General features: G+C 51.7%; 103 protein-coding genes, 2 pseudogenes and 1 riboswitch (2 of these 106 running past the window's edge). Of the genes and pseudogenes, 61 read left to right on the top strand and 44 right to left on the bottom strand.

Translation table 11 applies throughout. The annotated features are described in order from the left end of the window. From N7E60_RS12795 to rlmB, 12 genes are all read left to right on the top strand, one after another. A protein-coding gene (locus N7E60_RS12795; RefSeq protein WP_069589716.1) for a LysM peptidoglycan-binding domain-containing protein crosses the window boundary here: on the top strand, positions 1-1,116 show its 3' portion. It extends 576 nt beyond the left edge of the window; only the last 1,116 of its 1,692 coding nucleotides appear in the window; its start codon lies off the left edge, out of view; its stop codon occupies positions 1,114-1,116. A 1-nt stretch (position 1,117) separates the two neighbouring features. Next, on the top strand, positions 1,118-3,076 hold the full coding sequence (mutL, locus tag N7E60_RS12790; protein ID WP_269597674.1) for a DNA mismatch repair endonuclease MutL: 1,959 nt from the start codon (positions 1,118-1,120) through the stop codon (positions 3,074-3,076). Further along, on the top strand, positions 3,069-4,010 hold the full coding sequence (miaA, locus tag N7E60_RS12785) for a tRNA (adenosine(37)-N6)-dimethylallyltransferase MiaA (RefSeq protein ID WP_269597673.1): 942 nt from the start codon (positions 3,069-3,071) through the stop codon (positions 4,008-4,010). The genes mutL and miaA overlap by 8 nt, the downstream gene beginning before the upstream one ends. Before the next feature lie 77 nt (positions 4,011-4,087). Continuing rightward, positions 4,088-4,366: an RNA chaperone Hfq gene (gene hfq, locus N7E60_RS12780; RefSeq protein WP_069589712.1), complete on the top strand. Its 279-nt coding sequence runs from the start codon at positions 4,088-4,090 to the stop codon at positions 4,364-4,366. A gap of 27 nt (positions 4,367-4,393) precedes the next feature. Further along, positions 4,394-5,686 carry a ribosome rescue GTPase HflX gene (gene hflX / locus N7E60_RS12775; RefSeq protein ID WP_069589711.1) on the top strand — a complete coding sequence of 431 codons (1,293 nt, stop codon included), beginning with the start codon at positions 4,394-4,396 and terminating at the stop codon, positions 5,684-5,686. Positions 5,687-5,735: 49 nt separating this feature from the next. Further along, complete coding sequence (gene hflK, locus N7E60_RS12770; RefSeq protein ID WP_069589710.1) at positions 5,736-6,902, top strand: FtsH protease activity modulator HflK; 1,167 nt, start codon at positions 5,736-5,738, stop codon at positions 6,900-6,902. Positions 6,903-6,904: 2 nt separating this feature from the next. After that, positions 6,905-7,795: a protease modulator HflC gene (gene hflC / locus N7E60_RS12765; RefSeq protein WP_077457591.1), complete on the top strand. Its 891-nt coding sequence runs from the start codon at positions 6,905-6,907 to the stop codon at positions 7,793-7,795. Between the two features lie 98 nt (positions 7,796-7,893). After that, positions 7,894-8,079, top strand: a complete 186-nt coding sequence (locus N7E60_RS12760; protein ID WP_077457593.1) for a DUF2065 domain-containing protein — start codon at positions 7,894-7,896, stop codon at positions 8,077-8,079. Between the two features lie 125 nt (positions 8,080-8,204). Continuing rightward, positions 8,205-9,503 (top strand): adenylosuccinate synthase, encoded by a 1,299-nt coding sequence (locus tag N7E60_RS12755; protein WP_069589706.1) that lies wholly within the window; start codon positions 8,205-8,207, stop codon positions 9,501-9,503. A 201-nt stretch (positions 9,504-9,704) separates the two neighbouring features. Next, a complete protein-coding gene (motX, locus tag N7E60_RS12750; protein WP_069589705.1) occupies positions 9,705-10,325 on the top strand; it encodes a flagellar protein MotX in 621 nt (206 codons plus the stop codon). Between the two features lie 208 nt (positions 10,326-10,533). Further along, positions 10,534-13,029 (top strand): ribonuclease R, encoded by a 2,496-nt coding sequence (gene rnr, locus N7E60_RS12745; protein WP_069589703.1) that lies wholly within the window; start codon positions 10,534-10,536, stop codon positions 13,027-13,029. A gap of 3 nt (positions 13,030-13,032) precedes the next feature. Next, positions 13,033-13,767, top strand: a complete 735-nt coding sequence (rlmB, locus tag N7E60_RS12740; protein ID WP_069589701.1) for a 23S rRNA (guanosine(2251)-2'-O)-methyltransferase RlmB — start codon at positions 13,033-13,035, stop codon at positions 13,765-13,767. 77 nt (positions 13,768-13,844) lie between these two features. Here rlmB and N7E60_RS17420 read toward each other — a convergent pair whose 3' ends face one another. The 4 genes and pseudogenes from N7E60_RS17420 to N7E60_RS12725 all read right to left on the bottom strand — a co-directional run bounded on the left by N7E60_RS17420 (position 13,845) and on the right by N7E60_RS12725 (position 20,535). Continuing rightward, on the bottom strand, positions 13,845-14,102 hold the full coding sequence (locus N7E60_RS17420; protein ID WP_408642350.1) for a carbohydrate-binding protein: 258 nt from the start codon (positions 14,100-14,102) through the stop codon (positions 13,845-13,847). Positions 14,103-14,486: 384 nt separating this feature from the next. Further along, positions 14,487-16,466 (bottom strand): annotated as a pseudogene (locus tag N7E60_RS12735) (glycosyl hydrolase family 18 protein); the annotation flags it as partial. An 18-nt stretch (positions 16,467-16,484) separates the two neighbouring features. After that, positions 16,485-17,657: a lytic polysaccharide monooxygenase gene (locus tag N7E60_RS12730; protein WP_269597671.1), complete on the bottom strand. Its 1,173-nt coding sequence runs from the start codon at positions 17,655-17,657 to the stop codon at positions 16,485-16,487. Between the two features lie 52 nt (positions 17,658-17,709). Beyond that, on the bottom strand, positions 17,710-20,535 hold the full coding sequence (locus N7E60_RS12725; protein WP_269597670.1) for a glycosyl hydrolase family 18 protein: 2,826 nt from the start codon (positions 20,533-20,535) through the stop codon (positions 17,710-17,712). Positions 20,536-21,132: 597 nt separating this feature from the next. On the opposite strand from N7E60_RS12725, the gene rpsF reads away from it, so the two are divergent. The 4 genes from rpsF to rplI are packed head-to-tail and all read left to right on the top strand — an operon-like array spanning position 21,133 to position 22,586. After that, positions 21,133-21,549, top strand: coding sequence for a 30S ribosomal protein S6 (gene rpsF, locus N7E60_RS12720; protein ID WP_069589698.1), 417 nt, complete (start codon positions 21,133-21,135; stop codon positions 21,547-21,549). An 8-nt stretch (positions 21,550-21,557) separates the two neighbouring features. Then, positions 21,558-21,860, top strand: a complete 303-nt coding sequence (priB, locus tag N7E60_RS12715) for a primosomal replication protein N (RefSeq protein ID WP_069589696.1) — start codon at positions 21,558-21,560, stop codon at positions 21,858-21,860. A 16-nt stretch (positions 21,861-21,876) separates the two neighbouring features. Beyond that, a complete protein-coding gene (gene rpsR, locus N7E60_RS12710) occupies positions 21,877-22,104 on the top strand; it encodes a 30S ribosomal protein S18 (protein ID WP_069589695.1) in 228 nt (75 codons plus the stop codon). Between the two features lie 32 nt (positions 22,105-22,136). Further along, positions 22,137-22,586 (top strand): 50S ribosomal protein L9, encoded by a 450-nt coding sequence (rplI, locus tag N7E60_RS12705; RefSeq protein WP_069589694.1) that lies wholly within the window; start codon positions 22,137-22,139, stop codon positions 22,584-22,586. Positions 22,587-22,658: 72 nt separating this feature from the next. Here rplI and N7E60_RS12700 read toward each other — a convergent pair whose 3' ends face one another. After that, positions 22,659-23,420 (bottom strand): DUF481 domain-containing protein, encoded by a 762-nt coding sequence (locus N7E60_RS12700; RefSeq protein ID WP_069589692.1) that lies wholly within the window; start codon positions 23,418-23,420, stop codon positions 22,659-22,661. 178 nt (positions 23,421-23,598) lie between these two features. Here N7E60_RS12700 and N7E60_RS12695 point away from each other — a divergent pair, with 178 nt between their 5' ends. Both N7E60_RS12695 and alr (N7E60_RS12690) read left to right on the top strand, forming a co-directional pair. Next, positions 23,599-24,990: a replicative DNA helicase gene (locus N7E60_RS12695; protein ID WP_077480277.1), complete on the top strand. Its 1,392-nt coding sequence runs from the start codon at positions 23,599-23,601 to the stop codon at positions 24,988-24,990. Beyond that, positions 24,980-26,110: an alanine racemase gene (gene alr, locus N7E60_RS12690; protein ID WP_269597668.1), complete on the top strand. Its 1,131-nt coding sequence runs from the start codon at positions 24,980-24,982 to the stop codon at positions 26,108-26,110. Before N7E60_RS12695 ends, alr (N7E60_RS12690) begins: the two co-directional genes overlap by 11 nt. A gap of 9 nt (positions 26,111-26,119) precedes the next feature. Here alr (N7E60_RS12690) and N7E60_RS12685 read toward each other — a convergent pair whose 3' ends face one another. Then, complete coding sequence (locus N7E60_RS12685) at positions 26,120-26,551, bottom strand: secondary thiamine-phosphate synthase enzyme YjbQ (RefSeq protein ID WP_269597667.1); 432 nt, start codon at positions 26,549-26,551, stop codon at positions 26,120-26,122. Positions 26,552-26,781: 230 nt separating this feature from the next. Between N7E60_RS12685 and pgi the strand changes: the two genes are divergently transcribed. Next, positions 26,782-28,437 carry a glucose-6-phosphate isomerase gene (pgi, locus tag N7E60_RS12680; protein ID WP_077457944.1) on the top strand — a complete coding sequence of 552 codons (1,656 nt, stop codon included), beginning with the start codon at positions 26,782-26,784 and terminating at the stop codon, positions 28,435-28,437. Between the two features lie 68 nt (positions 28,438-28,505). On the opposite strand, the gene N7E60_RS12675 is transcribed toward pgi, so the two are convergent. Both N7E60_RS12675 and zur read right to left on the bottom strand, forming a co-directional pair. Then, positions 28,506-28,970, bottom strand: a complete 465-nt coding sequence (locus tag N7E60_RS12675; RefSeq protein WP_069589687.1) for a chemotaxis protein CheX — start codon at positions 28,968-28,970, stop codon at positions 28,506-28,508. Between the two features lie 29 nt (positions 28,971-28,999). Then, complete coding sequence (gene zur / locus N7E60_RS12670) at positions 29,000-29,443, bottom strand: zinc uptake transcriptional repressor Zur (RefSeq protein ID WP_069589686.1); 444 nt, start codon at positions 29,441-29,443, stop codon at positions 29,000-29,002. Between the two features lie 284 nt (positions 29,444-29,727). Here zur and azu point away from each other — a divergent pair, with 284 nt between their 5' ends. From azu to N7E60_RS12640, 6 genes are all read left to right on the top strand, one after another. Continuing rightward, positions 29,728-30,174 carry an azurin gene (azu, locus tag N7E60_RS12665; protein WP_069589685.1) on the top strand — a complete coding sequence of 149 codons (447 nt, stop codon included), beginning with the start codon at positions 29,728-29,730 and terminating at the stop codon, positions 30,172-30,174. 116 nt (positions 30,175-30,290) lie between these two features. Further along, on the top strand, positions 30,291-31,247 hold the full coding sequence (locus N7E60_RS12660) for a glycosyl transferase family 90 (RefSeq protein ID WP_269597666.1): 957 nt from the start codon (positions 30,291-30,293) through the stop codon (positions 31,245-31,247). A 120-nt stretch (positions 31,248-31,367) separates the two neighbouring features. After that, a complete protein-coding gene (locus N7E60_RS12655; RefSeq protein WP_269597665.1) occupies positions 31,368-31,883 on the top strand; it encodes a BRCT domain-containing protein in 516 nt (171 codons plus the stop codon). Between the two features lie 81 nt (positions 31,884-31,964). Then, positions 31,965-33,158, top strand: a complete 1,194-nt coding sequence (locus N7E60_RS12650) for an ATP-binding protein (protein ID WP_269597664.1) — start codon at positions 31,965-31,967, stop codon at positions 33,156-33,158. Positions 33,159-33,161: 3 nt separating this feature from the next. Then, positions 33,162-33,548 (top strand): STAS-like domain-containing protein, encoded by a 387-nt coding sequence (locus N7E60_RS12645; RefSeq protein WP_269597663.1) that lies wholly within the window; start codon positions 33,162-33,164, stop codon positions 33,546-33,548. Then, positions 33,545-34,090: a hypothetical protein gene (locus N7E60_RS12640; protein ID WP_269597661.1), complete on the top strand. Its 546-nt coding sequence runs from the start codon at positions 33,545-33,547 to the stop codon at positions 34,088-34,090. Before N7E60_RS12645 ends, N7E60_RS12640 begins: the two co-directional genes overlap by 4 nt. 117 nt (positions 34,091-34,207) lie before the next feature. On the opposite strand, the gene N7E60_RS12635 is transcribed toward N7E60_RS12640, so the two are convergent. Continuing rightward, complete coding sequence (locus N7E60_RS12635; protein WP_269597660.1) at positions 34,208-34,543, bottom strand: hypothetical protein; 336 nt, start codon at positions 34,541-34,543, stop codon at positions 34,208-34,210. A 32-nt stretch (positions 34,544-34,575) separates the two neighbouring features. Beyond that, positions 34,576-35,347: pseudogene (locus N7E60_RS12630) on the bottom strand (site-specific integrase); the annotation flags it as partial. A 298-nt stretch (positions 35,348-35,645) separates the two neighbouring features. Here N7E60_RS12630 and dusA point away from each other — a divergent pair. The 10 genes from dusA to N7E60_RS12580 all read left to right on the top strand — a co-directional run bounded on the left by dusA (position 35,646) and on the right by N7E60_RS12580 (position 46,922). Then, positions 35,646-36,674, top strand: coding sequence for a tRNA dihydrouridine(20/20a) synthase DusA (dusA, locus tag N7E60_RS12625; RefSeq protein ID WP_408642328.1), 1,029 nt, complete (start codon positions 35,646-35,648; stop codon positions 36,672-36,674). A gap of 161 nt (positions 36,675-36,835) precedes the next feature. Beyond that, positions 36,836-37,099 (top strand): envelope stress response protein PspG, encoded by a 264-nt coding sequence (gene pspG, locus N7E60_RS12620; RefSeq protein ID WP_269597659.1) that lies wholly within the window; start codon positions 36,836-36,838, stop codon positions 37,097-37,099. A 169-nt stretch (positions 37,100-37,268) separates the two neighbouring features. Further along, the gene (locus tag N7E60_RS12615; protein WP_077456526.1) at positions 37,269-37,913 is read left to right on the top strand and encodes a TIGR04219 family outer membrane beta-barrel protein; all 645 of its coding nucleotides are present in this window, start codon (positions 37,269-37,271) and stop codon (positions 37,911-37,913) included. Positions 37,914-38,125: 212 nt separating this feature from the next. Then, complete coding sequence (exaC, locus tag N7E60_RS12610) at positions 38,126-39,634, top strand: acetaldehyde dehydrogenase ExaC (protein WP_077480296.1); 1,509 nt, start codon at positions 38,126-38,128, stop codon at positions 39,632-39,634. 122 nt (positions 39,635-39,756) lie between these two features. Beyond that, the gene (locus tag N7E60_RS12605; RefSeq protein WP_408642327.1) at positions 39,757-39,987 is read left to right on the top strand and encodes a thymidylate kinase; all 231 of its coding nucleotides are present in this window, start codon (positions 39,757-39,759) and stop codon (positions 39,985-39,987) included. Between the two features lie 155 nt (positions 39,988-40,142). Further along, complete coding sequence (locus N7E60_RS12600; RefSeq protein ID WP_269597657.1) at positions 40,143-41,948, top strand: assimilatory sulfite reductase (NADPH) flavoprotein subunit; 1,806 nt, start codon at positions 40,143-40,145, stop codon at positions 41,946-41,948. Continuing rightward, positions 41,948-43,663, top strand: coding sequence for an assimilatory sulfite reductase (NADPH) hemoprotein subunit (cysI, locus tag N7E60_RS12595; protein ID WP_269597655.1), 1,716 nt, complete (start codon positions 41,948-41,950; stop codon positions 43,661-43,663). The genes N7E60_RS12600 and cysI overlap by 1 nt, the downstream gene beginning before the upstream one ends. Continuing rightward, positions 43,656-44,429 carry a phosphoadenylyl-sulfate reductase gene (locus tag N7E60_RS12590; protein WP_077456534.1) on the top strand — a complete coding sequence of 258 codons (774 nt, stop codon included), beginning with the start codon at positions 43,656-43,658 and terminating at the stop codon, positions 44,427-44,429. The genes cysI and N7E60_RS12590 overlap by 8 nt, the downstream gene beginning before the upstream one ends. 228 nt (positions 44,430-44,657) lie before the next feature. Further along, the gene (gene alr, locus N7E60_RS12585; RefSeq protein WP_269597654.1) at positions 44,658-45,896 is read left to right on the top strand and encodes an alanine racemase; all 1,239 of its coding nucleotides are present in this window, start codon (positions 44,658-44,660) and stop codon (positions 45,894-45,896) included. Between the two features lie 198 nt (positions 45,897-46,094). After that, on the top strand, positions 46,095-46,922 hold the full coding sequence (locus N7E60_RS12580; RefSeq protein ID WP_269597652.1) for a transporter substrate-binding domain-containing protein: 828 nt from the start codon (positions 46,095-46,097) through the stop codon (positions 46,920-46,922). 47 nt (positions 46,923-46,969) lie between these two features. Here N7E60_RS12580 and N7E60_RS12575 read toward each other — a convergent pair whose 3' ends face one another. Next, positions 46,970-47,590 (bottom strand): FKBP-type peptidyl-prolyl cis-trans isomerase, encoded by a 621-nt coding sequence (locus tag N7E60_RS12575; RefSeq protein ID WP_269597651.1) that lies wholly within the window; start codon positions 47,588-47,590, stop codon positions 46,970-46,972. Positions 47,591-47,715: 125 nt separating this feature from the next. On the opposite strand from N7E60_RS12575, the gene N7E60_RS12570 reads away from it, so the two are divergent. Further along, on the top strand, positions 47,716-48,324 hold the full coding sequence (locus N7E60_RS12570) for a LysM-like peptidoglycan-binding domain-containing protein (RefSeq protein ID WP_269597650.1): 609 nt from the start codon (positions 47,716-47,718) through the stop codon (positions 48,322-48,324). Between the two features lie 371 nt (positions 48,325-48,695). Next, entirely contained in the window at positions 48,696-50,327 is a 1,632-nt protein-coding gene (locus N7E60_RS12565; RefSeq protein WP_269597649.1) for a methyl-accepting chemotaxis protein, read from the top strand. Between the two features lie 89 nt (positions 50,328-50,416). Here N7E60_RS12565 and N7E60_RS12560 read toward each other — a convergent pair whose 3' ends face one another. Together N7E60_RS12560 and N7E60_RS12555 are read right to left on the bottom strand one after the other, a co-directional pair. Then, positions 50,417-50,869, bottom strand: coding sequence for a GNAT family N-acetyltransferase (locus tag N7E60_RS12560; protein ID WP_269597648.1), 453 nt, complete (start codon positions 50,867-50,869; stop codon positions 50,417-50,419). Between the two features lie 78 nt (positions 50,870-50,947). Next, positions 50,948-52,912, bottom strand: a complete 1,965-nt coding sequence (locus N7E60_RS12555; protein ID WP_269597647.1) for a bifunctional 2',3'-cyclic-nucleotide 2'-phosphodiesterase/3'-nucleotidase — start codon at positions 52,910-52,912, stop codon at positions 50,948-50,950. A gap of 296 nt (positions 52,913-53,208) precedes the next feature. On the opposite strand from N7E60_RS12555, the gene cysG reads away from it, so the two are divergent. The 5 genes from cysG to cysC are packed head-to-tail and all read left to right on the top strand — an operon-like array spanning position 53,209 to position 59,392. Then, positions 53,209-54,636, top strand: coding sequence for a siroheme synthase CysG (cysG, locus tag N7E60_RS12550; protein WP_269597646.1), 1,428 nt, complete (start codon positions 53,209-53,211; stop codon positions 54,634-54,636). A gap of 12 nt (positions 54,637-54,648) precedes the next feature. Continuing rightward, complete coding sequence (gene cysD, locus N7E60_RS12545) at positions 54,649-55,557, top strand: sulfate adenylyltransferase subunit CysD (RefSeq protein WP_269597645.1); 909 nt, start codon at positions 54,649-54,651, stop codon at positions 55,555-55,557. A 9-nt stretch (positions 55,558-55,566) separates the two neighbouring features. Beyond that, the gene (gene cysN / locus N7E60_RS12540) at positions 55,567-56,991 is read left to right on the top strand and encodes a sulfate adenylyltransferase subunit CysN (protein WP_269597644.1); all 1,425 of its coding nucleotides are present in this window, start codon (positions 55,567-55,569) and stop codon (positions 56,989-56,991) included. A 3-nt stretch (positions 56,992-56,994) separates the two neighbouring features. Next, positions 56,995-58,737 (top strand): SLC13 family permease, encoded by a 1,743-nt coding sequence (locus N7E60_RS12535; protein ID WP_269597643.1) that lies wholly within the window; start codon positions 56,995-56,997, stop codon positions 58,735-58,737. A gap of 34 nt (positions 58,738-58,771) precedes the next feature. After that, on the top strand, positions 58,772-59,392 hold the full coding sequence (gene cysC, locus N7E60_RS12530) for an adenylyl-sulfate kinase (RefSeq protein ID WP_077660533.1): 621 nt from the start codon (positions 58,772-58,774) through the stop codon (positions 59,390-59,392). Positions 59,393-59,397: 5 nt separating this feature from the next. On the opposite strand, the gene N7E60_RS12525 is transcribed toward cysC, so the two are convergent. From N7E60_RS12525 to N7E60_RS12505, 5 genes are all read right to left on the bottom strand, one after another. Next, on the bottom strand, positions 59,398-60,300 hold the full coding sequence (locus N7E60_RS12525) for a TIGR03899 family protein (protein WP_269597642.1): 903 nt from the start codon (positions 60,298-60,300) through the stop codon (positions 59,398-59,400). A gap of 239 nt (positions 60,301-60,539) precedes the next feature. Then, the gene (locus tag N7E60_RS12520) at positions 60,540-61,037 is read right to left on the bottom strand and encodes a DUF3299 domain-containing protein (RefSeq protein WP_269597641.1); all 498 of its coding nucleotides are present in this window, start codon (positions 61,035-61,037) and stop codon (positions 60,540-60,542) included. Positions 61,038-61,040: 3 nt separating this feature from the next. Beyond that, complete coding sequence (locus N7E60_RS12515; RefSeq protein ID WP_269597640.1) at positions 61,041-62,300, bottom strand: ABC transporter permease; 1,260 nt, start codon at positions 62,298-62,300, stop codon at positions 61,041-61,043. Continuing rightward, positions 62,297-62,992, bottom strand: coding sequence for an ABC transporter ATP-binding protein (locus N7E60_RS12510; RefSeq protein WP_269598589.1), 696 nt, complete (start codon positions 62,990-62,992; stop codon positions 62,297-62,299). The genes N7E60_RS12515 and N7E60_RS12510 overlap by 4 nt, the downstream gene beginning before the upstream one ends. Before the next feature lie 40 nt (positions 62,993-63,032). Further along, positions 63,033-63,752, bottom strand: coding sequence for a ZrgA family zinc uptake protein (locus N7E60_RS12505; RefSeq protein WP_269597639.1), 720 nt, complete (start codon positions 63,750-63,752; stop codon positions 63,033-63,035). 187 nt (positions 63,753-63,939) lie between these two features. On the opposite strand from N7E60_RS12505, the gene N7E60_RS12500 reads away from it, so the two are divergent. Further along, positions 63,940-64,104, top strand: coding sequence for a hypothetical protein (locus tag N7E60_RS12500; RefSeq protein WP_269597638.1), 165 nt, complete (start codon positions 63,940-63,942; stop codon positions 64,102-64,104). A gap of 58 nt (positions 64,105-64,162) precedes the next feature. Here N7E60_RS12500 and N7E60_RS12495 read toward each other — a convergent pair whose 3' ends face one another. Continuing rightward, positions 64,163-64,720: a YtfJ family protein gene (locus N7E60_RS12495; protein ID WP_269597637.1), complete on the bottom strand. Its 558-nt coding sequence runs from the start codon at positions 64,718-64,720 to the stop codon at positions 64,163-64,165. Positions 64,721-65,092: 372 nt separating this feature from the next. Between N7E60_RS12495 and N7E60_RS12490 the strand changes: the two genes are divergently transcribed. Continuing rightward, positions 65,093-65,299, top strand: coding sequence for a DUF1107 domain-containing protein (locus tag N7E60_RS12490; RefSeq protein ID WP_069589637.1), 207 nt, complete (start codon positions 65,093-65,095; stop codon positions 65,297-65,299). Positions 65,300-65,380: 81 nt separating this feature from the next. On the opposite strand, the gene msrA is transcribed toward N7E60_RS12490, so the two are convergent. Beyond that, positions 65,381-66,019, bottom strand: a complete 639-nt coding sequence (gene msrA / locus N7E60_RS12485) for a peptide-methionine (S)-S-oxide reductase MsrA (protein ID WP_077662803.1) — start codon at positions 66,017-66,019, stop codon at positions 65,381-65,383. A 183-nt stretch (positions 66,020-66,202) separates the two neighbouring features. Here msrA and tamA point away from each other — a divergent pair, with 183 nt between their 5' ends. Together tamA and tamB are read left to right on the top strand one after the other, a co-directional pair. Beyond that, positions 66,203-67,912 (top strand): autotransporter assembly complex protein TamA, encoded by a 1,710-nt coding sequence (gene tamA, locus N7E60_RS12480; RefSeq protein WP_269597636.1) that lies wholly within the window; start codon positions 66,203-66,205, stop codon positions 67,910-67,912. Then, positions 67,909-71,679 carry an autotransporter assembly complex protein TamB gene (gene tamB / locus N7E60_RS12475; protein ID WP_269597634.1) on the top strand — a complete coding sequence of 1,257 codons (3,771 nt, stop codon included), beginning with the start codon at positions 67,909-67,911 and terminating at the stop codon, positions 71,677-71,679. Before tamA ends, tamB begins: the two co-directional genes overlap by 4 nt. 51 nt (positions 71,680-71,730) lie before the next feature. On the opposite strand, the gene ppa is transcribed toward tamB, so the two are convergent. Together ppa and fbp are read right to left on the bottom strand one after the other, a co-directional pair. Next, entirely contained in the window at positions 71,731-72,258 is a 528-nt protein-coding gene (ppa, locus tag N7E60_RS12470) for an inorganic diphosphatase (RefSeq protein ID WP_069589628.1), read from the bottom strand. Positions 72,259-72,386: 128 nt separating this feature from the next. Beyond that, positions 72,387-73,409 (bottom strand): class 1 fructose-bisphosphatase, encoded by a 1,023-nt coding sequence (gene fbp, locus N7E60_RS12465; RefSeq protein ID WP_069589626.1) that lies wholly within the window; start codon positions 73,407-73,409, stop codon positions 72,387-72,389. A gap of 259 nt (positions 73,410-73,668) precedes the next feature. Between fbp and mpl the strand changes: the two genes are divergently transcribed. Next, positions 73,669-75,042, top strand: a complete 1,374-nt coding sequence (gene mpl / locus N7E60_RS12460; protein WP_269597633.1) for a UDP-N-acetylmuramate:L-alanyl-gamma-D-glutamyl-meso-diaminopimelate ligase — start codon at positions 73,669-73,671, stop codon at positions 75,040-75,042. Beyond that, positions 75,032-75,652 (top strand): flavin prenyltransferase UbiX, encoded by a 621-nt coding sequence (locus tag N7E60_RS12455; RefSeq protein WP_069589616.1) that lies wholly within the window; start codon positions 75,032-75,034, stop codon positions 75,650-75,652. The genes mpl and N7E60_RS12455 overlap by 11 nt, the downstream gene beginning before the upstream one ends. A gap of 41 nt (positions 75,653-75,693) precedes the next feature. On the opposite strand, the gene N7E60_RS12450 is transcribed toward N7E60_RS12455, so the two are convergent. From N7E60_RS12450 to argR, 3 genes are all read right to left on the bottom strand, one after another. Further along, positions 75,694-76,125, bottom strand: a complete 432-nt coding sequence (locus N7E60_RS12450; protein WP_069589614.1) for a universal stress protein — start codon at positions 76,123-76,125, stop codon at positions 75,694-75,696. 61 nt (positions 76,126-76,186) lie between these two features. After that, entirely contained in the window at positions 76,187-78,757 is a 2,571-nt protein-coding gene (locus N7E60_RS12445; protein WP_269597632.1) for a TRAP transporter permease, read from the bottom strand. Between the two features lie 304 nt (positions 78,758-79,061). After that, the gene (gene argR, locus N7E60_RS12440) at positions 79,062-79,532 is read right to left on the bottom strand and encodes a transcriptional regulator ArgR (RefSeq protein WP_069589610.1); all 471 of its coding nucleotides are present in this window, start codon (positions 79,530-79,532) and stop codon (positions 79,062-79,064) included. Between the two features lie 293 nt (positions 79,533-79,825). On the opposite strand from argR, the gene mdh reads away from it, so the two are divergent. Continuing rightward, entirely contained in the window at positions 79,826-80,764 is a 939-nt protein-coding gene (gene mdh, locus N7E60_RS12435; protein ID WP_069589609.1) for a malate dehydrogenase, read from the top strand. A gap of 81 nt (positions 80,765-80,845) precedes the next feature. Here mdh and ispB read toward each other — a convergent pair whose 3' ends face one another. Beyond that, the gene (gene ispB, locus N7E60_RS12430; protein ID WP_069589608.1) at positions 80,846-81,817 is read right to left on the bottom strand and encodes an octaprenyl diphosphate synthase; all 972 of its coding nucleotides are present in this window, start codon (positions 81,815-81,817) and stop codon (positions 80,846-80,848) included. 364 nt (positions 81,818-82,181) lie between these two features. Between ispB and rplU the strand changes: the two genes are divergently transcribed. From rplU to folA, 6 genes are all read left to right on the top strand, one after another. Continuing rightward, positions 82,182-82,493: a 50S ribosomal protein L21 gene (gene rplU / locus N7E60_RS12425; RefSeq protein WP_069589607.1), complete on the top strand. Its 312-nt coding sequence runs from the start codon at positions 82,182-82,184 to the stop codon at positions 82,491-82,493. Positions 82,494-82,512: 19 nt separating this feature from the next. Next, on the top strand, positions 82,513-82,770 hold the full coding sequence (gene rpmA, locus N7E60_RS12420; protein ID WP_069589603.1) for a 50S ribosomal protein L27: 258 nt from the start codon (positions 82,513-82,515) through the stop codon (positions 82,768-82,770). Between the two features lie 219 nt (positions 82,771-82,989). Next, a complete protein-coding gene (gene cgtA / locus N7E60_RS12415) occupies positions 82,990-84,153 on the top strand; it encodes an Obg family GTPase CgtA (RefSeq protein WP_069589601.1) in 1,164 nt (387 codons plus the stop codon). A 200-nt stretch (positions 84,154-84,353) separates the two neighbouring features. Beyond that, positions 84,354-85,133 carry a threonine/serine exporter family protein gene (locus N7E60_RS12410; protein WP_069589598.1) on the top strand — a complete coding sequence of 260 codons (780 nt, stop codon included), beginning with the start codon at positions 84,354-84,356 and terminating at the stop codon, positions 85,131-85,133. Continuing rightward, positions 85,130-85,594 (top strand): threonine/serine exporter family protein, encoded by a 465-nt coding sequence (locus N7E60_RS12405; RefSeq protein ID WP_077455813.1) that lies wholly within the window; start codon positions 85,130-85,132, stop codon positions 85,592-85,594. The genes N7E60_RS12410 and N7E60_RS12405 overlap by 4 nt, the downstream gene beginning before the upstream one ends. Positions 85,595-85,612: 18 nt before the next feature. Beyond that, complete coding sequence (gene folA, locus N7E60_RS12400; RefSeq protein ID WP_077640573.1) at positions 85,613-86,095, top strand: type 3 dihydrofolate reductase; 483 nt, start codon at positions 85,613-85,615, stop codon at positions 86,093-86,095. Here the strand turns inward: folA and apaH are convergent. From apaH to lptD, 6 genes are read right to left on the bottom strand one after another with little or no spacing between them, the layout of a single operon-like run. After that, the gene (gene apaH, locus N7E60_RS12395; RefSeq protein WP_269597629.1) at positions 86,092-86,922 is read right to left on the bottom strand and encodes a bis(5'-nucleosyl)-tetraphosphatase (symmetrical) ApaH; all 831 of its coding nucleotides are present in this window, start codon (positions 86,920-86,922) and stop codon (positions 86,092-86,094) included. The two genes, folA and apaH, sit on opposite strands and share 4 nt — an antisense overlap. Before the next feature lie 21 nt (positions 86,923-86,943). Then, positions 86,944-87,327, bottom strand: coding sequence for a Co2+/Mg2+ efflux protein ApaG (apaG, locus tag N7E60_RS12390; protein WP_069589589.1), 384 nt, complete (start codon positions 87,325-87,327; stop codon positions 86,944-86,946). Positions 87,328-87,341: 14 nt separating this feature from the next. Further along, on the bottom strand, positions 87,342-88,148 hold the full coding sequence (gene rsmA, locus N7E60_RS12385; RefSeq protein WP_269597625.1) for a 16S rRNA (adenine(1518)-N(6)/adenine(1519)-N(6))-dimethyltransferase RsmA: 807 nt from the start codon (positions 88,146-88,148) through the stop codon (positions 87,342-87,344). After that, complete coding sequence (gene pdxA / locus N7E60_RS12380; RefSeq protein WP_269597623.1) at positions 88,145-89,131, bottom strand: 4-hydroxythreonine-4-phosphate dehydrogenase PdxA; 987 nt, start codon at positions 89,129-89,131, stop codon at positions 88,145-88,147. The genes rsmA and pdxA overlap by 4 nt, the downstream gene beginning before the upstream one ends. Beyond that, positions 89,121-90,416 (bottom strand): peptidylprolyl isomerase SurA, encoded by a 1,296-nt coding sequence (surA, locus tag N7E60_RS12375; RefSeq protein WP_269597622.1) that lies wholly within the window; start codon positions 90,414-90,416, stop codon positions 89,121-89,123. Before surA ends, pdxA begins: the two co-directional genes overlap by 11 nt. A 54-nt stretch (positions 90,417-90,470) precedes the next feature. Beyond that, entirely contained in the window at positions 90,471-92,795 is a 2,325-nt protein-coding gene (lptD, locus tag N7E60_RS12370; protein WP_269597621.1) for an LPS assembly protein LptD, read from the bottom strand. Positions 92,796-92,949: 154 nt separating this feature from the next. Here lptD and djlA point away from each other — a divergent pair, with 154 nt between their 5' ends. Further along, complete coding sequence (gene djlA, locus N7E60_RS12365) at positions 92,950-93,783, top strand: co-chaperone DjlA (protein WP_077455819.1); 834 nt, start codon at positions 92,950-92,952, stop codon at positions 93,781-93,783. Here djlA and N7E60_RS12360 read toward each other — a convergent pair. From N7E60_RS12360 to rapA, 3 genes are all read right to left on the bottom strand, one after another. After that, complete coding sequence (locus N7E60_RS12360) at positions 93,780-94,763, bottom strand: D-2-hydroxyacid dehydrogenase (RefSeq protein WP_269597620.1); 984 nt, start codon at positions 94,761-94,763, stop codon at positions 93,780-93,782. The genes djlA and N7E60_RS12360 overlap by 4 nt on opposite strands. Positions 94,764-94,855: 92 nt before the next feature. Then, positions 94,856-95,575, bottom strand: coding sequence for a bifunctional tRNA pseudouridine(32) synthase/23S rRNA pseudouridine(746) synthase RluA (rluA, locus tag N7E60_RS12355; RefSeq protein ID WP_269597619.1), 720 nt, complete (start codon positions 95,573-95,575; stop codon positions 94,856-94,858). A gap of 39 nt (positions 95,576-95,614) precedes the next feature. Continuing rightward, positions 95,615-98,524: an RNA polymerase-associated protein RapA gene (rapA, locus tag N7E60_RS12350; RefSeq protein ID WP_269597618.1), complete on the bottom strand. Its 2,910-nt coding sequence runs from the start codon at positions 98,522-98,524 to the stop codon at positions 95,615-95,617. A gap of 311 nt (positions 98,525-98,835) precedes the next feature. Between rapA and N7E60_RS12345 the strand changes: the two genes are divergently transcribed. Continuing rightward, complete coding sequence (locus N7E60_RS12345; RefSeq protein WP_167314850.1) at positions 98,836-100,209, top strand: PhoH family protein; 1,374 nt, start codon at positions 98,836-98,838, stop codon at positions 100,207-100,209. A gap of 36 nt (positions 100,210-100,245) precedes the next feature. On the opposite strand, the gene N7E60_RS12340 is transcribed toward N7E60_RS12345, so the two are convergent. The 9 genes from N7E60_RS12340 to leuA form a co-directional block, all read right to left on the bottom strand. Beyond that, positions 100,246-101,250, bottom strand: a complete 1,005-nt coding sequence (locus N7E60_RS12340) for a GGDEF domain-containing protein (RefSeq protein WP_269597617.1) — start codon at positions 101,248-101,250, stop codon at positions 100,246-100,248. Positions 101,251-101,317: 67 nt separating this feature from the next. After that, positions 101,318-102,022, bottom strand: coding sequence for a thiamine ABC transporter ATP-binding protein (gene thiQ / locus N7E60_RS12335; RefSeq protein ID WP_269597616.1), 705 nt, complete (start codon positions 102,020-102,022; stop codon positions 101,318-101,320). Then, positions 102,016-103,605: a thiamine/thiamine pyrophosphate ABC transporter permease gene (gene thiP, locus N7E60_RS12330; protein WP_269597615.1), complete on the bottom strand. Its 1,590-nt coding sequence runs from the start codon at positions 103,603-103,605 to the stop codon at positions 102,016-102,018. Before thiP ends, thiQ begins: the two co-directional genes overlap by 7 nt. Positions 103,606-103,610: 5 nt before the next feature. Next, complete coding sequence (thiB, locus tag N7E60_RS12325; protein WP_269598588.1) at positions 103,611-104,597, bottom strand: thiamine ABC transporter substrate binding subunit; 987 nt, start codon at positions 104,595-104,597, stop codon at positions 103,611-103,613. Positions 104,598-104,649: 52 nt separating this feature from the next. Continuing rightward, positions 104,650-104,751, bottom strand: a riboswitch (TPP riboswitch). 38 nt (positions 104,752-104,789) lie between these two features. Beyond that, on the bottom strand, positions 104,790-105,581 hold the full coding sequence (locus tag N7E60_RS12320) for a DUF547 domain-containing protein (protein ID WP_269597614.1): 792 nt from the start codon (positions 105,579-105,581) through the stop codon (positions 104,790-104,792). A gap of 119 nt (positions 105,582-105,700) precedes the next feature. Next, the gene (leuD, locus tag N7E60_RS12315) at positions 105,701-106,303 is read right to left on the bottom strand and encodes a 3-isopropylmalate dehydratase small subunit (RefSeq protein ID WP_269597613.1); all 603 of its coding nucleotides are present in this window, start codon (positions 106,301-106,303) and stop codon (positions 105,701-105,703) included. A gap of 9 nt (positions 106,304-106,312) precedes the next feature. Then, positions 106,313-107,734, bottom strand: coding sequence for a 3-isopropylmalate dehydratase large subunit (leuC, locus tag N7E60_RS12310; RefSeq protein ID WP_269597612.1), 1,422 nt, complete (start codon positions 107,732-107,734; stop codon positions 106,313-106,315). 21 nt (positions 107,735-107,755) lie between these two features. Beyond that, entirely contained in the window at positions 107,756-108,850 is a 1,095-nt protein-coding gene (gene leuB / locus N7E60_RS12305) for a 3-isopropylmalate dehydrogenase (RefSeq protein ID WP_269597611.1), read from the bottom strand. Positions 108,851-108,852: 2 nt separating this feature from the next. After that, a complete protein-coding gene (gene leuA / locus N7E60_RS12300; protein WP_069590988.1) occupies positions 108,853-110,415 on the bottom strand; it encodes a 2-isopropylmalate synthase in 1,563 nt (520 codons plus the stop codon). A gap of 521 nt (positions 110,416-110,936) precedes the next feature. Here leuA and N7E60_RS12295 point away from each other — a divergent pair. The 4 genes from N7E60_RS12295 to N7E60_RS12280 form a co-directional block, all read left to right on the top strand. Continuing rightward, positions 110,937-111,476, top strand: a complete 540-nt coding sequence (locus N7E60_RS12295) for a phosphatase PAP2 family protein (RefSeq protein ID WP_269598587.1) — start codon at positions 110,937-110,939, stop codon at positions 111,474-111,476. Then, positions 111,473-112,600, top strand: coding sequence for an MJ1255/VC2487 family glycosyltransferase (locus tag N7E60_RS12290; RefSeq protein ID WP_269597610.1), 1,128 nt, complete (start codon positions 111,473-111,475; stop codon positions 112,598-112,600). The genes N7E60_RS12295 and N7E60_RS12290 overlap by 4 nt, the downstream gene beginning before the upstream one ends. A gap of 157 nt (positions 112,601-112,757) precedes the next feature. After that, a complete protein-coding gene (locus N7E60_RS12285; protein ID WP_269597609.1) occupies positions 112,758-114,548 on the top strand; it encodes an AMP-dependent synthetase/ligase in 1,791 nt (596 codons plus the stop codon). A gap of 397 nt (positions 114,549-114,945) precedes the next feature. Beyond that, positions 114,946-115,343, top strand: the beginning of a protein-coding gene (locus tag N7E60_RS12280; RefSeq protein ID WP_269597608.1) for an acetolactate synthase 3 large subunit. It continues 1,321 nt past the right edge of the window; only the first 398 of its 1,719 coding nucleotides appear in the window; the start codon lies at positions 114,946-114,948; the stop codon falls past the right edge of the window.

Genomic DNA, 115,343 nt, shown 5'->3' with positions numbered 1-115,343 from the left:
AAGCAAACCGCCGCCCGCATTAATGCGGTACCCGGGATGCGAGCGGTACTCACGCGCACCGGTGATTACTTTGTCGATTTGAATCGACGCTCAGAGATTGCTCGCCAGCACAAAGCCCACTTATTGGTTTCGATTCATGCCGATGGTTTCCACAAGCCTCAACCACGAGGGGCGTCGGTATGGGTGTTATCTCGTCGCCGCGCGAACAGTGAAATTGGTCGCTGGATTGAAAGGCACGAAGAGCAGTCCAATCTATTGGGTGGTGGGTCCTTATTGGCACAAAACAACGAAGATGAATACCTCAGTCGCGCGGTGCTGGATTTACAGTTCAGCAACTCGCAAAAAGAAGGCTATAACGTGGCGACCCGGGTGCTTAAAGAGTTGGGGAAAGTCACCAAGCTGCATAAATCGAGCCCTGAGCACGCCAGTTTGGCTGTCCTCAAATCGCCTGATATTCCCTCTTTGCTGATTGAAACTGGGTTTATCTCTAACCCACAAGAAGAGCGACTCCTATTCCAACGGGATCACCAGCGCCGGCTTGCCGATGCGGTCTATCACGGGATCCGTAATTATTTTGAACATTTCCCGCCCGATGGCACCTTATTCGCTGCCCGTAAAAATGGGGTAAAACATACTGTCACGGCGGGGCAGTCGTTGTCTTTGATCGCCAATAAATACCAAAGCTCGGTCGCGGCGATTAAATCAGCCAATGGGCTAAGCTCCAACACGTTGCGGGTCGGGCAAGTGCTGTCTATCCCTAATGTCGATGTCGCTAAACTCGCCGGTAAGGGGGATAACGCTGTCTCTTCGACGCGTACGGTTACCCATACCGTGAGCCGCGGCGAGTTTCTGGGCAAGATTGCCGAGCACTATCAGGTGTCGGTCAGTACCATTCGCCGAGCCAATAGTCTGAAATCGGATACGCTTTGGGTTGGGCAAAAACTGTCGATTCCCGGTGCCACGACGCCGGATCGCAAGCACAAAGTCAAACGTGGCGAGTACTTAGGAAAAATCGCCGCCAATTATGGCGTGACCATTGAAAGCTTGCGGCAAGCTAATTCGCTGCGCTCTGACACCTTGGCGGTGGGGCAGACGTTAATCATTCCGGGAAGTTGATATGGCCATTCAGATTTTACCGGCTCGCTTGGCCAACCAAATCGCCGCGGGCGAAGTGGTCGAAAGGCCAGCGTCTGTGGTCAAAGAGTTGGTCGAGAACAGTATTGATGCGGGCGCGACCCGTATCGATATCGATATTGAAAAAGGCGGCAGTAAGCTGATCCGTGTGCGTGATAACGGCAGCGGAATTAGTAAAGCAGACTTACAGTTGGCGTTGAGCCGGCATGCCACCTCAAAAATCCACACCTTGGATGATCTCGAAGCGATCATGAGTTTAGGCTTTCGCGGCGAGGCGCTGGCGAGTATCAGCTCCGTTTCTCGCCTGACCATTACCTCGCGTCCTGCCGAACAGCAAGAAGCGTGGTCAGCGTATGCCGAAGGCCGTGATATGGCCGTGAGTGTTAAGCCTGCGGCGCATCCTGTGGGGTGTACCGTGGAAGTGGTGGACTTGTTTTTCAATACACCCGCACGACGTAAGTTTCTACGTACCGAGAAAACGGAATTTGGCCATATTGATGAGCTGTTGCGCCGTATCGCACTGAGCCGTTTCGATATCACCATTAACTTGCGTCACAACGGTACGCCTGTGCGTCAGTATCGGCGAGTGCCTGAACAGGGCGATCCGGTGCGTCGTCTCAAAGCGGTATGTGGGCAAAAGTTTGTTGACCATGCATTGCGTGTGGAGCTGACCCATCATGATATGACGCTTCGGGGATGGATTTGTACGCCAGAAGGTGCGCGTCAGCAAAATGATATGCAGCACTGCTTTGTCAATCAGCGGATGATGAAAGACAAGCTGATTAACCATGCGATTCGTCAAGGCTATGAGCAAAGCCTTGCCCCTGACCAATATGCGGCGTTTGTTCTTTACATTGATGTGGATCCGCACCAAGTGGATGTGAATGTACACCCCGCGAAGCATGAAGTGCGATTCCATCAAGCCCGCTTGGTGCATGACTTTATTTTCCAAGCTATTTTTGATGCGTTACAGCAGGCCAGTTCTCCCGTCTTAGAGGGGGTGGACAATGAAACCGGTGAGGTCCGCGAACAGGCTAGCTATCAGACACGGCCATCTGCGGTGGCTAGTGACTACCAAACCGCGGTGAACCGTTTTCCGGATTATCCCGGCCAGCGCAAGGAGCCGGTCCGCGAGCGTGGGCAATCAGGCGAATGGTCGGGGGATCGCGCGTTTTCCTCGCAACCCGCGCCACCATCTAAAAAGGCGACACAAGCGTATCAGGCACTGATGACGCCTTACGCGTCAGAACAAAAGCCGCACGCGCAGACCGCCACACTCTCGGAAACATCAGCCCCAGCCGTGTCTGAGGCTGTGTCAACGGTGGAGGCGGCGGTCGCCGATGTCAGCGATCGACCCGCCCGTACAGAAAGTGGGTTAGGCAAAGTGCTTGCCGTGACTCACGGTCACTATGTGCTGATCGCGCGCGACGATGCATTGTGGTTGGCGGATTATCAAGCCTTGCAAACATGGCGTCAGCAGGGAGCGTTGCGACCCGCCCTTGATGAAGGGTTAGTGGCACAGCCGCTATTGATCCCGCAACGGATGTCGGCGTCGCCTCAAGAATGTGAGGCGGTTGAGCACTATCAAACCTTATTAGGGCGCTTTGGAATCCATATAAAGGTAAAAGGACAACAGTTGATGGTCATGACAGTATGTCAGCCACTGCGCCAGTCCAACCTCCAAGCTTTTATTCCCGACTTGTTGGCATTTTTATTGTCATTAACCCCAGATCAACCCCATGAAGATCACAGCTCAAGCATGTGGAGTTGGCTGGCAAAGCAGTTGACAGTAGCATCGGATCACGTCAGCCTTGCGCAAGCGGTACAGACCGTTTCGGAAATTGAACAATATTGGCAGGGCGAGGCGTTACAGCATGGCTATCAGCGCGTGTTTAAACGTCTTGACTTGACCACAGCGATAGAAGCATTACAGCATGACTAATCCGTTGCCCAAGGCCATTTTTCTGATGGGGCCGACTGCCTCCGGAAAAACGGATCTGGCTATAGCGTTACGTAAGACATTGCCGGTGGAAATTATTAGTGTGGATTCGGCATTGATTTACCGCGGCATGGACATTGGTACTGCCAAACCAACGGCTGATGAATTGGCTCAGGCCCCGCATCGCCTAATTGATATTCGCGATCCGTCGCAAGCCTATTCGGCGGCCGACTTTCGTGACGATGCGCTCACCGCGATGGCAGAGATTGTTGCCCAAGGCAAAATCCCGCTGCTGGTGGGGGGCACAATGTTGTACTTTAAAGCGTTGCTTGAGGGATTATCACCGCTACCCAGTGCGGATCCTGAGGTGCGCGACGCGATAGAAAAAGAGGCGCAGCAGCAAGGTTGGGAGGCATTGCATCAGCAGTTATGCCATATTGATCCTGTTGCGGGCGCGCGGATCCATCCCAATGATCCGCAGCGCATCATGCGTGCGTTAGAAGTATTCCGGGTTTCCGGACACACATTAACGGCGCTAACGGAGAAAAAAGGTGATCCTTTGCCGTATCAGGTTCACCAGTTCGCAATCACTCCTCAGGATCGAGGAGAGTTGCATCGCCGCATCGAACTTCGCTTTGCCAAGATGGTAGAGGCAGGGTTTGAACAGGAGGTACGCACGCTTTACGAAAGAGGTGATCTGCATCCGGATTTGCCGTCGATTCGTTGCGTGGGGTATCGCCAGATGTGGGATTATTTGGCCGGACGTTGCACCCATGAAGAAGCCGTTTATCGTGGGATTTGCGCGACGCGCCAGTTGGCCAAACGTCAGATTACTTGGCTTCGCGGCTGGGAAAATGTGACTTGGCTTGATAGTGACTCGCCGTCACTATCTTTACAAACGGTGACAAAAGCGTTGGCGGCAGAGACAGAGACTTAATGTATACTGTCCCTGACAAGGACGCTGCTTAACCGCTTAGATTGACTACAATTACAAACAAATAAGGAAAAGAAATAATGGCTAAGGGGCAATCATTACAAGACCCATTCTTAAATGCGCTACGTCGTGAGCGTATTCCCGTTTCCATTTACTTGGTGAATGGTATTAAGTTGCAAGGCCAGATTGAATCGTTTGATCAATTCGTGATTCTGCTGAAAAACACGGTTAACCAGATGGTGTATAAGCACGCGATCTCAACCGTCGTGCCTGCACGTCCAGTCAGCCACCATAACAATAACCAGGGTTCTGCCGAGCGTTCACACGGTGATCGTCAGCAGGATAAACCTGAGGAGTGAGCATTCATTTGCTAAGGAGCTGTTTGCTTGTTTGACCGTTACGAGGCCGGTGAACAGGCTGTACTCGTTCATATCAATTTTACCCATGATGGCGAGTGGGACGATCTCAGCGAGTTTCAAATGCTGGTGTCGTCCTCGGGTGTCGATGCCTTGCAAGTTGTTGTCGGCAGCCGTCAGTCACCACATCCCAAGTATTTTGTCGGTGAGGGTAAGGCGCAAGAAGTCGCTGACACCGTACGCCAAGTCGGTGCCGATGTCGTGATCTTCAATCACGCATTATCACCGGCGCAAGAGCGTAACTTGGAACAATTGTTTAAGTGTCGGGTATTAGACCGAACCGGCTTGATCCTCGACATCTTTGCCCAACGTGCACGCACCCATGAGGGTAAGTTGCAGGTAGAGCTGGCCCAGCTACGCCACCTGTCAACGCGTTTGGTGCGAGGCTGGACTCACCTTGAGCGGCAAAAAGGTGGGATTGGCTTGCGCGGGCCGGGTGAAACCCAGTTGGAAACTGACCGTCGATTATTGCGAGATCGGGTAAAAGCGATTCTTCGTCGGTTGGAAAAAGTTGCCAAGCAGCGAGAGCAGGGGCGTCGTGCGCGAGCGCGCGCGGAAGTGCCCACTATCTCACTCGTAGGCTATACCAACGCTGGGAAATCAACGTTATTTAACCGCATCACTGAAGCGGGTGTGTATGCCGCGGATCAGTTGTTTGCCACCCTCGATCCGACTTTACGCCGGATTGAAGTGGAGGATGTTGGTCCCTCAATTCTTGCCGACACGGTGGGCTTTATTCGCCACCTGCCGCACGACTTGGTGGCTGCATTTAAAGCAACCTTGCAAGAAACCCAAGAAGCGGACTTGCTGCTGCACGTGGTCGATGCCAGTGATGACAGGTACCGTGACAATATGGAAGCGGTCAACAGCGTGCTAGAAGAAATTGACGCCGCTGATGTGCCTCGTCTGATTGTCATGAATAAAATCGATAGTCTAGAACGCGCTGAACCTCGTATTGAACGAGACGACGAGGGGATCCCACAAGCGGTATGGGTCTCGGCGCTATCCGGACAAGGAATTTCGCTGATATTTGAAGCCCTCACCGAGCGTTTGGCTGGCACCATGGTGAAACATCGCCTGCGGTTGCCACCAAGCATGGCGGGCCGAATGCACAGTAAGTTTTGTCAGATGCGCTGCATTGTGCACGAGGAGTACCAAGACGATGGTCACTTACTCGTTGATGTGCGTTTGCCACAAACAGATTGGTATCGGCTGGAAAAAAGAGAAGGCAGTCACCTTGGCGACTTTATCGTCAGCGACTAGGCTGCTAAAGTAAAAAACTATCGTCAGATCAATTTGATGGAGAGCGCGAATGGCGTGGAATGAGCCAGGAAACAATGGCGGTCCCGATAAAGACCCCTGGGGCAATCGTGGTGGCCGGAATCAAGGGCCACCGGATCTTGATGAACTATTTAACAAACTAAGCCGCAAACTCGGTGGCTTAGGCGGCGGAGGCCGTAAAGGCAAAGGCCCATCCTTTGGGGGAGGCGTCGCCGGTCTAGGTGTACTTGCACTGATTGGCGCGATTGTTTGGGGGATCTCTGGGTTCTACACCATCGGCGAAGCCGAGCGGGGTGTAGTACTGCGTTTTGGACAATATGACCGGATCGTGCAGCCTGGTTTGAACTGGAAACCTACCTTCGTGGACACGGTCAGCACTGTCAACGTTGAATCTATCCGTTCTCTGAACAGCTCGGGTCTTATGCTGACCAAAGACGAGAACGTGGTGAACGTTGAAATGGACGTACAATACCGCGTGATGGATCCACAGCAGTATCTTTACAGCGTCACCAATGCTGACGATAGCTTGCGTCAAGCGACAGATTCAGCGTTGCGTGCGGTGGTCGGTGACTCCTTGATGGACGATATCATCACCCGTGGTCGTCAAGAAGTGCGTGAGCGTACCCAAGTGGAACTCAACAAAATCATCGACAAGTACGACATGGGACTGTTGGTGGTGGATGTGAACTTCCAATATGCGCGTCCACCGGAGCAAGTGAAAGACGCGTTTGATGATGCGATTGCAGCACGAGAGGATGAAGCGCGCTTTATCCGTGAAGCTGAAGCCTATCGTAATGACGTATTGCCAAAAGCAACCGGTCGTGCGGAAACCTTGAAAAAAGCCGCATTGGGTTACAAAGAGCGTACGGTTAACGAAGCACAAGGTGAAGTGTCTCAATTTGAGAAACTCTTGCCTGAGTACCGTGAAGCCCCACGCGTAACGCGTAACCGTCTGTATATTCAGACCATGGAAGAAGTCTACAGCAACACCAGTAAGGTGATGGTGGATTCGCAAAGCGGCAACAGTAATCTGTTATATCTCCCACTCGATAAGCTAATGGGAGGTGCAGCCGTTGGACCGAACCAGCGTAAAGAGACGTCGAGCAGCCAATATGGTATTGAGCTTGAGCAAAGCGCACAGCCAACCCAGCAAGAGTCGGCGCCGCGTTCTGGTTCATCACGAGAAGGGAGATACTAAGCATGCGTAAGATGATGATCCCTGTTGTCGTCCTAGCCGTTGTTGTCTTTTTGATGTCGATCTTCGTGGTAAGTGAAGGCGAACGTAGCATCGTGGTCCGTTTTGGGCGCGTGCTTAAAGCGGATAACGACGTGGCGAAAATCTATCAGCCGGGTCTGCATTTCAAACTGCCATTGTTTGATCGCGTCAACACACTCGATGCGCGTATCCAAACCATGGATGACCGTGCTGACCGTTTTGTTACCGCCGAGAAAAAAGACGTCATTATTGACTCTTACGTGAAGTGGCGTATCAAAGACTTTGGCCAGTATTACCTGTCCACTGGTGGTGGTAACAAACTGACTGCCGAGTCGTTGTTGCAGCGTCGTGTCGCGGATGGCTTGCGTGCCGAAATCGGTAGCAAAACCATTAAAGAAATCGTGTCTGAAAAGCGTGATGAGGTCATGAAAAGTGTCCTTGATCGTGCGGCGAGCGAAGGTTCACGTGATTTGGGTATTGAGTTGATTGACTTGCGTATCAAGCGTATCAACCTGCCGAGTGAAATCAGTGAGTCTATTTATGCACGTATGCGTGCTGAGCGTGAGGCGGTTGCCCGTCGTCATCGCGCACAAGGGCGTGAGCAAGCGGAAATTATTCGCGCGCAAGCTGAGCTAGAAGTGGCGACTATTCTGTCTAAAGCAGAGCGTCAAGCGCGGATCACCCGTGGTGAAGCTGACGCAGAAGTGGCGAAGCTGTTTGCTAACGCGTTCAAGAAAGAGCCTGAGTTTTATAGCTTTGTACGCTCGCTACAAGCCTATCGTAAAAGCTTTAACAGTAAGAGCGATATGCTGGTGGTTGATCCGAAAAGTGACTTCTTCAAATACATGAAGCAGCCTGACGTGATCAATAAATAAACCGCAATAACCGCGAGAAAAGACAAGGCACTGCGCCTTGTCTTTTTTTTGTCTTCGGCTTTTCGCGCACAGCAAGATTCAATGTGGGAGGATGAATTATGACGACATTATGGGGAGCGCTTGCGCTGGTATTGGTGGTCGAAGGGCTAGGGCCCATGTTATTCCCCAAGCAATGGCGACAAATGGTGACTGAGCTGAGCCAGCAGCCGGATAATCAGTTGCGACGTATCGGAGGTTGCTTGGTGGTGATCGGTGCGGTATTCGCCTATTACCTCTTGAGTTAACCAAGGGGCTGTCAGCTTGACGTGACAAGCCCATGGTAAGAAAACGACATTATGGTTAAAAAATAACTGCAACCGTTTTTTGAAGGTGCTAGAATCCATTTTTAACTAGCTGCATATCGAAAAAGATGGGTAATAACGTAGTAGTTCTCGGCACCCAATGGGGTGACGAAGGTAAGGGAAAGATCGTTGATCTTTTGACTGAAGACGCAAAATACGTGGTTCGCTACCAAGGCGGTCACAATGCTGGTCATACTCTTGTCATCGACGGCGAGAAAACCGTCCTACACTTGATTCCTTCTGGTATCCTTCGCAACAACGTTAAATGTATCATCGGTAACGGTGTTGTGCTGTCGCCGGACGCTCTGCTGAAAGAAATGGGTGAGCTGGAAGCGCGCGGTGTGCCGGTTCGTGAGCGCCTATTCCTGTCAGAAGCTTGTCCTCTGATCCTGCCATATCACATTGCGCTTGACGCAGCACGTGAGCAAGCACGCGGTAAGAAAGCCATCGGTACGACCGGTCGTGGTATCGGGCCTGCGTACGAAGATAAAGTGGCACGTCGTGGTCTGCGTGTTGGCGATCTGTTCGACAAAGAAGCCTTTGCTGAAAAGCTAAAAGAAGTGATGGAATTCCATAACTTCCAGCTTGAGCATTTCTACAAGGCTGAGCCTGTGAGCTATGAAGAGACCTTGGCGACAGTCATGGAGCAAGCGGACATCCTCACTGGTATGGTGATGGACGTGACTCAAGAGCTTGATGATGCCCGCAAACGTGGTGACAAAATCATGTTTGAAGGTGCACAAGGCACCTTGCTAGACATCGACCACGGTACTTATCCGTACGTTACTTCGTCGAACACCACTGCCGGCGGCGTTGCTGCAGGCTCTGGTTTTGGTCCGCGTCACCTTGGCTATATCTTGGGTATTGCTAAAGCGTATTGTACGCGTGTTGGTGCGGGTCCATTCCCGACTGAGTTGGATGATGAGATTGGCATGCACCTTGGTACTAAAGGTGCCGAATTTGGTGCGACCACCGGCCGTAAACGTCGTTGTGGTTGGTTTGATGCGGTTGCGATGCGTCGTGCAGTACAAATCAACTCTGTGTCAGGTTTCTGTCTGACCAAGCTTGACGTGATGGACGGCTTGGAAGAAATCAAAATTTGTACCGGTTACAAGATGGCAGACGGTTCAACCGTTGAGGTATCCCCTCTGGCCGCTGACGCGTACGAAAATATCGAGCCTATCTATGAAAGCATGCCTGGCTGGAGCGAGAACACCTTTGGGGTGAAATCTCTCGACGAACTGCCGCAAGCGGCGCTCGATTACATCAAGCGTATCGAAGAGCTGACCGGTGTGCCGATTGATATTATTTCAACCGGTCCTGACCGTAACGAAACCATCATCAAAGTACATCCGTTTGCTGAATAAGCAATTGCTTTGAATGATAAAAGCCAGCGCTTTGTCGCTGGCTTTTTTAATGCTTTTTTCGCCCAGCTTGGAATCGAGATCGCGCGATAGCGGAAAAAACTTGCCGCCTTTGCTAAAGTCATTTCACATAGCGCCGATACAAAAAAGGCACAGGTAGCCCTGACGCTGCTGCTTAGTTTTTTGTTTTGATAGCGAGTAGGCATGAAGTTTCGAACGCTAGTTTTTTCTCTTTTGTTGTCAACAGCAGCGGCCAAAGCGGACGTCGGCCCCGCTGTGCCTGTGTATGAAGAGAGCGAATTGATTGCCTTGTTCGAAACTAACTCTCACCTTGAACGGGTGAAGCAGGACGAGTGCCAATTGATCCAAGATATTGAAGCCCGTGCCACCCGTGTTGGATCGCCCGCCTATGAGTTTTTATACGGTGATATGCTGGCGTGGGGCGTGTGTGTGGATCAGGATGCGGAGCTGGGTGTTTACTACATGAAGCTGGCGGCACAACAAGGCTTGCCCGCGGCACTCGAGCAACTAGGACGCTATTATGCCAATGGCACGCTCGTCCAGCAGGACCAGCGCCGAGCCATTCCTTATCTGCGTGAAGCGGCTTCGCTGGGGGATACGCGTGCACGCATCTTACTGGCTGAGCTGCTAGTGGATGATGTCGGCTCGCCGCTCGATTATGAAGATGCTTACCGTTGGTTGTACCAAACTATTACCGCGGACACCCAAACTCGCAATCGGATTGCTCAGCTGCGTGCTGCGCTAGAAGCGCGTATGCCACAAAACATTATTGCGCGCGCCAAACGTCGCACCAGTTATTGGTAAGCACAATAAGCGATTTTGTCACACAAATTCGTTATACTCCTTACCACTCATCTGTTTCCAATCTGATTCGATATGGTGCCTGCGCCATATTCCTCTCGTTGTTTACAAGCAAGACGCTGAAACAAAACGTCAAACTGCGATCATCGCGGCGCATTAGCGTCAGTTAACAGATATAATGAAATCAACATACGCCAATAGGAAAAGGTCTATGTCGCAAGACACAGGTTCGACAAAAAATACGCCCACAGGCATTGCGGCCGATCCGCACCAAGCTCGTGAAGCAGAAAAATATGACAATCCCGTCCCTAGCCGTGAACACCTACTCGAGGTCGTACGCAGCTTTAAAGCGCCGGTAAGTCGAGACAATCTGTTCGCACACTTGGGGCTCGCCGGTGATGAACAGTATGAAGGCTTACGTCGACGCCTGCGCGCTATGGAGCGTGATGGCCAATTGGTGTTTACCCGTCGCCAGTGCTACGCCTTACCCGAGCGATTAGACTTGGTTAAAGGCACTGTCATCGGTCACCGAGACGGCTTTGGCTTTCTACGCCCAGAAGGCAAAGGCAATCACGATGATTGGATGTTACCGCACCATCAAATGCGTAGCGTGATGCACGGTGATGTGATTTTAGCCCAAGGTGTCGGCACCGATAAGCGTGGTCGCAAAGAAGCCCGTGTAGTGCGTGTGCTTGAGGCGCGCCAAGGTCAGATCGTGGGTCGTTACTTTGTGGAAGATGGCATGGGCTTTGTCGTGCCCGATGATAGCCGTCTTGGTCAAGACATCGTGATCGACAAAGAGCAAACCCAAGGTGCGCGTATGGGCAATGTGGTGGTGGTCGAGATCATGCAGCGCCCGACCCGACAAACCAACCCTGTCGGTAAGATTGTTGAAGTGCTGGGCGAGAACATGGCGCCTGGCATGGAAATCGAAATTGCGATGCGCACCCACGATATTCCCCATCAATGGCCGGATGCCGTGCTCAAGCAAGTGAAAAGCTTGAGTGAGGAAGTACCAGAAAAAGCCAAAGAGGGCCGTGTCGATCTGCGTGATTTGCCACTGGTGACCATCGATGGTGAAGATGCCCGCGACTTTGATGATGCGGTCTATTGCGAACGTAAACGCTCGGGCGGCTGGCGTCTGTGGGTAGCGATTGCTGATGTCAGCTACTATGTGCGACCTGATTCGGCGTTGGATAAAGAAGCGCAAAACCGCGGTAACTCGGTGTACTTCCCGAATCAAGTGGTGCCCATGTTGCCGGAAGTGCTCTCCAATGGTTTATGCTCGCTGAACCCGCAAGTCGATCGCTTGTGTATGGTGTGTGAGATGACGATTTCTGAGTCAGGTGCGTTATCTGGTTACAAGCATTACGAAGCGGTGATGAATTCCCACGCGCGTCTGACCTATACCAAGGTGTCTCACATCCTTGAAGGCGATGAGGAGTTGCGTGAGCGCTACCGTTCTCTGGTACCGCACTTAGAGACCTTGCACGATATGTACAAAGTGCTCAGTGAGGCTCGCCAACAACGCGGGGCGATTGAGTTCGAGACGGTGGAAACCCAGTTTATTTTCAACGCACAGCGTAAAATCGACCGTATTGTGCCGGTGGAGCGTAACGATGCGCACAAGATCATCGAAGAGTGTATGATCTTGGCCAATATCGCGTCGGCGCGTTTTGTGGAAAAACACAAAGAGCCAGCACTCTATCGTGTCCACGAAGCGCCGGGCGAAGAGCGCCTCAGTGGCTTTAAAGATTTCTTAGGCGAGTTAGGCTTGAGTCTCAGCGGCGGCCTTGAGCCGACGCCGAAAGACTACGCGGCACTGATGCATGTGGTACATGGTCGCGCTGACAGTGAACTGATCCAAACCATGTTGCTCCGCTCGATGAAGCAAGCGGTGTATCAAGCGGATAACCAAGGCCACTTCGGTTTGGCACTCAAGCAATACGCACACTTTACCTCGCCTATTCGTCGCTATCCGGATTTGCTGTTGCACCGTGCACTCAAATACTTGATTGCCAAACAAGCGGGTAAAAACCAAGACCGTTGGACCCCGACCGGTGGCTACCACTACTCGTTTGACGATATGGATGTGCTCGGCGAGCAGTGTTCGAAAACCGAACGCCGTGCTGATGATGCTACCCGTGATGTGGCTGATTGGCTTAAGTGCGAATACATGCAAGATCACGTTGGTGATGAGTTGGAAGGCGTGATTGCCAATGTTACTGGTTTTGGCTTCTTTGTTCGCCTCAATGAGTTACACATCGACGGTTTGGTCCATATTTCCAACCTCGATAATGATTACTATCGCTTTGATATGGTGGGTCAACGCTTGGTCGGTGAAGGCTCGGGACGTGTGTTCCGACTCGGTGATCAGGTGACCGTGAAAGTCTTAGCCGTTAACTTGGATGAGCGACAAATCGACTTTGAGCTGGTAGGCTCTGAGCGCAAAGCCCGTCGCCCGGGGAAAACAGCCCGTGACAAACGCAAGAAAGGCCGTGCGGAGTCGAATAAAGACCCACAAGCCCGTCGCGAGCGAATGTCCGTGCGTCAGCAACTGAAACGTGGCGCCGTGCCTAGCGTTGAAGAAGACAAGGCCCCTGCAGAGAAAAAAGGCAAGAAGGGCAAAGGTAAGTCGCCTGCGGAAAAAGCACGCAAGAAAAAGGCGAAGAAGCAAAAACCTAAAGCGGTCAAGAAAAAGAAGTAACCCATGAGTAATGAAACCATTTACGGCATTCATGCCGTCCAAGCCGTGCTTGCGACTGATCCATCTCGCTTTATTGACGTGATGGTGCTAAAAGGCCGTCAAGACGAACGCTTGGTGCCTGTACTAAACGAATTAGCGATGCTGGGGATCAGTATTCAGCAAGTCGGCCGCAAAGCGTTAGACGACAAAACCCAAGGTGCGTCGCACCAAGGGATTGTGGCACGTGTCAAAGCGGGCCGTCAGTATAACGAAAATGACTTGGAGGCGATCCTCGCCAATACCGAGAACCCCTTGTTGCTGGTGCTTGATGGGGTAACTGACCCCCACAACTTGGGGGCGTGCTTGCGTACCGCGGATGCGGCGGGAGTCAGTGCAGTGATTGTCCCGAAAGATAAATCCGCTCAGCTCAATGCTACGGCGCGAAAAGTCGCCTGTGGCGCCGCTGAAGTCGTGCCTTTAGTGCGCGTCACCAACTTAGCGCGAACCATGCGTGCGCTCAAAGAGCAGGGCGTGTGGTTTGTGGGCACGGCGGGTGAGGCCGATCATGATGTTTACGACACCAAATTGGTGGGGCCGCTCGCCTTAGTGATGGGCGCAGAAGGAGATGGCATGCGCCGTTTGACGCGTGAAACCTGTGATGAGCTGATTCGGATCCCAATGGCGGGTAGCGTGTCGAGCTTGAACGTGTCCGTGGCAACTGGCGTCTGTTTGTATGAAGCGGTGCGTCAGCGTCGTTAAGTGCCTTGTCTCTTGTCCACCGCTGAAGAAAAACGCCCCTGTTGGGGCGTTTTGTCATTGAGGGAAGTGAAAAACCGTTACAGCAATTGCCAGACCGCGGCGCTGCCCGGCTTTTCGCCTTGCGTCCACCACTTGGCTTGGTAGCGTTGGTTGTTATATTCAACTTCATCGCCACCGGAATAAGCAACGGTCGCTTGCCATTCACTGCTTTGGTTGGCTTGGCTATCCCCGACGCGCTCCCATGGATCGCCTTGGTCTGGGCGCTGGCCTTTGGTCCACCACTTGGCGCGATACTCAACCCCTTGATAAAGGACGCGATCGCCGCCGACATACACGGTATTTTCATCCCACGTTGGTAAGCCACTGGCCGGCGTCACGGTTACTGTGAATTGCGCTTGCGTGGTTTTGTCGCCATCGCTGACCTCGACCGTGACCACATAGTCGCGATTCTCCGTCACGGTGGGCGCGGTCAGCGTCACCTGATCACCGGTGCCAGAAACGGCCAGATCGCCGGATGCACGGTAGGTGTAGCTGAGTGTATCGCCATCTGGGTCGTATGCCTCAATCGTCACGCGGGTTTGCTCACCGCTTTTCAGGCTAACAGGGGCGATAGGTGCCACAGTAGGGGCTTGGTTTTCACCCGGTACCACCACCTTAATGATGGCGCTGGCCTCGGCATTGGCTTGGCCGTCTGATACCGTCACCGACAGTGAATAGTCGGTGCTGGTGCTCACATCGGGGGCGGTCACGGTGACCGAATCCGTGTCGCTATTGGTCAGAGCCAACGCCGCATCGCCTTGCCAGCGATAGGTCAGGGCATCGCCATCCCGATCACGCCCATTGGCGGCAATGGTTAACGACGATCCGGGTGCCAGCGTATAGCTTTGCTGCGCAAGGGTGACGGTAGGAGCACTATTGACAGGTGGTTGACCATCCTGTGCTAAGCCCTCGTGCATCGCATTAAGGATATCGCCATTGTCGGCATCGATTTCCCAAGCAAACAAACCGGCGAAGTTGTGGTTGCGAACATACTGGCCTTTGGCTTTGACCGAGCGTGGGTTGTCATAAGTGACTAGCTTGCCGTTGTCTGGGTTCCAAACGTAGGCCGCTTCAGCTTGCTCATCATAACCGGGTTGGAAGCCATTGATACCGTTCCCCGCGCTGCCGAGCATTGATTTGACGACGCCTTTGTAGTCAATCACGCCCGCTTCCCAAATACCATCAGCGGTGCTGCCTTTGATTGGGCCGTTACCGGGGGCGGTCATCGGGTTGTTAGGATCGGTTGCATTGGCAGGGAAAACGCCTTCCCAGCCACGACCGTACATCGCGGTACCGATCACCATTTTCTCCGGTGGCACGCCGCTTTCGAGCAGTAATTGCACGCCATTATCGAGCGTGTAGGCAGGACCTTTTCGGGGCTCGCCGTTATCATCGACACCAGTACCATCACATTCATCGGCGCTCATATGGCTGCCGCAGTAAATGGCGGTTTGGTGACCGGTGACATTATTCCATGCGCCGAAAAAGTCGTAGGTCATGGCAAAGATGTAATCCATGTACGGCGCGCTGGCGCTGTAATCGACGTTGGCGATTTTGTCATAACCGGCCCCGACGGCCGAGGTGAGTTGGTACTCACGGCCCGTGTCGGCTTCGAGCTCATCCAACATCGCGCGCAGCTCACGCATTAAGGCCGCGTAGGTTTGGCTGTCTTTATCTGGATTGCCTAAATCTGGGTTGGCACCGCCACCGCCTGGGTACTCCCAGTCAATGTCGACCCCATCATAGAATTTCCAGGTTTGTAGGAACTCTTTCATCGAGGCAACAAAGACATCACGGTTGGCTTTGTCGGTGAAATCATAGAAGGGGTCTGATAGGGTCCAGCCGCCAACGGATGGGAGAATTTTCAGATCCGGGTAGCGCTGCTTGAGCGCCATCATTTGCGCGTAAGTGCCACCAATTGGATCTTTAGCTGGTGTGCCGGGCAGTTTTTTCTGAATCGCTGCCCAAGGGTCATGGATCACCACTTCATAGTCTTTTGAGCCTTGGCAGGCAAGCTCAAGCGCGCGCAAGCTGTTGCCATTTTCGATGTCGCCCAATGACTCATTGGGGCCACAAATGGGGATAAAGCCATATAAGATGTGGGTGAGATTCCCCGCGGGCACCTGACTGACATCGAAGTTACGGCCATAAATTCCCCATTCGACAAAGTATGCCCCCACCACGGTATCAGGCTGTTTGGGGTAGTCATTGTTATTGGGGTCGACATTCATCGGCAGTGGGTCAAGGTGCACACCGTCGGTGTCTGCGATCACGATGGGTTTGGCGGCACTGGTCGCACACTGGCCATCCACGCCGCCTTCACACAAGGCGAGTTTAAGCTGGTAGCGGCCGCCTTTGTCATAGGGAAAAGTGACAATGCCGGATTTGGTTCCTGCCGGTAAGGTGCCTTGATTGACGACTTGATCGTCAAAGTACACCTTGTAGCTGTCACCGCCATCACCGGACCACGCATTCCATTTAATTTCAATTTGGACTTCATCCACGCGTTGCACCAGATCTTTGTACGATCCGCGGCCATATTCGTCGACTTCAACAAAAGAATAGTTCTGTGGCTTCCAGTCCAAACTTGGGGTTGAGGGGGCCGCCACGGCGTGGCTGGCACCCAGTGCCCCAGCAATCGCCAGAGAGAGTAGGGTCATTGGCTTCATGTTTGCTCCTTATTGTGTCACGCGTTGCCAAACAAGGGCAGCGCCGGGTTGCTCGTTGCGTGTCCACCATTTTGCTTGGTAGATGTTGTCGCCATAGCGCACGCGATCCTTGGCCACATAGACGTCAGATGCACTCCAAGCGGGCAGGTTGCTGGTGGGTTCGTCGGTAGCCGGGATCACCGACAGGTTGAAGCTATAGCTATCGTGATGGCTAAAGACTTGGTTTTGCACCACGTCATCGGCATTAAAATGGATCTCACCGTGGCGCATCACCCCGATACGTAAGGGCTCGTTAGCCTGTTGCTCGATAAGGCTGGCCAGTGCGTGTGGCCAATTCGCCACATTTTGGTCCGTCAGGGTGAGTGTGACATCCACGACTTCTTGGCCTTGGCGATTGTGCAAGCGGGCGCGCACGCGATCGCCCAATGCTGCCATTTGTGGATGTGGGACAAAGTATCCTAGCTCGTGCCATTGGGCGGGGGCGGTCTGACTAGGGGTGATAGTGATGTCGGCACAGTTGTAGAAGCCTTCTCCGGCCGGATCAATACGTTGCCAACGGCTATAGAGAATGGCATCACCTTGACGATCGGCGGGCAGGGTCACGGTCATCTCGTAATACCGGTTACCATTATCGCCAACCACAATGGGCAGGTCGCCAAAGGTGTCGATCTTTTCGAGATCGTCCCACGTCAGCGCATCGATCGCGCCGTTGTAGTCTGGCTTGGTCAGATAAATTTCCCAAAAGCTTGGGTTGTGCGGTGTGGTGGCGCGAAAACGCACGTCAATTTGCCCATTGCCATCTGGGGTGACTTCGGTCCGTTGCCAATCCGGTGAGGGCAAACTGATCCCGGCTTTATTGGGATCACCGGCACCACATAAGTTTCCATCGGTAACGGCCGCTTTCACCGCATCCATATTGCGATAATCCGCCACCAATTGCGCTGATTCGTGGTGTTGCACAAACGGGTAGTGCCCCGATTCTAAGAACGCAGCGCGACAGGCAGCGTTAGGGATACGTGATCCATCTGAAGGCCACCAATAGCCTCCTTGCTCATGGCAAATCGCTTGGCGTGCTTTGGGGCTTTCTAAATAGCCATGTGCCATCACTTGTGAAGTGCTTGCGACCAGCGCAAGGGCCACGGCGCTGCGGCAGGAAAACTGTGTGAGCGAAGACTTGAACATAACGACTCCTTAACGGGGGCACGCAGCCCCCGCATTCAAGACCAGAAATGGATTAGAGGCTGCAGACTTGGCGCCAAGCTTGACCACCGGGTGCCGCTTGGGTCCACCATTTGGCTTCCCATACTGCATCTTGGTAGATAAGTTGGTCGCCACCGCTGGCATGGTTGCCACCATTGGGCCAGTTGGGGTAGGTACTCAGGCTGGCAACATCGACGCCGGGACACTGAGTGTCGCCACCACTTTGACCAGTGCTACCGGGTAGCGCAGGCGGAAGGCTTGGATACTCCTGCTTTACCGCATAGCGCTGGCCATCTTTTTCGATGGTGATATTGGTCGGGTTAGTGATCGGCATGTAGTACATCACCTGAGCGTCCAAGGTTTCACCCGGCTTAAAGCTTTGCTCTATGCCACCCCATTCGTTGATCAAGGTGATGGCAAAGCGATGATGCGTGGCATCAAACCCGCCGATGTTGTTACCACTGGCGTTGCTGCTATCACGCACGACTTCCATGCGCAGCTTTTTCTGGGCGTTCCAGTCAGATTTAAAAATGGCCGAGGTTGAAACCGGCACATCAAAGCTGATGGTGGCGCCCGATAAGTCCAGATCCGAGTGGTTGGTAAAGCGGAACGTGGGGCGGATAGGATAATTGTCATCGCCCACTGGGAAGTTCAGTGCGTCAAACGTGACATCCACTTGCTCGCTTGGCACTTGGAAGTTGGCGTCGCCACGTTGTAGCGAGTAGTCGCTGCCGGATTGCTTAAAGGTTTGGTACGCCAGCGAGGTCAGGGTGTCACCCATAAAATAGGCTTGACGCTGATCATCATAGCGATAATCCCCCGCCAGCTCCCAGAACATCACCCCGCCTAGGCCTTTGTTGACTACGTAGTCCACTTTCTCGGCCATCGAGGTTTCGTCTTCCATCGACAGGAATACGCGTTTTTCCTCGTTCCAAACCCATGGCGCTTTGGCGATGTCATCGTAGTAACGTTGATAACTACCAGTAAGGCGATCAGTAGGGTCTTGCTCAGGGTCAAGTCCGTATTCCGCCGCATAGGCCGGTAGTTTGCCGTCGAGCAGGTTTTTCACATGCCACAATGGGTTAGAGCCTGCAGGCACTTCGTTGCCGAGCTCGTCCACATCATGCCAAAGATTATCTATCCCGACTGCACCGTTGCCGCATTTGTTTTTCTCACCGACACCGGTGCCGGCTGGGCACTCACTTTGGTTTGGCAGTGGCGCGCGCCCCCAAAGACCTTTGTCGCCACCTTGCACGTCTTTAAAGCCGCGGGTGTAATACGGGATACCAATATTGATGCGGCCGGGAGACATACCGCCCATAAAGTAGGTCGCAGCCCAGTCGGTATTTAAATAACCAATCCCGCCAAACTCAGGGGTTTGGTAGACATTCCACTGTTTAAGCTCCGAGTCTTCGCCGGTGTCGTACAGCGGCGCCTGATGGCCAACATGATCGTTCCATGCCCCGTGCAGGTCATAGCTCATAATGTTGACGTAATCTAAGTATTGGGTGGTTTGGAAGGTTTCCATCCCGCGCAATAAGTAACCCGACGACGGTGCGGCAATGGTCAGCATATAGTGCTTGCCATCTTGTGCACTGGCTTTATCGAGCGCTTCACGCAGCGACTTCATCAATACTTGATAGGATTTATTCAAGTGCGCACGACGTGGGTTGGAGTACTCGAAATCGTCAGGGTGGCCTGAGTCTTTCATTGACGATGGGTATTCATAATCAATGTCTAGACCATCAAAGCCATACTGGCGCAAGAAGGCGACGGCACTGTCGGTGAAAGCTTTAATGCCAGCTTGGTTGACGCTGCCATCGGCATTGGTGGTCATGGTGTAGAAGCCACCACTATCAACGCGCTCGCCGTTTTCATCGAAGTAGCCCCCGGTTTCGGCCCAGCCACCCACGGAGATCAGCGTTTTCACGTCGGGGTGCTGCTTTTTATACTTGTTGAGCAAGTTAAAGTGGCCTTTGTACGGCAGGGTTGGATCCATTTCTGCGCCGGCCACACCTGGCCAGGTCATCTGGGTCGCTGGGTTATCGGGGGAGTTGGGATCGCCGATAGACAATTGGTTGTCCGCGTTAACATGGGCAAAGGCGTAGTTAATGTGGGTGATCTTGTCCCAAGGAATATCGCTGACTAAATAAGCTGGCTGGCCGTTGGCACCGTTTCGCCAGCTGGTGAAATAGCCGATGACACGGCGAGGGTGATCGGCCCCCATGTCTTCAAGGCCGTTTTCGTCATACACAGAGCAATACGGCACCTCGACATCTGGGGTGGTGTATAAACCAGCCGGACGACAGGCATACTCATCGCCGCCGGTTTGGTCATCACCCACCACCTGTTGCAATGTCTGGATGTCGGTAGCGCCTTTGTCGTCGGTCACGGTGAGGGTAAAGGCAAAACGCCCCGTTTGTTCGGCTTGCCAGTCAATGGTGGTCGCTTCTGCACCTTCATATAAGACAGTCTCGCCTTGTGAGAGTACGAATGAGGTTACTGTGCCATCCGTGTCGGTTCCGGCGAGGGTGAAGGTGAGTGTGTCGCCAACCTTAACGGGTCCAGACGGGGAGACGGTTAAGGTTGCGGTAGGGGCTTGGTTGACGCTGCCCGCGCACTGGCCGAGGATTTTCCACGCTTTCCACTCCCCTGATTGGGTGGCAGGATCGGCTTGCGTCCACCACCTTGCCTCATAGGCGGTATCGTCCGCTTTAACTTGATCCCCTTGGGTGTAGGTATTGCCACTTTGCCAATTGGGCAGGGGCTGGCAATCAACCGCAGCATGTACGCTGGGGCTACTTAACGCGAGTCCCGCCAAACCTAGCGCGACGGCACGTGATGGCGTCATCAGTTTCATATTTTGCTCCCAAAATTTTTGAAGCGAATTTCATCAATGCAGGTAGCGTTTGATGTGTCCTTTTCCTTACTTTTTTGCCTGTATAGGTGACTTAAATATCAACAATAGGCAATAAAACCGCTATGTTGGGCAATTGATGCCAAGAAATGGAGGCGGAAGTGCAATAATTTGAGCGCGGGTTCAGAAATTAATTATTGGTAAAAAAGAAGTGCATCAATAGCGTGATGTTGGTTGAAACTTAAACAAACTTGACAGTTTGCAGGCTTGATTTCTTGATTTATTTGCGATCTGTCAAGCTTTTGCGGCCAACGTCACGAAGGATGTTATCAGTATGTTGTTTTGAGCGAATTAAGTAGTGTGCCGATTTCATGCTGTAGGTGGTGAGAAATTGTGGGTGATGAGAATAAAGAGCGCTAGTTGACGAAAGCGACAAACGGTGGTGGAAGACGGGCAAATTAAGACAAAATCTGTTTGCTAATGGCGTTGCAATTCTGTACTATCTCGCGCCTGATTCTCGGTCTTTTATTTTTCGTTCCTTGCTTCCGCTGGACGACCGGGCCAATTGTGGAAGCTGATTAATCCGTAAGGAGCAACTCAATGCGTCATTACGAAATCGTATTCATGGTGCACCCTGATCAGAGCGAGCAAGTTGCTGGCATGATCGAGCGTTACACTGCGTCTATCAAAGATGCGGGTGGTCAAATCCACCGTCTAGAAGACTGGGGCCGTCGTCAACTGGCTTACCCAATCAACAAACTGCACAAAGCACACTATGTTCTGATGAACGTAGAAGCTGAGCAATCTGTGATTGACGAGCTAGAAAGCACGTTCCGCTTCAACGACGCTGTGATCCGTAACATGATCATGCGTACCAAAGACGCTATCACTGAGCCATCTGTCATGATGAAGGCTAAAGAAGAGCGTACTGCTAAGCGTGAAGATCGCCCTGAGCGCGAAGAGCGTGCAGAAGCGAAACCAGAAGCGAAAGCTGAAGGCGAGAGCGCTGCTGAGTAATTGCTGTGATGACCAATCGATTGGAACTTGCTGGTGTTATCAGTAAAGCTCCGGTCCACCGCCAGAGCCCTGCAGGGATCCCGCACTGCCACTTTGTGTTAGAGCATCGTTCCACGCAACTCGAAGCGAACCTTCCCCGTCAGGTGTATTGTCGTCTGCCGGTGGTGGTAAGCGGGCAAGGGTCAACACAACAGACTCACGATTTAGCTTTAGGCAGCCATATCAAGGTAAGCGGTTTTCTCGCTTACCAGACCAGCCGACAAGGCGAGGGAAAATTGGTATTGCATGCCGACCACATTATAGACATTTAGATCAGGAGATAAGCCCATGGCACGTTTCTTCCGTCGTCGTAAATTCTGCCGTTTCACTGCAGAAGGCGTACAAGAGATCGACTACAAAGATGTAGCGACTCTAAAAAACTACATTACCGAATCTGGTAAGATTGTACCTAGCCGTATCACTGGTACTCGTGCTAAGTACCAGCGTCAACTGGCTCGTGCTATCAAGCGCGCTCGTTACCTGGCCCTGCTGCCGTACACTGACAAGCATCAGTAATCGGAACTGTCCACGTTAGAGAGGATTGAAGAATGCAAGTTATTCTACTTGATAAAATCGGTAACCTGGGTGGCCTAGGTGATCAGGTAACTGTTAAGTCTGGTTACGCGCGTAACTTCCTTATCCCACAAGGTAAGGCTGTTATGGCAACCAAATCAAACATCGAACACTTCGAAGCACGTCGTGCTGAGCTAGAAGCAAAAGTTGCTGAGCAACTGGCTGCCGCTCAAGCGCGTGCTGAGAAAGTTGAAGCGCTAGAAGCGGTTGAGATCGCATCTAAAGCGGGCGACGAAGGCAAGCTGTTCGGTTCTATCGGTACTCGTGACATCGCTGACGCTGTAACTGCAGCAGGCGTTGAAATCGCGAAGAGCGAAGTTCGTCTACCAGAAGGCGCGCTGCGCAACACTGGTGAGTACGAAATCAGCGTGCAACTGCACTCTGACGTGTTCGCAACCGTAAAAGTGAACGTTGTTGCTGCGTAATTGCCAAGACAATGTTTGTGAAAGAGCCAGCCGATAAGGCTGGCTTTTTTTATGCCTGTGAACAGATAATCGCTAAAGCCACTGATACCGTAATCCGACCGTGAACACACTGTCTTGGTGCTTCAGCCCCGGCGGCACTTCACTCATGTAGTTTTGTTTTCCCGTCAGCTTAATCGAGAGCTTTTCGGTAATGGTGGTAGCTAGCGACAACACGCCTTCCACACTGGTATTGCTTTCCCCTGACACCACCTGTGTGCGTCCCTCGATATTGGCATTATCTAAAAAACGCCACTGCCATTTGGCTTGAGCGCGGACGACAGGCTCACTGACCGAGTAGGGCATGATCAGATCATCGTCATCAATTTCGTCCAAATTTGGACGTTGGTAACGAAAACCGGGACCTATCTCTGTGCTGACACTTAATGCGTCACGCTCTATCCATTGGTAGCCAAGACCGGTTGCGAGCATAAAGTCGTCAAAGTAAGGGCCATAACGGTCAGCGACGTACGTGGCGTTCAGCAGCGCATAGCTTTGCGCGCTAAGCTTCATATTGGCTTGGGATTCGAACTCCGTTTTGCGTTTGTCCTCTTCGCCATCTTTTTCAACCTGCAGCAGACTGACGCTGGCTTGATAACTGTATTGTTCGACTTGGTATTGGCCGTTTAACTCACTGTTGATCGTTTGTGAATCGGCATTGCCGCCCAGACGTTGATAACCGATGGAAATATCGGATGACCAAGGTGACCTTGGCGTGTCGTCTTGCTCGGTTGCATAGGCAGGACTGATACACGCGACACATAGTGAGATCCAAAGCGGCGTATAAACAGATTTCATGGCTTTACCCTCACACTGTCTCAGGCGCGCTATGATAGGGATCGTCAGCATTGAAGCGGTCAAATTTGGGTTAAAATCCGCGGTGATTATTCAGCGTTTGGAAAAAAATGGCTGACAGGGCAGCGTCTCGCTAGGACAGCGGGTATAATGGCGCCCATCAGTAATAGGTGAGTTCGTTATGGCAGACAATCGTAAACCCGCAAAAGATCAACAAGTCGCTAACCTCAAAGTGCCGCCACATTCCATTGAAGCCGAGCAGTCCGTGCTGGGTGGCTTGATGTTGGATAACGAGCGCTGGGATGCGGTTGCGGAAAAAGTCGTCAGCCATGACTTTTATAGTCGCCCCCATCGATTAATTTTCGATGCGACCAAGACCTTGCTCGATGAAGGCAAGCCACTAGATTTGATCACCCTCTCTGAGCACCTTGAAAAAGCGGGTACGCTCGACGATGTGGGCGGTTTTGCTTACTTGGCGGAGCTTGCGAAAAACACCCCAAGTGCGGCCAACATTATTGCTTACGCCGATATTGTGCGAGAGCGTGCCATGGTACGTAATCTGATTGGGGTGGCCAATGAAATCGCCGATGCGGGCTATGACACGCAAGGGCGTAGCTCGGAAGATCTGCTCGATATGGCCGAGAGCAAGGTGTTTGCGATTGCCGAATCTCGAACCAGTGAAAACGAAGGGCCGCAGCATATTGACTCGGTGTTGAGTAGGACACTGGAGCGGATTGAAGAGCTCTTTAAGTCACCACAAGATGGTGTCACGGGCGTATCGACAGGCTTTACTGACCTGAACAAAAAAACTGCCGGCTTACAGCCGTCTGATTTAATCATTGTTGCGGCACGTCCATCGATGGGTAAAACCACCTTTGCGATGAACTTGTGTGAAAACGCGGCGATGGACCAAGAAAAACCCGTGTTGATTTTCTCGCTCGAGATGCCGGCTGAACAGCTGATGATGCGTATGCTGGCCTCGCTCTCGCGCGTCGACCAAACCAAGATCCGGACCGGTCAGCTTGATGATGAAGACTGGGCGCGCATCTCCTCATCGATGGGGATCTTGATGCAGAAAAAGAACATGTACATCGATGACAGCTCCGGTCTGACACCGACCGATGTGCGCTCGCGAGCCCGTCGCGTTGCACGTGAACATGGCGGTCTGAGCATGATCATGGTCGACTACCTGCAATTGATGCGTGTACCGGGTTTACAAGAAAACCGAACCCTTGAAATCGCCGAAATTTCTCGCTCGCTCAAAGCGCTCGCGAAAGAGCTGAACGTGCCTGTAGTGGCGCTATCGCAGCTGAACCGCTCGTTGGAGCAACGGGCGGATAAACGCCCAGTTAACTCGGACTTACGTGAATCGGGCGCCATTGAGCAGGATGCCGACTTGATCATGTTTATTTACCGAGACGAAGTCTACAACCCAGAAAGTGCGATGAAAGGGATTGCGGAAATCCTGATTGGTAAACAGCGTAACGGTCCGATTGGTAGTGTGCGCCTCACCTTCCAAGGGCAGTATTCGCGATTTGATAACTATGCAGGACCCGCGTTTGATGATGAGTGATCTGTCTACCATGACCAATGCAGCTCGTGCCTTGATTGATCCCGAGGCGATGGTGCACAACATCCAAGTGATGCGCCGTAAAGCGCCTCACAGTAAAGTGATGACGGTGGTGAAGTCCGATGGTTATGGGCATGGGCTCGCGTCTGTTGCCACCACCTTGGCCCCGTTTAGCGATGCCTTCGGTGTGGCGCGGGTGGAAGAAGCATTGACGTTACGTCGTGCCGGGATCCAATTGCCCATCGTCTTGCTGGAAGGATTTTATGAAGCGGATGAACTGCCGTTATTAGTCACTCACCAATTGACGGCAACCGTGCATTGTAAAGAGCAAGTAGCGATGCTGACTCGTGCCTCGCTAAGTGAGCCGTTACCCGTGTGGTTAAAAGTCGACTCAGGCATGCACCGCTTAGGTTTTCAGCCTGAGCAAGTACCGGAAGCACTCGCCGCCCTCAATGCTTGCGACAATGTGGCCGCTGACATTGGCTTTCTCAGCCACTTTGGCTGCGCGGACGAGCTGGATAATCCGATTACGCAAGCACAGATAGATACCTTCATACAGGTAACGGAAGGGCTAAGCGGAGAGCGGTCGCTGGCAGCCTCGTCGGGGACCTTGTTTTGGCCGCAAAGTCATTTTGACTGGGTGCGTCCCGGCATTTGTTTATATGGCATTTCGTCACGAATTGAACTGACTGGCGAACAGCTGGGCCTAAAACCGGCAATGCGATTGACGTCCCGGGTGATGGCGGTTCGCGAACTGAAAGCGGGCGAGCCGGTAGGCTATGGCGCGCGTTGGCGCAGTTCGCGCGATACCTTGATTGGCGTGATTGCCATCGGTTATGGCGATGGCTATCCACGCTCTGCACCTGACGGCACCCCTGTTTGGCTAAATGGCCGCGAAGTGCCTCTGGCTGGGCGCGTATCGATGGATATGATCACCGTTGATCTGGGCCCAGATGCGACCGATAAAGTGGGTGACGAAGCGGTACTGTGGGGGCCTGAGCTTCCCGTCGAGCGCATTGCCCGCTTGGTCGATACTATTGGCTATGAATTAGTGTGCCAAGTCACTGGTCGCGTGCCTCGTCAATATCTTCCCTTGAACGCGGCCGATGACGCCGCGGTGTAGTTTTTCATGTTAAGCGGTACGTGGCGCACCTTGCACAGTGACCACCAAGGTTCGTGTACCGCCATGATCGCGATGCTCGCCCAGATAAATCCCTTGCCATGTACCGAGATTGAGGTGTCCTTGAGTGATAGGGACAGTGACAGTGGCCCCCAGCAAAGACGCCTTAATATGTGCCGGCATATCATCATCGCCCTCATAGGTATGACGGTAATAGGGCGCACGCTCGGGCACTGAGTGATTAAAATGGGACTCCATATCTTGGCGCACCGTGGGGTCCGCATTTTCATTCAAGGTCAAACTCGCCGACGTATGCTTGATAAAAACCTGTACTATCCCGATATCAATCTCATCGAGGATAGGCAGTGCTGATACGATGTCGTCGGTAATAAGGTGAAAGCCTCGCGGGCGTGGGCGCAATTGAATTTCGGTTTGATACCACATAAGCAGTCCTTGTTGTGATCCTCGTCGTGAGCGAAAAGCTCAAGGCTTATCCAACTATTCTATGATTAATCGCAACCCTCTCACAGCAATTGCATGTGAGAATCTGGCTGTGATTATGTAATATTATTCCAATTGCCACCGCGAACAGCGTGGTGACGCTGAGACAATACAGGATCCTTGCCGGCTGTTACGCTAACAGCGGCATTCACAACGCGATTTGGATGACCATGATGCTAAAGACAACTAATCCCACTCAAACCGTGGCGTGGCAATCACTGACCGCCCACTTTGAAGAAGCACAGGACTACACACTGGCGGATCTTTTTGCCGACAACCCACAGCGATTCGCCCATTTCTCGACCCAATTTGAAGACAGCATTCTGTTGGATTATTCCAAAAACCTGATCAGTGAAGAAACACTGACCAAGTTGCTGGCACTGGCGGATGAAACCGGTGTGGCGGACGCGATCAGCGCGATGTTTGACGGTGAGAAGATCAACCGCACCGAAGATCGTGCCGTGCTCCATACAGCACTACGTAACCGCAGCAATTCACCCATCATGGTGGATGGCGAAGATGTGATGCCAAAAGTGAACGCGGTACTGGCGCAAATGCAGTCGTTTTCCGAGCGTGTGATCAGCGGTGAGTGGAAAGGCTATACCGGCAAAGCGATTACAGATGTGGTTAACATTGGTATCGGTGGCTCAGATCTTGGTCCTTACATGGTGACCGAAGCGCTCGCCGCGTACAAAAACCATTTGAACCTGCACTTTGTCTCTAACGTGGATGGCACGCATATCGCCGAAACGTTAAAAGATCTAAATCCAGAAACCACCTTGTTCTTGGTGGCGTCAAAAACCTTTACCACCCAAGAAACCATGACCAACGCCCATACAGCGCGTGATTGGTTTATGAACGCAGCAGGGGATGAAAGCCAAGTGGCGAAGCACTTTGCCGCGCTTTCTACTAACGCAAAAGCGGTGTCTGAGTTTGGTATTGATACGGCCAACATGTTCGAATTCTGGGACTGGGTGGGTGGTCGTTACTCATTGTGGTCGGCGATTGGTCTTTCTATCTGTTTGGGCGTAGGTTACGACAACTTTGTTGCACTGCTTGACGGTGCGCATCAAATGGATAACCACTTCAAAACCGCACCGATGGCGCAGAACATGCCGGTGCTGTTGGCACTGATTGGTATTTGGTACAACAACTTCCACGGCGCAGAATCAGAAGCCATTTTACCTTACGATCAATACATGCACCGTTTTGCTGCCTATTTCCAACAAGGCAATATGGAATCAAACGGTAAGTATGTCGACCGCAACGGTAATCCGGTTGACTATCAAACCGGCCCAATCATTTGGGGTGAGCCGGGTACCAATGGTCAGCATGCGTTCTATCAGCTGATCCACCAAGGCACCAAATTAATCCCGTGTGACTTTATTGCCCCAGTGCATAGTCACAACGCGATTGGCGATCATCACGCCAAATTGATGGCTAACTTCTTCGCCCAGACCGAAGCACTGGCATTTGGTAAAGATCGAGAGCAAGTGGAAGCCGAGCTAGCAAAAGCGGGTAAATCAGCCGATGAAGTTGCTGCGATCGCACCGTTTAAAGTGTTTGAGGGCAACCGTCCGACCAACTCGATTCTGGTCAATCAAATCACGCCATATACTTTGGGCGCGTTGATTGCGATGTACGAGCACAAAATCTTCACTCAGGGTGTGATTTGGAATATCTACAGCTTTGATCAGTGGGGCGTTGAGCTAGGTAAACAGCTTGCAAACAACATCCTGCCAGAGCTGAACGATAATAACGAAATCGACAGCCATGACAGCTCGACTAATGGCTTGATCAACACCTTTAAGCAATGGCGCCAAGCGTAATCGCTTAAACGGTGAAACGAAAAAACGCCGCGCAATTGCGCGGCGTTTGTGTATCGAGCCGTGCTGTCTTAGTGATCAAAGCAGATTTCAATGAAGGCAGTACCGTGAGGCGATTTAAACGGCATAATAATCACAGGCCCATCGCTTTTGTGATTGATGGTATGACCTTTACCAGACACCACCACTGGGGTTGCCATCTCAAACTCAAAGCCTTTTTCTGACAGAATACGCTTGGCACCCCCGGTCACCATATTGGTGATTTCACCCACCATGTCAGTGACTTCCTCGTTGATCGAGTCTGCGCGCTCACCGAGCATGCGAAACATGATCTCCAGCGCCATATCTTCGTCAAAGGTCACTGAGAACGACCCTTTGGTTTGTGGGCCAACCATACCGATTAACCCAGAAACATCCCCTTTAGCGATCTCGGATTTCTTTAGGTGAGGCTTCTCAGGCTGAATATCTAACTGTGCCATGGTTTGCAGCACGTTAATCAGCGAGGTCAGGAATGGGTTGACGAATTGTGCTTCCATAAAGAATGTCCGTCCTAATCAATTCAATGTTATTGAGCCAAGCACTGTGCACATGTGCCATGCGTTTCAATCACATGGTGTTGTACGTGAAAGCCCACTTGCTGCGCCTTTTCACGCAATGCATCCGACAGCTCCTCGGTGTGGCACTCTTCGACCGTACCGCATTGATCGCAAATCAACAGTTGCGAGCAGTGTCCTTGGTGCCCCAAATGGCAACAAGCGATGTAGCTGTTGGTTGACTCCACTTTGTGTACAAACCCCTGCGCTAATAGAAAGTCTAGCGCACGATAGACAGTTGGGGGTTTGGCTTGTGGTTCTGTTTCGCGCAACACATCAAGCAACTCATAGGCACTGATGGCGCGTGAGTAGTTGGCAATAATTTCGTAAACGCGCGTACGTTGTGGAGTAAGCCTTACTCCTCGCTGCTCACAAAGCTGCTGTGCGCGGTGCAGTAACCCAGTGGTATTGGTCATAGCGCCTCAAAGTGCTGACAGTCAGTTTGTTATCTTATCATAGCCACTGGTCAGCGCACCCTGTCTGTCTTTAATCCTATGCGTTATCACACACCTGTAAACACCTTTACGTGTATCGCTTGATCGCGATCAGGCCTCTCACAGTATTGAGCAAAATAAAAACAGTTAACAATCTGCTGATCTTTGAATCGGCTAACTGTTTTCTTGTAGCGAGTCCGTATGATGACAGCGTGCCACAGGCATAAAAAAACATACCTTTACATCCATAATAGGAGTATGTACCGATGAAAAAACTGTTAGCCCTCGCCGCACTGGCGTTCGCGTCTGTTTCTACGCAAGCGGCTGCCAACGAGTGTGAGTTAACTGTCACCACCGGTGATAAAATGGCCTACGATCAAACATCACTATCCGTGCCAGCAAGCTGCAGTGAAGTGACGCTAACCCTGGAGCACCAAGGATCCATGCCTGTGACCTCGATGGGCCACAACTGGGTGCTGTCAGAAACATCTAACCTGCAAGACATTGCCATGAAAGGCGCGGGTGCTGGCCCAAATAACGATTACTTGCCACAAGGCGATGATCGCATCTTGGCGCATACCAAATTGATTGGCGGCGGCGAAAGCACCACGATTACCTTCTCAACTGAAGGACTGAAAGGCAAAGACTTAACCTATTTCTGCTCTTTCCCAGGCCACTGGACTGTGATGAAAGGCAAATTCACCATCGAATAAGTCTTGTCGCGAGAGAGCGAGCAACAGGCTCTCTCGCCATTTCATTTGCTCGTCATCTTGCTCGACTAGGCTTTGCGGTAAATCGATTTTCGCAAACGGATTGACGGAGCAAGAGGGTGAAAAAACTCCGCTACTATAGTTATAACTTGGCACTCAATGCGATCCCTAATGATTGGTATCGCTCATGGATGTGCCGGCAACTATTGCCCATTTATCAGCAGCACAAATCTGATATTGACCAACGTGTCAGCTATTACAACCGTTTGAATGCCCCGTTTTGTTTGTCGGAGCAATATTGCGATCATCAGACGGGCCGAGTGAGACAAGATCACGGCTCGGTGTATTTTTTAGATATATTGCGAGTGATGCGCTGGTTCCCCAACGGCTTGTTTTTGCATTACTTAGGTGGCGATGTCACGCAACCGCCACTTACGCCAGCCTTTGTAAAGAGTCGTCCCATTCATGGCGACAATCAAAACGCCGTACTACTCAAGCTCAATGCGGTGCGTCATTTTCAATTTATCGATGATCCTGTTCCGTTTGGGCAAAAACGCGATAGCGCGGTATGGCGTGGACGCTGTTTTAATCACAAGCGTCGCCAACTTCTTCGCCGCTTTTACACGCACCCTATCATTGATGTCGGGGATACCAGCCCCGTGAATGACACTGACCAAGCTTATCGAAAAGCCCCGCTAACACCGCATGCGCAGTTACAGCATAAGTTTATTCTCAGTGTGGAAGGGAAAGACGTTGCGACCAATTTAAAGTGGATACTGTCGTCCAACTCGCTGTGCCTCTCACCGCCGCTGGAGTATGAAACTTGGTTTATGGAGGGCCAATTAATCCCCGGGGTTCACTATGCTGCGGTGAACGCAGATTTTTCCAACCTAGAGGCAGTTATCGATCATTACCTCACCTACCCGCATGAAGCGCAAGCGATCATTCACAATGCCCATCAGTGGGTAAATCAATTCCGCGACCGACAAAAAGAGGCGGTGATCAGCTACTTAGTGGCAGAGAAATACTTTCGGCTTTCGCAGCAAGTCAGAGAAAGAACTGACTATGCTTTTTGACTTAGCGTGTATGCAAAATGAGAAAGTGATAGAGGCATAGGTTACTGACATATAGTACAGTTGAGTGCGGCTCAGCGCCCAAAGAGGCGCTTTTTCAGTTGGTTTAGGGAGATAAAAGCAATGGAAGCTAACGAACTTTACTTTATCTACTGCTCGCAGCGTATGAACCTCAGTGCGGTACGTCTTTTTGACTGGTCTGAGTCTAAAGAGCATTACCAAGGCATGGCCGAGGTTGATGGGGATATTTACTTCAGAACCTATCGCAAGGATTGTATTGTCGAAAACTATGAAAGCCTTGCCGAGCTGGCGAAAGCTGAGCGCTCTTTACAAGAGTTCATCAACTCACCCGAAAATATCCACTTCCATCGCCCTTCGCCTAAGCCTGTTGACACTTTTGACGTCCACTTTACGGGCTTCAAAAAAGACGATAAAGCGCGCCTGACTGAATTGGCTAAATCAGCCAATATGAAAGTTCGCGGTGAGGTCACTAAACATCTAAATGTCTTGTATTATGGCTACAACGCTGGTCCAAAAAAGCTAGAAAAGGCACGCGCTCAGGGTGTGATGATTATCAATGAACCGGAGTTTCTTCACTTCATTGAGACTGGTGAAGTACTTGACTGTGCAATAAGTTGATTTTCCTTCTTTTTTTATAGCTAGTTAGTTTATAGGGATATTAATAAATGCCCGTGACTTACTGTTCTACAAGGAGTGAGCGTGGAAAAGTCAAAAATTAAAAGCATTGCGAGAAAACGTTGGTCGAGAAGAATATACTCTCGATATATGAATAGTGATAGTAAAAAAATAAAATTGGGTTCGAGAAAGAAGTCTTGTTTCACTTCCAAGGCTAATAGTTCAAGGGCAGAGCATGCTAATAAATGTAAGGGGAAGGTTGAGAAATTTAAGTTTTTCGCTACCACTTTAACAGTGGCGCCTTTGAAATATAAAGATAGAAAGTGTGCTCTTGAGTTCTTTAGTAAAATTAATGCTTTTTTAAAAAGCAGTGAAGGGAACTGCGATATTTTACTAAATCTTGAAGGGGTTGAGAAAGTTGATCCAAGTGGATGCGCTTTTCTTTTTTCATATATAGAGATGTTTCAAGAGGTTTACCCAGGATGTAATATAAAAATAAAGTATCCAAGAAAGATTAAGCCCACGCCCGGGAATGGTTGTCATCATACAGCTCAACCGAATCATGTTTTTAATCACTTGAAACTTTATGAACGACTAGGAACTCGTAAAGCACCTGTTTTTCATACAGTCGCTCCTCCTAACCTAAAAGTTTGGGAAACTATTTCTTTTGTCAATGACTCTGAGTTAGTTGGAAAAATATTAGAAAATGTGTGTGAAAAAGTTCCTGATATATCGCCGGCTCAGCGTTCTCAAATATGGAAGGTGCTGATCGAGGCTGTGAACAACTGCCCCGAGCATGCTTACGACAAAGCTTTTATGCGCGATAAAGGCTTGAAGTACAACAAAACGCGGTGCTTATTTGCTATCATAGAAGGACATTTAGCTATTGCGGTTGCTGACTTAGGAGTCGGTATCCCGTATACTCTGGAACACGGGAAGGCTAAAGAAGTGTGGAATATCATTAGGAAGCTATTGAAAGCTTCTACAGCCTCTGGCACTAAAGATAGCCACTATTTGCAAGGTATGATTAACATTAAAGATGTTCGTAAGAGACTTTCTAGATACACTAAATATGATAATCGAGGACACGGTGGTGCTGATCTACGGAAGGCTATTAAAGAGTTAAAAGGGAAGATACTGATTATGTCTGGTAAAGGTTCTCTGATGTTAGACGCTTCAACCCCTGAGCCCAACAAGCTAACTCTACGCGATTTTAATACAGGATTGGATGGAACGCTAATTTATATGTCTATTCCCTTAACCGATATTAATGAGTGACTTATGTTATATTTAAATATTGCTGATTTTACGAGATATCCTGGGCCACGTTACATACATATTGGACCTAATAGTGGAGAAGAGTTTCGAGAGAGATTTCTTATTAAATCTCTTGAAAAAGATTCTAAAGTTTCAATTAATTTTGATGGGGTCCTTGGTTATGGTTCCTCATTCTTGGAGGAGATATTTGGCGGTGTTGTACGCGCTATGCCATCTCACCCCAAAACCGAACATCCAAATGGAGATGAAATAGTAAAGCATGACTTTTTAACGTTGGATATGATTGACTTTCTGAAAGAGCATTTAGTTTCTCATGAAGATCCGTCAGTTATTGAAGAGGTGACTGAATATATTAACCATGAACTTAAAGGTATGGAGAGCCAAAAATGACTTGGTGGATCGCCTTCATAATTGCTGTTCTAGGGTGGTTTTTTACCGCTAAGCAAAATGCAAAGAGTAATGCGCGTACGTTATTAAACCAAGAAATTAAAGATGCAAGGGAGAAACTTCATGGAATAATGGTTTCTTGCAGTGCTAGTGATAAAAATTTTCCTTTTCTTACTAAAGATGAAATCAATATAAAAATGCAAAACTATATTGTTGCCATTCAAGAGGTTGATAGACTATATAATAGCTATCACTTTCCATTTTTTAAACGTATTAAGATTTTAAATTGGCTTTTTTCTCAGTGGAGTTTTTTTTCCCATCATGCTTTTCTGGTAAGCGTTAAAAGTTCATTTAATGAGTGGGTTATGCCTGAGCCATATGCAACTAATAAAAATCAATATTCAGATTTTAACGTTAACAGTCATGCGAAGGAGATTCGTAAGGCTATAACGGATGATGATAAAAATGTTACGGATGATTTACGCCTTCATCGAATTCAATTGGAATATAAGAAATTGTGTTTGCATTACAAACTGGTTAGCTAATGTAAAATACATGTTTATAAGTGATATGGATTTAAGTGATATGGATTTTTATATCCACAGTCAGTTTTCATGCAGCTCATAAGGGAACAACAACATTGGTTCTTTCTTTCATCTTAATTATTTATACTTGAGATTAGTAAATTCTGCAATGAAGCGTGGAATATTACCAATAAGCGAAAAAGAAAGAAAAAGCAGCCCACATACTTCTAGTGACCACATCTGACTAGAAATGGAGTTTAGAATTTCTTCGTCTAATCCCGCATCTTTTTCTTTAAATATGAACAATGATAAAGAAATACCATATACGAGTAATGCAAGCATTATGATATTGGCTAGTTTTCCCAATGGTTTTAAAAGTACATCTAAGTATTTGTCAGGCTGATTAAACGCCAATCCTGCCAGAAACAAAAAAACCGGAACTGATACTGTTAATATTACCGATGATGCAGACATTGTTCTTCCCTTTTGCTCGCTAGCTTGTAATCCTACTTTTTATCATGCAATTTATATGGAAACAATTCCGTGTACACCGTCCATGGCACGTTCAGGTTACGGTGCCCTGTTACTTGTGCCACTTCCTCAATCGAGTAGCCTTTCTCAAATAGCCGGCTGGCGCCCTAGCGTCTCAAATTGTGATAGCGCAAATCGGTAATGCCTAGCGCATTGCGCACACGCTGAAGCCCTGCGGTCACTGAACGCGGGTTGTATGGAAATATCCGATCGCTTTCCCTTGGCTGGCGCATCACAATATCAAAGCTTTCCCCGATTAGTGGGACCAACATGTGATTGCCGCTTTTTTTGCGCGGGTCTTTGCGGTTACGGACTAGAACTTGTTTGTTCTTTTCGTCTAAGTCTTCCCACGTAATCGCGCATACTTCGCCAATACGCATACACGTCAGTACCGAGAAATCTAGAATATCGATAAATGGAATACGCACGTTGCCGTTCTTACGGAAGTTCTGCTGTTGCAGCAATCCCTCGCGCAAGCGCTCTAGTTCATCATCTTTGGGGCGCCGCGTTCGCATCGATGTTAAACACGGGTTTGGCTTTGCGCATCACCGAACGCAAATAGGCTACATCATGGTAAACCGTCACCGACTTGGCACAGACTTGGCTCCGGCGGCTATACGGCTTTCACAATGCGTGATGATGTGTTGCGTCTCGATGTCTTTGGTATCCACATCGGCAATCTCGCAGCATACGGATCACGTATTGTTTGGTACGCCCTGTGTTATCCCAAAGGTTTCTTTTATTCATTTACATATCAATGAGTTCACCAATCTTTGCTGACACCTTTTGGCCGATACCGTTGGTTTATCACTCACGGGGAGGCTTGTTTGCTCACGTTACTGCATGTGGATTCTGCTTAAATGTATTGGGCACTCTGTGTATAATCCGCGTCCGCCTGTTGCGTGTATCTACAGGTGGTGCCTCTTCTATTTTAGGCATTCGCGGGTGTTCGTCTATGTTTGTTCCTCTGCTTTGAGGCGTACTATCGGCGTACCGCCTGTCGAAAACGACTGTCGTTTAACGTAATTTGCAGAGATTCGAGACCATGACTAACCCCAGCAAAACCGCCGCCAGCCCTGATGTGACGCCAAAAACGGTGATGCAGCGTTTCTCTGTTGCGCCCATGCTCGATTGGACGGATCGTCACTGCCGTTATTTTCATCGCTTACTATCAGAACACACTTTGTTGTTTACCGAGATGGTGACTACGGGCGCGATCATTCATGGTAAAGCGGACTATCTTGCTTACAACGAGCAGGAGCATCCGGTTGCGTTGCAGCTGGGGGGATCGGATCCGGCGGATCTGGCAACGTGCGCCAAGCTGGCAGCCGAGCGTGGCTATGATGAAATTAACCTCAACGTTGGTTGCCCGTCAGATCGGGTGCAAAACGGGCGGTTTGGGGCGTGCTTAATGGCTGAGCCTGAGCTGGTGGCGCAGTGTGTGGCTGCGATGCGTGAAGTGACTGATGTGCCCATCACGGTGAAAACTCGCATTGGTATAGATGAGCAAGATAGCTACGAATTTTTGACCGACTTTGTGGACATCGTCAGTGAAAAAGGCGGCTGTGATATGTTCACGATTCATGCGCGTAAAGCGTGGTTGAAAGGCCTGAGCCCCAAAGAAAATCGTGAAATTCCACCGCTGGATTACCCGCGTGTGTATCAGCTTAAAAAAGACTTTCCACATCTGGTCATGGCTATTAATGGTGGCGTGAAAACCCTTGAAGAAGCCGAGCAGCACCTTGCGCATCTGGACGGAGTGATGGTCGGTCGTGAGGCGTATCAAAATCCTTTCTTATTGGCGGATGTCGATCAGCGTTTGTTTGGCAGCGCGCAGGCACGTGTGAGTCGCCGCCAAGTGGTTGAAGGCATGTTCCCCTATATCGAGCAACAATTACGCCAAGGTGCGCAGCTTAATCACATTAGCCGCCACATGTTAGGGTTATTCCAAAACATGCCGGGCGCGCGCCAGTGGCGCCGTTATATCAGCGAGAATGCGCATAAACCGGGAGCCGGTATTGAGGTACTGACTACCGCCATGAGTCATATTCCTGACGATTGGTTGGACGCGTAAACGTGGTCAAAATAACTACTTATTAGTGATAAATTTGACGAAATGCGTGGTAAAGCACGGAGCATTCTGAGCAACTCATTGAATAAATGGATAAAAAACCAAGTGACAAACTGGCCTGAAACCTGCAAAGTCTGTCTCGCTATCAAGACAAGGAGATCGTAATGATCGAAATTCTATTCCTCATTGGCTTTGCGGCTGTGTTATTTATGACGGGTGTGAGCATCATGGGAATGGTGCTGGCTATGTTGGCTGGCTTCGCGGTCATGATGGTCGCGGGCATGATTGGCACCTTGCTTAAACTGTTGCCTTGGTTGTTGGTGATCGCCGCGATTGTCTGGTTGCTCAAGCGTAACCGTCGCCAACGCAAAGGCGAACCAGAAGTGGTTGTTCGTGAACGTCGTTGGGCGCGTTACCGTCGTCGCTAAGCCTTTTCGGTAAAAAAATGTGGCCTGCTGCACGAGAAACCAGCAGGTAAACATGCGAATAGCGCCATCCGGGCATAAAGCTTGCTATCATTCATATCTACCGGCGACAAGGCATGGCTTTGCCGCCTCCGCGTGACGACACTTTTTTATCGACAATGTGGAGAGTTTCATGAAAACGACTTCAATGACGCTTGCCGCCGCAGCGCTAACCGCGTTGATGGCCATGCCTTCTCAGGCTGCGACCCTTGCGGGCGGTAAAGTAGGGGCAGATGCCTGGTTCATGGATGCGGATGTCAACAATGTTGAAGCCGATGATGCGAGCACCTCAGGATCGTATTACGCCGCGATTGAACATCCTTTACCACTGATCCCCAATGCGAAGATCCGCCATACCTCAGTTAGCGTGGATAACCCTGACGTCAGTTTTGATCAAATTGACTTTGTGGCGTATTACGAGCTGCTAGACAACGATCTTATCTCGGTTGACGCGGGCATCAATATGCAGCGTTTCCAATCGGGCAAATTTGGTGGCCAAAGCTTTGATGAGTGGCAACCTAATGTGTATGCCGATGCGCGTCTTGGATTAGTGGGCACACCACTATTCGTATTTGCGACCGTGAGCAAAGGTGAGTTTGATGGCACCAGCACCTTGGATGCCGAAGCCGGTGTTCAGTATCAGTTGGGCCTTGTTGCTGCCGATCTTAACGTACGTGGTGGCTATCGAATGATCGAGCATGACTTTGATTACTTTGATAACAATGACGGCAAACTGGATCTGACGGGCTTCTTTGTCGGTGCAGAACTCGACTTTTAATCGATGGTTGCGTTACCCCAACATTAAAACCGCGCTTAGGCGCGGTTTTTTTATACTTAAAATCAAGCGCATAGCGATTGTGGGATGGCTCTCACTTCGACTTTCGGCCAATACCCAGTGCGGAAAAACGTTGGCATGCTACCTCTGTGACACGGCAAGGAGATAGCAGTGATTGCTCCGCCATCCACTCTGACATGGAATAAGGAATCGCTATGATTTACGCAAAGCCCGGCACCGAAGGCGCCATAGTCCAGTTTAAACCGCGTTACGAGAACTATATTGGTGGTGAATGGGTGCCACCCGTGAAGGGGCAGTATTTTGCCAACACATCGCCGTGTACCGGTGAAACGGTGGCTGAAGTGCCGCGTTCAAGCGCAGAAGACATCGACCTTGCGCTGGATGCTGCCCATCAAGCAAAAACAGCGTGGGGCCAAACCTCGGTGACCGATCGCGCCAATATATTGTTAAAAATTGCTGATCGCATTGAAGCGAATCTGGAAATGCTGGCGGTGGCAGAAACGTGGGAGAACGGCAAAGCCGTGCGCGAAACCTTGGCCGCCGATATTCCCCTTTGCGCCGACCATTTCCGCTACTTTGCGGGTTGTATTCGTGCCCAAGAGGGCACCGCGGCAGAGTTGGATGCAGGCACGGTGGCGTACCACATTTATGAGCCATTAGGCGTGGTAGGACAAATCATACCGTGGAACTTTCCGTTGCTGATGGCATCGTGGAAGCTTGCCCCCGCACTGGCGGCAGGGAACTGCGTGGTGCTAAAACCGGCTGAGCAAACCCCGACCACCATTTTGCTATTGATGGAGTTAATTGGCGATCTTCTGCCTGCTGGTGTGGTGAACGTCGTCAATGGTTATGGCGCCGAAGCTGGACAAGCGCTTGCCACATCACCACGGATTGCCAAACTGGCATTCACGGGTTCCACTCCTGTGGGGCATCATATTCTGCGCTGCGCAGCAGAAAATCTCATTCCTTCCACCGTGGAGTTGGGGGGCAAATCGCCCAACATTTATTTTGAAGACGTGATGCAGCAAGAGGATGCCTATATCGATAAGGCGGTAGAAGGCTTGCTGTTGGGCTTTTTCAACCAAGGTGAAGTTTGTACCTGTCCGTCACGCGCACTGATCCAAGAAAGTATCTACGACGATTTTATTGCCCGCGTGATTGAGCGTGCAGGCAAGATCAAACAAGGCAACCCGCTCGACACCGAGACCCAAGTGGGAGCGCAAGCGTCTGATGAACAGTTTGATAAGATCATGAGCTACTTGAAAGTGGGTCAAGAAGAGGGCGCGCAGGTATTAATTGGTGGCAGCCATCAAGACTTGGGCGGCGGCTATTATGTGCAGCCGACGCTATTGAAAGGGCACAACAATATGCGGGTGTTCCAAGAAGAGATCTTTGGGCCCGTGATTGGGGTGACCACCTTTAAGGATGAGGCGGAAGCTTTAGCGATTGCCAACCACACTGAGTACGGGTTGGGCGCGGGGCTTTGGACCCGAGATATGAATCGTGCTTATCGGATGGGGAGAGCGATCCAAGCGGGTCGTGTCTGGACCAATTGCTATCACCTTTATCCGGCGCATGCCGCGTTTGGAGGCTACAAAAAGTCTGGTATCGGACGAGAGACCCACAAAATGATGCTTGGCCACTATCAGCAAACCAAGAACTTGCTGGTCAGTTACGACATCAATCCATTGGGTTTTTTCTGATCGAATCGACCAGTGCGGCAGTAAGCCGCACTGGTTAAGCTCCCAAGGCTGTCTGGCCGGATCTGGCGAGCCTGCTTATCTGATACTAAGCTCAATAAGTGAGCAAGTAGGTAGGCAGAATAATGATGACAGCCGAGCAATTACGTGCCTTATACCACCAAAAGCTGCTGGTTGAGGTGATGGTGGAGCCTTCATTAGACAGTGAAGGTTGGGTCGTGGAATGTCGCCATACGGGCGGCGGTATTATGGCGTTGACCGATGCTGAAGGCATTGAGCAGTGCTTCGCCGATATTGACCAAGCCACGCTAAACGCATTACAAATCGGGTTTGACCAAGTTCGCATCGCGGATTGACCCGTCACACCTCTGTGTTGAAGCGCATCAACACCCGCCTTTGTGCGCCCCTCTTCTTACTAAAAGTTATAAAACATTCGTATCTATTCTTTCTTGTTATTAATTGGTGCGGTTACGCTAGCATTCACGCAATGTAAGCAAGGAATGTCGTCACCATGTTACTTAAGGAACTCTCTGGGCTGACTAGCCCGCTGAACGATCAGCAGATCGGCCAGTTGCAGCAAGCGGTGGCTGAACTGTCACCTCAGCAGCTGGCCTGGATCAGTGGCTATTTTTGGGGACTGAGCCAATCACCAACCACCACGGCTGCGTCTCCCAGTGCTGACGCCCAAGCCAGCCCGAATCATACCTTAACCATTATTTACGCCTCGCAAACCGGCAATGCTAAAGGCGTGGCAGAAGCGCTGCATCACGATGCACAAGCGGCAGGGATCCCTGCAAAGCTGGTGGCTGCAGATAACTATAAAGGCAAGCAGCTTAGCAAAGAGAGCCATGTGGTGATCGTGGCATCAACTAATGGCGAGGGCGAGCCGCCTGATAACGCCATTGCCCTGCATGAGTTTTTGCAATCGAAAAAGGCGCCCAAGCTCGACCATCTTCATTATGCCGTGTTGAGTCTGGGCGATTCGAGTTATGAGTACTTCTGTCAAACCGGAAAAGACTTTGACACCTTTTTGCAAAAACTGGGCGCTAAGCCTATGGTGGCGCGCCTTGATTGTGATGTGGATTATGAAGCCACCGCGAGCGCGTGGCGTGAGCAAACCTTAGCGGAAGTGAAGCAGCACTTTCAGGCAAGTGGCGATGCGCAAGTGGTACCGATTCGTCAAACAGCAGCGGCAACCAGCGCATATACCAAACAATCGCCTTATGAGGCTGAATTACTCACCTGCCAGCGAATTACTGGTCGAGGCTCAGATAAAGCCGTTTATCACCTTGAATTCGATTTAGGGGATTCAGGGATCCAGTATCAGCCCGGCGATGCATTCGGTGTGTGGTACCAAAACGACCCAGAGTTGGCGGATGCGATTTTGGCGCGTGTCGGCTTGAACGGTGACGAGAGCATTGAGATTGACGGGCGTGCTATCTCAATTCGTGAGGCCTTGATTGAGCACTATGAAATTACCGTCTCTAACCCGCAACAAATCGTAGCGCTCGCGGCGTTGACTGAAAATGATGCATTAACCGCGCTCACCGAAGACAAAGCGACGCTTCGTGATTATGCCAATCAAACCCAAGTGATTGATGTGCTGAGCCTTGCTGACGTGCAGCTACATGCCGAGCAACTGCAGTCGGTGTTACGTCGTCTGACGCCACGGCTGTATTCCATCGCGTCAAGCCAAGCGGAAGTGGAAGACGAAGTTCACCTGACTGTCGGCTTGGTGGCCTATGAACAGGCGCAAGGTGCTTTGCGTCAAGGTGGTGCCTCGGGCTTTTTAACCCAACGGGCAGACGCTATTGGCTCGGTCAAAGTATTTGTTGAGCACAACGATAATTTCAAACTTCCCGATAATGACGAAACGCCCATCATCATGATTGGCCCTGGCACGGGCATCGCGCCATTCCGGGCTTTCTTGCAAGAGCGAGAGCAGCGAGAAGCCAGTGGTGATAATTGGCTGTTCTTTGGCGATCGCACCTTCACCGATGATTTCCTCTATCAAGTTGAATGGCAGCAGTACCTGAAATCCGGTCTGCTGACTCGCATGGATGTGGCGTTTAGCCGTGACCAAGCAGAAAAAGTGTATGTGCAGCACCGATTACTCGAGCGCGCCAGTGAGGTATGGCAGTGGTTGTCAAACGGCGCGTATGTGTATGTCTGTGGGGATGCGAATCGCATGGCAAAAGATGTGCATGATGCCCTGATTCACATTGCCCAGCACCAAGGTCAGTTGAGCCGAGAAGACGCTGAGACCTTTATTAATGAATTGCGCAAAGATAAGCGCTATCAAAGGGATGTGTACTAATGAGTGAGCAAAAATTTGCGGGCGACACACTGGGGCCCCTCGCCGATAACGAGCGATTAAAAGATGACAGTAACTTCTTACGTGGCACCATCAGTGAGGATCTTACCAACCCGATCACTGGCGGCTTTACGGATGACAACTTTCAGTTGATCCGTTTCCACGGTATGTACCAGCAAGACGATCGCGATATTCGTGCTGAGCGACAAAAACAAAAGCTTGAGCCGTTACACAATGTGATGTTGCGTGCCCGGATGCCGGGGGGGATCATCTCCCCCGAGCAGTGGCTGGCTATCGACCGATTTGCTAAAGAAAATACCCTGTACGGCAGTATCCGTTTGACCACCCGTCAAACGTTTCAGTTTCATGGTGTATTGAAACCCAATATCAAGATGATGCATCAAATCTTGAACAAATATGGGATTGATGCGATTGCCACCGCGGGGGATGTAAACCGTAACGTCCTGTGTACCTCGAACCCTGTTGAGTCTGAACTTCATCAGCAAGCATACGATTGGGCCAAGCGGATCAGTGAACATTTATTGCCTAAAACACGCGCTTACGCGGAGATTTGGCTGGATGGCGAAAAAGTGGAAGGTAAGCAAGATGATGAGCCGATTTTAGGTAAGCGTTATCTACCACGTAAGTTCAAAACCACGGTGGTGATCCCCCCGCAAAATGATGTGGATGTGCACGCCAATGACCTGAACTTTGTTGCCATTGCCGAGAAGGGCCAACTGGTTGGATTTAATGTACTCGTCGGTGGCGGGCTTGCCATGACCCATGGTGACACCAGTACCTATCCACGTCGCGCGGATGATTTCGGTTTTATACCCCTTGAGCATACGTTGAAGATTGCAGAGGCTGTGGTGACGACCCAACGAGACTGGGGGAACCGTTCGAACCGTAAGAATGCCAAAACCAAGTATACCCTTGACCGTGTCGGTGTGGAGACGTTTAAAGCGGAAGTGGAAAAGCGCGCTGGCGTCAGCTTTGCACCTAGCCGGCCTTATACTTTTACCGGACGTGGCGATCGCCTAGGCTGGACCAAAGGCATTGATGGTAAATACCATTTGGCGCTGTTTATTGAAAATGGCCGTTTACGTGATACGCCAGAAAAGCCGCTGAAAACCGGGATGGCTGAGATTGCTAAGGTGCACCAAGGCGACTTTCGGATGACAGCCAACCAGAATTTGATTATTGCTGGGATCCCTGAAGCGCAAAAAGACCAAATAGAAGCGCTCGCTCGCCGCTACCGTCTGATTGATGATGCGCACAGTGTACAGCGCACCAATTCGATGGCCTGTGTCTCTTTCCCAACCTGTCCGTTGGCGATGGCCGAAGCGGAGCGCTTTTTGCCGGATTTTGTTACGCAAGTAGAGAAAATTCAGCAAAAGCATCAAGTGCAAGATGATCCGATTGTTCTGCGTGTCACCGGTTGCCCGAACGGTTGTGGTCGCGCCATGTTGTCGGAAGTAGGGTTAGTTGGCAAAGCGCCCGGCCGCTATAACCTGCACTTGGGAGGCAACTGGGAAGGCACACGTATTCCCAAAATGTACAAAGAAAATATCACCGACCAAGAAATCTTGGCCGAGTTAGATACCTTGATTGGCCGCTGGGCACGCGAACGTCAAGAAGGCGAGCATTTTGGTGATTTCTTGATTCGTACCGACGTGATTGCACCTGTACATGTATCGAAGAGGGACTTCTATGCCTGATACGGTTTATTCTGCGCTGACCCGCGCCGATCTGGTGGCGATGAATAAAAGTCAGCAGACGCTTGCGCTGGCTGAAATTAACGCTGAGCTCGAGCAGTACACCGCGCAGCAGCGCATTCGCTGGGCGTTGGAACATCTGGACGGACAGTTTGTGCTGTCCTCCAGCTTCGGGATACAAGCGGCATTGATGCTGCATATGGTCAGTCAGGTGAAGCCGGACATTCCGGTGATCCTGACCGACACCGGCTACTTATTCCAAGAAACCTACCAATTTATTGATCACCTGCAGGCACGTTTAAAGCTCAATCTCAACGTCTACCGTTCTGAATTGAGCCCAGCATGGCAAGAAGCCCGCTATGGCAAATTGTGGGAGCAGGGGGTTGAGGGGATCACTCGTTATAACCAGATCAATAAAGTGGCGCCGATGAAGCGAGCATTGACCGAGCTTAATGCCGGTACATGGTTCTCAGGGTTGCGTCACGGACAATCGCAATCGCGTGCGCATTTACCCATTTTAAGCGTGCAGCATGGTGTATTTAAGTTTTTGCCTGTGGTGGATTGGAGCAATAAACAGGTGCACGCTTATTTGACCGAGCATGACTTGCCTTACCACCCTTTGTGGGAGCAAGGTTATGTCTCCGTGGGCGATGTGCATACCACTCAGCGGTTAGAGCCCGGCATGAGCGAGGAGCAAACCCGCTTTTTCGGTCTGAAACGAGAATGTGGTCTGCACGAAGATGATGTGAACGATGGGGCAGGTATTTAGCCGTATTGCTCTGTGTGACGGACAGGCGTCACTTACATGCGTCACGAATTAAAGTGGCGCTTTTTTTTGTTCAAACGACGGTGTTTGTCTATCTTTTTTATTGAGTTATCCATCAACCGTGATGCTTTCTGTGATATAAATTGCGCGCGCAATCAGGAAGCGAAGGAAGGATTATGTCCCTCCACACACGTCACGGACGCCGAACCCACGTGACAAACAGTGAAGCTTATGAACAAAAAACTCTCTTTAGTCGCCCTTGCCGTAGCGGGTGTCGTTGCGGCTGGCGCACCAGCCTTTCTTGATTATTCCTCGTCAACCACACCGACCACAGACACCAGCAGCTCGCGTTATATGGGCCATGGCAATGGTTGGCTGGAAGTGAACACCGCCACTTTTAATGACAATATTCAACGTGTTCAGCAACAGCTTTCTGATGGCACCAAAATGTGTGTGGTGATGAAGGCAGATGCGTATGGCAATGGAATTGCGGGTCTCCTGCCTGTGGTTATCGCTAGTGGCATTGATTGCGTGGGTATTGCCAGTAACGAGGAAGCGCGCACGCTACGTGAAGGCGGCTTCACCGGTGAGATCATGCGAGTACGGACTGCCACATTACAAGAAATGGAAAGTGGTTTGGCGTTAAACATGCAAGAGCTTGTAGGCTCGGCCGAGCAAGCAGAACAAATGCGTGAACTTGCCGACAAGCACGACATTGTCATCCCTGTACATATGGCTTTTAACGCCGGAGGCATGGGTCGAAACGGCATCGAGATGGAATCGGAGTATGGCAAGCAACTTGCGATGGAGATTGCGACTGATCCGAGATTCAACGTGGTTGGTATAATGACGCACTTCCCAAATTACAGTGCCAAGTACGTGCGTAGTAAGCTGGGGCAGTTTAAGTCGAACAGCGATTGGTTGATTGAACAGGCCAACTTAAAGCGTGAAGACGTGCTAATTCATGCCGCCAACTCTTTCGTGACCTTGAACGTGCCAGAAGGCCATTTTGATATGGTACGTCCCGGCGGCGTGCTTTACGGCGATCAACCAACCAATCGCGAGTTCCCGCCGATCATGAGCTTCAAGACCAAGGTCGCGTCTTTACACCACTTACCAGCGGGTAGTACCGTGGGGTATGACAGCACCTACACGGTCGAGCGTGATTCTATTCTTGCCAATTTGCCGGTCGGCTACTCAGATGGGTTCCCGCGTAAAATGGGGAACAATGCCGATGTGTTGATCAAAGGCCATCGCGTGCCTGTGGTTGGTGTTTCATCGATGAACACCATTATGGTGGATGTCACTGATATTGCTGATCAAGTGACACCGAATGATGAAGTGGTGCTATTCGGTCAGCAAGGCGATGAAACCATTGGGGCGGTGGAGTACGAAAGCAACGCGGATGTGATTTTCCCAGAAATCTACAGCTGGTGGGGCGCAGTCAACCCACGTGAGTACGTGCAATAATCTCAACCCAAGCCCGGCCCGAGCCGGGCTTTTTTATCCCTGAATCCATGTTGCGAACCTGCACCGCGTTGTCGCAATCGTGGGGACGGATAGGTTGGCGTTTTTAGCTATTGTGTGCTTAGTTTTTAAGGCGAGGTGTTGCTTTTTGCTAACATCCAATCATCACTGATTGACCGTGAAGGGTCTCAAGGACGCACCATGCGCCAAATCGTCATTATCATCGCCAGTCTGCTTTTGATTAGCTCTGTGTCTGCAGAGACGCTAAACGCACGTATCGAAGCGGGGAAACCTGTGCGGTTAGGATTTGCGAATGAAAAGCCTTGGGCTTACTTGGACAGTGATGGTAAACCTACTGGGCTGATTAATGACTATACCATCGATATATTGAATCGCATGGGGATCAACCATATCGAGCCTGTTTTCACTGAATGGGGCGGATTAATTCCCGGTTTGCGCGCGAAGCGATTCGATATCATCACCGGCGGGATGTATATCCTTAGCAGTCGTTGTCAGAAAATTGCATTTTCTGAGCCTATAGGGCGCTTTCGCGACGCCTTTATTGTGCCGAAAGGTAACCCCAAAGATATTCATGATTATCCAGACGTTGTACGTGAAAGCGCGCGTTTGGTGACGGGGGTGGGATACAACATGACCAACTCGGCGCGTGATGCGGGACTCAGCGAGTCTTTGATTATTCAAGTCCCCGGGCCGACTGAAATTCTTTCCGCCGTGAAAGAGGGGCGTGCTGAGGTAGGAGCGGTACCGTATTTCACGGCGTTATACCTTGCTAAACAGGCACCCGATAGTCTCTCTGTGAGTGATCCGGCGAGAGCGACGAGCCAAACAAGGCACTATATCGGTATTGGTTTTCGTAAAGAAGATAACGCGTTTGTGGAGTTATTTGATGAGGCGCAAGCCAAGTATATGGGGAGCCAACAGATGTTAGAGCGGGTAAAAAAATATGGTTACCGTGAAGCGCAATATCCAGATGGGATCGCTACATCGCAACTTTGCCAACGCCAATAAAAAAGCGATGCCAGAGGCATCGCTTTGCAATAGAAACCGCCTTATCCTTACAGGATATCTAGCAGCTCGACTTCAAAAACCAGTGCCGCAAATGGTGGGATAGCGGCGCCAGCACCACGCTCACCGTAGGCAAGGTCTTGTGGGATGTAGAGTTTCCACTTTGAGCCCACAGGCATCATTTGTAGAGCTTCAACCCAACCTTTGATCACGCCAGTCACAGGGAACTCAACAGGTTCGCCACGCGTTACTGAGCTATCAAATACAGTGCCATCGATCAATTGACCGTGATAGTGAACACGCACTTGTTTATCGCTGGTTGGGATCGCACCGTCACCTTTTACTAGCACTTCGTACTGGAGGCCAGATTCGGTCACGGTCACTTCATCACGCTTTGCGTTATCTGCTAAGAAAGCATCGCCTTCAGCCGCTTGTGCTTTTGCAGCTTCTTGACGAACTTCTTCTGCTTTTGTGTGAAGCTCGCGTAGGGCGTTATTGATGTCGTCAATTTCGATTTCTGGCATTTCGCCAGCCAGTGCCGTGCTGATGCCTTTAGCAATCGCATCGACTTGTAGGCCTTCAAGGCCACTGCCTGCCAGTTGTTGACCCATTTGTAGGCCGATGCCATAGCTTGCTTTTTGCTCGACGGTTTCTAGTTGTACGTCAGACATAACGTCTCTCTTTTTTGCGTGAATAAAGTGTGAAAGGATAACAGGTGATGGTTTCGTGGGTAAACTTTTGTACGCAAAAGGCGTCCAATATAAGGGTAAAACATCAAAATATGCGCGGAGTGGCAATGAAGTTAACAGCAATGCGTACACAATTTAAAGATTGGTGCGTGAGATGGGGACGAATGCTCGCTTCTTCATCCAGTAGAAAAGGGCAGTGGCAAGACATGGCATGGGTACGCACAGTATGCCACGCTTGGCTTCGCCTACCTCGTTTGCACCAACGATTATTAATGGTGTTGTTCCCTTTGGTGTTAGTCCTAAGCCTATTGCCTGCACCGTCCTCGACTGAAACGACCGCGCAGCCTCAGGAGCGGCGTTCTGTGGCGATTGATACTCAGGCACAACCCAAACGCAGTGCTACGTCGACAGACAGCTCGCAGCCGGAGGCATCACAACCTTCCACGCCGGAAAATGACTGGGTCAGTCACCAAATTGAGCAAGGAGATACGCTTGCTAAGGTGTTTCGCGATAATGACTTGGCGCTGACCGATCTTTACGCGATTGCCAATATTGAAGGGGAAGGAAAACCCATTAGCCGTATCCAGCCGGGTCAATGGATTCGGTTTAAGCGCACCGACAGTGGTGCGCTCGACATTCTTCAAGTGGAAACGCAGGCAGGTCAGTCCGTATTATATTTCCGTTTATCGGATGGAGGCTTTGCGCGCCAACGCTAGTCCTTCTTTTCAGGCACGGGGTCACCGTGCCTACGCTTTCCTTCTTGTTTATTTTTTAAACTTCCGTGCCGATAAATTCGCCGTTGGTGTTTTTTTCATCTACTTTTTAATAAATCAGTCAATATGGCTGGGTTTATGCTGTGATTTGGAGGTTTTTAGCGATTATTCGCTAAATTACGCGACCGTGCCTGCGAATTTGACCAGCGTGCATGACATACTTTTTTAGAAAATAATGAGTTTCATGTCACACTTTGGTGAAATTTTGTGCTAATATTCGCGCCGGCTGTGTAGGGGATACACGCAAGCCGCCTCAACATGGATGTCCAGGCATTGACACGCTAACCATAAATCTGTTGAGGACTCGCTTTTCCATGTTAAAAAATCTATCTATTGGTAAAAAGTTTACTGCGGCTTTTTCCCTGATTGGTATCGCCGTCGCGATCTTTGGGTTTTACATTTTTACCCAAGTGAGCGGCATGCGCGATAATATGCTGAACTTTACTGACGATACCCTACCTGCGGTATTAGAGCTTGAGCGTTTAAGTGAAGAAATTATTCGTATTCGTCAAGACCAGTACGCCGTTCTAACTTTCGATGATATGACTCGACGTCGCGAGATTGCCAATGACTTGCAAGCGATGAAACGTCAATATAGCCAAGATCTTGATGCCTATGAACAAAGCCTTTGGTATGACAACGAGAAGGCGATATTTACGCGTATCCAAAATAACTGGGCTAAATACAACGAAGAGCTGAAAAACTTCCCGTCTCTCGTTGAAAATGGTCAGTTGTCAGAGGCACAAAGCATTCTATCAAACTCATTTAACACCTTCTTAAAGCTAGATGCTGCGCTGAAAGAGATGTCAAAGCTAACACAAGGCTTTATCACCTCAAATCGCACCACTATGCTCAATCAAGTGTCGACAGTGAGTATGACCATTATCGGCGTACTGTTCGCAGTAATCGCCTTTATGATTGTGGTTGCGGTGGTGTTCACCCGCGCGATTATTAATCCACTCCGTTTGGTGATGGAGCAATCCTCTGCGATTGCCAAGGGCGACCTGACTTACCAATTAGATCGTAGCCAAATCGGTAACGATGAAATGGGGCAGTTGGCAGACTCGAGTATTGCTATGCAAGATAGCCTGCGCACGCTGATTGAAGAAGTGATTGCCGCGGTGACCCAGCTAAGCAGTGCGGTCGAAGAAGTGAGTGCGGTGTCTAGCCAAACTTCAAGCGGCATGCAAAGTCAGCAACATGAGATTTCACAAGTCGCCACCGCGATGGCGCAGATGAAAGCCACTGTCGCGGATGTTGCGCAGAATACCGAAAGCTCGTCGACCGCGGCTAACGAAGCCAGTGAGCAGGCGCGCCTCGGCGGACGTGATGTCGATAGCATGGTGGGATCTATCACCAAAGTTGCAGAAGACATGCGTAAAACGGGTGACACAGTCAACGAGTTGGACCAGCAGTCGAAGCAAATCAACGTTGTGGTGGATGTTATTCGTGATATCGCCGAGCAAACTAACCTGTTGGCACTGAATGCGGCGATCGAAGCGGCGCGTGCCGGTGAGTCTGGCCGCGGCTTTGCGGTGGTCGCCGATGAAGTCCGCACACTGGCCGGTCGTACCCAAGACTCGACGGGTGAAATTACTGAAATTATCGAGAAGCTCCAGCAATTCGCGACCCAAGCGCGCGATGCCACCACTCAAAGCCGTGAGAGTATTGAGCAGTGTGTGGAGCAAGGTAGCCAAGCGCAGCAATTGATCCGTGGCATCGAAACATCGGTTGAGAATATTGCCGATATGGGCATGCAGATTGCGAGTGCTTGTGGTGAGCAAGACTCGGTTGCCGATGAGCTAAGCCGCAACATTGAGCGCATAAACGATTCGTCACAAGAAGTGGCGGGCGGTGCGGATCAAACCGCGCAAGCGTGTAGCGAGCTCAGCCAGTTGGCGCACTCACTGCAAAGCACCATGCAGCGTTTCCGTTTGGCCAAGTAACGCCACGGACGCTCGCAAAAAAACAGCTGAACTCAACAAGCTTGTTATTTGCCTAGACATAAAATCCCGCGCACTGTCGCGGGATTTTTTTATGGAGTGGAAAGGCGCATATCAATATGTGGGATCCCATCTTCCAGATAGGGCTCGGAAAAGGATACAAAACCATGCTTTTGGTAAAAGTGTGGTAGGTGAGCTTGAGCGCCTATTTCGATGTCTTGCTCGGGCCATTGCTGTTGGCATATTTGAATGGCTTGGCGGATGAGCTGATGCCCCCATCGCCCGCTGCGATGTGCGGGGGCAATGATCACGCGGCCAATGCTGCTTCCAGCGTAACTCGCGCCCGGTGCAAGAATACGGGCATAAGCGGCTAGCTCGCCATTCAGCCAGCCCAGTAAATGCACAGTATCTGGTGCGGTATCATGTGTGTCTAGCTCTGGGTAAGCACACGCCTGCTCGACCACAAACACATCGACACGCAATTTCATCAATGTGAATAAAGTGCGAGTATCCAGTGTGTCAAAGGTTGCCCGTTGCCATTCCATACGACGTCCTCCTGATTAAAGATAAAAAATACCGCAGACAAGCTGCGGTATTCAAAGACTATTTATTGTGCAGGCTATTTATGGGCGAGGTTGGCTTAAATCGACGCGATAGACCGCGAAGCCAACGTCATCTTTACCTGCTTTCGTCATCGCCCAGCGGCCTTTTTGCTCAATAAACTGCGCGGCTTTCTCGCTGGGTGAAGTTTCAAAGTGCACGATGGCATCGCCTTTTATTGGGGCGATGGACCAGTTGTTGTCAGCACTCACCGTGACTTGGCCTTTTTCATCACTCACGCGGCTGATGTAGTTGGCGACCACGGTGCGGTTTTCATCCGGCGCGGCAAAGGCAATATGATCGCTGCCGGTGCCCGGGAACTTCGCCCCATAAGCGCGATAGTTGTTGGTAGCGACCAAGAAGGTTTGCTCGGGGTCAACCGGTTTGCCTTGATAGGTGAGATTGACGATTCGTGATGCGTCTGGATTCACTTCATTACAATCGCCGTCGTAACGAGCAGGTTGAGTAATATCAATTTGATATTCTACCCCGTCAATCACATCAAAGTTGTAAGTACGGAACCCGTCCCAGTTCACAAGCGTCTGAGGCTGCTTCGCATTGGGGTTGATTTGGTTAAATTGGCCAGCGCTGCACTCCAGCCATTGGGTGAGTTCGGCGCCAGATACTTTCAGTGCGACCAAGGTATTTGGATACAGGTAAAGATCGGCGGCGTTACGGAAGGTCAGTTGGCCGGCTTCCACTTCGGTAAAGTTGCTCGGATCGTTTTTGCGACCACCGGCCTTAAAAGGCGCAGCAGCAGACAGTACCGGCAGCTCTGCTAAGTCGGGATCGCCTTGGATCATACGCTCGACATAGTCTTGCTGTGCCAAGTTAACAATCTGTACGGTGGGGTCGTCTTGGAGCAAAGCCAAATAGGAGTACATCACATCATTGGCTTGGCCAATTGGCTGATTAACGAACTCACGGGTGGCATTGTGGTCTTTTTCAACGGCGTTGAGCAGGGCTTTATCGGCATCGACCAACGCTTTTCCGCTGGCCCGGTCAAAGATCGGGCGAGCATGCGCTTCACTATCCACCACTTGCCACTGACCATCGACTTGCTCGAGCTTCAAATCTATCACGCCGACATGGCTACCCCAGCGACCGGCCATCACACTGGCCACGCCATTGATGGTGCCCTTTTCAATATCGGCACCGGGAATATTGGCAAAATCATCGCTTGGGAATACCGCGTGTGAGTGACCAAAGGCAATCGCATCAATGCCATCGACTTCTGAGAGGTAATAGACAGAGTCTTCAGCCATCGCTTTATACGGTGCTTGAGAGACGCCAGAGTGTGGGATTGCCACCACTACGTCCGCGCCTTTGGCTTTCATCTCTGGAACAAGCTTTTCAGCGGTTTGCTTAATGTCTTTGGCAATGACTTTGCCTTCAAGGTTGGCTTTATCCCACGTCATGATTTGAGGCGGGACAAAGCCAATGTAACCGACTTTTATGGTGTGGCTGTCACCGTCTTCATCTTTGAGTTGGTATTCTTTAATTAAATACGGGTCAAAGTAATGCTCGCCAGTCTCTGCATCAAACACGTTGGCGTTGATATACGGGAAGTTGGCGTCATTAATCGACTCTTTTAAGAACGCTAAGCCGTAGTTGAACTCATGGTTACCGATGTTACCCACTTCATAATCGAGCAAGTTCATCGCTTTATATACAGGGTGCACCTCACCGGGTTTGATACCTTTGCTGGCCATGTAATCGCCCATTGGGCTGCCTTGCAACAGGTCGCCATTATCGACCAAAAGGGCATTTTGTGCCTCATCACGCGCTTGTTTCACCACAGTGGCGGCGCGGACCAAGCCGATTTTTTGCGAGGGCTTGTTTTTGTAGTAGTCGTAGTCCATCACGTTGGTGTGAATGTCGGTAGTTTCAATCACACGTAGGTTAACGGTGTCGGCAAAGGCACTGCCAGAGGCAGCAAGCAGGCCGGCAACTACCGCTGTAGCGACCGCAGAAGGCATCAAACGCATAACAAAGTCTCCAGTAAAAAAGTGTGCGTCAGGTATCAAGCGGCGCCATTATGCAACTTACATTATGACAAAAGCTGTGGTCTTGATCGTCTTCTGTCATTTTGTCGGAGTTGAGTGTTGAGGAAAGCGGCATTTTGAGACCGTCATCATTGCGTGGTAGATGGACGTCAGGGTTTTAAGCGGATAAGTACGCGACTATTAATCACAAAAAAGAATAAAAAATGAATTTATAGAATTTCAGGTAATAGTTGCTGGGCGATATAGTGGCTGCATTGTCATCAAGGGAATGCGCGATCATGGATTATCTCCCCCTCTTTGCTCAGCTTAAACAGCGTCCTTGCCTCGTGGTAGGTGGCGGCGAAGTCGCATGGCGCAAAACGCGCATGTTGCTCAAGGTGGGCGCGGCCGTCACTGTGGTTGCCCCTGACGTCGACCGTGAAATTGCGGAGGCGCAAGCGCAAGGAAAGCTGACGGTATTGCGTGAGGCGTTTCGTCCCGAACATCTGGACGGAAAGATGCTGGCGATTGCGGCGACTGACAATGCCCTCGTCAATGAGCTGGTCTCCACCGCCGCTGATAGCCGCAATATCTTGGTCAATGTCGTTGATGACACCCCTAAATGCAGCTTTATTGTTCCTTCCTTGGTTGATCGCTCTCCCATCATTATTGCCATTTCATCGGGCGGTAAAGCGCCAGTATTGGCGCGGATGCTACGTGAAAAAATTGAAACCCTGGTGCCTCAGCATATTGGCAAGATGGCGGCAATGGCGGGTGCGTTTCGCGACAAACTGAAAGCGCGCATTCCGACCTTAACGGGCCGGCGCAAATTCTGGGAGGCCGCTTTTAGTGGGCGGTTTGCCGATTTAGTCGCGGCGGGCAAACACCAGCAAGCCGAACAAGCGCTGGAGCAGCTTAGTGGACAAATCACCACCCAAGGCGAAGTGGCGTTGATTGGCGCCGGGCCAGGGGATCCGGGTCTATTGACCTTGCGCGCGTTGCAATTAATGCAGCAAGCCGATGTGGTGCTTTACGACTACTTGGTGGCTGAACCGATTATGGAGCTGTGCCGCCGAGATGCGGAGCTGATTTGTGTGGGCAAACGGGCGAGCTACCACAGTGTGAGCCAAGACGACATTAATCGCCTGTTGGTCGAGCATGCTCAAGCGGGAAAACGGGTGGTGCGCTTAAAAGGAGGCGATCCTTTCATGTTTGGCCGTGGTGGTGAGGAACTACAAACCCTTGCCAACGCCGGTGTCTCGTTTCAAGTGGTGCCCGGGATCACTGCGGCAGCAGGGGCGACGGCCTATGCCGGTATTCCGCTCACCCATCGCGATCATGCCCAGACCGCGCTGTTTATTACCGGTCATTTGAAAAAAGAACAAGACACCTTGGAGTGGGCGACCTTAGCCCGCCCGCGTCAGACCTTGGTGATTTATATGGGCTTGATGAAGTCGGCCCATATTCAAAGCCAACTGATTGCTCACGGTCGATCGCCGGACACCCCTGTGGCGGTGATTGAAAACGGCACGCGTCCGGAGCAGAAAGTCTTTACTGGTCAACTCAACAACTTACCGTCGCTGGCGGAACAAGCTGCGTCGCCCGCGCTGATCGTGGTGGGCGAAGTGGCGGCACTCGCCGGTCAGCTGACATGGTTTGGCGAGGGGCGCGCGGTAAGCGATGCCGACCCCACGCAAGCCCCCACCGCTGTGGTTAACTTCGCTTAAAGGATAGTTAGGATGGATGCAAAAACACTCACTCACCTCCAGCAGTTAGAAGCCGAGAGCATTCATATACTGCGGGAAGTCGCGGCGGAGTTTGATAACCCCGTGATGCTGTATTCGATTGGCAAAGACTCGTCAGTGATGCTGCACTTGGCGCGCAAAGCTTTTTACCCCGGCAAGATCCCGTTTCCACTGTTGCATGTCGATACCGACTGGAAGTTTCGCGACATGATTGCCTTTCGCGATCGCACCGCTAAAGAGCTGGGGCTAGATCTGATTGTGCACAAAAATCCAGAAGGGATGGCTCAGGGGATCAATCCTTTTGATCACGGCTCCGATAAGCACACCGATATCATGAAAACCCAAGCGCTGAAGCAGGCGCTGGATCAGCATAAGTTTGATGCGGCATTTGGCGGCGCGCGTCGGGACGAAGAAAAATCCCGCGCCAAAGAGCGCGTCTATTCGTTCCGCGATAAGAACCATCGCTGGGATCCGAAAAACCAACGGCCAGAGCTGTGGCGCAACTATAACGGTCAAGTGAATCCGGGCGAGAGTATTCGCGTGTTTCCGCTCTCCAACTGGACTGAGCTCGATATCTGGCAGTACATCTATCTGGAAAATATCGACATTGTTCCGCTTTATTTAGCGGCCGAGCGCCCAGTGGTAGAGCGCGATGGCACCTTGTACATGGTGGATGATGGGCGGATGCCGATTGGGCCCGACGAAACCGTGACTCATAAATCGGTGCGTTTTCGCACCCTAGGCTGTTACCCGCTTACCGGGGCGATTGAATCTACCGCGACCACCTTGCCAGAGATCATCGAAGAGATGTTGGTCGCTACCTCAAGTGAACGCCAAGGACGGGCGATCGACCACGATCAGTCCGGATCCATGGAGCGCAAAAAGCGTCAGGGTTATTTCTAAGGAGCAGTCATGAATCCAGCAATTCAACAACAGGTGGCCGATCTGGGTATTGAGGGTTATCTGCAACAGCATCAACACAAAAGTTTATTGCGCTTTTTGACCTGTGGCTCTGTCGATGATGGTAAGTCGACTTTGATTGGCCGCTTGCTGCACGACTCACAGCAGATCTATGAAGATCAGCTGGCTGCTGTTCATGCCGATAGCCAGCGTGTTGGCACCACGGGCGAGAAACCGGATCTGGCGCTATTGGTAGACGGCCTACAAGCCGAGCGCGAGCAGGGGATCACCATTGATGTGGCGTATCGCTATTTCTCCACCTCCAAGCGTAAGTTTATCATCGCCGATACCCCGGGCCATGAGCAGTACACCCGGAATATGGCCACCGGTGCGTCGACCTGTGATGTGGCGGTGATCTTAATCGACGCGCGCCACGGCATCTTGGATCAGACTCGTCGCCACTCGTATATCGCTAACTTGCTGGGTATTCAGCATTTTGTGGTAGCGGTGAACAAAATGGACTTGGTGGCATATAGCCAAGCCCGGTTTAATGAAATTCAAGAGCAGTATCTGGCGTTTGCCGATCAGCTCAACCCCGGCTTGTCAGTGTCTATGGTGCCTTTGTCGGCACTCGAAGGCGACAACGTGGTCAATGCCAGTGACGCGATGGCGTGGTATCAAGGCGAGCCGCTGCTCAGCCAGCTAGAAGCCATCGACATTGAAAAATCGCGCGGGACGGGTGCGTTCCGTTTTCCGGTGCAGTATGTCAATCGACCGGATCTGAACTTTCGCGGTTACGCGGGCACCCTTGCCAGTGGCGAGTTGCATGTGGACGATGAGGTTAAGGTACTCCCCTCTGGGCTTACCGCGAAGGTCGCGCGCATCGTCACCTTTGACGGTGATCGTGAATTTGCCTTTAGCGGTCAAGCGGTCACCCTCACTTTAGATAGAGAAATTGATATCTCGCGCGGCGATCTCTTGGTGCGAGCGGATGATGACGTGGCGGTGGGGCAACGATTTGATGCCGACGTGGTGTGGATGACGCAAACCCCACTGGCACCGGGGCGCGAATACGACATTAAGTTGGCCAGCAAGAAAACCTCGGCGCAGGTTGAGGCACTGTCGTATGGGGTCGATGTTAATACGCTTAATACTCATGACGCAGACACCTTGCCGCTCAATGGCATAGGTCGTTGCACCTTGACCCTGAGCGAAGCGGTGCCGCTGGATACCTATCACGATAGCCCGAATACCGGTGGCTTTATCCTGATTGATCGCCTCACCAATGTGACGGTTGGCGCGGGCATGATCCGTCATGTGGCGGAGGCGCAGCCGCAAACCACCTCGTCGTTCTCAGCGTTTGAAATTGAGTTAAACCAGTTGATCCGCAAGCACTTTCCGCATTGGCAAGCGCGGGATCTACGCCAACTGGGGTAAACGATGAGCTGGCAAGAAACCACGGTACTCACCTTGCTGGTGGCGATTGTCGCCGGCTTGGTGCTCACTCGAATAAAGCCTGTGCTCTTGTTTGCGGGGGCTGCGTTTGTGGCTTTCCAAACTGGACTCACCTCGGTTGAAGCGCTGACGGCGAACTTTACCGCGCCATCACTGCTGACCTTGGTATTGCTGATTTTGGTTTCTTGTGCGTTGGAGAAAACCCATTTGACCAGCTGGGTTGCGCAGCAGGCGTCGCACGGCGCACTCCCCACCGTGATTGCGAAATTAGGTATCTCAAGTGCGCTGCTATCGGCGCTGGTCAATAACACAGCGGTAGTGGTGTCCATGATTGGCGCGATCAAGCGCAACCGACGTCACTCACCTTCACAGCTTTTGATCCCATTGTCATATAGCGCCATTCTCGGCGGCACCCTAACCCTGATTGGCACGTCCACCAATCTCATTGTGAACAGCTTTGTTGAGCGGGCGGGTTTACCCAGTTTGGGCTTTTTCACCCCAACGGTCATTGGTGCTGCTGCATTGGTGGCAGGGCTATTGGTATTAATTCCGTTTAGCTATCGGTTGCCACGCCATGATGGTGAACAAGAAGAGAGCTTGCCGTATGTGCTCGAAGCACGGTTGGCCGCCGACTCCCCCTTATGCGGTCGCAGTGTCGCAGACAATGGCTTGCGGGCACTACGCCGCTTGTACTTGGCCGAAATTCATCGTCAAGACGGCATTATTGCGCCTGTGTGTCCGGATACGCCGTTATTGGCCGGTGACAAGTTGCAGTTTGCCGGCGATGTGGAAAGTGTCGCGACCTTGCAAGAGATCCCAGGCTTGACCTTGTTCGGCCAGCATCACATTGATGGACAAAACTTGATTGAGGTGGTGGTGAGCCACAGCGCCAGCATTTGTGGCAAAACCCTCAAAGCTGCCCGATTTCGCGAGACCTTTGATGCCGTGGTGGTCGCCATTCGCCGCGGCCATGAAAAACTCGACGGTGGGCTGGGTAATATTCCTTTGCATGCCGGCGATACGTTGGTGTTGGTGCCGGGCAAAACCTTTCGCCAAGACAGCCAAGCGTTACGGCGTGAATTCGTGCTCTTTAATGGTTTGGAAGCCAGTACCCGTCTTTCCGAGCGTAAAAGCGTTGCGGTACTGGCGGGATTTGTCGCGGTGATTGGCGCGGCCTTGCTCACCCCTATGCCAATTCTCAATGGCTTAGCCGCTTATTTGGTGGTGTTGCTGGTCACCGGCATTATCTCCTTGCACGATTTACAACGCCGATTTCCGGTTGAAGTGGTGGTGATTGTCGGCGCGGCGCTGACATTGGCACAGCTTATGTTGGCGTCAGGGTTGTCGGCGCGCTTTAGTGATTGGTTTATGGCGACCTTTACCGCAGGGGGCGCGATAGGAGCGCTGGTGGCTGTATACTTACTGACCTTGTTACTGACCGAGCTTATCACCAACAATGCCGCGGCGGCGCTGGCTTTCCCGCTTGGCTATAGCCTGGCGCTAGGGTATGGGGTTGATCCTATGCCTTTTGTGATGGCGGTGCTGTTTGGCGCCAGTGCCAGTTTTATTTCCCCTTACGGGTATCAAACCAATTTATTGGTATACAGCGTGGGAAATTACCAGCTACGTGATTATTTGCGTCTGGGACTGCCATTATCTGTGGTGTATTCCGCAGTAGTGCTCACCCTGTTACCGATTGTTTTTCCTTTAACGGCGGTCGCCCCTTAATTATGGCGTGGCCAACGAAATAGCGGAGACTTTCATGACTGACACTGTATCTGCGTCAACTGATCCCAATGTGATCTGGCATCAGCATCATGTTGACCAAGCCCAGCGCAGTGAACAAAAACAGCAGCAACCTGTGGTGCTTTGGTTTACCGGCTTGTCTGGCTCGGGCAAATCGACCATTGCTGGTGCGTTGGAGGCCGCCTTGGTAGCCGAAGGGCACCATACCTATTTGCTGGATGGCGATAATATTCGCCATGGATTGTGTCGCGATCTGGGTTTTTCCGATCAGGACAGAGCCGAGAATATTCGCCGGATTGGTGAAGTGGCCAAGTTGATGACCGATGCTGGTCTGATTGTCCTCAGTGCTTTTATCTCACCGTTTCGCGCGGAGCGAGAGATGGTGCGCGAGCGTTTGCCAGAGGGGCAGTTTATCGAAGTCTTTGTCGATACGCCGCTGGCGGTGTGCGAGCAGCGCGATCCAAAAGGGCTGTACAAAAAAGCGCGCGCTGGCGAGATCCCTGCGTTTACCGGCATATCGTCAGATTATGAACCGCCGCACGCACCGGCGATTCATTTAACTGGCGATCAGCGTGTTGCTGAGCATGTGGCGGTCTGCCTTGATGTGTTGCGCGATCGGGGGGTGCTGCGCACCTAAAGGTATCACGCATGGGTGTTGACGGTATCGCCAATATCGCTGTGCATCTCAAAGCCTTCGGCGAGTAATTCACAAATGGCGTGGTGGTAATCGGGATGCACGCGTTTACCGACCAGTTTTGCTAGCTCATGGCCGGTGGGACTAAAGCGGTAGTAATAAAGACGCATCCCTTTGTGGAGCGGGGTAAGCATGTATTGGGTGTCTTGCAGTTTAAACGGCATCGCTGGTTGCATTTCAATCACGCCGGATTCGAGCTCAGTGCGCAGGATCAGCCCCAAGTCCATCAATAGCATTAAGTCGGTATAAGACAGTTGATAGTGACCCAGCGAAAGCTTATGGGGCGGCTCTGGGCGTAGCAGTTGCACCAAACCTTGGCGGCGGCGAAAACCGGTGACTAGCTTTTTGGTGCTGTCTTGCCCAAACGTGCTGGATAAGGCACAAGCGCGTTGCAGTGCTTGTGCTTCACGTTGCGTCATGGTTTCGAGAATGGTCAGGGCTTTAATCGAGGTGCTGCCGGGGCGGAGCATTTCTTGTTTGAGGATTTTCGCCCACAATTGCTGCATCGCGTGGCCGTGAATATTACGGGCTAAATCGAAAAAGCGAACCAGCCAATCAGGGTCGGGAGTGTGGGCGGTTTCGCTGTGACATTGGTCGTAGGTGAGCGCGATGATGGCTTCGAGATTCGCTTGCTGCTTTTGCATCACATGGCGTTGTCGGTTGGCACTGCGATGAGCGAGATCTTCTTGTTCGACCTCTTGCAGGCGCGCATCGACGTGATACTCACTGGCAATCGCTTTTAGCCGCCCTTTACTACCGCGAAGATCGGCGTCTTCTTTACAATTCTGTTCCTGATGTTGCCGTTTATCGGGATGGGCATCGATGACTACGGGTTTGTCTTGCTCTGCCATGCGCGTCTCACACTGATTGTCAGCAAAATTTAATGCTGGCAAATATGTTAATTAAAGATTAAATTTGTTAACATTATGAGCGTTAACAATCAAGTGTAGGGATGCGTGTGCGTAAGCAAAAACTCAACCCCATCAATCTGCTGTTGATTGCCGTGTACATAGGCGCACTGGCGATCTTGTCTCATTATATTGCCTGACAATATCGTGTGCGCCGATCGGGCTCACTGATTGATAGGGATTTATTCGTCGTCGTAGTCAGTTAATTGTGTGCCTTGTAGCACATAATCCACTTCTGCCAAGTCATGGCTGACATGTTCGGTTTTCAGCGTGCCTTCGACATAAACCACATCCCATAACTGTTGAATCGGCGCACCGCCAGCAAACTTTACATAAATTATCTGATTCGGGGGTGGGGGTGGAACATGAATACAGGCGCCAAGAAAGGGCACCAGCAGGAATTCCGTGACCACTTTATCGTCGCCTTCCAGTGGGATCACAAAGCCGGGAATTTTGACTTGGCTGTTGTTGAGCTCTGGGCGAACCGAGCCAACTAAGCTTTGCGGGTTTTCACCGTCGTGATTGATTTCTGGCATACCCCGACTATCGAATTGAGCACGTTCGTGCTCAGGAACCAAATCAATCCAATCCAGTTTGAGTGGTTCATTGCTCGCCCACGAAGGCGAGCTCAACACACCGCTCAGTAAGGCAATAAGCCCGAGCATTATTCGTTTTTTCATCTGTTATACCTTAATTGTCATGCCATCGGCGAGCGCCTGTTGGTAGGCGCGCCAAGCCGGAATTAATCCCACGATAAAGCCAGCGACCAATACACCGGCCATCAGTGATAGCTCGTAAGAAGACGGCCAGTCGAGTGGCAAGAACAAGCCAAATTCACTGAGAATATAGGGCTGCGCCAGCGCGAGTCCACCATAAAGTAGGAGCACGCCAACGACGATTCCCGCAAGGGTGATCGCGACCGCCTCACTGACCAGAAGCAAAATAATATGCAAAGGGCGCGCGCCCATCGCACGTAAGATTGCCATTTCTCGTCGACGTTCATTCAAGCTAGTGAGCAGGCTTGAGAGCATACCCAACAGCCCCGCGACGGCCACAAAGCCAGAGATCACCAGCAGGGCTTGTTCGCCAACTCGCATCATGTCCCATAGCTCGTGCAAGGCAATGCCAGGCATGATGGCGGTTAACGGTTCGCGTGGATAGGTGTTGACCCAACGTTGGACAGCGAAGGTTTTGATTTTGCTTTTCAAGCCCACCATCACGGCGGTGAGTTGCTCCGGTTGCAACTCGCGCTGTTGCGCTTGCGCTTGGGTCAGGCCTTGGCCGAGTCGTGCGCCACTTTCCCAGCCGACATGAATCGCTTCGATGGCCTCGAGCGACACATGCACGCTACGGTCGACGGGAGTGCCTGTGGGTGCCAAGATCCCAGTGACCGTAAAGGGCAGGTTGTCATGCTGATTAAAGCCTTTGTCGGCCAGTCCATGGGCAATGACCAGACTATCGCCCATCTTGTATCCCAGCTCTTTCGCCACTTGGGCGCCAATCACGGTATCAAATAAGCCGGAAAATGGGCCGCCCTGGCGAAAGGCCAGTGGCTGCTTTTGACCATACTGGTAATGGTCAAAGTAATCATTGGTGGTACCAACCACGCGAAAACCTCGGTGAGAGTCCCCCAGTGAAATAGGGATGGTCCAACTCACATCCGGATGCTCACCAAGGCGCTGGTAACTGTCCCAACCGATATTGTTGGTGGCGTTACCGATTCGAAACACGGAATAGAGCAGTAAATTGATGGGGCCGGAGCGGGCGCCGACAATTAAATCGGTGTTGGAGATGGTATTGGCAAAGCTGGCTTTGGCTTGGGTGCGCACTTTTTCCACCCCGAGCAAGAGCACCACGGCAATGGTGACGGTCAGCAAAGAAAGCAGTGCGGTGGCGCGGCGATTCTTGAGGCTTTGCCCTGCTAATCCTAACAGTGAAATCATTGGTTGGCCTCCTCGCGCTGTATGGCGCGATTAAGCGCGGGAAGCGAGACATCGCGGTCAAATAAGGGCGCCAATTGGCTGTCATGGCTGACAAACAATAAGCTGCTGTTGGCTTCCCGGCAGCGGTCTTGAAGCAACTGAATAAAGGTATTGCGAGTGTCCGCATCGAGTGCAGAGGTCGGCTCGTCAGCGATAATTAACGCCGGTGCCCCAATTAATGCCCGTGCCGCGGCGACTCGCTGTTGCTGGCCGATACTCAGCGCAGTCACTGGCTGATGGTAACAGTGTGCGGGAAGACCAAGCTTATCGAGTAAATAGGCGGCCTCTTGGTGTGCAGGCTGGCTGAGTGCCTGACGCCGCGTGTGAGAAAAGCGCAGCGGAACGGTGACATTATCGATCACCGACAAATAAGGCAGCAGATTAAATTGCTGAAAAATATAACCAATATGGTTGGCACGGAATTTATCCCGTTGGCGATCATTCAGTGCGGTAAGCGCTTGATGATTGACCGTTAGCGTTCCCGATTGTGGGGTATGAATGCCTGCAATCAGGCTCAGTAGCGTGGATTTCCCGCTGCCACTGGGGCCTTTTAAAAATACATGCTCGCCCTCACCGACCGCAAAGCTATCGATATCTAAGATCGGTTGCGGCTGAGCTGGCCAAGTAAAACGTAGTTGTTCGATGGTTATCATGCCTGACAGGGGCGCTGGATGCGCCCCGCCTCCTTGTTCACTACCACTGGATGTGCGACTTGGCACGATTCAAGGTTTCGACCCAGACCTTGTCATCAGTAAAGGCCTGAATTTTGACGGTTTCTGTGTTGGGGAATAGGCTAAACCAATCAGTTTGCAATTCGGTGAAAGCTTGTGGGTTTTGGCAAACGAATTGGTAGTTTGCCGATAAGGTGTTGTGGTTACCGTGATCATGCCCATGGTGATCATCATGCTTGTCGTGATCATGATGGTCCTCATGCGCATGGTGGCTGTGATCATGGTGGTCACCATGATCCTCATGAGGAGCATCTTTGCCGTCTCGGCCATCGCGACCGTCACGATGGGCGTGGCCATCTTCGCCATCTTCACCGTGAATGCTATTGTGCTCATGCTTGTGGTCATGGTCTTCAAAGCTGCTCGTGATCTTGACGTCGACCAGCTGGCAATTCGCCGCTTCAGCAAGCTGGAAGCGTTTCCCGCCATCACGCAGTAGTGCATAAGCATCTTCGAGCGTTTGCTGATCCTTGGCGTTTTTAGGGTGGTGCTCAAACCCAACCACATCATGGCCGGGCGCGGTCAGTTCAATCAGCACGCGCTCACCGTCTTGGGCAAGACTTGCGGTGACTTCACCGTGCACATGGGCATCGAACGACTGATAGTTGGCTTCGTCAGCAAATGTGGCTGTGGACGCGGTTGCGATAGCCATGGCGATAACATTGGGTAAAAAACGCGTTTTCATTGGGTTCTCCTAGTGAATAAATGGGTTAAATCATTGCGGTATTTATTCAACTAGGTGGGTCGCGTGCCGAAAAGGCAATGGCGATGTGGTAAGCCTGAGCTGGCTTTGAGAGTGCAATAATCTCGTTGACGACATAAGTGGGGGCGGGCGCTGAGACCGCATACGCGATCAGTGCGGGAGGCGCCAAATGACAGAGGCTGCAATGTTCGCTGTGATGTGTGGGCGTGAAGGTATCGAGGTGATGACGCGCCCACAGCCCAGATTGGCTGAGTATGACAATCAACAGCAAATGGACGATCAATGGCCGAGTCATGCAGGCATCCACACCTTCAAAAGTAATGTAATAACATAACAATTATAACCATCGACGCCAAGTGTTGAAAAAACGCGGGCCTTGCCCGCGCATGGCACTATTGATTGACCAGTTGAGTCACTAAGCTAATCACTTGGTTCACTTCGTCGGCACTTAATTTGCCTTCTTTGACAAAACGCACCGTGCCTTGGTCGTCGAGTACCGCGATCAGCGAGCTTTCTTCTTTTAAGCGCCACGCCTTTGCGACACTGCCGTTTTCGTCGAGCACAATTGAGGACCAACTAAAATCCCGCTTACTGTCTTCCGCCGACGATTTGACAAAACCGCCGGTGCCCCAAATCGCATCATCTTGATTAATGATGGTGGTGGTTTGGTAGCGAGAGTCGTCAAAGTCTGCGGCGGTGATGGCTTCCATCAAGGGGGCATTCATTTCTTTGGCGCTGCTGCGTCCGGCGATGGCTTGGATCACGCGTACTTTGCCCGGCAATTGTTCGGTTTGCCAAGCTTGATAAACAATATCGTCGCCATTCAAGGTCAGCTCGCCGTGCTCGGCGACTTTGGCTGAAGGTAAAGGTGCACCATTTTGGATCGTATGCGCCCAAGTGGTGCCTGTGAATAGCGCAAAGGTGAGAGCAAGTAGGGTGGTCTTTTTCATTCTTTATCATCCATGTCTGTGGTCATTATTTGGCATCAGGTGCCAAGTTATCTATGGTTACGCCAGACGGTGAGTTGTGCCAAGTGGCAAAGGTTAATCCGTGCGCAAGATCGGACTTTTCTGCGTCGATCGAACTTGCGCTGCAAAACGTATTTATCTAAATCGGGAACTTCTGTTCGCAAGCAGGCTCTAATGCTGTGATTGCCATCTTATTGAGGTGGCACTTTGCTTGCTTAGCTTTATACGCGGAGATTGCCAGATAATATTCGGCGCTCCAAGGTGGCAATATCATACGGCCATCGTGGCTGTGAAAGAAATGAATTGCCGTTTCGGTCTGATTAGACAGACTTTGAGAACAAGAAAGGGATCCTTATGCTTAGAATCTTTCGTCAATATCGGCCAACCCAGATTGCGCGGTATGTGAAACGATTTTTTAAGGGCCGACTCTATATTGAAGGTGTAGGCGCGTTTGAGTTTGATGGTGGACGTTTACTACCGCCCGGGCATAGTGATAGACGTGCACTGTCGGTGATGACTGAGGTGAATAAAGAAATTAAAGCCATGGCCATTACCGCATAAACATCGCCACACTGAAAAACACGTCCAAACGGACGTGTTTTTTTATGCCTCGCCATTTAGCGGTGGTTAATTGCCAAAGGCTTATTGTGGTGGAAAACACACACCTGTGCCACCCAAGCCGCAGTAGCCTTGCGGGTTTTTGTGTAGGTACTGCTGGTGGTCAGTTTCAGCAAAGTAGTACGCGCCAGCCGGTGCGATCTCAGTGGTGACCGCATCTGACTTGCCGGCCTCTCTCAATGCCGCTTGGTAGGTCGCCAGACTTGCCTCGACGCTGGCTTGGTCCGCCGGATCACAATAGTAAATCGCCGAACGATATTGCGGGCCAATGTCATTGCCTTGACGCATGCCTTGGGTCGGATCGTGGTTTTCCCAGAACACCGCCAGTAGGGTGTCTAAACTCACCACGGACGGGTCGAAAATCACATTGACCACTTCGGCATGGCCGGTTTGTCCCGTGCATACGTCTTGATAACGCGGATGTTGGGTGACGCCGCCACTGTATCCGACCGAGGTCATCACGACACCCGGCTGTTGCCACCATTTGCGTTCGGCACCCCAAAAACAGCCCATGCCAAAAATAACCTGTTTTTGACCGGCCGCGGGGGTGGCCGTGATAGGCTGATTAAATACCGCGTGCGGTTCGGCTGGAACAATCGGGTCGGTGCGATCGGCTATCGCATTCTCTGGTTGGGTAAAGGAAGATTGCATCGACATAGGCATCCTTTGACTGCTGTGGTGTAAAAGCGCAAAGCGGACTGCTGTGCGCGTCAGTGGGTTGGCATACAGGCATGGATTCCGCATCTTGTCATCAACATGATGCTGGCATCCTGCCCCGCTCAACACGTAATATGGCAAGATATCATCAATTTAGCCGGGCGACACCCGGGTATTGGATCTCACTGCATGAATATACGGCTATTCCCCCTATTCGCGATCGCTATCAGCGTGATATCTAGCATCGCCCATGCGGAAGTCGACATTGATATTGAAGGGCTCGATGGTATTGCACAAGACAACGTCGAGACCTATTTAGCCGCGATTGCTCCAGAAGAACGGGACGGTTCCTACCGCTTTATTGCCCGCGTTGAGCAGGATGTGCGTAAAGCGCTGCAAGCGGTGGGGTTTTATCAGCCTAAGATCACTACGCGAATGGACGGAGACGCTACGCTGGAGGTCAAGGTTGATCCGGGCAAACCTGTTCGCTTGGCACAAGTGGATGTGGTGTTTAGCGGTGAGGCGGGCATGGATGACGATTTTCATGCTCTCAAGGCTGACGGGCCGCAACCGGGCGAGATTCTTAACCACGGAGACTATGACTCCCTGAAAAGCCAAATCCAAAGCTTGGCGGTGAAAAAGGGATACTTTGATGGTCGTTTTACGCAAACACGTCTCGAAGTCTCTCCTACCCGCCAACAAGCGTTTATTCGTTTGCACTTTGCCAGTGGCAAGCGTTACCACTTTGGCGCGATTCGTTACCAAGGCTCACAAATTCAGTTGCAGCGTCTTGATACCTTACGTGGTTTTTCACCGGGCGATCCCTATCAGGTCTCGGCATTGGGTGAGTTTAACCAAGCCCTTGCCAACACCGGGTGGTTTTCCAGTGCGCTAGTCCAAGCGGATATGGAAGAAGCTGAGGACACTGAAGTACCGATCAAGGTGACGCTGACCCCCGAAGCACGCAACAAGTTTGAAACTGGGATCGGGTATTCCACCGATATCGGCCCGCGGCTCAAGTTTAATTGGCGCAAGCCTTGGTATAACTCACGCGGCCACAGTATCACGACATCACTGGCGATTTCTGAGCCCGAGCAGACGTTGACCTCGACCTACAAGGTTCCCTTGGAGGATGTTTCCCGCGAGTATTATCAAGTGCAGTTAGGGTTACAAAATACCGAACAACGCGATACCTCCAGCCTCGAGGTATCGACCTCGATTTCCAGACATTGGCTGTATGATACCGGCTGGCAACGCAGTGTCTCGTTACGCTGGCTGTATGAGGACTACACCCAAGGGCAAGATGAAGATAGCGTCAGCGTGGTGCTGCCTGGGATCAATTTTACCCGCACCCGCACCCGCGCTCGCGGTGGATTAATGCCGCATTGGGGAGACAAACAATCCATTAGATTGGAAGCGGCCGATCCGATTTGGCTGTCCGATATCAGTTTGGTGCGCTTGCAAGGGCGGAGTGCGTGGATTCGTAGTCTCAATAAAAACCATCGCGGCTTATTACGTGTTGATGGTGGTGCTCTGATTTCTGAAGAGTTTAGTGAAGCGCCGCCATCGTTACGCTTTTTCGCCGGGGGCGATAACAGTATTCGCGGTTATGGCTACGAGACCGTTTCGCCTGTCGATGACAGCGGTCAGCTCAGTGGCGCTCGCTACATGTTAACCGGTACGTTGGAATATCAGTATCGTCTGGGAGGCAACTGGTGGTGGGCATTATTTGCTGATGGTGGTGACGCGTGGACCCACAATTTATCGTGGAAGCGTGCGGCTGGTACCGGTATTCGCTGGTCATCGCCGGTAGGCCCGATTCGTCTTGATATTGCGCGTGGCTTTGATAATGACGATGATGATTTTCGTATACACCTTACGCTAGGGCCTGAGTTATGAGTCGTTGGTTAGTCAGGCTAACGTTTATTGCGTTAATCAGTATTTTTTCTTTGGTGGGGTTGGTAGCGGCCGCACTTTTTACACCTGTGGGCTTGCAGCTTGGGCTGTGGGGCGCGCAGAAAGCGCTACCTGCGCTATCAGTCGATGAGGCCGACGGCAGTCTACTCACCGGCTTTGTGCTGCAAGGGGTGCGCTATGATGATGCGCAGCTGCAACTGAATGCCAATCAGCTAAAGCTTGTTATCCAAGGTAAGTGCTTACTGACGCCTGCGCTTTGTATTGATCAATTGGCCGCCGAGGGGGTCACGCTTGATATTGATTTGCCGGCGAGTGAGGAGGATGCATCCTCGCAAGACGTATCCACGCCGGCAATCCAAGCGCCGTTGCCTATTCATATCAACGCCTTTGCCTTTAAGGATGTGGCGATTCAGGTTGCCGAGCAGTCAGTGAGTTGGCATCAACTGCAAGGGGGCGTGCATTTTGTTGGCGACACCTTAACCCTATCGCCGACCGATTGGCAGCAGCTGGTGGTGAGCCTGCCGAGCGACACCGAGTCTCAAGAAAACACCGACCAAGCGGTCGGTAAACCGGATGGCGCGGTGGCAAGCCCGTCATGGCATTATCCGGGGCTGGAATTACCCACGGTGGCGTTGCCGCTGGCTATCGAGGTAGAGCAGCTTCGCCTGCAAGATACGCGGATTGAAGCGGGCACAGTACAAACCCTCTCAGCGTTATCTTTGGCGGGTAGCGTTCGAGGCAGTGCGGTGACTATTGATAGTTTCTCGGTGACCGCCCCCCAAGGCACGGCGAGCCTTGCAGGTGATATTACACTTAAAGGTGAGTACCCACTTACCTTGCAAGCCCAGTTGACCAATAACCTTGCTCCCCTTCAAGACCAAGCTTTATCGCTGTCAGCCTCAGGAAGCCTAACCGCGCTTAAGCTAAGCGCGAATGCACGCGGTCCGGTGACGGCGACACTAGAAGGAGAGGCAAACCTGCTGACGGCAAACTTACCTTTTGCGGTGCAATTGGAGAGCAAAGCCTTGGCGTGGCCGCTGACGGGGGGCACGATCGCGGCATTGCGCGAGCTACACTTTCACGCCGATGGCGATCTATCTGACTATCAGCTTGGCTTACACACTGACGTTGATGGCCCTGATGTGCCAACCACCCAGCTAGATCTTGCCGGAAAAGGCAGCCTGACGGCGCTGACTCTCTCGCAGCTTGAAGCTAATACGCTTGGAGGTAAGGTGGCCGGTCGTGCCAGCGTGGATTGGTCCAGCGTACCTTTTTGGCAAGCTGAATTAGGCTTTGCCAACATCCAACCTCAGCAGCAATGGCCGGAGATCACAGGAGATCTAACCGGCGCAATCAGCCATCGTGGCCGCTTAACGGCCCAAGGCGGGTGGGAGGTATCTGTGCCTACGTTGGTGGTGCATGGGGAGTTGCAAAAACTGCCGCTAGCGGTCGCGGGCGCGCTTAACGCGCATGATCGTGATGGCGATGGTCAGCCGAGCGTGTCGACACCGGGATTGACGCTGTCACACGGCCCCAACCAAGTGACGGCGCAAGGACAAGTGCGTGATGAGTGGCAAATGGGACTGTCGGTCGATATTGCCGATTTATCGCAATCCTTGCCGATGCTTACTGGTGTGATCCGCGGCGATGCGAAACTTAGCGGGCCGTTTGCGCAGCCAACCGCAAAGCTGGCGATTCATGCTAAGCAATTGCGTTGGCAAGATGTGCGCATTAATCAGCTAACGGTAGACGGTGATCTGACCGTAAAAGATCGCTTGGGTGGTGATTTGACGGTGTCGGTATTGGGCGGACGCTATCAAACCGCGCGCTTGGATAACCTCGATTTAACTGTGCGCGGTGATGAAGCGGCCCATCAGCTAGATTTGCGCTGGCAAGGGGCACCGGCGTCTGGCGCGTTACGTATTGAAGGCGCGTTAGCGCGAGAGACAGGCTGGAAAGGGCGATTACTTGATACATCGGTGAACGTGGACGATCTTGGCGATATTGTGCAGCAAAGTGCGGCACCCATTGCGCTCAGCTTCGCCGATATGCAAACCGAGATTGGCGAGCATTGTTGGCAGTGGCAAGCGACGTCTTTGTGCTTATCGCAACCGGCGACAATCGGCGCGCAAGGGGACGTGGCCGCCAAGATTGAAGGCTTTGAAGCGTCGCAAATCGCTGCCTTCTTACCGCCGGAATGGCAACTTAATACACGTGCCAATGCCGCGGTGCATGCACGCTGGCAGCCTGACGCCTCGCCGGATGTGCAAGCCTCGATTGATATCGCGGATGGCAATCTACGCCAGCAGGCCGACACGCCACTGGTGATTGGCTGGCAGCATGCCAACCTCAATGCGCGTTGGCATCAAGATGCACTGCAAGGCGCACTGGCACTCACCTTGTCTGAGGGCGGCACACTGGCATCAGCCTTTACCTTGAATGATCTGTTAGCGTCGACACGTACGATTGATGGGAATGTGCACGTGAATGCGGTGCAACTTGCCAAACTGGAACCCTTACTCGGCGGCGACAAACAAGCCGATGTTAATGGCGAAGTGAATGCTAACTTACGCGTTAAAGGCCCGATTACATTGCCACAAGTCTTTGGCGAGCTTGATATCAGCGCATTACGTGTGAAAGGGCTATCATCGCCGGTTGATGTTAATGACGGACAGGTGACGGTCAACTTGGATGGTCAGCAAGGACAGTTAACCGGCCAGCTGATTACTCCCGATGGCATCTTGCGCCTCAAAGGCGAGGGTCGATGGCCGACCGTGAGAGATTGGTTGTTTAATCTGAATGTCGCGGGCGATGCATTGCGGGTGAATGTGCCTCCGATGGTCCGTCTTGATGTCGCGCCTGACTTAACGGTTTCAGCAACCCCGGAACAAGTGGCGATTCGCGGCGATATTGAGGTGCCATGGGGACGGATTGAAGTGGAACATTTGCCGGAATCAGCCGTTACTGTGTCGGATGATACGGTGATCCTCAATCAAAATTATGAGCCTGAAGACGCGGAACAAAAAGACGCGGTTCCCTTTAATTTGGTCACGGATGTGCGCTTAGTGCTTGGCGATGAAGTACGGCTGGCAGCGTTTGGCTTGAAGTCGCGTTTGGCAGGTGAACTTAACATTAAGAACAACCGCAAAGGCGCCTTGATTGTCGGCAACGTGAGCTTGCTGGAAGGGACCTATCGCTCATTTGGACAAGATTTGATTATCCGTAAAGGGGAGATCCTATTTAATGGCCCCGCGGATCAGCCGTATTTGCAAGTCGAAGCGATTCGTAATCCCGAGCGCACTGAGGGCGATGTGGTCGCGGGGATCCGGCTCACAGGGCCTGCCGATGAGCCGGTGGCGACTGTATTTATGGATCCGGCCGGTTCACAGGCCAATGCCTTGTCATACTTGTTACGCGGCCGCGCGCTTGACGCTGGCGCCGGTGATGCCAATATGACCTCGATGCTGATTGGTTTGGGCTTGGCGCAAAGTGGCAAACTGGTGGGCGAGATTGGTCAGGCGTTTGGGGTCGAGGATCTCACTCTCGATACCTCTGGTGCCGGCGATGAACAAAAAGTCGAGGTCTCGGGATATATTCTGCCTGACTTGGAAGTGAAGTATGGGGTGGGGATCTTTGATGCGATAGGGGTGTTCACGGTACGCTATCGATTGATGAAATATCTCTACCTTGAAGCGGTGTCCGGTGTCGATCAGGCGGTGGATCTGCTCTATCAGTTTGAGATTAAATAGAAAAAAGCCCGCGTGTTGACGCGGGCTTTTAGCTTCATGGCGATGGTACGATTATTTTTGCGCGCGCTCAAATGAAGACAGGATTTCGTCTTTTGCCGCTTGGGCATCTTCCCAACCGTCTACCTTCACCCATTTGCCGGCTTCTAGCTCTTTGTAGCGCTCGAAGAAGTGCGTGATTTGTGCTTTTAGCAGCTCCGGCAGGTCGTTCACGTCTTTCACGTGATCGTACTCTTTGGTCAGCTTGCTGTGCGGTACCGCGATCACTTTGGCATCTTCACCAGACTCGTCGGTCATTTTGAGCACACCAACAGGGCGACAGCGGATCACTGAGCCGGGTACCAATGGGAATGGGGTTGGAACCAGCACGTCAACTGGGTCGCCGTCCAAAGACAAAGTGTGGTTTACATAGCCATAGTTACATGGATAGAACATAGGCGTTGCCATGAAGCGATCAACGAATACGGCGCCGCTGTCTTTGTCGACTTCGTACTTAATTGGATCGGCGTTGGCAGGAATTTCAATCACCACATAAATATCTTCAGGCAGATCTTTGCCCGCTGGGACCTGGTTCAGGCTCATGGGATGTCCTTTTGTTTATCAAAAAAGTGTGTGCCAATTATAACCACCGAGCGTGAAAATAACAGAGGCGACCGCCGTGGTCGCCTCTTAATCATGATTTGCGGTGAAATCTCACCGTCTTATCGCACTTAGTTATCGTCGTGATCAGGGTAGCGTTCGAGGAATTCACCGACTTTGTCCACCATATTGCTTGAGCCGACAAAGAAAGGCACGCGTTGGTGCAATTCTTTCGGATCGATATCCATGATGCGCTGGGTACCATCGGTCGCTTTACCACCAGCTTGCTCAATAATAAACGCCATGGGGTTGCACTCGTAAAGCAAGCGTAGCTTGCCGTTGGGATATGCAAGTGTGCTGGGGTATAAGTAAATACCGCCTTTTAGCAGGTTGCGGTGAAAGTCCGCGACCAAAGAGCCAATATAGCGTGAGGTGTAGGGACGCTTCTCATTAGGGACGTTTTCTTGACAGTACTTGATATATTTTTTGACGCCTTGTGGGAATTTGATGTAGTTCCCTTCGTTAATCGAGTAGATGTTACCGTCTTGAGGAATGGTCATGTTTTCATGCGACAAGCAGAATAGCCCAAGCGACGGGTCATAGGTAAAACCGTGCACGCCATCGCCTGTGGTGTAAACCAACATGGTTGATGAGCCGTAAATGACGTAACCGGCAGCCACTTGGCGGTGGCCGGGCTGTAAGAAGTCTTCCTCGGTGGGGGGAGTACCCACCGGCGATACGCGGTGGTAGATAGAGAAAATGGTGCCAACAGACACATTCACATCAATGTTAGAGGAGCCATCCAGTGGATCGATGAGGACCACATACTTGGCATTGCGGTTGAGTTGCTTGTTGAAAATAACCGCTTCGTCTTCTTCTTCACTGGCGACACCACAAACGTGGTCGCGGGCTTCCATGGCGGCTTTAAACTTTTCGTTGGCGTAGACATCGAGCTTTTGCTGCTCTTCGCCTTGTGCGTTTTCTGTGCCAATCGCGCCGGCAATATCGACCAGACCGGCTTTGTTGACTTCACGGTTAACAATTTTGGCGGCCAGACGGATGGAGGCGAGAAGAGAAGATAAATCACCGCTGGCGTGCGGGAAGGCGTGCTGTTTCTCAACAATATACTCGCCGAGTGTCTTAATGTCGGGCATTCTCAATCCTTAATGATGATGAACTTTCTTTCTGATGCAATCGGATACATGGGCAGTCAGCTGCCTCTTAAAATCACGGATATTCTAGCGCCAGCGACTTTTTAATCGTACTGAAGAAATACATAGAGCAAGGGAAGTGTGATCGCCACATAAAAACCATGTCAGATGTACGCAAGCGATAAGACCCAAGCGCCAATCCAAGGCATAATGACAGCCTTATGCCGGATGGCTGAGTAACCAATACAACACAGTGAACGCTATGCATATTCATATTCTCGGCATCTGCGGCACCTTTATGGGTGGCGCCGCGATGCTCGCAAAACAATTGGGGCACAGGGTGACCGGCTCTGATAGCCATGTTTACCCCCCGATGAGCACGTTGCTCGAATCTCAGGGTATTGAGATTATCGAAGGTTATGATCCGGCTCAGCTTGCTCCCGCTCCGGACCTTGTGGTGATTGGTAATGCAATGAGTCGTGGCAATCCCTGTGTTGAGGCGGTACTAAACCAAGGCTTACCGTATACGTCAGGCCCGCAATGGTTGCATGATTTCTTATTACGAGACCGCTGGGTGCTGGCGGTTTCTGGCACACATGGTAAAACCACTACCGCTAGCATGTTGGCATGGATCTTAGAAGATTGTGGCTACGCGCCCGGTTTCTTGATTGGCGGTGTTGCAGGGAATTTTAATGGCTCGGCACGATTGGGCGATAGCCCATTTTTTGTGGTAGAAGCCGATGAATATGACAGCGCGTTTTTTGATAAACGCTCCAAGTTTGTTCATTACCAACCGAAAACCTTGGTGATCAACAACCTTGAGTTCGACCATGCCGACATATTTGATGATTTGGCCGCGATTCAAAAGCAATTCCACCATGTGGTGCGAACTGTGCCGGGGATTGGGCAAATCATTGCGCCCTCGGACGATGCCAATGTCGCAGAGACGCTTGCCATGGGGTGCTGGAGTGAATGCGTCTATGCAGGACCAGATGGACAATGGCAGACGGTGAAAAAAGATCCAGCCGGCAGTCATTTTTCGGTGTATTTTGCCAGCGAGCATGTTGGGGACGTGAACTGGGACTTGGTTGGCGATCATAATGTGCGTAATGCGTTAATGGCCATTGCGGCAGCGCGTCATGTGGGCGTGACGCCTGACTTAGCCTGCCAGTCGCTCGAGACCTTTATCAATACCAAGCGACGCCTAGAGTGGCGCGGCGAGCAAGCCGGTGTCACTGTGTATGATGACTTTGCTCATCACCCGACGGCGATTCGACTGACCCTTGAGGGGTTACGTGCGAAAGTCGGTAATGGCCGTATTCTGGCGGTGTTAGAGCCTCGTTCCAATACCATGAAGCAAGGGGTTCACAAAGACACCTTGGCGGCGTCATTGGCTCGTGCTGACCAAGTGTTCTTGTTCCAACCCCAAGGGCTGGATTGGTCGCTTGAAGCGGTGGTCGATAGCTGCGAGCAGCCGGCGCATATTCATGCCGATATTGATGGGTTGGTAACCGCTTTATGTGAGCAAGCCCAAGCAGGCGATACCGTGTTGGTGATGAGTAATGGTGGCTTTGGTGGTATTCACGACAAGCTGCTTAACGCGCTCGGCGATAAAGGGGAAAAGCATGGCGGATAAACGCATCACTCTGGCATGGACAGGTGCATCTGGCGCGCCATACGGGCTACGTTTGCTCGAATGCCTACTTGCACAGGATTATCAGGTTTTCTTATTGATCTCATCGGCAGCACGTGTGGTGTTAGCCACCGAACATGGCCTGAAATTGCCTGCCGGGCCTGACGCGGCCAAAAAGGTATTGGTGGAACATTTACAGTGCAACACGGATAAGCTAGTGGTGTGTGGCAAAGAGGATTGGTTTTCGCCAGTTGCCTCAGGGTCAGCGGCACCGAAGCAAATGGTGGTATGCCCTTGCTCCGCCGGTTCATTGGCGTCGATTGCGCATGGCTTGTCCGATAACTTGATTGAACGGGCGGCGGATGTGGTGCTCAAAGAGCGCGGACAACTTCTGTTGGTGGTGCGTGAGACGCCATTTTCGACCTTGCATCTTGAGAACATGCACAAGCTGTCGCAAATGGGGGTGACGATTATGCCAGCTGCGCCGGGTTTTTATCATCAACCCCAGTCAATAGACGATCTCGTCGACTTTATGGTGGCGCGTATTTTGGATCATATCGGCGCAGAGCAACAGCTGGTACCACGTTGGGGCTATGATCAACGCGAACGATGAACGGCGCTCAGGCAAGCGCAGGCATGCCTGAGCACTATACACTAAGGTTTGAGTACCATCACGTGCACTGTCGCCCCTTCGAGCACTTTGGCGGCGACGGAGCCGAGCATCATCTTATTGACGCGTGAACGTTTGTGGCTTGGCATCACGATGAGATCGCAGCCAATACGCTCGGCGGTTTTAATGATCCCCTTGTAAGGCTTTCCTTCCGCGATCGACACCTCACAGGCGATGGTTTTTGGCACGTATTTATCCGCAAAGCCTTGTAAGTTTCGCTTCATATCGCGTTTCATTTTGTTGGCGGCGTCTTCCGGGAAATAAGAGGCCACCATCGAATTATGAATGCCCGGCAGTACAGTCAGTAGGTGTATTTTTGCGCCAGATTGGCTGGCCAGCCAGACGGCATGATCGACGGCCTTGTCAGCAAAGCTCTCATCATTGAGGTCAACCGGAACCAAGATGTGTTTATACATAGCGATATCCTTTACGGTCTAAAAAAGAAAAGGGCACGCGGTAAAACACGTGCCCTTAACACTAGGCTTGACGAATGCGACGGCGTTGATTCCAGCCGAGTAATGCCAAGAGCAACAAAGTTGGCACGAAGACCCATTCTTTCCATGGGCGGACATTGTCGACAGTCACGGCTTTGATTTGCCAATCAAAATCGATACCTGCTTTGTCTGCATCACTGCCAAACTGAATCATATCTACCAAAAGTTTGCCATCTTCTTCACGGAGCATGAGGCCTGTGTCACTGACGCGTGCTTCGCCGCTTTCCAAGCTGTGATCGATGGGGAGCACGACATGTTTCGCTATCTGCTCTCCAAAGAAGTTTTCCCCTTCCACTTCAAGCTGTAACGGCTCGCCTTCAGGCAAGGTGCCTGCGATACGCACTAATTCAGTGCCCGGATAGCTGGTGGTCGGTGGGTATACTTCGTCCCACCAAAAGCCAGGACGGAAGAGCGAGAAGGTGATCACTAGAAGCAGTGCGGTTTCCCACCATTTATTCTTAGTGAGCCACCACCCTTGTGTTGCGGCGGAAAAAGCCAGCATTGCGATGGTTGCCGACACCACGGTTAAGATCAGGTGAATAGGGCCCTCTAGGTCTAGCAACAACAACTGGGTGTTGAAGATAAACATAAACGGCAGGATGGCGGTACGGATGTCGTAGGTAAAGCCCTGCACACCGGTACGTATCGGATCGGATTTAGCAATGGCCGCCGCGGCAAAGGCAGCCAAGCCGACCGGTGGCGTGTCATCGGCAAGGATACCAAAGTAGAACACGAACAAGTGTACCGCGATCAAGGGAATGATCAGCCCTTGTTGTGCGCCTAAGGTAACAATCACGGGCGCCATCAGCGTGGAGACCACGATATAGTTGGCGGTAGTCGGTAGGCCCATCCCCAATAGCAAGCTGATGACCGCGGTAAACAGCAGCATCAAGAAGATGTTGCCGCCGGAGATAAACTCGACAAAGTCCGTCATCACTAGACCGATGCCTGTGAGGGTGACGGTACCCACCACAATCCCCGCAGCTGCGGTGGCAACACCGATACCAATCATGTTACGCGCACCGGTCACAAAGGCTTCGGCCAGATCGACCACACCGTCGCGGATTTCTTCTTTAAAGTTGGTCCGTTGATTGAAGTAAGCAATCAGCGGGCGCTGGGTGAGAATGATAAAGATCATAAACACTGTCGCCCAAAATGCGGACAGACCCGGTGAGAAGCGCTCGACGGTCAAACACCAGACTAATACGCCAATGGGCAACAAATAGTACAAGCCAGAACGTACGGTTGGGCCTGGCTCCGGCACTTCGGACAAATCGGCGGCAGCAGGGTCTTCTGCCGCTTCGGATTTGTACTGAGCGGAATAGCGCACCAACAGCACATAAGCGATTAGTGTCAGCAGGCCAATGATAACGGTTGCCATGGCACCGAACACATCTTTGGTCCAACCGATACCGTAATAGACCGCAGCGCTGAGGACCAGTAAGCCCACAAACACGGTCATAAATGAGAACAGTTTTTGTAGCAAGGTGCTGGTGTGGCGGCGCGGTAGGCCCTGCATCCCAGCCTTACACGCTTCTAAGTGCACGATGTAAATTAGGGCAATGTAAGAGATCAGTGCAGGAAGCAGTGCGGCTTTAATCACCTCGACGTAGGAAATCCCCACGTATTCCACCATCAAGAATGCTGCTGCTCCCATAATGGGTGGGGTGAGCTGGCCATTGGTCGAGGCGGCTACCTCAACCGCGCCGGCTTTATGGCTCGGGAAACCCACACGTTTCATCAAGGGAATGGTAAAGGTCCCGGTAGTCACTACGTTGGCAATTGATGAACCCGAGACTAAACCGGACAGGCCGGACGCGACCACTGCGGCTTTGGCGGGGCCACCGCGCATGTGACCGAGTAGTGAGAAGGCTACTTTAATGAAGTAGCCGCCAGCACCTGCACGATCGAGTAATGCCCCGAATAGGACAAACAGGAATACAAACGAGGTAGAGACGCCCAGCGCCACCCCGAAAACCCCTTCGGTGGTGAGCCACAGATGCGACATGGCTTTATTTAAGCTCGCCCCTTTGTGTGCGATCACATCCGGCATATAGGGACCGGCGAAGGTGTAGAGCAAGAATACACCGGCGACCACCATCAATGGCGGGCCAAGTGCACGGCGGGTCGCCTCAAGCATCAACACCATACCAATGGCAGCGACCGTGATATCCACGTCGGTATAAGCGCCGGCGCGTCCAGCTAGATCGTTATAAAATAAGAATAAATACCCTGCGGCAAAGCTTCCCGCTAAGGCGAATACCCAGTCGAGTAGGGGGATACGATCGCGGGGAGAGGTTTTTAATGCAGGATAAGCGGTGTAGGCCAAGAACATCGCGAAAGCGAGGTGGATGGCGCGTGCTTCGGTGTTATTGAGGACACCAAAATCGAGTATAAAGGGGAGGGGTGAGGCATACCATAGCTGAAACAGTGACCAGAAAAGAGGTACCAGCCATAAAATGCGTCCCGGCAGTCCATGAGGTGAGCGCGCACCTGTATCCGCTTGCGCGACCATGTCTTGCACATCAGGAGACGATTGACTTGTCTTCGTCATGCAGTTTGTCCTTATTATCATTTGCACCGCGAGAGCGGCAGCAATGTCCCGAGAAAAGGGTACTCTTTGTCACAAAGCATAGCCTGTAGACAATGACATCAGTGTCAACGATGAGTACCTAACCGTTAATTATAATGGGCCGATGGGTGGCCAATGCGTTAATCGTTTGTTGGCGGTCAAACGCCGATAGTAACAGAGCGATAAAGAAAAATTAAAAGGATGTTATCGCTTTTGTGTGAAAAGGTGTGTAGCAAAGAGGGGAAAAGATAGACAGGCAGCGGAACCACGCTGCCTGATAAAAAGATTAGTAGTGGTATTCAAACAGGTCACAGACGGCTTCAAAAAGTGCCTCTGTGGTGGTGCCACGGGTTGGTGTGATAAAGATGGTGTCATCCCCAGCGACGGCGCCCAAAATCCCTTCTGCCTTGCCAAGAGAGTCCAGTAAACGGGCAATTAATTGTGCCGCGCCTGGACCAGTGTGAATGACGACAACCGCTTCGTTATAGTCGATTTCCATCACCAGCTCGCGCAATGCGCTGCCCGTGGTCGGCACGCCCAATTCGATAGGAAGGCAGTACACCATCTCCATCTTGGCATTTCGGGTACGTACAGCGCCGAACTTGGTCAACATGCGCGACACTTTCGACTGGTTAATGCCCTCAAATCCTTGAGCACGTAAGGCTTCCACGATCTCGCCCTGAGAACTGAACTTTTCTTCTTTGAGGATGGCTTTAAACGCCCGAACCAATTGGTCTTGTTTTTCTGAGTTACGCATGACGGCTGACTCGCAATGACAAACGAGTGGCTATTTTGCATATACATTCACCGAAGGGCAATTGCTGACCCCACAAATTGGCGACAGCATCACTGTTCCTAACTCGATTCACGCGATTTCAACGCAGCAAAAAGAAAAATGAGAGCTTTGGCTGATCATCACCGCTTGACGCTTGAGTGCACGCATAGGCGGGCATATGATGAGCCCACAGTTCGCACCATTACGTGGCGATTTGTGCCCGAACAGAAGCCGGACCGGATCCGGACTATAAGAAATATCGAAAGGAGAACGACATGAAAGTTGCTGTGATTGGCGCCGCGGGAGGCATTGGTCAGGCGTTAGCCCTACTGCTAAAAAATAACCTGCCAGCGGGTTCCGACTTGGCTCTGTACGATATCGCACCGGTTACCCCTGGGGTAGCTGTGGATTTAAGCCATATCCCAACCCCGGTTTCTATTAAAGGCTACAGCGGTGAAGACCCAACCCCAGCGCTGGAAGGCGCGGACGTGGTCTTGATTTCTGCTGGCGTCGCCCGTAAGCCAGGCATGGACCGCTCAGATCTGTTCAACGTAAACGCCGGTATTGTTAAGTCCTTGGCGGAAAAAATTGCCGATGTTTGCCCGAAAGCGTGTGTCGGTATTATCACCAACCCAGTGAACACGACAGTGGCGATTGCAGCGGATGTCCTCAAAGCCAAAGGCGTCTACGATAAAAACAAATTGTTCGGCGTCACCACCTTGGATGTGATTCGCTCTGAAACCTTTATTGGTGAGCTAAAAGGCATGGATCCTCGTGAGGTTTCCATTCCGGTGATCGGCGGTCACTCAGGCGTTACCATTTTGCCTTTGCTGTCTCAGGTGAAAGGAGTGAGCTTTACTGACGAAGAAGTCGCAGCACTTACGCCACGTATCCAAAATGCGGGCACGGAAGTTGTCGAAGCCAAAGCAGGTGGCGGCTCTGCGACCTTGTCGATGGGGCAAGCAGCGTGCCGTTTCGGCCTATCTCTAGTGCGCGCGCTACAAGGTGAGTCAAATGTAGTGGAGTGTGCCTACGTGGAAGGCGATGGTCAGCACGCGCGCTTCTTTGCCCAACCGGTGCGGCTGGGTAAAAACGGTGTGGAAGAAATCTTGAGCATCGGTGAGCTGAGCGCGTTTGAGCAAAAAGCTATGGACGATATGCTCGACACCTTGCGTAAAGACATTCAAATGGGTGAAGAATTCGCGGCGAAATAGCCCCTTCATCGATGAAAAAACGGCGCGATATGCGCCGTTTTTTATGCTTGCTTGTCGCTAAATAGCGATAGACGCTTGTGGTTACTTATTCCGGTTAACCGCCAATTTTGCCAACGCGACTAAGGCGGCCTTGTAATCCGAATCCGCTAAACCATCTAGGGCGCGAATCGCCTTTTCTGATTCTTGCTCTGCACGCTCACGGGTATAGGACAAGGAGCCACATTGGTCCATGCAGGCCAAAATCGTCTCGAGTTTGTCCCGTCCATTCCCTTTCTCAATGGCTTCGCGGATCATAGCCGATTGATGCTCAGTGCCGTGTTGCATCGCATGCAGCAGGGGGAGCGTCGGTTTCCCTTCGGCTAGATCATCGCCGGCATGCTTGCCCATTTCGTCATCCGCGCTGGTGTAGTCCATGACATCATCAATCAGCTGAAACGCCGTTCCCAAATAGCGGCCATAATCTTGGAAGGCTTTTTCTGTCTCTGGATCCGCGTCGTTGAGAATGGCCCCGACCTGGGTCGCTGCCTCAAAAAGACGTGCGGTTTTAGAGTAGATCACCTGCATGTAGCTCGCTTCGGTGGTATTCGGGTCGTTACAGTTCATTAACTGCAGCACTTCCCCTTCGGCAATCACATTGGTGGCCTCACTCATCAGATCCAATATCTTCAATGAGCGCAAACTGGTCATCATTTGGAATGAGCGGGTGTAGATGTAGTCGCCGACCAGCACACTGGCGGCATTACCGAACATGGCATTGGCCGTTGCATTGCCACGGCGCAAATCCGATTCATCGACCACATCATCATGAAGCAAGGTAGCGGTATGAATAAACTCAATAAACGCGGCCGCTGTGGTGTGTTTTTCACCTTGATACCCAAGGGCTCTCGCCGCAAGAACCGCCAACATAGGGCGTAAGCGCTTACCCCCGCTGTTTACGATGTAAAAGCCAAGTTGGTTAATAAGCGCGACGTCAGAATTGAGTTGAGCCAGTATTTTTTGATCGACCTGCGCCATGTCATCACTGATCAAGGCTTGGATTGATTTGAAATCCATGAATAAAATCCGGGCTTTGTCCTAGTTGCTTGCTTGCCGCCACAAAACTGCACGTTTCTACGACGTGATGGATGAAAGACGCATGACGTATCAGCGTTGGCGTGCTTTCAGGGTCAGTATCGGCGTTAGCGCGGGTGTTTAAGGTATCAATGGTACACCAAATCACGTGCGACGAGATAGCTCTCAGGCCTGCAAAAAGTGTGGGAATCTATGCTGAGCAGCTTTTCACCAATTTTCTTGCGATCCCCTCTTGCCTCAAATCAATTTCTACCGTAGAATTCGCGCCCTATTGATGAATTATATGCGCACCCCTTACTGCTCAAATATTAAACGCAGTAGGCCGTGCGGAAATGCGGAGTAAACCATGTACGCAGTTTTCCAAAGTGGTGGTAAGCAACACCGAGTAAGCGAAGGCCAGACTATTCGCTTGGAAAAGCTAGACGTTGAAACTGGCGAAAGTGTTGAATTTGACAACGTGCTGCTAGTAGCAAACGGCGAAGACGTTAAAGTTGGCGCGCCATTTGTTAGTGGCGGTAAAGTAACAGCGGAAGTTGTTACCCACGGTCGTGGCGATAAAGTGAAAGTCGTCAAATTCCGTCGTCGTAAACATTCTCGCAAGCAAATGGGCCACCGTCAGTGGTTCACTGAAGTGAAAATCACTGGCATCAGCGCTTAAGAGTTAGGAGAGAGAAGAGATGGCACACAAAAAAGCTGGCGGTTCTACTAAAAACGGCCGCGATTCAGAAAGTAAACGTCTAGGTGTTAAGCGTTTCGGTGGTGAGTCTGTTCTAGCAGGTAACATCATCGTGCGTCAGCGTGGTACTAAATTCCACGCAGGTACTAACGTAGGTTGCGGTAAAGACCACACTCTATTCGCTTTGACCGACGGTAAAGTGAAGTTCGAGACTAAAGGTCCTCAGAACCGTAAATTCGTTACTATCGAAGCTGAATAAGTTTCAACGCCAAGCGAATTTTGAAGCCCTGCCACTTGGCGGGGCTTTTTATTGTGTCTGGTGATCCCTCGTCGAGCCGCCGCCAATCCACGGTAAGCAGAAAGTCAGCCAAGGCTGAAAATTGATCCTAAGATCGATAAGATCGCCACACACCAATCTGGGATAAGGCTAGCAGTCCGGGAACGAGATGTTTCTGGCCGCTGGTGCGGAGAAGTTAGCATGAAGTTTGTAGATGAAGCGATAATTCGCGTAGACGCGGGTGACGGCGGCAATGGTACCGTCAGCTTCCGACGTGAAAAGTATGTGCCCAAAGGGGGCCCAGATGGCGGCGACGGTGGCGATGGCGGTGATGTATACCTGCTCGCCGACGAGAACCTTAACACCCTGATTGATTACCAATTCGAGCGCTTTCATGCCGCAGGGCGTGGTGAAAATGGTCGCGGTGGTAACTGTACCGGCAAACGCGGTGATGATTTGGTGCTGAATGTGCCTGTTGGTACCCGTGCTGTCGATGAAGATACCGGTGAAGTGATTGCCGATTTGACCCAACATGGCATGAAAGTCATGGTGGCAAAAGGCGGCTTCCATGGGTTGGGTAATACCCGATTCAAATCATCCGTCAACCGCGCGCCACGCCAAAAAACCATGGGGACTAAAGGGGAAGTCCGTCAGCTGCGCCTAGAGCTGTTGCTCCTCGCCGATGTGGGCATGTTAGGCTTGCCGAATGCGGGTAAATCAACCTTTATTCGCGCGGTGTCGGCCGCTAAGCCAAAGGTCGCTGATTACCCCTTTACCACCTTGGTGCCAAGCCTTGGCGTGGTCCGTGTCGCTGCCGATAAAAGCTTTGTCGTGGCGGATATTCCGGGCCTGATTGAAGGGGCTGCCGATGGCGCGGGACTGGGTATTCGCTTCTTGAAACACCTTGAGCGCTGCCGTGTCCTGTTGCACATGATTGATCTGATGCCTGTGGATGGTACCGATCCGGTCGACAACGCGTTTACCATCATTGATGAGTTAAACCAATACAGTGAGAAGCTGGCAGATAAGCCGCGTTGGTTGGTCTTTAACAAAGTCGACCTCATGCCAGAAGAGCAGGCGCAAGAGCAAATCGATCGTGTGTTAGAGGCGCTCGCGTGGGATGATAAATATTACGCGATCTCTGCGATCAACAAGGCGAACGTCCAGCCACTGATTTACGATCTGATGGGCTTTATTGATACCTTACCGGCACCGACGCCAGAGGTTGAACCAGAGGATGAAACGGTGGCCTTCAAGTGGGATGATTACCACGAGAAGAAACTCAATCAATCGGACGATGACGATGATGATTGGGACGATTGGGATGAAGACGACTACGACGTCGAAATCATCTACAAGCCTTAATCTGACAACCGCTGCTCACGAGCAGCGGTTTTTTTATGCCTATCGTCGCCATGTTTGATCGCCGCTGTATTGGCTGAGCGCAGAAAAAGGTACGCTGCCCAATTCCGACAAGGAAATCGGAGGTGTTTTATTTGCATCAAAGATTTTAAGCAGTTATTCATCAATACTGCGACAGTAGATAAAGGCGAGAGGGATAGCGGGTGACGAGACGGTTAACCGAACCAGAACAGCGTGCGATTTCACGTTTGGTCATAGAAGTCGGGCAGCGACTTTTGCAACATGGTGCAGAGAGTAAACTGGTGAGCGATGTTAGCATTCGCTTGGGCAAAGCGTTGGGGCTAGACAGTGTCGAGCTCGCGCTATCAGCCAGTTCATTGGTGGTCACCACCTTGAACCGCGGCCATTGCATTACCACTGCGAGACAGTGCCCCGACCGCGGGATCAATATGCAGGTGGTAACGGATATTCAGCGCACGGTGATCCTTGCGGAAAAGGGCATTCTCGACGCGCCAGCGGTGCGTAAGCGTCTCACCCGCATCAAGCCTCATCGTTATCCTCCTTGGCTAGTGGTGGGCATGATAGGGCTTTCCTGTGCCGCGTTTAGCCGGTTGGCCGGTGGTGATGCGGTTATCTTTGCCTTAACCTTTGTCGCATCGGCGTGCGGCATGCGTGTGCGCCAACTACTTGCCCACCGTCAGTTTAATCCTTTGCTCACGTTTGCGCTTACCGCCATGGTGACCACCTTAATTTCAAGCGTGGGGACGGTGATGAATTGGGGCAATGAACCTTTTCTGATCATGGCATCGTCGGTGTTGATGTTGGTACCGGGTTATCCGCTCATTAACGCGGTCTCTGACATGGTGAAAGGGTTTGTCGATATGGGGATTGCACGCTGGACCATGGCGTCGTTACTGACCCTCGCCACCGCGCTCGGCATTGTCGGGGCGATGAATCTTGTCGGTGCATGGGGGTGGTTATGAGTTTGCTGCTTGCCCTATTGGAAGATATGTTTTTTGCCATGATCCCCGCAGTGGGGTTTGCCTTGGTCTTCAATGTGCCAGCCAAGGCGCTCAAATACTGCGCTTACGGCGGGGCGATTGGTCATGGGCTAAGGTTTGTGTTGATGGAGTCGGGTATGGCTATCGAGTGGGCGACGCTCGCGGGCGCCACCACCATCGGGTTTTTAGGGGTGTATTGGTCTCAGCGCTTTCTGGCCCATCCTAAGGTATTTACCGTCGCCGCCATCATTCCCATGATCCCCGGCGTTTACGCGTTTAAAGCGATGATCGCCTTGGTGACTATCAATAACCAAGGATACACGCCGGCCTTGTGGGCCAGTTTGATGGAGAATTTGATTAGCGCTGGGTTTATCTTGGCCGCATTAGCCATTGGTCTTGCGATGCCGGGGTTATTATTTTATCGTCGCCGACCAGTGATTTAATTCAATGAGGCCAGCGTAATGCGAGTCAGCTTAATTGCCGCAATGGCAAAAGACCGAGTAATTGGAAAAGATAACCAGATGCCTTGGCATTTGCCGGCTGATTTAGCGTGGTTTAAGCGCACCACCCTAGGGCATCCTGTGGTGATGGGGCGTAAAACCTTTGAGTCGATTGGCCGCCCTTTACCAAAGCGTACCAATATTGTGATCAGCCGCGATCCTGACTATCAACCAGACGGCGTGACCGTGGTCGCTTCACCTGAGCAGGCGCTGGCCGCGGTGGGCGATGTGGCTGAGGTGATGGTGATTGGCGGTGGGACCATTTATGACGCGTTTTTACCGCGCGCGGATCGCTTGTATCTCACCTTTATCGACACCCATGTTGAAGGCGATACTCGTTTCCCCGATTGGGGTGAAGGGTGGACGCAAGTGGCCAGTGAAACTCATGCACCGGACGAGAAAAACGCCTACCCACTGACTTTTACGGTTTGGGAGCGTGGTTAAGCACCGTTATTGAGCGCTGGTTGGGTAAAGCAAACCTTGTCTTCCCAACGCAGCAAGGTTAACTCACCGCCCCAAACACAGCCTGTATCCAGCCCGTATAAGCCGGGCTGGATGGTTCCCCCTAAAGCCGCCCAATGGCCAAACACAATCGCGTATCCCAGTGGTTGTTGGCGCGCCACCTCAAACCAAGGGATGAGACCAGTATCTGCCGCTTTCGCGGGAGGTAGCTTGCATTGCATATCGAGGCGACCATCGGGCCAGCAAAATCGCATCCGGGTCAAACTATTAATGATATAGCGGTAGCGAGGCAGGCCTTCCAGCGTATCCTCCCAGTGATCGGGTTGATCCGCATACATATGTCGTAATAACCACGCTTGCTCATTGCTGTGCAGTATGGCTTCGACTTCACGCGCGCAGGCGACAGCCGTCGCTTTATCCCATTGTGGGCTAATCCCCGCGTGGGTCAGCAAAAAGCCACCGTCGTCTCGCGCTGATTCGTCGATTAACAGAGGCTGAGCCGCTAACCATTGAAGCAATGTTTCTCGGTCTGGCGCGTCGAGGATCGGCTGGGTACGGTCTTTTGGCTTGGCCGGTTTAATCCCGTGTGCAACGGCTAATAGATGCAGGTCGTGGTTGCCAAGGACTATCTTGGCTGACGCGCCGAGCCCATGAAGATAGCGCAACACGGATAAGGAGTCCGGCCCGCGAGCGACCAAATCACCCGCGACATAGAGGGTATCGTGAGCGGGGGAGAAATCAACGCGCGCCAACAGCGCGCGTAGTTCTTGGTAACAACCTTGAATATCCCCGATAAGATAGGTAGCCATGTGTGGCCTCCTTGAGGGACGTTAGTGAAGAATGTTAGGGAGCGCGAGGCGGAACGGCTCAATTTCCACTTTAAACTGGTTATCGGCTTGATCTTGCATGGTATAGAAACCCTGCATCACGCCCACAGGCGTTTCAATGATGGTGCCACTGGTATAGGTATACTTTTCTCCCGCGGCAATACTGGGTTGCTCTCCCACCACGCCTTCGCCCTCAATCTCGAGCTCTTTACCGTTGGCATCTGTGATTAACCACTTGCGTCGCATCAACTGTGCGGGCGCATCACCTTGGTTTTTAATGGTGACGGTGTAAGAAAACACAAAGCGCTCGTTGTCCGGTTCGGATTGATCTTCGACGTATTGGGTCGCGATATTAATCTCGAATTGCGGGTTATCGGTGGCTTGCAAGTCAAGGCTCCTGTTTATTGTTGATGGTTGGCGTCCAGCCAGTTTGCCAAGTTGACAAACTGCGCCAGCGTCAAATGCTCCGGTCGCAAACTAGGGTCAATACCGAGCTCAGTCAGTGTGTCCACACTCACCAAGGATTTGAAACCGTTACGTATGGTTTTACGGCGTTGGTTGAAGCCCTCACGACAAACGCGCTCTAACCATTGCATGCTCGTTGCAGGGTGCGGCAACGTTTTGTGTGGGATGAGGCGAACCACAGCCGAGTCCACTTTAGGCGCAGGTTTAAACGCGCTGGGTGGGACTTCTAGTACCGGAATGACCTGACAGTAATATTGCGCCATAACGGTCAATCGACCGTACGCTTTGGTTCCTGGACCCGCCGCCAAGCGGTTTACCACTTCCTTTTGCAACATAAAGTGCATGTCTTGCACATGGCCTGCAAATGAAAACAGATGGAACATCAAAGGGGTTGATACGTTATAAGGCAGATTACCGAAAATCCGCAAAGGCCCTTGCTTGGCAAGCTCGGCAAAATCAAACTGCATCGCATCCGCTTCGTGAACGGTTAACTTGCTGGCCATAAATGGGTGGCTACGCAGGCGGGCGGCCAGATCACGGTCAAGCTCGACCACGTTTAAATGATCCACTTGCTCAGTGACAGGCTCAGTCAACGCGCCCAGTCCCGGACCAATCTCAACCAGATTTTCACCGGATTGCGGATTGATGGCCGAAACAATGCCGTCAATGATGTAAGGGTCGTTTAGGAAGTTTTGTCCGAAACGTTTTCTGGCGCGGTGGCCTTGGTGGACTTTATCGCTCATGCTTTGCTATCTACTAATTCAATGGCGTGGGAGATGGCCGTCCGCAGGCTTCCTGTATCCGCCGTACCAGTACCTGCTAAATCCAGTGCGGTACCATGATCTACTGATGTTCTGATAAAAGGGAGACCCAAGGTGATATTCACTGAGCGCCCAAATCCTTTGAATTTTAACACAGGTAAGCCTTGGTCGTGATACATCGCCAGTACAGCATCGGCATCTTGCAGATATTTCTCTTGGAAAAGCGTATCAGCAGGGAGCGGTCCGACCAAGTCCATCCCTTGCTCGCGTAACTCGTCGAGCGCAGGTTCAATGATGTCAATTTCTTCGCGACCAAGACAGCCGTCTTCCCCAGCGTGCGGGTTGAGACCACAGATATAAATACGCGGCTGCTTGATGGCGAATTTCTCTTGCAAGTCTTGATGCAAAATCGCAATCACGTCATGCAGGCGCTCTCGGGTGATCGCTTTGGCGACGTAGGCGAGTGGGATATGGGTAGTCACGAGTGCGACACGCAAGCCTTCAGTGGCCAGCATCATCACGACCTGATTGACGTTCGCGTGTTGAGCAAAAAACTCAGTATGACCGCTAAATGAAACACCAGCACGGTTGATAATGCCTTTGTGAACGGGGCCAGTGACAATGGCAGCAAATTCACCGTTGAGATTTCCTTCAGCGGCGCGTGTCAGTGTTTCAAGCACGTAGCGGCCATTGGCTTCATCTAAGTTGCCCGCTACCACAGGCGCGCCGAGCGGTATATCTTCGACAATCAGCGTACCGGCTTGGTGTGGCGTGGCTGGCTGCGTGGCGTCGTAGTGCTCAAGCGTCACTGATAGACCAAGTGTCTTGGCGCGTGCTGCCAACATGTCTCGATTGGCCACCACCACCAGTTGGTGTGGCCAAGGATGTTGTGCCATCGCTAAAATTAAATCAGGGCCAATCCCCGCAGGCTCTCCCGGAGTGATGGCAATACGCTTAACGGTCATCGCCGAGTACCTCAACGTACGCACCGGCGCGTAACTCTTGCAACCATGCTTGTGCTTCTTCGTTAAACTTGCGGTTAAACAGCATACGATAGGCTCGGTTTTTCACCGCTGCATCGGTTTTATCCACTTCGCGACGGTCGGTGACTTCAACAATATGCCAGCCATGTACCGTTTTGAATGGCTCGCTGATCTGGCCTTGTGGAAGGGCATCCACTTTGGCTTTAAAGGCAGGGACATAGACATCTGTGGTTGACCAGCCTAAGTCACCCCCATTGACGGCCGAGCCTGGGTCATCACTGTACTGTTTAGCTAAATCGGCAAAACTCTGATCACCCCGTTTGATCTGGGCGATGATGTCATTCAGCTCTTTTTGCGCACCTTTGTCACTAAGGACGATTGATGGCTTAATCAAAATATGACGCGCTTTAACCTCAGTCACCGCGACGGTCTCGAGTCCTTCTACATCGGTGATTTTAAGAATATGGTAGCCCACACCACTGCGGAAGGGACCAATAATGGCACCTTTCCCTTGGTTACTGATCTGGTCGGCAAAGATGGTCGGCATTTCCTCTAAACGTAGCCAGCCCCAATCTCCCCCGTCGAGCGCTTTCGGCCCTTTCGAGTATGCCATGGCCAAATCGGCAACTTTTCCACCGTGGCGCAGTTTGTCGACAAGCTCAAAAACTTGCTTTTTCACGGCTTCGCGCGTGGCTTTATCCGCGTCATCATCCAGCTTTAGTTGGATGTGAGACAGCTTGTAGCGCACTTTTTGCAGTTGCTGTTCGTTCAGCTGCTTGGCCAAGGATTCGACTTCTTGAGGCAAAATGCTGATCCGACGACGCACTTGGGCATTGCGTGCTTCTGAAATGGTCAGCTCGCGGCGCACTTGTTCGCGGTATTGCGCCCAAGAGGTGCCTTGCGCGCTAACTTGTTTGCGCAGCTCATCGAGGCTCAGCGACTGTTCTTTGGCGATATTAGTAATTGCCTGTTGTAGCTGGCTATCGTCAATTTGAATGCCTAAACGCTTCGCTTCTTGTAATTGCAGCTCTTCGACAATTAAGCGTTCGCGCATTTGCTCTTCCAGCACGGAGGCTGGTGGCAGTTGACGCTCATTTTGTTGTGCGTTCAGCGTCACGGTACGACGCATGGCTTCCATATCACTGTTCAGCACGACCCCGTCGTTAACTACAGCGACCACGCGATCCAGCTCTTTGGGTGCTGCGTGGGAAAAAGGTGTAAGCAACACTAAAACGCCAGTGATGAGGGCGTGACTCCATTTGTTCATGCTTTGTCCACTTCTTTAAAAATCGTTCTACTGTCCAGACCACAGTGTGCCGTGTTAGTTCTTCAGCGCAAAAGGATCGCGGTAGCCAAGGGCGTTTCCTGAGTCTGTACTGAAGTTGAAACCGCTTTGTGCGCCGAGACCTAGCAGACTAAACGAGAGGGTGACGTTGTTGTCGTATTCAGGATCGCTGTTGATGTTAGAGCGCGAGAGCAAGTACTCATTGTAGCTCAGCCCAATGACCCAGCAGTCAGAGCGGTAAGTCAGGCTAAACTGGTTTTCCAGCATGACATCTTGGGTCAGATCGCGCCAGTATTGCCCGTTAAAGCTCAGCCCGTTCCAAAGTGGGAAGCCTGTCACGACACCTGCTTGCGACAATCCATCGTCCGTTAGCTTGCTGATATCTCGGTTTGGCAAGGTCGATACTATGTACTCCTGCGCCACGTAACGATAGCTGGTTTGCGCGTAAAAGCCATCCTGACGGTATTCCGCAATCGCATTACCGAATTGCAACTCACTTAAGTTGCTGTCGTACTGCATGGAGCCGCGAACAAAGAAGTTGTCGTTAAAATTGGCTTCCCCCTCGAGCGCCCACGCGGAATAGTCGAACGCATCTACATCCTCATCCGAGGAACGATCAAAATAATAGATCTGACCAAACGACAGGTTAAAGCGCTCTTTATAACCGCTGTCATAAAAGCGCGTGGTTGCCCCGTAGGTAAGCTGGTTAGCGGGGTTGATAAAGTCGATACTACTGAACTGATTACCGCGGAACAGGCCATAGTAGTCGGTTTGTAAGCGCGCAGTATCATAGCCGCCCCCGTTGTAGTTCACCGGGTTGTAGATATCACTTTGGTTGACATCCTTGATATACAAGTACTGCACTTGTGGCTCAAGGGTTTGACTAAAGTTGCTCCCCATCGCCCAGAAATTACGTTCAAGCACCAGCCCTGAGTGTAACCGCAATGTGGGGATCTTCCGCTCGACTGACTTACTCAGTTTGGCGGTCGACTCCGCATCCGGTGAGGCGTTATCAAAGCGCTGATCATAATGGGTGTAGAGCATGCTCGCTTCGGCGGTGGCGCTAAACCAAGGACGCGTGAAGGGAATGCTCAAGGTCGGCGCCAAATGGGTCCGGGTGGCTTCGGGTTTGTTCGGGTCATCACTGGCAAACACGCTCAATTGTGCGGGCAAGCTAATATCCGCCCAGCCCAAGGTTTGCGGCGCATAGTAATTGAGATCCACCTGCGGCATGAGGCGATAGACGCTGGTATTCTCAGTCAGTGCTTGGAAATCTCGGACACGTACCGTGCTATTCCAATCTAACCCGCGATAGCTGATTTCGCCGGTTTGTAGCAAGGTGTTGTCTTCCCGTTTACCCACATCGGAGTCGATATTCTGAAAGTAAGCAATATCGCTGACTTTGCTGTAATCGGCCTCATAGCGCCAGTGACCTTGGACGCCACTGTGTTTCCAGTTAAAGCCCCAACGCTCATCCAATTCAGGATTGAGCTGGTCGTCAGGGAGGTACTCGGAATATAACGAGCCGTATCCGAATGGCGCTAAATAACGAATATTGGTGTTAAGCTGAACGCCACGCTCCGACATGTATTTTGGCGTGATAGTGGCATCAAGTTGTGGGTGAATATTCCAATAAAATGGGGTTTCTAGCTCAACCCCGTCGCGATCACTCCACGACACCGATGGATAGAGGAAACCCGTTAAGCGCCCATCCTCGACCGGTACACGCAAATAAGGCAGATAAAAGACGGGCACATTCATCACCTCAAATTTGGGGTGATACAAGTCGGCAAACAGGCTGTCTTCTTCTTTTTCGATTTTCGAGGCCGAAAAGCGCCAGCTTTTATCTTCATCCGGACAGGTGGTAAAGGTACCGTCTTCCATTTCATAGAAGGTGGTTCCGTTTTTAAACACCCGCTTAGCTTCACCGCGCCCCGGTGTACACAGCATTTTGTACTGTGCGTTATTTAGTGTGGTGTCTTCCGTGTCAAGGTTGGCCTGCAGGTAATCTGAGGTCACCATCATTTGCCCATCATTGAAGACCACATCGCCTTGGGCGGTGACAATACGCTCAGGGTCGCGCAGCGTAGCGGTATCCGCGGTCATTTTACGATGCCCTTGGGTAACCTCAACGTTGCCGCTGTAAATGGCTTTTTCGTTGGATTGGGCTTCGGCGCGATCAGCCACAACGCGAATTGGGGCGTTGTTCACATCTTGCGTTTGTTCACTGGGAGGAATACACCGCGCCTCGCTGTCCGGGCAAGGTGTGTCGGCGGAGTCCGCATTGGCAAAAGCAAGCGCTGGGCCATAGAGCGCCAGGCTAATCATGGTGGCTAAAAAGCTGCGTGCAGTCGGTGACATTGAAGAAGACATTCCTGTTTTATCTGATAGCGTGGTGTACACGAAGGCAACGCATCAGTATGCTTTGGCTGCAAAATGCGATTATCATAAATCAATTTACGCCCAGCATCACCTGTAAATGTGCAGGGTGTGAAACCAGCAATGAGACCATGGCATGCAACTATATGGCAAGGTAATTGGCGCTTTTCTCGGCATTTTACTGGGAGGCCCATTCGGTTTTTTTCTTGGCCTGTTCTTAGGTCATCAGTTTGATAAAGCCAAGCAACGCGCCTCACTGGGCGGTTTTGGTGGCGGTTTCGGTGCTCAAGGTGCCGAGGCGCAGCGCGTCTTTTTTCATGGCACCTTTGCCGTGATGGGACATGTGGCAAAGGCTAAGGGGCAGGTCACACAGGAAGAGATTCGTCTAGCCAGCTTGATTATGGATCGCATGCAATTGCATGGGGCGGCGAGGCAATCCGCGCAAGACGCCTTTCGTGAAGGAAAAGGCAGTGATTTCCCGCTCCAAGAGACTCTAAATGGGATCCGGGCGTTAAGCCAAGGGCGGCGGGATCTGCTTAGCTTTTTCCTTGAAGTGCAGGTACAAGCGGCGTTTGCAGATGGAGAGCTGCACCCGAAAGAGCGTGAGTTACTGTATATCATTGCTGAGGGGTTGGGTTTTTCCGCGCAGCAACTTGAGCAACGTCTACGCATGCAAGAAGCCGCGTTTCGCTTTAGCCAAGGTTACCAAGGGGATTGGCACCAGCACGCGGGTGGGGCGGGAGCGCCACCGCGTCAACGTGAGGTGGATGATGCCTATGAAGTACTCGGCGTGGATGCCTCCGCCTCTGCTCAGGAATTGAAGAAAGCGTACCGTAAGTTGATGAATGAACACCATCCTGACAAGCTGATGGCTAAGGGGTTACCCCCTGAGATGATGGAATTGGCGAAAGAAAAAGCACAAGAAATTCAAAAAGCTTACGATGTGATTAAAAAAGCCCGCGATATTTAGCGGGCGGCCGTGTTAATTAAGGTGTGCTGTGGTGTGCCTTGCAGATAGCCATCAATGTTATCCATCAGTTGCTGGCTGAGCCGATTCACCGCTTCATCTGCTCCCCATGCAATGTGAGGAGTAACGATTAAATTCGGCAGTGATGCGGTGATAAGCGGGTGATTATCAGGGGCTGGCTCTTCACTCAGCACATCTAGTCCGGCGCCACCAATTTGACCGGTTTTTAGGGCGTCGAGGAGCGCGTGTTCATCAACTAACCCGCCACGTCCTGTATTGATCAATAAGGCATGGTTTGGCATGCAGGCGAGGACATCACGGTTAATTAAAGCTTCTGTGTTCGGATTTAACGGGCAGTGTAACGAGAGGATATCGGCGCGGCTGATCACCTCATCAAAGGGTACATAACCCTCTCGGCAATGGGTGGCTCCGCGGTGCTCAGCAAACATGACTGTCATGCCGACTGCGCGTGCCAAACGTGCAACGGCTTCGCCTAAAGCCCCTTTACCGATAATCCCTAGTTTACTGCCGGCTACGCTGCCGATTGGGTGAGTAAAAAAGCAAAACTGACCATGTTTTTGCCATGCGCCATGTTGGACGTCGAGGTGGTAGCCGAGCAATTGACGTTTAAGTGCAAAGATCAGGGCGATGACGTGTTCAGGTACCGATTGAGTGGCATAACCTTGGACGTTACAGACTTGCACACCGCGCGCACGGCATGCAGCCAAATCCACATTGTTGACGCCAGTCGCGGCGACCGCAATCAGTTTGAGTTGAGGACAGGCGGCGAGCACCGTCTCATCAATGACCACTTTATTGGTGATGGCGATCTCGGCCTCTTGCAAACGCGACACGACCTCATCAGGCTGTGTTTCACCATAGGCTTGCCAGTGATGGGGTGAGCGAGGTGTGGGCAGCACAATATGGGCTGGAATGGTGTTACGGTCGAGAAAGACGATATTGACGGGGGTACGCTGAGCCATGTTGATCTCCGTGTCTCAATCCATGGCTCTAGGGTGCGAAATATCGTCACATTGTGCAATCGTTTCAGCGAACGCGAGGGCAATTCGGGGGGCTAGGTCGCGCTGGGTGAGGCCAGCTGATACTCATCGGCAAGTCGATTAGTGGGCATCGTGGGGTAAAACTCACAGGGGGCGTGAAAATGCATGACGTCGCCGGTTGTTGGGTGCAATAAACTCAGCTCGGCCGCGTGCAAATGAAGGCGAGAGGCATAGTCGAGTGCCTCTGGAGAGGCGTAAAACTCATCGCCAACGATGCTATGTCCCAACGATTGCATGTGCACACGAAGCTGGTGCGAGCGCCCTGTCAGCGGGTACAAGGCCATCAAACTGGTCTTAGGGAAGGTGTTTAAGCAGCGATAGTGTGTCTGCGATGGCTTCCCATGCTCAAAGCAGACCTTTTGGCGCGGGCGGTTAGGCCAATCACAAATCAGCGGCAAATCAATGTGCCCTTCATGATCAGCAGGATGCCCCCAGACTTCGGCGTAGTAAAGTTTGGTCGGAATACGATCTCGGAACTGGGCCTTAAGGTTTCGCTCAGCCTCTTTGTGGGCGGCAAAGGCCATCACACCAGACGTCGACATATCTAAGCGATGGACCAGCTCCGCTGCGGGAAAGGCGTCTTTCACCCGTGACCACGCACTATCGTAGTGGGCTGGATCGCGGCCAGGGTTGGCCAGTAAACCGCTGGGTTTATTGATCACCACCAAATCCGCATCTTGATAGAGAATATCAAGCCAAGGTTCGGTGGGGGGATGGTATTCTGTCATTGCCATAGGATATATCGGGGCCGGCTGGCCCCGCCTAACGCTTAATTATTGATGACTGACCACAATCAGACGCAAGGCGTCCAATTCAATCTGCGCGTGTTGAATGTGATGTGAAAGGGTGCTGATTTGCTCGCGTAGGGCATCCAACTCATCATCACGGATATTGGGGTTGACGGTTTTGAGTGCCTCTAAACGCGCCAAGGCTTGGGTCAGCTCGCTTTCCATTTCTTGGTGGGCACGGGTTTGAATCTCCCCCAGTGCTTTTTCAGCTAAAGGCTCACTTTTTTCAATCAAACGGTGAACTTGGCTTTGTACCGAGTTAACCATTTTGCTGCCCAAATGGCGATTGACGGGGCTTAACTGGCGATGGAAACCCTCAAACTCCACATTGGCGGATAAATCGTTGCCATTCGCATCCAGCAAGACACGTACCGGCGTTTGCGGTAAGAAGCGATGAATCCCGCTTGATTTCGGCGCTTGGGCATCCACCACATAGATGAGCTCGAGGAACAAGGTGCCCACCGGCAGCGCTTTGTTTTTGAGCAAAGAGACTGCGGTGGTGCCGATGTTTTCGCTCAGTAGCAAGTCGATACCGCCACGCACGATAGGGTGCTCCCACGAGACAAACTGGACGTCTTCGCGACTGAGCGCTGTATCGCGATCAAAGGTGATGGTGCAGCCATCGGTGGGGAGACCCGGATAACTCGGAACCATCATATGTTCTGATGGTGTGACTACCAGCGCATTTTCCCCTTTGTCATCTTGGTTGACGCCGATGGTATCAAATAGCCCCAAGGTAAAGGTGACCAAGCCGGTATCGCCATCTTGGTCGGCAATCGTCTGCGCTAACTGTTTCGCCGCGTCCCCACCATGTGAATGCATTTCTAACAGTTTATCGCGACCTTGCTCCATTTCCGCTTTTAGGCGCTGGTTCATGGCAGCGCTGTCTTCGATCAGCGTGCTGAGGGCGTCGTCTTGTTGGTTCGCGGCCAGCAGGGTCAGTAAGGTCTCGCCGTATTGTTCGAACACCGCACGACCGGTTGGGCAGGTATCTTCAAACGCGTCGAGACCTTCGTGATACCAGCGCGCCAAAATAGTTTGCGCGGTGCCTTCAAGATAGGGGACGTGAATGGCAATATCTTGTTGCTGGCCGATACGGTCAAGACGACCGATACGCTGCTCCAAAAGGTCTGGGTTCATGGGTAAGTCGAACATCACCAACTGATGCGCAAACTGGAAGTTCCGGCCTTCTGAGCCGATCTCCGAGCAGATCAACACCTGCGCGCCCCCTTCCTCTTGGGCAAAGTAAGCCGCGGCTTTGTCTCGCTCGACAATCGACATGCCTTCGTGGAACACAGTGCCACGAATGCCTTCGCGCTCACGCAGCGCCTGCTCTAAGGTTAAGGCGGTTTGCGCCCGTGAACAAATGATCAAGACTTTATCGTTACGGTGCGTTTTCAGGTAATCGAGCAACCAATCGATACGCGGATCAAAGCCCCACCAGCTGGCACTGTCGCCTTCGAACTGTTGATAAATGTCTTCAGGATAAAGGTTTTGTACCGCCTTTTGTTCCCCTGCGAGACGGCCGCCCATCATCTCGGCAACGCGCATGGCCGTTTGATACTGTTTGGGTAAAGCAAGTGCATGCATGTGCAGCTTTCTGGTTGGGAAGCCGCTGATTGCTGCACGAGTATTACGGAAGAGAACACGACCGGTCCCGTGGCGGTCCATGAGATCGTCAATTAACTGTTGGCGAGCATCGCGCTGAGTCGACTCATCATCAGTGTGGATGAGGGCCAAGCGCTGCTCCAAATCGTCGCTTTGGAGCAAGGTGCGGATGCTATGTTGTGCCGCATCACTCAGGGGCGCATCGGCAAGCAAAGCTTCAACCGCTTCTGCTACTGGCGCGTATTGCGCTGCCTCTTCCACAAAGGCGTCGTAATCGTAGAAGCGATCTGGGTCGAGCAGACGCAGGCGGGCAAAGTGGCTTTGTTGGCCAAGTTGCTCCGGTGTGGCAGTGAGTAGCAACACGCCCGGTGTATGTTCGGCGATGCTCTCAATGATTTGGTATTCGCGGCTGGGGGCATCCGGTGCCCATGACAGGTGATGCGCCTCATCGACGACTAGCAGATCCCAGTGGGTCTCACAGACTTGTTCGACACGACGGCGATTTTTACGCAAAAACTCCAGCGAACACAGGACCAACTGTTGGGTATCAAAGGGGTTGTAGGCATCCGCTAGGGCCTCAACACAGCGCTCTTCATCAAAAATTGAGAAGTGCAGATTAAAGCGGCGCATCATCTCGACCAACCATTGGTGCTGCAAGGTTTCGGGCACCACAATCAAGACTCGCTCTGCGCGACCTGCCAGTACCTGCTGGTGGATAATCATGCCCGCTTCAATGGTTTTACCCAAGCCGACTTCATCGGCAAGCAGTACGCGTGGCGCATGACGGCGACCGACTTCATGAGCAATGTAAAGCTGATGGGGGATCAGGCCGGCACGCATGCCGGTTAAACCGCGTAATGGGCTGCGCAGTTGCTGGTGTTGATTGGTCAGCGCACGATAACGCAGGGCAAAGCGATCCATGCGATCAAGTTGGCCAGCAAACAGCTTGTCTTGCGGTTTGTTAAAACGAATCTGGTGACTGAGCAAGATTTCGCGCAGAGACACTTCGTCTTCGCCAGTATCATTGCGTGTACCGATATAGGTTAATACCCCGTCGTCTTCCTCAACACGCGAGACTGTCATGGTCCAGCCTTCATGGCTTTCCACCTCATCGCCCGGGTTGAACATCACCCGGGTAACGGGTGCATCGTGGCTGGCATACAGCCGTGTTTCATCACTAGCAGGAAACATTAGGGTCACGGTACGGCCGTCAACAGACACCACGGTGCCCAGTCCTAGATCATGCTCCGTATCACTGATCCAACGTTGTCCAAGCGCAAATGACATAGGGGAAAACCTCTGAATTAACTCGATTGTCGAAGACGCAGCCCCGCGACAGCGGCGCCGTTTAAATACTGTGCTATTCAGTGTGGCACTGAAAAAATTGGCCGCCAATAGTACTCGAACTTGTGAGGAGCGTCACGATGAAACTCAATGAATCCCCGCAAAGGTCACGCTGACACACAAACGTCATTATCACGCGGCAAAGATAAAAGCGTGACGTGGCGCAGCGAAATAGATTGGGAATTCCCAATGCCAGGTCTACGCTTAACTTAAGCGCTGTCACCGACAGTGAACTGCCGACACAGGAGGTGCCTATGGGCGACGCCGACCGGAAGCTGTTTGTATTGGATACCAATATTCTCCTCCACGAACCCTTCGCTATTTACTCCTTCCAAGAACACGATGTTGTGATCCCCATGACCGTCCTCGAAGAGCTTGACCGCATCAAAGACAGCAAGCGTGATGTCTCACGAGATGCGCGTGTCGCGATTCGAGCGTTGGAAGATATCTTTAAAGAAGCAACTCCCGATGAAATCGGCGAGGGTATTGCCGTCGGTAAAGGGGATGCGACGGGCACCGTTTCGATACTGGCCGACTTTGAAATTAAAGAAACGGTACACGCCTTTGCTGACAAGGCTGGCGATAACCGAATTTTAAATGCGGTGCTATATCTACAAACCAAACGCTCACCACGCAAAGTCGTATTGGTGACCAAAGATATTAATATGCGACTGCGCGCTAAAGGCGCGGGAGTGATGTATGTGGAAGACTATCGCACGGATCAATTGATTGACGATGTGCGATTGCTGACCAAAGGGTTTCATACCTTTGAGGGCAGTTTTTGGGACAAAGTCGGGGAATGTGATAGCCAAGCGTATGGCTCAGATACCCTCCACACCTTACCGTCTGAATTATTGGAAACGCCGTTCGTTAACCAGTACTTGTTGGATGAAAGCGACGATTTCGCGGCACGCATTCAAGCCATCAATGGTGAAAAAGCGATCATTAAAGACCTTAGTCGCGAGCGACTTATGCACCGCACCGCTTGGGATGTGAAGCCGAAAAATATCTACCAAGGCATGGCGATGGACGCGTTACTGGACCCGACCATTGATCTAACCATTTTGACCGGGCCGGCAGGGTGCGGAAAAACCATTCTGGCGATGGCCGCCGCGCTAGAACAGGTGGTGGAAAAGGGAATGTATGACAAGATCATCGTTACCCGCAACACTCCAGATATTGGTGAATCGATCGGTTATTTACCGGGCACAGAAGAGGAAAAAATGCTGCCTTGGCTGGGAGCGGTGACCGATACGTTAGAAGCGCTGCACATGAATGATGAATGCACGGATGGCTCGATGCGTTACATCATGGAGAAAGCCAACTTACAGTTTAAGTCGATTAACTTTATGCGTGGTCGCTCGATTCAAAATGCGTTTGTGATCTTGGATGAGTGCCAGAACCTGACTGCCTCGCAACTGAAGACCATTATCACTCGCTGTGGTGAAGGGACTAAGCTGGTTTGCTCAGGCAACTTAGCGCAAATTGACTCCCCCTACCTCACGCCGGTCACCTCAGGGCTGACTTACATTGTCGAGCGATTTAAAAATTTCGAGGGCAGTGCGTGCGTATACCTCAATGGGGTAGTACGCAGTCGTCTTGCCGAGTTTGCCGAAGAAAACCTTTAACCGAACCGGCGGCTCAGCCGCCGTGTTTTTCTACAGTTAAAACAGCTCGACATCGTCGGCGGCAACAAAGGTTTTGATGATGCCGCTTTCCAGCAATCTTTCGTAGAAAGCCACTTGATTGCGACCGTTTTGCTTGGCGTGATAAAGCGCCTGATCCGCATTACCCAATAAGGTACTGGTGCTCTGATGCGCTTTATCGATACGCGTTGCGCCCATGGAAATGGTCACGGTTTCCGCCGCGCCAAAGTCGCGCGCGTTGACATTGGCAATAAAGGTATTGGCTTTTTGTTCTGCCATGGCGCGTGTGCAAGGATGAAGTAACACCACAAATTCATCCCCGCCGTAGCGAAACAGGGTGTCTTCGACAGAAAAGGTTTGTCGCATTAAAGACGCGAGCAACAAAATGACTTCATCGCCAAAGACATGGCCAAAGTTATCATTAATTTGCTTGAAATGGTCGACATCAAAAATACAAATCCAAGGATAACTCGCCTGATCCAAGTCGCTGTCCATCGCCGCGGGCGCTTGCGCTATGCGATCACTAATCAGGTCCAATTTCTTGGTCAGCACCTTGCGATTGAATAGACCGGTAAAGCTGTCTCGCTCACTGGCCATAATGATTTGTTGATAGTTCTCATAGATGTGAATGAGGCCAGACACCATAGCGAGCTGTTCCTCGTTTAATTGCTCGGCGCGGCCACATAAGACACCGCGAATGTCCTCATCTTTTTCGTAATAGATAGGGACAGCAACCAAGGTGTGATCGTGCGCCTGATGCATGGTGACCTCTTGGCTCTCGAGGCAGTCTTCCAGCAGTGCATCCACTTGTTCGATATTTTCTTGCTGAAAGGCGCTGTTGTCATTGGTACCCAGCACCATGAAAGGGGGATTCAGTCCAGAGCAGTAATCAAGTAACACCACTTCACTGACAGGCGTTAACTCAAGGATCGACGTCAGTAGGCTCTTGGTAATCGCATCAACTTCAGTTTTGGCCGTGAAATCGACGATAGAGTCGAGTATCTGAATGCTACTGGCGGGCACAAAGCGCCTCCTTAAAAGGGTCTATTCCTGTTGTCAGTATAGAAGCCAATTGAGGAGGCGCCATCTATTAGGGGGATTCCATCATGCCCATATAACGATGCATGGCCGGTGGAGGCGCATTCAGATCCGCCACAGGGCGAGATAAGGCAACCTGTCCCTCATCGACGTAGAGAAAACGAGAGGCAATGGCTTTCGCATCGTCGGGGTGATGGGTCACCATCAAAACGGTTGTACCTCGCGCGTGGGCGGTCCGTTTCACTAAGGCTAACATGTCTTTTTTCAACGCAGGGTCAAGGGCTGAAAAAGGCTCATCAAGTAATAACAGAGGCTGTTGACGCGCAATACTTCGTCCGAGTGCAATCCGCTGGCGCTGCCCGCCGGACAATGCGCCGGGCAAACGATCTAAATAAGGTGTCAGCCCCACTGCGTCCGCGGCGCTTCTCACGCTCTCTTTTTGTGCGTGACTGAGCTTGAGTGAGGGCGAAAGTCCAATCGCCATGTTGTCAAACACCGATAAGTGGGTGAAGACATTATGCTCCTGAAACAGGATGGAGAGTGGGCGCTGGTGAGCCGGCGCGGTAGTGACTGGCTTACCTGCAATCAAAATCTCGCCATTATCAGGAGCAATCAATCCTGCAATCAGAGAGAGTAAGGTACTTTTCCCGGCGCCGCTTGGGCCGAGTACAGCAACAATCTCCCCCGGCGCGATGTGAGCGTCGAAGTGCATCCACGCTTGCTGGTAGCGATACGTGATATTGGAAAGGGTTAGCATGCGTGTCTCCATTGGACGAGGCGGATGATCAGAGCGTAGCTGCCTAAACTGGTCGCTAATAACAGCATGGCCGCCGCGGCGCCCGCATCCATTTGATAACTGCCCATCAGACGAAATAGATACAAAGGCAGTGTTTGAAAGTGTTGGCTACCAAATAAAGAGATGGCGCTGAGATCGCCCATCGAGAGGACAAAGCTGACCGCGAGGCCACGTGCTATTGGGCGGCGTAAGCACTGCCATTCAATTAAGCGCAAGCGAGTGATCCCACGCACGCCTAAGGTGGCACAGAGTGCATGATATGATTGCGCCACTTGATAGGCTGGGGCACTAAGCACCTTTATCAAGTAAGGTAACGCCATCAGGGCATTGACTCCCATCACCAACCACAAGGCGAGGCTAAAGACATCGCTAAATTGGCGAAACAGCAAAAACAGTCCTGTACTTAATACGATACTGGGCACTACCAGAATCATGGCCCCCAGTGTCTCAATACCATCGGCCCGCCTTTTTTGGCCATGAAACCGCCAGTGACGGCTGGCTAAGATCACCGCAATTGCCAACACAAATGCGATAGCGCTCGCGCCGGTGGCCACCCATAATGAGTGCATGGTGGCTTGCCATAACGCTGTATCGGCAAGGACAGTGAGCGCACTTGGGTTGAGCCCGCGATACAGCACCACACCCAGTGGCGGCAATACGAGAAGTAAGACCAAGGTTATCCAGAGCAGATCCCAGCATTTCGCCGCTCGGCTATCGAGGGCATGCGGCAACGGTAATACTTCACTGGGTGTATTTGGCACCGCGCGTGTGAATGTTTGCACCACAAACGCAATAGTGCCGCACAGCATCATCTGCCACAGCGCTAATGCCGCGCCGGTTTGCAAATCAAAGTCAAAGCGAATGGCTTGGTAAATGGCTAGCTCTATGGTGGTGGCCTTGGGGCCGCCGCCAAGCGCCATGACGGTAGCAAAACTGGTAAAGCAGAGCATAAACACCAGTCCGACGATATGGGGCAAACTTTGGCGAAGATAAGGCCATTCAAGGTGACGAAAACGCTGCCAGCCACCTAAGCCTAATTGCGTCGCTAAGCGGCGTTGATCGGCGGGGATCCCCTCGAGCGCTTGCACCATGATCTGGGCGGAAAATGGTAAGTTGAAAAACACGTGTGCCAGCAAAATGCCGCTCAATCCATAAATGGAAAACGGCATGGAAAGATCAAAATGTTGTAGGGTGTCGGCGATCAAGCCGCTGCGACCAAAAATGGCCACCAAGCCAAATACCCCGATCAGCACGGGCAGCACTAAGGTCATGGCAAACAGTTTCAACAACCAACGTTTACCGGCAAACTCGCGACGCGACAGGGCGTGGGCAACAGGAATCGCTAATCCTACGCTGAGGATCACTGATAAAGTGGCTTGCTTGAAGCTAAATATGGTGACGTGACGAAGGTAGGCATCTTGCCATAGTGCCTCAAGGTTAAGATCTTGGCTGTGAGAGAACAGCGCCCATAGGGCGCTGCCAATTAAAAGCACGACGAGACTGGCCGCGAGACTGCCCGGCCAGGTGCGTGAAGGATTGAGCATGACGACTATTCAACCAACGCTGTTTGCCAGTCACGCACCCATTGTTGACGGTTGCCCATCACTTCATCGGGTTGATAAATCAGGCTCTTCTCGGGTTTATTCAAGGTATAGAAGGCATCTGGTAACGTGATATCAGTAACAGGATACATCCATTGCGTAAGGGGAATGATCGACTGCGCTTCATCGCTAATCATAAACTGCAAAAACGCATCCGCCAGTTCTGGCTGGTCGGTGTAGGCTGATTTCGCGGCCACTTCAATCTGCATATAATGGCCTTCTTCAAACGTCGCGGCGGCAAAGCGGTCATCATCATCGGCAACCAAATGGTAAGCCGGTGATGTGGTGTAAGAGAGCACCATGTCTGCTTCCTTGTTCAGGAACATATTGTACGCTTCGGTCCAGCCTTTGGTCACGGTAATGGTGTTCTCCGCGAGATCACGCCATGCTTGCTGGCTTTGATCGCCGTATACTTTCTGGATCCACAGCATTAAGCCTTGGCCAACGGTGGAGACACGGGGATCTTGGTAAATCACACTGATGTCATCACGATCTTCAATCAAGGCTTTCAAGCTCTTGGGCGGATCGAGCAGGCGCGTGGTGTCGTACACGAAGGCAAAGTAGCCGTAATCATAGGGGATAAAGTAGGGATTATCCCAACCGCCGGGTACCTGTAGGCGCTCCGTATTCACTGCGTGCTCGGCGACAATGCCGCTCCGCTCCGCTTCTTTCATTAAATTGGTGTCCATACCCAGCACGATATCGGCGCTGGTGGTACTGCCTTCAATCCGCATGCGGTTGAGCAAGGCTGCGCCGTCTTCAAGGGACACAAACTCGACCTCACAATTACAGCGTTTTTCGAAGGCGGTTTTGATTTTCGGCCCTGCGCCCCAATCGGCGATAAATGAGTCGTAGGTATAGACAGTCAGCGGGTCAGCGGCGCGGGCGCCAAGCGATAACAGAGACAAAGAAAGTACGGTTAAAACAGACGTAATGACTTTCACAGCACGCTCCTAAGTTGGGCGTGGGTGTTGAGGCTGGTTGATGACATCATCAAGTCTCAATCCCTACGCCAGTGTTAGCTGGATCAGGTTCGATGGGTTTAGCGCGGCGCGCAATCTCAGCCAAGAGGCTCCCCAATGAGTACCACGCCATTGTACTGATTGGCTTAGGGTTAACCAAGCCTTTTAGTCAGCGGTTCGGTTAAGCGCCCAGTCGTAGTCATAGTCTAAGCGTGCATCCTCGGGAAGCTTGATATTGCGGTATTGATTGATATGGGCGATCACCCCTTGTTCACTGCCGCCAAAATCGGCCTTAAACCACTCATAGATAGAAGAAAGCTGCCACTGTTCGCCTTGCTGACTTACGCCTTTGTCACTGTTGATAAAGGTGTAGGCGGCTTGTTCTAATTGTGCCTCCAAGGTGTCGGCTTGAAAGGCTTGTGGCTGCAGGTTCGGACAGCCAAGGCTGGCACAATTGACCGCATAGTGGGTACGCGGATCTTGCCATAGCGGGCGCAGAATGCGGTGCTCAATATCATTCAAGGTAAGGGGTTCACCTGCCACCGTGACCACCTCATCATCCCAAGGTCCAAAGCTAAACAGGCCACCGAGTTTGGTGATTGAACGGACTGGATACGCGTCCAAAATTAGCTTTACGGTGACTGAGTTGTAGAGGTTAACCCAATACGCGTATTGTTCGTCTTTGGTCAGGGTGCGCGGGTCGCGCGCGGTGAGCATGCCAATGTAATGATCGAGAGTCGCTCTATCGGCCTCGGTGACGGCCGCGTAGTTAAATAAGGTATGCTGTCCTTGAGGCTGTAAATACTTATCGAGTAATACTTGCCAGCTGTGATGAGTAAATGTGGCTTGGCTGGCGGGGTTGAGCGTATCCCACATTGCCCAATAATCGGCTTTCGGGGCGGCCAAAGCTGGAAAAGCAACGAGTAACCAAAAAATGAGCGTGATCCGTGTTCGCATACCGCTTCCTCAATCGCGAGCGTATCTTGTTTATATCCTAGACCAGCTTGCGCCATGTTTGCTTTCATGGCCATAAAAAAACGCTGCTTGAGCAGCGTTTTAGTGGTTAAAGTGTTGTCTTATGCCAAAAAGGCGGGAATGTTTTGCTCAAAGCGCGAGATCTCAGCGTCGTGCTGAAGCGTGAGGCCAATGCTATCTAATCCTTCCAACAAGCAATGACGGCGAAAATCATCCATCTGGAAGCTAAAGCAGTGTTCACCGGCACGGATGGTTTGGGCGGGCAAATCTAGCGTTACCGTCGCGCCTTCATTTTCGGTCACATACGTCAATAAAGCATCGATTTGGCCTTCTTCAAGGGTTACCGGCACCATTTGGTTATTAATGCAGTTGCCATAGAAAATATCGGCAAAACTGGGGGCGATAATCACTTTAAAACCGTAATCATCCAGCGCCCAAGGAGCATGTTCGCGTGACGAGCCACAGCCAAAGTTTTCGCGGGTGAGTAACACGCTCGCCCCTTGGTAACGCGCTTGATTGAGCACAAACTCGGGGTTCGGTTGTTTACCCGCATCGTCTAAAAAGCGCCAATCGTGAAACAGGTGCTGACCAAAGCCAGTGCGGGTGACTTTTTGCAAAAACTGTTTAGGGATGATCGCATCAGTATCGACGTTCGCAGCATCCAATGGGGCAACAATGCCGGTATGAGTGTGTATGCCTGACATAAGGCCTCCTTATAATTGGTTAACGTCAATAAAATGACCGGCAATAGCAGCGGCGGCGGCCATTGCAGGGCTGACCAAGTGGGTGCGGCCTTCACGGCCTTGGCGGCCTTCAAAGTTACGGTTGCTGGTGGATGCGCAGCGCTCTTTGGGGCCTAAGCGATCGTTGTTCATTGCCAAACACATCGAGCAGCCGGGCAAGCGCCACTCAAAGCCCGCTTCGCGGAAAATCACATCCAGCCCTTCTTGCTCTGCTTGGGCGCGCACCTGCTCGGAGCCTGGCACCACCATGGCATGTACACCCTTTGCCACGCGTCGTCCTTTGGCGACCGCGGCGGCTGCGCGCATGTCTTCAATCCGTGAGTTGGTGCAAGAGCCAATAAAGACTTTATCGATGTGGATATCTGTAATGGCTTGGCCTGCCGTCAGTCCCATGTACTTTAAGGCTCGCTCAGCCGAGTGGCGCTCTATCGGGTCGGTCATGCTCTCTGGAGCAGGCACGCTATCATGCACACTGACCACTTGGCCGGGGTTGGTGCCCCATGTGACTTGATGATGGATTTGACTGCCATCGAGAGTGACCACGCGATCAAAGTGCGCATCGGCATCCGAGTGCAAGGTTTGCCAATACGCAACGGCTTGCTGCCATTGCTCGCCTTTAGGGGCAAATTTCTTGTCTTTTAGGTAGGTAAAGGTGGTGTCATCCGGCGCGATCAGGCCAGCTTTGGCACCTAATTCGATGGCCATGTTGCAGACCGTCATTCGCCCTTCCATCGACAAGGCAGTGATGGCGTCCCCACAAAACTCCACCACATGCCCTGTGCCGCCGGCATGACCGACCTTGCCAATAATCGCTAGGACAATATCTTTGGCAGTGATCCCGGGGGCTGTTTTGCCCGTGACTTCAATTTTCATTGTGCGGGCGCGGGATTGCTTGAGTGTTTGGGTGGCCAGTACGTGTTCGACTTCTGAGGTGCCAATACCAAAGGCGAGGGAGCCGAAGGCACCGTGGGTTGCGGTGTGCGAATCACCACAGACGATGGTAGTGCCGGGCAGGGTAATGCCAAGCTCGGGGCCCATTACATGCACAATGCCTTGGTAAGGATGGTTTAAGTCGTACAGGGTGACACCGAACTCTTCGCAGTTTTTGGCCAAGGTTTCCATTTGGATGCGCGCCATTTCCCCTGACGCGTTAATGTCTTTGGTTTCGGTGGAGACATTGTGATCCATGGTGGCGAAAGTTTTGCTCACTTGGCGCACGGGGCGCCCTTTTTCCCGCAGGCCATCAAAGGCTTGTGGTGAGGTCACTTCGTGCACCAAATGACGGTCGATATACAGCAGCGGCGCTTCGCCTGGCTGCTCGGTGACCACATGGGCTTGATAGATTTTTTCATACAAGGTCTTAGCGCCTTGTTGGGTGTTTGCATTCGACATAGCTCGTATCCTTACGGGTAATTATTCTGCGCCTTGGCGGATATAGGCGGCGATACGATCGCCCATTTGTTCGGTACTCAATGCGGGGCGGTTACCCGCTAGATCGGCGGTCAACTCACCGGCCGCCAGCGCGTGGCTGACTGCATGCTCAATCGCGCAGGCTGCGTCTTCTTCGCCTAACGAGTAGCGCAGCATGAGCGCGGCGGAGAGAATTTGCGCCACTGGATTGGCGATGTTTTTACCCGCAATATCGGGTGCAGAGCCGCCGGCGGGTTCATACAAACCAAATTTACTCGCGTTCAAGCTCGCGGATGGCAACATGCCCATTGAGCCGGTGATCATGGCGCACTCATCGGAGATGATGTCGCCGAAAATGTTTGAGCATAGCATCACATCAAATTGCGACGGGTCTTTGATCAGCTGCATGGTGGCGTTGTCGATATACATATGGCTTAAGCGGACATCTGGATAGTCCTTTGCTACTTCTTCTACCACTTCTCGCCACAGCATCGAGCTTTGCAGCACATTGGCTTTATCGATTGAGCACACGTGTTTGTTGCGAAGCTGGGCCGATTGAAAGGCAATACGGGCAATAGGCTCAATTTCATAGCGATGATAGACTTCCGTATCAAACGCTTTTTCCTCGCGGCCTTCGCCTTCGCGTCCTTTGGGCTCACCAAAGTAAATCCCGCCGGTCAGTTCTCGCACCACCACAATATTAAAGCCTTTGTCGGCAATGTCGGCGCGCAGTGGGCAAAAGCCTTCGAGACCGGTATGGATTTGTGCCGGACGCAAATTACAAAACAGACCAAAGTGCTTGCGTAGCGGCAGTAAGGCACCGCGCTCCGGTTGTTCGGTTGGCGGTAAATGCTCCCACTTGGGGCCGCCGACTGAGCCAAATAAAATCGCATCCGCTTTTTCACAGCCAGCCAAGGTGTGTGCTGGCAAAGGGGAGCCGTGGGCATCAATCGCGGCACCACCCACAGGATAATGCTGACGCTCCAAGGTGAGTGAGAATCGCTCACTCACCGCATCAAGCACTTTTTCGGCTTGCGCCATTACTTCGGGGCCGATACCGTCGCCGGGTAAAATTGCAATCTGGTGTGCGCTGGCCATGGTTATACTGTCTCCTGTTTTAAGTGGGATTGTTCCTTAATCTGCGCAATTTTATCCGCGCGATAGATGGCATTGATCACGTGTAATAGCGCCTCACCGGAGGCTTCGATAATGTCGGTTGAGACCCCGGTGCCGTGATATTTACGGCCCTTGTAGTTGGCAATAATGTCGGCTTGGCCTAGACCATCTTCCCCTTCTCCTTTGGCAGTCAGATCGAATTTATCCAGCTCAATGTCGTAGCCAGTAATGCGGTAGATGCACTGATAAAGGGCATCGACGGGGCCGTTACCGATCGCCGCCTCGCGTTTTTCTTCATCGCCACATTGCAACTTGATGCTGGTGGTCGCCATTAGGCTGCCCGATTGCACGCCTAGATAGTTGAGCTTATAAAAGTCGTCCTCTTCTTTGAGGTTGTTGAAGAACATCAAGGCTTCTAAGTCGTAATCGAACACCTGACCTTTACGATCTGCTAGCTGCAAGAATGACTGATACAAGGTGTCTAAATCGTAGTCTTGCTCGGTATAGCCAAGGTTTTCCATGTGGCTTTTCACTGCGGCGCGGCCGGATCGGCTGGTCAAATTCAGCGCTTTTTTGCCCAACCCTATCGACTCTGGGGTCATGATTTCGTAGGTGTTTTTGTTTTTCAGCATGCCATCTTGGTGAATGCCAGAAGAGTGGCTAAAGGCATTGGTACCGACCACGGCTTTGTTGGGCTGGATTGGCATGTTGCAAAGTTGGCTAACCAGCTTACTGGTGCGGGCGATTTCGGTGTGATTTAACTTGGTTTCCACACCTAATAAGTCGGCGCGGGTTTTTAAAATCATCGCAATTTCTTCCAGCGCACAGTTACCGGCGCGTTCTCCGATGCCATTAATCGTGCCTTCCACTTGGCGGGCGCCAGCTTGTATGGCGGCAATGGAGTTGGCGACTGACATCCCCAAGTCATCATGGCAGTGGACAGAAATTACCGCTTTGTCGATATTGGGGACGCGATTAAACAGGGTTGCAATGATATCGCCGAATTCACTGGGAACCGTATAGCCGACGGTGTCGGGAATATTAACGGTGGTCGCACCGGCATCAATCGCCGCTTCCACCATACGGCATAGGTTGTCAATCGGAGTGCGCCCAGCATCTTCGCAGGAAAACTCTACATCGTCCGTGTATTGGCGCGCGTGCTTGACGGCGCGTACCCCCATCTCGACCACGTCATCGTAGCTGCGGCGAAGCTTATCTTTTACATGAATGGTTGAGGTGGATAAAAAGGTGTGGATACGAAAAGCGTCGGCGGCTTTGAGGGACTCAGCGGCAACATCAATGTCTTTAGGAACGGCGCGAGATAAGGCACAAACGCGCGCATGTTGCATATGCTCAGCGATGGTGCGCACCGATTCAAAATCGCCCGGTGAGGAGACTGGAAAACCGGCTTCAATAATGTCGACGCCCAGTCGGTCTAAGGCTTGGGCGATCTGCAACTTCTCTTTTACGGTTAAGCTGGCGGATAAGGCCTGCTCACCATCGCGCAAAGTGGTATCAAAGATGATGACCTGACTGTTGTCGCTCATGTGTGACTCCCTGTTGTGTTTGCTCGCCGCCTTCATGGCTCTTTTAATGGGCACTGTGTTTTATTTTGACGGCGTTAGATACAAAAAAACCCGCGTCTAGCGCGGGTTTTTGACATTTGGCATTCACTGATTGCTGCCCAATACCTACCAGCGCGACCGAGTCACGATAAGGAGGAGGATGAGGCGTAGTGTAATCAGTGTCATGAACTATCCATTCAATATGTTTGCTGGTTACAGAAATAACAGAGCGGCGGGGAAAGCGTCAATCACAAAAAAATAAAAAAATGGATCTGCTTAGTTAACCCGCTTAAAACCAGTTTATTACACTGGTTTTAAGTGTGTAATTCGAAATAAACGGCTGTTGGTTGCGAGGAAGTTATACAGTTAGATAGCACTTTCTCTGTGTCAGGATAACAAACTGCAGGGAGTGTTATCTTCATCAATATGACCTCGTAACGTCACCCCGTTGTCATACCCGCTGTCTAGAGTTTGACCATCAGCTAACCGAAAGCGGGGGCATGATGAGAAGCTTTACAGCGGTTCAACGTTTTGACCACACGGTGTCGTACCTGTGCCTTTCTCATCGATTTAGTGCAGCGACAGCCAAAGTAGCGCGGGTGATATCACACTCTGGTGATGGGCCGTTATATGCAGGAATTGGCTTGGCCGCATGGTGGCTCGACGGTGCATTTGGCTTATGGTTGTTGTGCACTGGAATCGTCGCCTTTGCGATTGAATTGCCCATCTATTGGGTTCTTAAACGGAGCTTCCGCCGCGCACGGCCTTCACAGCTACCCGCTTTTATCACGCCCTCAGATTTATACAGCATGCCCTCTGGCCACACGGCGGCCGCTTTTTTAATGGCTTCACTGATTAGTACCTTTTATCCCCCCTTGGCGACAGTGGCCTTTATTTGGGCGGGGTTGATTGGGCTGTCCCGCGTATTGCTGGGGGTCCATTTTGTTAGCGATATTCTGGTCGGCGCGGTGTTAGGACTTCTCTGTACTGCGTTGGCACAAAACATCACCGACGATCTTTACTGGATGGCGGCAAGTACATGAAGCTTTTATACGGTGTGCAAGGAACCGGTAACGGCCATATTTCACGGGCAAGGGCGATGGCAAGGGCCCTAAAAGCGTATGACGTGAGTGTGGATTTTGTCTTTTCTGGACGACCTGCCGAGCGCTATTTTGATATGGCGCCGTTTGGTGACTATCGCACTTTTACCGGCATGAGTTTTATTAGTCGCGACGGTAAAATTGCGCTGCTTGAGACGGCAAAAAAGCATCACGTTCGGCAACTTTATCGTGATATTCGCGCGCTCGATGTTACGGGCTACGACAAAGTGGTATCCGATTTTGAGCCTATCACGGCTTGGGCGGCACGTCAGCAAGGCGTTCCCTCCGTGGCGATTAGCCATCAAGCTGCATTTGCCCATGCGGTCCCTAAACAGGGAGAAGGACTGATAAACCGGCTGATTATGCGTTATTTTGCGCCGACGGATCATGCCATAGGGCTCCATTGGTATCACTTTAATCAGCCGATTTTGCCCCCCATCATTGATATCGGCAGTGATGACAGCCTTTCACTAAAGGCGAGTCAATCAGAGGATGTCTTGGTCTATCTTCCTTTTGAGTCACTCGATGCAGTGACGGCGCTGTTACTGCGCTTTAACCAAGGTTTTGTCTGTTTTCATCCAGATGTGAAGCAAGGCTATCGGCGAGAGAATATCCGCTTTATGCCACTTGGGAAAGCCAGCTTTCATGCTGCGCTAAAGGCTTGTCAAGGTGTGATCGCGAATGGTGGCTTTGAACTGCCCTCTGAAGCATTAACCATGGGGAAAAAGTTGTTGCTAAAACCCTTGGCAGGACAGTTTGAGCAGCTGAGTAATGTGGCAACGCTGGCACAATTAGGGTTGGCGCACGCCATGACACACTTAGACGCTCGCGCGGTGAGAGATTGGTTGAAAGCCCCGGCCACCGGCGAGATCCGTTACCCTGATGTCGCAAGAGCGTTAGCGGAGTGGCTGGTCAAAGGTGAGCTCGACCAAACACACAGTTTATTTCACCAGCTTTGGTCGCAGGTCCGTTTTCCAGAAGCGGTTGAAGAGTGTTTGCTGGATATTAGCCGCCCGCATCCACGTCGACGTCAGCATCCCTTACTATTAAACCGCTTGATGCGCTGACCGCCCAATAACGGCGGTCTGGTCTGTTTAATCACGTTTTTACATTTTCGCTAGAGCATTCACTCAATTTCTCTTGAGTTTGGTGGTGCGCTCGGTAAACTCGCTGCCATTATTGAGCGTACATGTGTTCGCCAAACGGCGAACCAAGAGAGACACAGTGAACACCCAAAACCATATCGTCACGCGCATCCGCGAGCAAATTACTGCCCAAGGTGAACGCGAAGCTATCCGTTTTCAACAACAGTCACAGTGGGCGACTATCAGCTGGCGCCAACTGGGCGAGCGCATTGACCAGCTATCACGCTGTTTACTCAAAGCTGGTTGTCAGGTTCAGCAAACCGTCGCTATCTTTGCACCGAACAGTGAAAAATGGGCGATGTTGGACTATGCCGCGTTGCAAATTCGCGCCGTGCCGGTGCCGATTTACGCAACCAGTACTGCTCAGCAAGCGGCACACATTATCAATGATGCGGACGTGCAATGGATCTTCGCCGGTGACGAGCAACTAGAGAGCGCGGTTGCAGCCCTTGAACACTGCCCCAATGTCAAAGGGGTAATCGCCCTCAACCAAGAGGTACAGGTACCTGCACATCCCAAAGTGTGGGACTGGGCCAGTTGGTTATTGCAAGACGATCGCAGCTATCAAGCCGAATTAGACGCGCGCATTGATGCGCGATGCATGGATGATTTGATCACCTTGATTTATACCTCTGGCACCACGGGCGATCCGAAAGGGGTGATGCTAGATTATGCCAATGTTGCGGCGCAGCTGGAGGTACATGACCAAGTCTTGGCATTAAGCCCCGATGATGTGTCCTTGGCCTTTTTGCCGCTTTCTCATGTGTTCGAGCGCGCCTGGAGCTATTACGTCCTGCACCGCGGGGCGGTGAACTGTTATCTCTCAAACCCGCTTCAGGTGCGTGATGCATTGGCGGAGATTAAACCGACGGTGATGTGTGCGGTACCGCGTTTTTATGAGAAAATTCATGGTGCTATTCACGACAAACTCAGTCGGGCCACCGGCGTTAAACCGCATTTGTTCCGTTGGGCGCTGCGCCAAGGTGAGCGTCATGCTGCTCAGTTACGTGCTGGTCAATCTCCGTCGCGACGTCAGCAATGGCAATTGGCGTTGGCCGACAAGCTGGTACTGAGTAAGTTGCGTGCGCTATTGGGTGGCAAGATGCGCTTGATGCCATGCGGTGGAGCGCGTCTTGACCCTGACATTGGCGCGTTTTTCCACGCCATAGGCATTAACGTCAAGCTGGGTTATGGCATGACCGAAACCACCGCCACGGTTTCTTGTTGGGACGATACGCGTTTTGACCCTCATTCGATTGGTTATCCGATGCCAGGGGCGGAGGTACGAATTGGTGCGGAGGATGAAATTCAAGTCCGCGGGCCAATGGTGATGCGGGGTTACTTTAATCAGCCCGACGCGACCGCGGCCACCTTTACTGAGGATGGTTTTTTGAAAACTGGCGATGCGGGATATCTTGATGCCAAGGGCAACGTCTTTATCACCGACCGAATTAAAGAGCTGATGAAAACCTCTGGCGGCAAGTACATCGCGCCACAGCGGGTAGAAGGCGCTTTGGTGCGCGATCATTTTATTGATCAGATTGCGGTAGTGGCAGAGGCGCGTCATTTTGTATCGGCCTTAATTGTGCCTTGTTTTGATGCCTTGGAAGAGTGGGCGCGGGCGGCCAATATCAAATATCAAAATCGCAAAGAGCTGCTGAAACACGCCGATGTGGTGGCCTTGTTTGAAAAGCGCTTGCAGAGCTTGCAACACGAGTTGGCCAAATTTGAGCAAGTCAAACGCTTCACTTTATTACCGCAGGGCTTTTGTATGCACAGTGGCGAGCTCACGCCGACCATGAAGCTGCGCCGTAAAGTGATCCTTTCACGTTACCAGCACCACATTGAGGTAATGTACCAGCGTCAATGATGTTTAAAGGGGACGTTTCTCATCGATGAGAAATGTCTCCTCTAACGGCTATTTTCACATCGTTTTTCTCCTCGGCTTGTATAGTAAATCTGGCAAACTTGTTTTCTTGTAGTGGATCTTTCCGATTTCCCACCTCCCAATCAGTGTTATCCAGCAACATTCACTCAACATTTAGATTAAAAATGTAAATACTGATTAGCTAATAGACAGTTTTGCAAATAAAACGTTACATTGATTGCAGCTTCATTCGAAGCAGGCCAAGTGACAATCTAACGCCGCCTTACCGCCAGTATTTGGTTTCGATGTCCGCGTGGTGAGTGACCACCAGTACATCTAAGAGTAAGGGGCAGGATTAGGCTAAAAGTAAGTCCTAACTATGCAAACAGGGAGGCGTAGAGTGGAAATGTTATCCGGTGCCGAGATGATCGTGCGTTCCATGATCGATCAAGGCGTAAAACATATTTTTGGTTATCCAGGCGGATCAGTACTGGATATATACGACGCATTGCACGAAAAGAGTGATATCGACCATGTGTTGGTACGCCACGAACAAGCCGCGGTCCATATGGCTGATGGTTATGCGCGTGCCACGGGGGAAGTGGGCGTGGTGCTGGTGACGTCAGGCCCAGGGGCAACCAATGCGATTACTGGCATTGCCACCGCGTACATGGACTCGATCCCCATGGTGGTTTTTTCTGGCCAAGTCATGAGCGGCCTGATTGGCAATGATGCCTTCCAAGAATGCGATATGGTGGGGATCTCCCGCCCGGTGGTCAAACACAGCTTTTTAGTCCA

It is taken from the genome of Salinivibrio proteolyticus (assembly GCF_027286365.1).
GTDB lineage: Bacteria > Pseudomonadota > Gammaproteobacteria > Enterobacterales > Vibrionaceae > Salinivibrio > Salinivibrio proteolyticus.
Note: the sequence above shows the minus strand (reverse complement) of the source record. Positions and strands in the feature narration are given on the sequence as shown.

Excerpts from the sequence above, each read along its gene's own strand:
- mutL (WP_269597674.1), top strand. The coding sequence starts at position 1,118 with ATGGCCATTCAGATTTTACCGGCTCGCTTGGCCAACCAAATCGCCGCG.
- miaA (WP_269597673.1), top strand. The coding sequence starts at position 3,069 with ATGACTAATCCGTTGCCCAAGGCCATTTTTCTGATGGGGCCGACTGCC.
- hfq (WP_069589712.1), top strand. The coding sequence starts at position 4,088 with ATGGCTAAGGGGCAATCATTACAAGACCCATTCTTAAATGCGCTACGT.
- hflK (WP_069589710.1), top strand. The coding sequence starts at position 5,736 with ATGGCGTGGAATGAGCCAGGAAACAATGGCGGTCCCGATAAAGACCCC.
- hflC (WP_077457591.1), top strand. The coding sequence starts at position 6,905 with ATGCGTAAGATGATGATCCCTGTTGTCGTCCTAGCCGTTGTTGTCTTT.
- N7E60_RS12760 (WP_077457593.1), top strand. The coding sequence starts at position 7,894 with ATGACGACATTATGGGGAGCGCTTGCGCTGGTATTGGTGGTCGAAGGG.
- N7E60_RS12755 (WP_069589706.1), top strand. The coding sequence starts at position 8,205 with ATGGGTAATAACGTAGTAGTTCTCGGCACCCAATGGGGTGACGAAGGT.
- motX (WP_069589705.1), top strand. The coding sequence starts at position 9,705 with ATGAAGTTTCGAACGCTAGTTTTTTCTCTTTTGTTGTCAACAGCAGCG.
- rnr (WP_069589703.1), top strand. The coding sequence starts at position 10,534 with ATGTCGCAAGACACAGGTTCGACAAAAAATACGCCCACAGGCATTGCG.
- rlmB (WP_069589701.1), top strand. The coding sequence starts at position 13,033 with ATGAGTAATGAAACCATTTACGGCATTCATGCCGTCCAAGCCGTGCTT.
- N7E60_RS12730 (WP_269597671.1), bottom strand. The coding sequence starts at position 17,657 with ATGTTCAAGTCTTCGCTCACACAGTTTTCCTGCCGCAGCGCCGTGGCC.
- N7E60_RS12725 (WP_269597670.1), bottom strand. The coding sequence starts at position 20,535 with ATGAAACTGATGACGCCATCACGTGCCGTCGCGCTAGGTTTGGCGGGA.
- rpsF (WP_069589698.1), top strand. The coding sequence starts at position 21,133 with ATGCGTCATTACGAAATCGTATTCATGGTGCACCCTGATCAGAGCGAG.
- priB (WP_069589696.1), top strand. The coding sequence starts at position 21,558 with ATGACCAATCGATTGGAACTTGCTGGTGTTATCAGTAAAGCTCCGGTC.
- rpsR (WP_069589695.1), top strand. The coding sequence starts at position 21,877 with ATGGCACGTTTCTTCCGTCGTCGTAAATTCTGCCGTTTCACTGCAGAA.
- rplI (WP_069589694.1), top strand. The coding sequence starts at position 22,137 with ATGCAAGTTATTCTACTTGATAAAATCGGTAACCTGGGTGGCCTAGGT.
- N7E60_RS12700 (WP_069589692.1), bottom strand. The coding sequence starts at position 23,420 with ATGAAATCTGTTTATACGCCGCTTTGGATCTCACTATGTGTCGCGTGT.
- N7E60_RS12695 (WP_077480277.1), top strand. The coding sequence starts at position 23,599 with ATGGCAGACAATCGTAAACCCGCAAAAGATCAACAAGTCGCTAACCTC.
- alr (WP_269597668.1), top strand. The coding sequence starts at position 24,980 with ATGATGAGTGATCTGTCTACCATGACCAATGCAGCTCGTGCCTTGATT.
- N7E60_RS12685 (WP_269597667.1), bottom strand. The coding sequence starts at position 26,551 with ATGTGGTATCAAACCGAAATTCAATTGCGCCCACGCCCGCGAGGCTTT.
- pgi (WP_077457944.1), top strand. The coding sequence starts at position 26,782 with ATGCTAAAGACAACTAATCCCACTCAAACCGTGGCGTGGCAATCACTG.
- N7E60_RS12675 (WP_069589687.1), bottom strand. The coding sequence starts at position 28,970 with ATGGAAGCACAATTCGTCAACCCATTCCTGACCTCGCTGATTAACGTG.
- zur (WP_069589686.1), bottom strand. The coding sequence starts at position 29,443 with ATGACCAATACCACTGGGTTACTGCACCGCGCACAGCAGCTTTGTGAG.
- azu (WP_069589685.1), top strand. The coding sequence starts at position 29,728 with ATGAAAAAACTGTTAGCCCTCGCCGCACTGGCGTTCGCGTCTGTTTCT.
- N7E60_RS12655 (WP_269597665.1), top strand. The coding sequence starts at position 31,368 with ATGGAAGCTAACGAACTTTACTTTATCTACTGCTCGCAGCGTATGAAC.
- N7E60_RS12645 (WP_269597663.1), top strand. The coding sequence starts at position 33,162 with ATGTTATATTTAAATATTGCTGATTTTACGAGATATCCTGGGCCACGT.
- N7E60_RS12640 (WP_269597661.1), top strand. The coding sequence starts at position 33,545 with ATGACTTGGTGGATCGCCTTCATAATTGCTGTTCTAGGGTGGTTTTTT.
- N7E60_RS12635 (WP_269597660.1), bottom strand. The coding sequence starts at position 34,543 with ATGTCTGCATCATCGGTAATATTAACAGTATCAGTTCCGGTTTTTTTG.
- dusA (WP_408642328.1), top strand. The coding sequence starts at position 35,646 with ATGACTAACCCCAGCAAAACCGCCGCCAGCCCTGATGTGACGCCAAAA.
- pspG (WP_269597659.1), top strand. The coding sequence starts at position 36,836 with ATGATCGAAATTCTATTCCTCATTGGCTTTGCGGCTGTGTTATTTATG.
- N7E60_RS12615 (WP_077456526.1), top strand. The coding sequence starts at position 37,269 with ATGAAAACGACTTCAATGACGCTTGCCGCCGCAGCGCTAACCGCGTTG.
- exaC (WP_077480296.1), top strand. The coding sequence starts at position 38,126 with ATGATTTACGCAAAGCCCGGCACCGAAGGCGCCATAGTCCAGTTTAAA.
- N7E60_RS12605 (WP_408642327.1), top strand. The coding sequence starts at position 39,757 with ATGATGACAGCCGAGCAATTACGTGCCTTATACCACCAAAAGCTGCTG.
- N7E60_RS12600 (WP_269597657.1), top strand. The coding sequence starts at position 40,143 with ATGTTACTTAAGGAACTCTCTGGGCTGACTAGCCCGCTGAACGATCAG.
- cysI (WP_269597655.1), top strand. The coding sequence starts at position 41,948 with ATGAGTGAGCAAAAATTTGCGGGCGACACACTGGGGCCCCTCGCCGAT.
- N7E60_RS12590 (WP_077456534.1), top strand. The coding sequence starts at position 43,656 with ATGCCTGATACGGTTTATTCTGCGCTGACCCGCGCCGATCTGGTGGCG.
- alr (WP_269597654.1), top strand. The coding sequence starts at position 44,658 with ATGAACAAAAAACTCTCTTTAGTCGCCCTTGCCGTAGCGGGTGTCGTT.
- N7E60_RS12580 (WP_269597652.1), top strand. The coding sequence starts at position 46,095 with ATGCGCCAAATCGTCATTATCATCGCCAGTCTGCTTTTGATTAGCTCT.
- N7E60_RS12575 (WP_269597651.1), bottom strand. The coding sequence starts at position 47,590 with ATGTCTGACGTACAACTAGAAACCGTCGAGCAAAAAGCAAGCTATGGC.
- N7E60_RS12570 (WP_269597650.1), top strand. The coding sequence starts at position 47,716 with ATGAAGTTAACAGCAATGCGTACACAATTTAAAGATTGGTGCGTGAGA.
- N7E60_RS12565 (WP_269597649.1), top strand. The coding sequence starts at position 48,696 with ATGTTAAAAAATCTATCTATTGGTAAAAAGTTTACTGCGGCTTTTTCC.
- N7E60_RS12560 (WP_269597648.1), bottom strand. The coding sequence starts at position 50,869 with ATGGAATGGCAACGGGCAACCTTTGACACACTGGATACTCGCACTTTA.
- N7E60_RS12555 (WP_269597647.1), bottom strand. The coding sequence starts at position 52,912 with ATGCGTTTGATGCCTTCTGCGGTCGCTACAGCGGTAGTTGCCGGCCTG.
- cysG (WP_269597646.1), top strand. The coding sequence starts at position 53,209 with ATGGATTATCTCCCCCTCTTTGCTCAGCTTAAACAGCGTCCTTGCCTC.
- cysD (WP_269597645.1), top strand. The coding sequence starts at position 54,649 with ATGGATGCAAAAACACTCACTCACCTCCAGCAGTTAGAAGCCGAGAGC.
- cysN (WP_269597644.1), top strand. The coding sequence starts at position 55,567 with ATGAATCCAGCAATTCAACAACAGGTGGCCGATCTGGGTATTGAGGGT.
- N7E60_RS12535 (WP_269597643.1), top strand. The coding sequence starts at position 56,995 with ATGAGCTGGCAAGAAACCACGGTACTCACCTTGCTGGTGGCGATTGTC.
- cysC (WP_077660533.1), top strand. The coding sequence starts at position 58,772 with ATGACTGACACTGTATCTGCGTCAACTGATCCCAATGTGATCTGGCAT.
- N7E60_RS12525 (WP_269597642.1), bottom strand. The coding sequence starts at position 60,300 with ATGGCAGAGCAAGACAAACCCGTAGTCATCGATGCCCATCCCGATAAA.
- N7E60_RS12520 (WP_269597641.1), bottom strand. The coding sequence starts at position 61,037 with ATGAAAAAACGAATAATGCTCGGGCTTATTGCCTTACTGAGCGGTGTG.
- N7E60_RS12515 (WP_269597640.1), bottom strand. The coding sequence starts at position 62,300 with ATGATTTCACTGTTAGGATTAGCAGGGCAAAGCCTCAAGAATCGCCGC.
- N7E60_RS12510 (WP_269598589.1), bottom strand. The coding sequence starts at position 62,992 with ATGATAACCATCGAACAACTACGTTTTACTTGGCCAGCTCAGCCGCAA.
- N7E60_RS12505 (WP_269597639.1), bottom strand. The coding sequence starts at position 63,752 with ATGAAAACGCGTTTTTTACCCAATGTTATCGCCATGGCTATCGCAACC.
- N7E60_RS12500 (WP_269597638.1), top strand. The coding sequence starts at position 63,940 with ATGACAGAGGCTGCAATGTTCGCTGTGATGTGTGGGCGTGAAGGTATC.
- N7E60_RS12495 (WP_269597637.1), bottom strand. The coding sequence starts at position 64,720 with ATGAAAAAGACCACCCTACTTGCTCTCACCTTTGCGCTATTCACAGGC.
- N7E60_RS12490 (WP_069589637.1), top strand. The coding sequence starts at position 65,093 with ATGCTTAGAATCTTTCGTCAATATCGGCCAACCCAGATTGCGCGGTAT.
- msrA (WP_077662803.1), bottom strand. The coding sequence starts at position 66,019 with ATGCCTATGTCGATGCAATCTTCCTTTACCCAACCAGAGAATGCGATA.
- tamA (WP_269597636.1), top strand. The coding sequence starts at position 66,203 with ATGAATATACGGCTATTCCCCCTATTCGCGATCGCTATCAGCGTGATA.
- tamB (WP_269597634.1), top strand. The coding sequence starts at position 67,909 with ATGAGTCGTTGGTTAGTCAGGCTAACGTTTATTGCGTTAATCAGTATT.
- ppa (WP_069589628.1), bottom strand. The coding sequence starts at position 72,258 with ATGAGCCTGAACCAGGTCCCAGCGGGCAAAGATCTGCCTGAAGATATT.
- fbp (WP_069589626.1), bottom strand. The coding sequence starts at position 73,409 with ATGCCCGACATTAAGACACTCGGCGAGTATATTGTTGAGAAACAGCAC.
- mpl (WP_269597633.1), top strand. The coding sequence starts at position 73,669 with ATGCATATTCATATTCTCGGCATCTGCGGCACCTTTATGGGTGGCGCC.
- N7E60_RS12455 (WP_069589616.1), top strand. The coding sequence starts at position 75,032 with ATGGCGGATAAACGCATCACTCTGGCATGGACAGGTGCATCTGGCGCG.
- N7E60_RS12450 (WP_069589614.1), bottom strand. The coding sequence starts at position 76,125 with ATGTATAAACACATCTTGGTTCCGGTTGACCTCAATGATGAGAGCTTT.
- N7E60_RS12445 (WP_269597632.1), bottom strand. The coding sequence starts at position 78,757 with ATGACGAAGACAAGTCAATCGTCTCCTGATGTGCAAGACATGGTCGCG.
- argR (WP_069589610.1), bottom strand. The coding sequence starts at position 79,532 with ATGCGTAACTCAGAAAAACAAGACCAATTGGTTCGGGCGTTTAAAGCC.
- mdh (WP_069589609.1), top strand. The coding sequence starts at position 79,826 with ATGAAAGTTGCTGTGATTGGCGCCGCGGGAGGCATTGGTCAGGCGTTA.
- ispB (WP_069589608.1), bottom strand. The coding sequence starts at position 81,817 with ATGGATTTCAAATCAATCCAAGCCTTGATCAGTGATGACATGGCGCAG.
- rplU (WP_069589607.1), top strand. The coding sequence starts at position 82,182 with ATGTACGCAGTTTTCCAAAGTGGTGGTAAGCAACACCGAGTAAGCGAA.
- rpmA (WP_069589603.1), top strand. The coding sequence starts at position 82,513 with ATGGCACACAAAAAAGCTGGCGGTTCTACTAAAAACGGCCGCGATTCA.
- cgtA (WP_069589601.1), top strand. The coding sequence starts at position 82,990 with ATGAAGTTTGTAGATGAAGCGATAATTCGCGTAGACGCGGGTGACGGC.
- N7E60_RS12405 (WP_077455813.1), top strand. The coding sequence starts at position 85,130 with ATGAGTTTGCTGCTTGCCCTATTGGAAGATATGTTTTTTGCCATGATC.
- folA (WP_077640573.1), top strand. The coding sequence starts at position 85,613 with ATGCGAGTCAGCTTAATTGCCGCAATGGCAAAAGACCGAGTAATTGGA.
- apaH (WP_269597629.1), bottom strand. The coding sequence starts at position 86,922 with ATGGCTACCTATCTTATCGGGGATATTCAAGGTTGTTACCAAGAACTA.
- rsmA (WP_269597625.1), bottom strand. The coding sequence starts at position 88,148 with ATGAGCGATAAAGTCCACCAAGGCCACCGCGCCAGAAAACGTTTCGGA.
- pdxA (WP_269597623.1), bottom strand. The coding sequence starts at position 89,131 with ATGACCGTTAAGCGTATTGCCATCACTCCGGGAGAGCCTGCGGGGATT.
- surA (WP_269597622.1), bottom strand. The coding sequence starts at position 90,416 with ATGAACAAATGGAGTCACGCCCTCATCACTGGCGTTTTAGTGTTGCTT.
- lptD (WP_269597621.1), bottom strand. The coding sequence starts at position 92,795 with ATGTCACCGACTGCACGCAGCTTTTTAGCCACCATGATTAGCCTGGCG.
- djlA (WP_077455819.1), top strand. The coding sequence starts at position 92,950 with ATGCAACTATATGGCAAGGTAATTGGCGCTTTTCTCGGCATTTTACTG.
- N7E60_RS12360 (WP_269597620.1), bottom strand. The coding sequence starts at position 94,763 with ATGGCTCAGCGTACCCCCGTCAATATCGTCTTTCTCGACCGTAACACC.
- rluA (WP_269597619.1), bottom strand. The coding sequence starts at position 95,575 with ATGGCAATGACAGAATACCATCCCCCCACCGAACCTTGGCTTGATATT.
- rapA (WP_269597618.1), bottom strand. The coding sequence starts at position 98,524 with ATGTCATTTGCGCTTGGACAACGTTGGATCAGTGATACGGAGCATGAT.
- N7E60_RS12345 (WP_167314850.1), top strand. The coding sequence starts at position 98,836 with ATGGGCGACGCCGACCGGAAGCTGTTTGTATTGGATACCAATATTCTC.
- thiQ (WP_269597616.1), bottom strand. The coding sequence starts at position 102,022 with ATGCTAACCCTTTCCAATATCACGTATCGCTACCAGCAAGCGTGGATG.
- thiP (WP_269597615.1), bottom strand. The coding sequence starts at position 103,605 with ATGCTCAATCCTTCACGCACCTGGCCGGGCAGTCTCGCGGCCAGTCTC.
- N7E60_RS12320 (WP_269597614.1), bottom strand. The coding sequence starts at position 105,581 with ATGCGAACACGGATCACGCTCATTTTTTGGTTACTCGTTGCTTTTCCA.
- leuD (WP_269597613.1), bottom strand. The coding sequence starts at position 106,303 with ATGTCAGGCATACACACTCATACCGGCATTGTTGCCCCATTGGATGCT.
- leuC (WP_269597612.1), bottom strand. The coding sequence starts at position 107,734 with ATGTCGAATGCAAACACCCAACAAGGCGCTAAGACCTTGTATGAAAAA.
- leuB (WP_269597611.1), bottom strand. The coding sequence starts at position 108,850 with ATGGCCAGCGCACACCAGATTGCAATTTTACCCGGCGACGGTATCGGC.
- leuA (WP_069590988.1), bottom strand. The coding sequence starts at position 110,415 with ATGAGCGACAACAGTCAGGTCATCATCTTTGATACCACTTTGCGCGAT.
- N7E60_RS12295 (WP_269598587.1), top strand. The coding sequence starts at position 110,937 with ATGAGAAGCTTTACAGCGGTTCAACGTTTTGACCACACGGTGTCGTAC.
- N7E60_RS12290 (WP_269597610.1), top strand. The coding sequence starts at position 111,473 with ATGAAGCTTTTATACGGTGTGCAAGGAACCGGTAACGGCCATATTTCA.